The sequence below is a fragment of the Chitinophaga sp. 10T418 genome (genome assembly GCF_056394125.1).
Genome location: NZ_JBFTHG010000014.1, coordinates 57672 through 173014, shown reverse-complemented (window position 1 = coordinate 173014; position 115343 = coordinate 57672). Strand labels below are relative to the sequence as shown.

Below are 115343 nucleotides of genomic sequence, written 5' to 3'. Positions count from 1 at the left end.
CTACCACTTCCATTATGACGTTCCTTAAAAAAAGCAACGATCCGAGGTTACCTGTATATTTTGAAAAAAATGACCTGGTGGGTACGTATAAAGATAGTCTCGCTTTCTACCATGTCACCCTTCCTGCATTTATAAATCCAAATGATCCGCTGATCCAGTTCCAGGGGGGCCCGGCCGATTGGACCACCAATCCTACTGTAGCCGCTTATATCGGCAACTCATTTAGTATTGGTCCTTTTACCAAGTACAACCTGATATCAGCGATCAATCGCAAATTCTTCTCTCCAAAACTTAATCAGTCAAAAGATAATTTCCTCGATGTTTCTGTAACGTATGCAGAAACCTGTTTTTATATAGCAGAATTTATACAGAAAGGATATGCAGGGGGTGTAGATACAAAAGGTACAGCAGAAGACTGGTACAAAAAAGGTATTACTTCTTCTATCCAAACCAATAATGCCATTGCCATCGCAGCCGGCTCTGCCACCGCCTATACCGGCGATGGATCTACAGAAATCGGCAACTACCTGAATAATGCCAACGTAAAATTCAATGGCAGCAATAACCTGGAACGCATCTATATACAGGAATACCTGAGCTTTTACCGGCAGCCCAATGAAGCGTATGTTTTTTGCAGACGCACAGGCTACCCTAAAAATGTATCTGCGTATTATGCCAGGGAAACCTTTAATGAATTAATACCTCGCCGGTTCTGGCTATTAGATCCGGGAGAAGTAAACCGCGCTAACTGGAATGCCGCCATGCAGCAACAGGGCTTTACGCCCAATGCACAGGACCTTCCTACACTTAGCACACAAAGAATATGGTACGACAAATCGGCACCTGATTTCGGTAAAGGGCAATAAAAAAGGACAATAAAAAAAGGAGAGGCCGTACCATTTAATTATGGTACGGCCTCTCCTTTTTTTATATTCTCTCCAAATGATTTAATCATCTTCATACAGATATAAATACCCGCTCTATGCCCCTAAACAGGTATTTATACCTGTTTTCAGAAACACTCATTTACTCTCTTATTCAGGCCGGCAGATCGATGGACATTTGTGGAGAAGGATGTGCAGCTGCCAGCACAGAAAAAAACAGGTCTGCCTGACTTGACAATAAGCAGGGGGTGAAACCGAAAAACCATAACAGAGTAGGACCAAAAAATACACTTATGAATCTCGGATTAACAATGCGCTGGGGATATAGCGCGCTTCAATTCAATGGAAACACGTATGCTTATTTCCCATCCGACCTCCTTAACAACATGAGGTCGTTTACGTTCGAAGCAACGATCCTTTCAACGACAGCAACGGGGACCATTCTTGACAATGCATCATTGGGGGGCGGCATTTTTTTCAACTTCTCCATTTCCAACGGACATTTGTATTTCACGGCGATGAATAATAGCAAGAAGTCGTTCTATGTAACATCTTCAACGCCGCTATCACTACAGGAATGGCATCAGGTGGCAGTTACTTTTGATAGTGACAGGCAATTGATCACGCTGTACCAGGATGGAAATGAAGTAGGTAGTGCCCCCGTACAAGGGATTCCTTGTCAGGCCATACCGATTCATACCCATATCGGCGTCGGAAAAAATCGGAGTTCATCCGGGTACTCAAACTTCTTCGAGGGGCAAATGGCACGTGTAGCCATCTGGAAATCGGCCCGGAGTACTTTTGAAATCGTGGAAGATGCATTGGCTATTGTTCCTCCCCCGGCAACAGGAACTGATCTCGTTTTATGGACAGACTTCACGGAAATGCCAACGGAAGACCGTTCCGGTAATGCTATTGAAATCACCTACAGTACACCTCCACCCAGCTATCTTTATAATATCCCTTCGGTAGGGATACCACAAAATGGTGCTATTGATTGCGGTGTCTATCCGGAATATAATTTCGGTGGCCATCAGCCATACACCATTGAGGGCTGGTTTAACCCCTCCTCCACAGCGGATATGGCCGTAATGGTGGCCTTTGAAAATGGTGGGCAATGGCAATACTATATTCAGTACGATAAAGTCAACAGCCGCATCATTGCAAAACGGAATTCAGATGGACAAGCCATCTATTCCAAGGAACAGATCACGGAAGAACGTTTCTATCACTTTGCCGTTTCCTATAATGGAGATTCAAAAATGATGAGCCTCTACGTGAATGGAAACCTGCAAACAGCCGAATATTTCCCCAGCTCAGTAGCAAATGTTGATCAGGGTCAACTCACAATAGGCGGAATCGGCTTTATCGGTTACTTTCAAAACGTCCGTTTATGGAAAGATTGCCTGGATCAGGCAGAACTCCGTCAATGGATATTGAATGATGTTATTACCGATCCGAGACTGGTAGCCAACTTCGACTTCACCACTACTCCACCAATGGATTCAATGGGTCATACTGTTCAACTATTGGGTGGTGCTACCAACATGCTTGCAACAACTACCCTGGAACTGGCAGACAGAAAAGCCCAGCTAGGTGTTTCCATGCCTATCAATTCAAGCTATTTTAATAGCGTGGATGAAGCCCCCCTTCCTCCTCCGGTCATAAAATCTGTTGATCAGCCTGAACTATCCGCCGCTGTTCATAAGGAAAAAACATTTACAGACCTGGTTAGTTTCTGGAAGGTGGATGAAGAAAAACAAAATGCTTTCCGGGAAGTATTTGAAAAAGCATATGCACAGGCAGAAGAAATGTTATCAGAGAATGAAAATCTCCGGAAAGTTTATACAAGAACAGATGAAAATGGAAGAACAAAGATCATATACCACGGCCTTCGCGGAGACGCACTCATTTATGACCGTCCAATAGGAGAAGTAAGTGACTGCACTATCTGGTGGATAACTTTTATCTTCACCATCTCTGTTAAATTCTTGGGCATATTCCTTCCGCTTCCGGTTTTCTCGCCCTTCAACCAGATTCCCACTAAAATTTTCAACCTTGTTGTCAAGAATGCAAAACTATTGGCAAAAATCACCGCTTTAGTCGGCACTACGATCGGCGTTGCTTCCGGGCTGGATATTATAACAGAAATGCATCGTGAAAAGGTTTTATGGCCCATTTTAAAATTCGTGATAGTCTCGGCAGGTTGGTTTGGGCTGACTGCTATCATTGCAAGAGCCTTTACGATGGCTACCGGCATAGTAGCAGCAGAAATACTGGCCAAGTTTATTGTATGGGCTGCACAGCTGACGAAACTTTCACTGGAATATAACGGGAACTGCGGAAAATTGGCCGAGAAAGCTGCTGCTTAACAAAAAGCTATTAGCAGTTGCTGATAACTTTTATTTAAGCAGGGACAGAGTTAAAATAAAAAGAGAAGCTGTCTCATAACTAAATGAGACAGCTTCTTTAATAGTTGAAATTTTAACGACTAATCCGGCAACACCACCGGAATCACATCTTTCCCATTCCAATTTCTTTCAGTCACTACTTTTCCCTTATTCATGACCGTTACCTTCCATTGCTTACCCGAATGCTTTACTATAATATCCATATCCCCATCAAATGCCCGGATATGCCGTAACGTCATATTATTCCAGGTAGCAGGCAAACGCGGACACATATCAAACTCACGTAATCCCGTGGGCACAATGCCAAAAAGCCCTTCCGTAATCACACGACAATACAATGCACTTTCTGCGGAAAGATGTCGCTGATCCCCCTCCGGCCAGGCCTCTACCGGGTAAGGTACATGCTCTCCCAGTAAACGCTGCCGCGTATAATAAGCCAGGTATTTCAGGGTGGTATCGGTAGCTCCCGCAAAGAAAAGTCCACGGAAAGCATATAAAGTAGACCGATCCCAGAAAGTATGATCTCCTGCCGCAGTGAGGATACCATTGCTGGTCCACAGGTATGGCGACAACAACGCTTTCATGGTCGCATCACGGCGTTCATTGATGCCCATTACCAGGGGCAAACAGATCCAGGAACGTAACACCGTATTTTCTTCGTAATAACGATAGGTATCAAAACCCTGTACTGTATGTCCGAAGAAACGTTCTATATCACTACCCAGTTTTTTAGCACGTTGATGATACAATGCTGCCGTGTCCTTATCGCCGAGTGCAGTAGCCAGATAGCCCGCACTCTGGTAAGCACCATAGGCCAGGGCGTTGGTAGATAAGTTAGCCTTACCCGCCGGAAACCGGCCTTCCAGCTCATCGGCATCGGAAGTAATAATACCATCCTGTCTTTTGTGCAGCTCCAGGTACTGCAGGCACCAGTTGATCAACGGATACAACTGCTTTGCAATCGCCTTATCACCCGAAGCCAGCGCAAAACGTGCTGCCCCATAAGCAATCATGGCCTGATCGCCGCGGTCGCGGGCTCCATTCCAGTATCCATCTCCCTCTGCAATCACAGAACTGGGAATAGGCCGATACGCCGCATTCATATAGCGGGCAAATAAGCGAAAACTATTCACCGCCGATTCATTACCATTGGCATTACCCAGAAAAGGGAAAAACGGGTTGGCATATTCTGCCTGATCGTTTGCCCAGATCGCTGCATAATAAGCACCGCCTCCGGGACCATGCATCAAACCGGCTTTGGTATCATAAATACTTTCCGTAGCCCGGATTTTGGCAAAAGCAAAACCCCGGTTAATGGTATCATTAGGTGTTTCCAGTACAAGGTCCTGCATCAGCTCCTGCACAAAAGCAGTTCTGCGCAATAGCTCATAAGCCGGCGAAAAATAATAGGCAGGCGTACTGATTTTACGGGCGCTATAAATAACCGCGAACGAATGCTTTTCTCCCGGCGCCAGCTCAAAACTGCCATAGCCGGTTACTTCCGACCGGATCACATATTCCCCGTATACCCCTTTATCTGCCGCAGTATGCTGTTCACTCACCAGGCTATCGATTTGTACACGACAGGCACGGGCGCCATTATTTACCAGCTCCCGTGATTGAATAAACCCTGCCTTGTCTACCGATGGAAATAATACATCCGTCACCGTTAGATCTGTGTTGGTTCGGGAATGTATGCTCAGAAATCCTTTTAAATAAAAATCTTCCGGTAATACTTTCAACGGTACACCGTTTGCCGTAATAGCCGGTAGTTCTGTACCATCGAAATTCGTTTTCAGACTGGCATGTGTGTTGTTGGGAATGGTACGCAGCATAGGAAACACCAGCTGCTTCTTTACCAGCAGCTCCTGCTGATCATTTGTACCATAGGTAATAATAGCAGAAAGCTGTTTGCCACTCATTTCAATATGATCCGTATGCGCAGGAGCACCGGCTACGGTCCAGCGGATACCGCCGTCTGTCGCCAGTGTCCAGCGGGGTGACTGCGCACGGACAGATCCTGTAATACATAACCAGCATGCCACTGCCAGGAAAAATCTGATGGTATTCATGTAAAACTATTTTAAGAAGAGGGCAAACAATGGACGAATGTAATTAATAACCCGGATTCTGCGTCAACTCACTATTTTTATTCATCTCTTCTTTAGGTATAGGGAATAGGTAGTTATTCACGTTAAATTTCCGATCCTGCAAAGTAAGATAGGTATACTTAAAAGTACCATCTGCTTTCTTTTCAATACTCACTCTTTTCAATGGTAAATTATCTGTTACCTCTGCAATCTTCCAGCGGCGCACATCAAAAAAGCGATGTCCTTCAAAACACAGCTCTATGGCCCTTTCATGATAGATCCTTTCCCTTAGCTCCTCACCGGTAGCCGTGACATCCGGTAACTGCACACTGGCACGGGAACGTACCAGGTTCAGGTACTTGCGGGCCGTTACTTCATCATGCTGTTCAAAAGCAGCTTCTGCGTAGTTAAGATAAATTTCACCCAGTCGGAAAGCAATCCAGTTCTGCGCACTGCCACCAAATATGTTGGTATTGGTTTCATCTGCATACTTGCGCCAGTTGTAGCCGGTGAAGCTGGCATTCCAGCTGTCTACACTGCTCTGCGGACTATCCATACCACCAATAAAGTACTCTACATTACGGCCTTTGAATGGTGCGCCATTAAATAAAATATTGGCATAAAAACGTGGATCACGGTTGTCATACGGGCGGGCCGCATCATATCCGGATGCAGGATCAGTGATCATTTTACCGCTCTTCATTTCAAAAGCATCTACCATGTTCTGGGAAGGCACATAAGCGGAATAACCATGTGATCCGTTAGGATAAATATAAACATCTATCGAGTTATCTGCATAGGTAGCGTTCATTCCGAAAGAGAAAATCGCTTCCGGCGTTTTCTTATCCAGGAAGATCTGCTTGTAATCCGCCCGCTGATCCAGCCGGTAGTATCCCTGATCTGCCAGGTCTATGACTGCTTTGGCCGCATCTCCCGCCAGTTTCCATTTGTTGGGATCAACAGGGTTACTATTATGCAGCTTACTGGCAGCATACAACAACGCCCTGGATTTAAAGGCCAGCACCGCTCCTTTGGTAACGCGCCCGGTATTAGCACTATTATAAGTAAATGGTAATCCTGGTAAAGCCTCATCCAGCTCTTTTATAACAAAAGCCATCACCTCATCATAGGTATTCCTTTTTACGGTGAAATTCTTGTCGGCAATAGTATAGGATTTGGTAATCAATGGAACCCCACCATAGCGGGATATCAGGTCAAAGTAACACCAGGCCCTGATAAACTTCATCTCACCGATTAAACGACTTCTAAGGGTTTCATCACCCTTTACCCCTGCTATTCTTTCAAAAAAGATATTACAGCTGCGGATATATGCATAATCATCGGTCCAGTTATCAAGACCGGTATAATCCGGTGTAATCTGTCCCAGGTTAAAGCGAAACTCCCCTTCGTAGTTCCAGTGATCATATCCTTCATCGGAGGCGCCGGAAAGTCCCGTAGTACTGGCTTTGCTGGAGGCATCAATAAAATGCGGCAGTATCCAGTATCTCGAATTTACATATGCTTCCACCAACCGCAGATCAGACCACATCACCTCGTCTGAGTAGCTCATCGGAGGCTGTTTATCCAGTAAGTCTTTATTACAGGCAGATAGTCCCATACACACACAAAAGCCGCCTACAAAAAGTTTATATATCGTTTTGTTCATGATTGCTGATTAATTAATGATTACAAAGAAATATTCACACCCATGTTAAAGATCCTCGTTTGAGGATAGTAGTTACCCGTTACCGCATTCAGCTCCGGATCATACTTCTTCACGTGGCTGAACACCGCCAGGTTGAAGCCATTTGCATATACTCTCAGGTATTGCAGGTTTAAACGGGAGAGAAATGTAGCAGGGAAAGTGTAAGATAATTCCACGGTTTTAAGACGCAGGAAAGAAGCATTCCTCAGCCAGAAATCAGACTGACGGTTGGTGATATCATTGTCGCGGTCAAAAGATGCGGGCATGCTGCCATTTGGGTTGGCGGCCGTCCAGCGATCTTCGTACATCCATAATGGTGGTGTTAACGCGCCGCCATTCTGGGAAGGCAGGATCAGCATTTTAGCGCCGCCCTGTCCCTGCAACAGAATGTTTAAACCAATGCCTTTATAATTAGCTCCCAAAGTAATACCATAAATGCTGGTAGGGTTGGCACTTTCGAATACCCTTACCCGGTCATCGGAGGTAATTTTTTTATCGTCATTCACATCTATATAGCGTACATCGCCGGGCTGCGTGCCTGCCGGATGTATAGAGCCATCAATTTCGGCCTGCGTATGGTAGATGCCCTGCGTTTTATATATTAACCAGGAATTCATCGGATGGCCCTGTATCCGCTGCCATGCCGGTGTACCTGCTGCTTCGTCATTGAATACAACTTTGTTTTGTGCATAGGTATAATTGAATCCAACATTATAGCTGAAGTCTTTATTCACCCGGAAGTGATGTGCGGCCTCCACTTCAAATCCATGCTTGTTGACAATCCCGATATTCTCCGGAGGTAAACTGCCGGTGAGCCCCGTAGATGCCGGTATAGAAGCATTGCGCGCTACCAGGATATTGGAACGGCGTGAAGTAAAATAGTCTACATTCAGCGTAAACATTCCTTTGAGGAAGGAGGATTCCAAACCGATATTCTTAGTTTCTGCTACCTCCCAGGTAATATTTGGATTAGGAGAAATACCGGCAGAAAGACCAGGCACCCTTTGCGGATCATCGCCGAAATACACGCCATTGTCTTTATTATATTGTAAGATGTATTGGTAAGGATCGATTTTATCATTCCCCATTTTACCCCAGGATGCTTTTATTTTCAGCTGATCCAACAACGTGATGTTGTTCTTAAAAAAGGGTTCCTCTGAAATGCGCCAGCCTACAGATACACCAGGAAATGTTCCCCATCTGCTGTTTTTAGGAAAGTTAAAAGAACCATCATACCTCAATATCACTTCCGCCAGGTATTTATCTGCATAGCCATAGCTCACCCTTCCAAATACGTTCTGCCTGGCTACCTGTCCTGCTTTACCACTGTTGTCTTTGTCTTTATCAGCACCCAGGGAAATCTGATCTACCTGGTCGCTCAGGAAATTTCTTCGCATCGCGGTAATACCTTCGTCATATCCTTCACTTTGTTCATAGGCCACAAATCCGCTGATATCGTGCATATGGAACGTTCTTTCATAGGCCAGCTTTATGTTATAAGTCTTGTTGCTATAATTTCTGAAACCTTCGTCCAGCTGCATTGGCTTCTGTTCATTCCTGATGTTGTTATAAACTTTGGCGGCGGGGTCATAGCGGAATGCATCCCAGTTATTGAGGAAAGCTTTATCGTTATGAAACTGGAAATCATAGGCTGCCAAACCACTCAGGGACAAGCCTGGTGTAATAGACGGCAGTTTGAGATCAAAAGAAAAGTTCGACTGCACGAAATAATCTTTTACTTTATTGTAACCGGTAGCGCCGGAGGCCATCAGCACGGGGTTGCGACCACCTGCCAGACCAGGACCCGGTAATCCGTTCGGATAATAATCCGGCAACGTAGGATACGCGGATAATGTTTCACCAAAAATAGATCCGCTGCTATAATTGGAGTAATGACGGTCTTCCACACGACCCGATACATCTACCGCTACCCTCAGGTTTTTGGTAATGCTGGCGCCCACATTTGACCGTAAATTATACTGGTGAAAGTTAGTGGCCGACTTACGATAAATTCCATCCTGGTAAAGGTATTCACCGGAAATAAAATAGTCCACACGATCACTGCCACCATTTACCGACAGCGCATGACGATTTTGTGGAGAATAATTTTTGATCACAGAATGATACCAGTCGGTGTTGGGATGTCCCAGCGGATCGCTGCCATCTGTATATTTTCGTATATCCTCATCCGTGAAAAGCAGGGGCTTGTTGGAGCGGGCATATTTTTCATTCATGTAGGTAGCATACTGCCCTGCATTCAGCAGCTTGGTAATATAGGTAGGCTGCGACAGGCCATAGCTGCCATTATAGGAGATAACAGGTTTGCCGGGCTTACCTCTTTTGGTGGTAACGAGGATGACCCCGTTCGCCGCCTGTGCGCCATAAATAGCTGCAGATGCATCTTTCAGCACCGTAATACTTTCTATGTCATCGGAGTTAAGGCGTTCGAAAGCACCACGATTGGCCACCCCATCAATAACAATCAACGGGCTGTTATCATTGAGAGTACCTTTACCGCGGATGAGAATACTGGAATAATCATTACCAGGTTCGCCACTGCGGTTATTGGCAATAACGCCGGTGATGCGGCCTGCGAGGGCGTTGGACAAGTTCGGGGCAGGGCTTTGTTTCAGTTCTGTTCCTTTTACACTGGAAACGGAGCCGGTCACATTTACCTGTTTTTTAGTACCATAACCAATCACTACTACATTATTCAATGCAGAGATACTGGCTTCGAGCACTACATTAATCGCTGTTCTGCCACGGATGGCTTCCTCTTTTTTCTGATATCCTACAAAAGAAAACACCAGGATACCGGTACCATCTTTCAGGCGAAGGCTATAGTGGCCGTTTGCATCGGTTTGTGTACCGTTGCCGGTATGTTGCAATCCTATGCTCACACCAACCAGGGGCTTACCATCGGCATCTCTTACCGTACCGGTAATTACGTGTTCCTGTACGATCGCTGTTTTAGCGGGTGCTTCAAATACCACTACTGTTTTGTTGGTGATACGATAGCCCAGTGGCAGTCCGTTGAAGCTGGCATCGAGTATTTGTGCAATGGTAGCGTCATGCATGGATACACTGATGGCTGGCATCTTTTGTACATCTTCATCATTGTACAAAAACTGGTAATCACTTTTTTGTTGCAGAAAATTAAACAGGCTGGAAATCTTAGCGTCTTTCAGGGAGACCGATAATTTAATTTCCTGGGAATAGCTGGCGGCACGTAACTGCAGTATACATGCCAGTGTAAGGAATAAGGTAAGTCGCATTGTACGGGAGATAAGTACCAGCAATAGTTTGTCGTCCGGGAGGTACCCGGCGCTTGCTTTTTTTTTCATAACTTTGTTAAGCATAATAGTTAGACAATACCTGTCTGTGTCCTTTTCACAAATACAAACAGGTTGTTTGGCATTATTAGCCGGGGGTGTTTGCGCATTCCCGGTTTTTTTGATTCTGGTTACATGGAATTATACATACTTGGTTGATTAATTATTTATGGACGACCAGGTAAAACCCTTAACAGTTGTCCTTCCTGTGAGAAACGTACTTTACCCGTTGTCTCCAGGAATTGTAGTATTTCGCTTAATTGTTCACTTCTTATAATTCGACCGGTGAAATGGGCATTCAGATCCACTCCGGCTTCTTTCACTATAACAACATTATACCACCTGGATAATTCATCGAGGATACCCGACAGTGGTTCGCTACGGAATATAAACAATCCTTTCTTCCAGGCGAGGACTGCATCCATATCAGCGGTTTGCAGGGTAAGACCAGTTCCTGCGAGTGCCTGTTGCCCGGGCTGTAATACCTTACTTTCAGAACTGTTTGCGGCACTCACTTTCACGGCGCCACTGACCAGCGTAGTACGTTCATAACGTTCACCTGTATACGCTTTTATATTAAAGGAGGTACCCAGTACCTGTATAGCTGTTTTGCTGGTATGTACTACAAATGGATGTGCCGCATCGGGAGCCACTTCAAAATACGCTTCCCCATTGAGTTCCACGTTGCGTTCCTTGCCGGTAAATGCGGCAGGAAAGCGCAGGCTGGTGGCAGCGCCCACCCATACACGACTACCATCCGGGAGCACTACTTTATAGTCCATTCCTTTTGGTGTAACCAGCTGTTGCAGTGCTATGGCCGCACCTTCTGTCTGGTTGGTATTTACCGGATACAGCAGGCTGCCGGCATCGTTGCGGGCGATGGTACCATCCATGGCGCGGATCGTTTGTGCCCCTGTTTTATTCAATGGAATCGCTTCCTGGTTATCGATCAGGAGCTGTACAGTGTTAGGCGCTTGTTGTGGTAAGCGGTTTCGTTGCTGCGCAACAGCCGGAGGATGAGTAGCTGCACGATGAAAATGGAAGAAATACCATCCGGTGGAAACTGCTGCCAGCAAAGGAAGGACGATAGCGGCATATCGAAGCAGCGGCCGCAGTCGGGAGGGACGTTTTGCTGACAGATGAGCTACTGCGAGGGAGGACACCTCAGCGTCCTCCTGCAGTTGCCTGGCGGTTTCGCCATCCGTGTGAATACGTTGCATCAGATGCGCAAATGCGTCGCTGTCATTCGGCTGCTCCAGTTGAGCTACCCGTTCGTTCAGGTGATCAGGATCTGTGAGCTGTTGCCACAGTGCTTCATGATCAGGATCTTCCTTTCTCCAGGCTTGCAGCGTCAGCATTTCTGCAGGCGTAATCTGCCCGGTGAGTTGCCGGGATATAAGTTGTGCGATTGCTAAATTTTTGCGGATACCTTCCATAACTGATGATACATAAACAACCAGTTGGAAAAAGTGGGTGAAAAGAAAAGCGATTTTTTTAAAGTATTTTTCCGAAGAGGAGTAACAGCTGGCAGGGCTGACTTTTAAGAATGTCCCGCATCAGGCGCAGGGCGCGTTTTTTCTGTGTTTTCACTGTGTTAATCGATACGTGCAAACGTTCGGCGATTTCATGATTACGCAGTCCTTCAAAATAACTGAGGTGTATTACCTGCTGGCATCCTGGTGGCAGTTGCTGTAATGCCTGTTGTATTTCTCCCGCTACTTCTGCTTCTATAAGGCGGAACAGGAGGTGTTTATCTTCCGGAGCGGGTGGTTGGGTGTTGTTATACCGGCGAACTACTTTTTCGTGTTTATAAATGTTGAGGCATTTATTTTTTACGGTGAGATATAAAAATACTTTGATGGCAGACTGGTCACTGAAACTATCCATCCGCTGCCACAGGGCAACAAAGGCTTCCTGTACCAGGTCGGCGGCTTCGTCTCCAACAGGTAACATCCCTTTGGCAAATAATACTAACCTGTTATTAAACAGTTCAAATAACGTGGCGAATTGCTTTTCTTTTTCCTGTTCCGGTAGCTCAGCACGCAGTTTATCAGTCATGTGGCAGGGAAAGTTTCAATATACTTCCGCGGTGAAATTAGGAGATTGAAAAATAAAATTCTATCAGATATTAACCTGTTATAAAAGAATATTAACCATTAACCGTGCAAAATCCTTTAATTCCAGCTACCTTCACCGAACTACGGATAATTCTGTCCCTATAATCTCTCCTTCTTTTTGCAACAGTCCTTTGACACATTGATCAACAGCTTCATTGAAAGCAAAGTAGGTATCTCAGAAAATTTTTTAAGTATTCAGCTTGCTAACGACTTAAAGGAAAACCTGTTACATCTCTATTCCGAAAAAAGCATGCTGGCGGCAGGTACCGGCAATCAACAACTGGTAGCGCACGACAAAGCCGTTCGCGGCGATGTAATCTATTGGCTGGATAAACAGCATAACAATGCACATGAAAATGCATTCTTTGCGGTCATGGACGAGTTCATATTGTACCTGAACCGCTCCTGTTATACCGGGATCACCGGGTATGAATTTCATTATACGCTCTACGAAGCGGGCAGCTTTTATAAAAAGCACCTGGATCAGTTCCGCAATAATGACAGCCGGCAGTTTTCTATGATTATCTACCTGAATACCGACTGGATCCCCAATGATGGCGGACAGCTATCTATTTATCATACCGGTGGAGATGAGCAGCATATAAATCCCAGCAGTGGCAAAACTGTTTTCTTTAAAAGCAGTGAGCTGGAACACGAAGTATTGCTGACGAATAAGCCCAGGATGAGTATCACGGGCTGGTTGAAGCGGTAAAGTATAAGGATCAGGTAAGGGTGTGATTGCTTTAACAGCGATCACACCCATCAAATTTATTTACTGTAATTATAGGCCTGTACTACCATTTCAATTTCATCTTCCGTATAGTCGTGGCTATTAATGAACTCCACAATACCAGGTTTATCGGAGAGAAATTCGGCCAGCTCTTTTTTGAAATGCTTTGCCTTTTTAGGCACTTCCTGCACGATATCAGCATTTTTCTTTTTCAGGAAGAACCGGGAAGTGGCGACCTTTCGCGGCCCTGGTGAGTAACTATTACCGGGTGCCCTAAATGATGTGCCTCCGCTTCCACCTCCCCACACTTTGTTCTTTTCAAAATAAACCATGTACAAACAGAGATCTCCACTAATACGCAGTTCAGCAAAGCATTTGGAGAACTTTGCGTTTGTCAGGCTAACTGGTAGTTTTACGTTGGAAAGGGTATGAAAATCTGCTTTGTCGCCGTCTTCATGAAATCCTATGCACTCATCTGCTGTAATAGTGACCACCTTTGCTCCAATAGATTCTTTAAACCGGAAACTGGTAGGCGACTCGAAAGTATATTTTATCAAACCGCTTTTCTTTGTGGAATCAGGCAGGTAATAGTATCCGGTGCTGTAATAGCTTTCTCCGTTCAGACCACCATCAAAAATTTTTTGTGCAGATAACGTACTGCTGTATAGTCCCGAAAAAAAGATCAGTGTACATAGTACTAAAAAACGAACACTCTTCATGGTATAGGTATTGGGCGCGCAAGTTACCTTTTTTTACAACTGTTCCCGCTTTTCGCGTTGTCTTGCCATTATTATTTTATAGCATTCTTTTATTTAGATCATAATATTAAATAATTACATAATAATTAATAATTGAAGACAGATAAAATTTATAAAATCGTTCAGTTTGATACAAAAATGAATATAAATAATTGTATATCATACTTTTATTGTTAAACGCACTCAAAATAATAAACATATTATTATAAAATATATATGCATTTAAAATCAACACTTCGCATAGAATAAGATGATTTTTTCAAAAATTAACTGAATTAAATAAATTAATCTTCTACTTTTATACTTAAGTATACTGATCGATCAACCAAAAAAGTACTTAAGTACATTAATTCATCTCTAATTACTTATTTTATGAATTTGTCTACCAGCTTCATCATAGTACTATCTACTTTTTCTATTATTGCAAAAGCCGAAAACGATCCTCCTAAAAAGAAAAAAAGAGGAAGTTATCTCATTGAACTCCCCGCTTCTTTAAATACCAGCACCGATAGTGCAAAAACCATTTCTTTTTCTCAGGACGCTGCCGCATTTAAACCAACCATACAGGTAGGCGCTATTGTACACATGTTTGCCTCCGGAGAACAAAGTGGCTTTGGTGCGCCCTCCAATGATAAATCATCGAAAGACTGGAACAAAGGTTTCTCCGTTTACCGTGCCAGGGTACTGGTAGGCGGACAGCTGACTAAGAAAGCCAGCTTCTTCATGGAAACAGAAATCCCTTCTCCCATCGGTATCCAGTCCAACGGCGAAAAAAACGTGAAGGTGTCGCCGATTATATTAGATGCTCAACTGGAATACACTTTCTCCAACGCATTTGAACTGGTAGCAGGCATGCAACTCGTATCCAACAACCGTAACGGTTTACAGGGTGCCGCCGGATTAATGGCCAACGACTTCACCTACTTCCAGTACCCTTATAACCTGTTTGCCAACAGCCCCCTGCAAGGCAACTTTGGCCGTGACCTCGGTGTAAACGCCCGTGGCTTTCTCGCCAACGACAAACTCGAATATCGCCTCGGCGTATTTACCGGTCGAAATGTAGACGGCGGCGCTCCACTACGCACCGTTGCACGTGTGGCCTATAATTTCCTGGATGCTGAAAAAGATTACTACTATGCCGGCACCAAACTGGGCAAAGGTAAAACCCTGGCATGGGCTGTGGGTGTAGATGCGCAGGCAAACTACTATAACTACAGCACAGATGCATTCTTCGATTATCCATTAGGCAACGCGGGATCCATCACCGTTAATGCGGCATTCCAGTACATGTCCGGTGGCACCGCCACCGACTCGAAATACTCTTTCGCTACCCTGATCCCTAAACAAACGGTTCAGTTCCTGGAACTGGGTTACTACTTTAAAAAATCCAAACTACAACCCTGGATCAGGTACGAAAACCAGGACGTCAGCGCCGATGCGGCACAAGCAGGCACCGTAAAATTAAGTTCTTTCGATAAAAGCAAATCCAGCAGTGTCATGGGCGGGGGGCTTAACTACTTCTTTAACGGCACCGGCACCAACCTCCGGCTCTCGTATACTACCCGCACCTATAACGTAGCCACTGCTACCGCCGACGAATACACGAAAAAAACATACGGTCAGCTATGGCTGCAGGCACAGTTCTTTATTTTCTGATTACACACGCATTCATTCATCTTCTTCCTAAAATATTATTAAGCATGAGACTCACTTTCCTGAAACAACTTCCCCTGCTACTGCTGGGCGCTACGGCACTTTTTTCTTCCTGTAACAACGGAACCAAAAAACCTGGCAGCGATTCTACCGCTACCAAAGAAACCGTAAAAATAGGGGTACTCCACTCACTCAGCGGCACCATGGCTATCTCTGAAGTATCACTGAAAGATGCGGTGCAAATGGCGGTAGATGAAATCAACGCCAAAGGCGGCGTACTCGGCAAACAAATAGAACCCGTGATCGTAGATCCGGCCTCCGACTGGGACCTGTTTGCCGAAAAAGCCAAAGAGCTGCTCATCGACAAAAAAGTATCAGCGGTATTTGGCTGCTGGACATCCGTTTCGCGAAAATCCGTACTCCCGGTATTTGAACAAAACAACGGTCTCCTCTTTTATCCTGTACAATATGAAGGAGAAGAATGCTCCAACAGCGTGATATATACCGGCGCCACCCCCAACCAGCAGCTGATTCCGGCTGCTGAATACCTGATGAGCGAAAAAGGTGGCGGCTATAAAAAATTCTACCTGCTGGGAACAGATTACGTTTTTCCCCGCACCGCCAATAAAATCCTGAAAGCATTTTTACTCTCCAAAGGCATTCCCAAAGAAAACATCATTGAAGAATATACGCCTTTCCATCACCAGGATTATCAGACCATCATCTCTAAAGTAAAACGCTTTGCTGCCGATGGAAAAGCCTGTATCCTCTCTACTATCAATGGCGACTCCAATGTACCTTTCTATAAAGAATTTGCCAACCAGGGGCTTTCTTCCGCCACCTGCCCTATCATGGCATTTTCAGTTGCGGAAGATGAACTCCGCTCTATGGACACTGAATTCCTGGTAGGTCATCTTGCTGCATGGAATTACTTCCAGTCAAACGACCTTCCCGAAAACAAAAAATTCGTTGCCGACTTCAAAGCTTACTGCGCTAAAAAAGGATTACCCGGCGGCGACAAAAGAGTAACGGATGATCCTATCTGCTGGGCTTATACCGGCGTTTACCTCTGGGCTAAAGCAGCAGAAAAAGCTGGTTCCTTCGACGTTTCAAAAGTACGCAACGCCCTCTATGGACTCGACTTCCCATCTCCTGATGGCCTGGTAAAAATGGATCCAAGAAACCATCACCTGGCAAAACCGGTAGTGATCGGCGAAATTAAACCGGACGGACAGTTTGATATTATCTGGAAATCAGCAGGACTCGTAGATCCACAGCCATGGTCACCTTTAACATCTCCCGACAAAGATTGCGATTGGGTAAACCACAACGGTACTTACGCAAAAAAATAAGTTTTCAACACGGATAAAAGACGGGCTATTTCCAACTTCTCAATTATGACGCGATGAAAATTTCCTTAGCACTACGATGGATACTGGCTGGCTGCATACTGCTGTTTCAACAAACAGTAGCCGCACAGGACAGTGCCTCCATTTATACCGCACAGCTGCTGCAACCGGCGAATGACTCCATGCGCACGCATGCCATAGGCAGACTGGCTGCCCTACGCATTCCGGCTACCTTTCCTTTACTCATGGCGATCAGTGACAAAAAGTTGTACCTGCTAGATCGCAAGGCAGTAACGGTTGACAGTAAGCCTTCCGCAGAAGGAACATACCGGCTTTATTCTCTTTATCCCGATAATATACTTTTGAAAAACAGCAGCGGGCAACCGCTGCTGTTATCATTGTCTGCTTTACAAACGGTAGATATTTCCCGCGCCGACCGCCTGCAACTGGCCCCTATCACGCCGCTGCTCAATCTCTATAGCAGCGATGCACAAAAACGTCTGCTCGCCTACAGTCAGCTGAAAAATACTGGCGACAACAGCGTGCAACTGATCCTCCAAAACGCACTGGCAAAAGAAACCAACGCCGATGCTCGCCGCACCGGTAAAGATGTGTTATACGGCGCTAAATTATACAGCGCTACCAATGCCGCCATGGCTAAAGCATATATTGACAGCATCACGGATAACTGGAGCGACAACGCTCCACAGTTGCTGAGAACATATGCCAGCAACGGATTTTTTAATAAAGAGATGGCTACCTACGCGGCGGAGAAAGCCGTGAGCCTCGAACAACGCTACGACCGCCTCCAACGGGTACAGAACTTTTTCAGTGGCTTAAGTCTGGGTAGTATTCTTATACTCATTGCCCTGGGGCTTTCTATTGTATATGGCCTGGCAGGCATTATTAATATGGCGCATGGAGAATTTATGATGATAGGCGCTTATACCACTTATTGCACACAACTATTTTTCACCAATGTACTGGGCATTCCGCAAACAGATCTTTTCTTCGTAGCGGCGCTGCCCGTCTCTTTCGTAATAGCAGGTGCAATGGGATTGTTGCTGGAAAGGCTCGTCATCCGGCACCTGTACGCCAAGCCGCTGGAAAGCCTGCTGGCTACCTGGGGAGTAAGTTTAATCCTGGTACAAACCGCCCGCATTTTATTTGGTGACCTCACCGCCGTTAAAACACCACAGCTGTTATCCGGTGGCTGGCAGGTATCACCGCATCTAACGTTACCGTATAATCGATTATTTATTATTGCGCTGACCCTGGTGATGGTTTTGCTGACTTACTTCATGCTTTACCGGAGCAGACTGGGTTTACAAATCAGGGCCGTTACGCAGAACCGGCAAATGAGTGCCTGTCTGGGTATTGAAACAAAACGTATTGCCGCCATCACCTTCTTTATTGGCTCGGGGCTGGCCGGATTGGCTGGTTGTGCCATCACATTAATTGGTAATGTGGTTCCGGATATGGGACAAACATATATCGTTGATTCCTTCCTGGTGGTGGTAACGGGAGGCGTAGGCAAGCTCGCAGGTACTATTGTTTCTGGTCTCGGCATTGGCTTCTTCACCAAAGTGCTGGAATCCTTCTTCCAGGCGGTTTATGGCAAAGTGTTTATCCTCGTGTTTATCATGCTGTTTATGCAGTATAAACCCAAAGGCTTATTTCCTGACAAAGGCCGCATAGCGGAAGATTAAAAACCAGGCATATGAAAACGAAAAACAATCCACTGTATTATATATTATTCATCGCCATTTTTGCGATCCTGCTGCCGGCAGGATATATGTCCGGCCTCCTTTCTGTAAACACCATCTCTGTATGGGGGCGATACTTCTGTTTTGCTATTGCGGCGCTGGGTATAGACCTGATATGGGGCTATACCGGCATTTTATCGATGTGTCAGGCCTTCTTCTTTTGCCTGGGCAGCTACGGCATTGCCATGCACCTGCTGCTGAAAAAAACAGTGGTCTCCGGCGCCGTACTCCCCGACTTTATGGCCTGGAATAAAATAGATACGTTACCGTTATTCTGGCAACCATTTCAATCTTTCGGATGGACCCTCGCACTCTGTCTGCTGATACCTGCACTGTTTGCCTTTGTTACCGGCTTTGTATTATTCAGAAGCAGAATTAAAGGCGTGTATATGGCTATTATCACGCAGGCACTGACATTAGCCATGTGGTTAATTTTCCTGAGAAATGAAACCAACCTGGGTGGCACCAATGGTTTGACCGATTTCAAAACCATGCTGGGCTATGATTTGTCTTCTTCTTCCGTAAAACTGGGACTATATATGCTCTCCTTTACGACACTTTGCGCAGCTTACTTCGCCTGTTATAAAATTACCCATTCGAAATTCGGCAAAGTATTACAGGCTATCCGCGACAGTGAATCACGCATCAGCTATGCTGCCTATAAAGTAGTGGATTATAAACTGGCTGTTTTCGTTGTGGCGGCACTGTTAGCTGCCGTAGGGGGGATGCTTTATCTACCGCAAACAGGCATTATTACCCCCGGCCGTATGGATGTAAAAGCATCTGTGGAAATGGTGATGTGGGTGGCGCTGGGAGGCAGAGGCAACCTGAAAGGCGCGGTAATAGGCGCTTTGCTGGTTAACTTCCTGTACAGTGTTTGTACCAGTCTGTTCCCGGACTCCTGGTTGTTTATCCTCGGCTTCCTTTTCGTGATTACTGTATTATACTTCGACAAAGGATTCATGGGATTACTGGATAGTCTCAAACAACGATTCACTTCTTTCAAAACATCTCAAACAACCCATTGATATGCTACTTACTGTCAACAACCTGTCGGTATCATTTGGGGGTGTACATGCACTGAACCTGGACCATTTCAGTCTGCGCGATAAAGAACTGCGTGTCATCATTGGTCCTAACGGAGCGGGCAAGTCCACCTTCCTGGATATCATCTGCGGAAAAACAAAAGCAGACAAAGGAGAAATATTTTTTAACGGCAAAGCTATCACCGGCAAAACGGAAGTAAAGATTGCGGAACTCGGTATCGGCAGGAAATTCCAGAAGCCCTCCGTATTTCCGGGGCTTACCGTATATGATAACCTGATGCTGGCAGCCAAAATGAAGAAAGACATTTTCTCTTCTCTCTTCTTCAAACCTACGCCAGCCCTGGCAGAAAGGATACATACAGTGGCTACGAAATTATCACTCACCACCGTCATGTATAAGATGGCCGGGGACCTGTCGCACGGACAAAAGCAATGGCTGGAAATAGCCATTGTCGTATTGCAGGATCCAACGCTGATGCTGATAGACGAACCCGCCGCGGGCATGTCTGACGAAGAAACCGAAAAAACAGGCGCCCTGCTGCTGGAGCTCTCCAGGGCACACAGCATTATTGTAATAGAACATGATATGAAATTTGTAGAACAGATAGCCAACGAACTGGTGACCGTACTGGTTCGTGGCAAACGCTTGATGGAAGGAACTTTCGCGGAAGTAAAAAATGATCAGCGGGTAATAGATTGCTATTTAGGTCGTACTAACGCTCAATTAGAAACATTATGATCCACACAATCCAGGCACCGGTATTAATCGTCAATCAACTTAGCGCAGCATATGGACAAAGCACCATCCTGCGCGGCACCACCCTTACTGTAAAAAAAGGCGCCGTTACCACCGTCATGGGCCGCAATGGCGTAGGTAAAACCACCCTGCTCAAAACTATCATGGGGCTGTTGCCTGTACAGGACGGCAGTATCATTTTCAACAATGAAAATATAACGGATCTGCCCCCACATAAAAAAGCAAAAGCAGGCATCGCCTATGTACCACAGGGGCGGGAAATTATCCCCAAGCTCACCGTATACGAAAACCTGCAACTCGGGCTACAGGCACATCCCGACCGCAACGCCAAAGTTCCGGATGAAGAAATTTTCAGTCTCTTTCCTATCCTGAAAGATTTCCGAAAACGTGCCGGTGGTAATCTCAGTGGTGGTCAGCAACAACAACTGTCTATCGCCAGGGCACTGGTGAGCCGCCCCTCTCTCCTGCTACTCGATGAGCCTACAGAAGGTATACAACCGTCTATCGCGCAGGAAATAGGCAGCATATTGCAACAGCTGGTGCAGCAAAAAGACCTTTCTGTATTATTGGTAGAACAAAAAATTGATTTCGCCAACCAGGTAACAGACCACTATTATTTTATGGACAGAGGTAAAATGATCATGGATGGCACTGCAGAAGAACTGAAACATTCCGCGCTGGAGAAACATATATCGGTATAGCTATTAGCCTTTAGCTGTTAGCTATTAGGAAAATGCAGCGGAGATTAAGTATTATTGGTATAGCTGTTAGCTATTAGGAAAATACAGCGGAGATTAAGTATTGTTGGTATAGCTGTTAGCTATTAGGAAAATGCAGCGGAGATTAAGTATTGTTGGTATAGCTGTTAGCTATTGGGAAAATGCAACGGAGATTAAGTATTATTCGTATAGCTGTTAGCTATTAGGAAAATACAGCGGAGATTAAGTATTATTGGATAATTCTAAACACTAACAGCTAACGGTTACTCGCTAAAGGCTAACAGCTAACCGCTAAAAGCTAAAAGCTATTTCGCTATGCATCCAGTATCCGAAGATCGCAGTGTATTTAAAATCTTCACCATCCTCTATGCGGTGGCGTTGACCACCATTGCCCTGCTAAGTATTTTTAGCCAGATAAAAATACAACAGGCACTCAATCACCAGATGAATGATTCTCATGTCATCAACTTTGCTGCGCGGCTACGTACGTATAGCCAGACGTTGAGTAAACTGGCGCTGCTATTGGAGTCTGGCAGAGACATAGAAGATAACCGCAAAGAATTTATTAATACCCTCAAGCAATGGCAAAAATCACATGAAGGCCTGCAGGCAGGCAGCAACTTCCTGAACCTGCCGGCCAACGACCAGGATGAGCTGAAACAGATGTTCGAGATTATCCGCAATCCACACCAGGAAATATGGGATGCCGCCAGTAAAATGATCACCGTATTGTACAACGACAGCACCTTCACGCCAGCGCATATACGACCTTATGTACAAACCATCCTGGCATATGAGAAATCATACCTGCTGGGCATGGAACTAATCGTATTCGACTATGACCGGTTTTCAAAAGAGCGGATACGCAACCTCAAAGAAATTGAATACATCGTACTGGGACTGGTACTCTTCACCCTCCTGCTGGAAGCCGCCGTCATCTTCTATCCGCTGTCTACCCGCATCCGCAAAATTATCCGGGGCCTGGTAGATGCCGAAGAAAGAGCCCGGAAATTAACGGAGCAGGTGCAACTGGCGAACCAGGAAAAATTATTACGACAAGAAACGGAACAACGCATCCGCTCTTACTCCATCATCAACGGTCAGGAAAAGGAACGCAAAAGAATTGCTGCCGAAATACACGACGGTATCGGACAAATGCTGACCAGTCTGCGTATGAAACTCGAACAAATTGAAGACCGCAGCATACAACATGACCCCGAAATAGCGATGGTCAACTCCCTGATGTATAGCATTATCAACGAAACCAAACGGATCTGCTCCGACCTGTTGCCCAGTGTACTGGAAGACTTCGGCCTGAGGGCTGCCATTGAAGAACTGATTAAAATATGCCGCCAAACGGCTCCCGGTATCGACTTCCAGCTGGAAGAAACTTTGTCGGCTGTGCCTTTACCCAAAGAAGTAAAGACCGGCGTTTACCGTATCTTGCAGGAAGCATTGAACAATGCCATTAAACATGCGGACGCGGATACTATTGAAGTAGATATTGACGGCACCGCCAATTTCCTGCAATTAAGCATCCGTGATAATGGTAAAGGATTTCATTTCGACAGCCAGCAGCTATTTTCAACAGAGCTGGCAAAAAAAATAAATGGCATCCGTAATATGAAAGAAAGAGCAGAGCTGCTGGGAGGTACCCTCCAAATCAGCTCGCAGCCCGGCACCGGAACAATTGTACAGTTAGCAATCACCTTTTAGCCATGAAAAAAATAGGCGTTTTTTTAGTAGATGATCATGAAATTTTCCGCAATGGCCTTAAACAGCTGATCAACAGCGAAGCCGACATGGAAGTATGTGGAGAAGCCAGCAGCGGAGAAGACGCGCTGCAACAATTAGCGGCCGCAGCTCCCGACGTGATCATTATGGATATTCGTATGCCCGGCATGAATGGCCTGGAAACCAGTACCCTCCTCCTGGAAAAAAATCCCCGTGGCCGCATTCTTTTCTTCAGCCTCTTTGATGAACCCGACTATGTAGCAGCGGCCCTCGAAATGGGCGCCAGCGGCTATATCCTGAAAGATACCAGCAACAAAATATTCCTTAGCGCCATCCGTACCATCCACCAGGGCAAATATTATTTTATAGGAGAAGTCAGCGACATCCTGGTAAAAAAATACCTCGACGCCAAACAATCAACACACGGCAACGGCGGCACCCAGGAAATTTCCTTATCACGCCGCGAAGAACAGATCATCCGAATGATCAGCAACGGTCGTAATAATAAAGACATCGCGGAGTCGCTGAATCTCAGTATCCGTACTATTGAAGCACACCGCATGAATATATTGCGGAAGTTCCAGGTGAATAGCATTGAAGAAGCGGTAGAGTATTGTAAAAATACGGGGATGTTAAAGGAAGAGTGAATCCTTATGCTTACCACTTCAATTTGGCAATTACTTTATTCGGCGTCTCTTGCTTTCCAGGAAATAAAATAAGAAATTCAATATCAATCATTTAGAAAGAAATTCGCTAATCATTGCCCCTTTATTGCTCCTTTGCCATCCCCTTTTCGCCCTTCAATAGCTGTTTTATTGCCCCTTTAACTGCCCCTTTGCCCCTTTATTCTCCTCTTTCAAAATATAATGCGTTCCTTTTCCCGTTGAACCAACTTTTAGGATTAAACCCTTTTCCAATAACAACTGAAGATCATTTGAAGCTGTACGCTTTGAAATATTAAATAGATCCTGATATTGCTGATTAGTAATGCGCTCATTTGTTCTTATAAACTGCAATGCCTTCATTTGTCGATCTTCAAGTCCGTAGCTTTTCAATGGCTTTTCTTTCAAAAATATTATACTAACACCACCCTGCTCCTCCTGAATCAGTGGCTCAGGTAAACCAGCTTCGATACAAGCATCAATAATTTTATTCGTTCCCCGACCCCATGACTCAATATATCTTGCTTTGAAAAAAACATTCGCAATATTTCTATTATCTGCCGAAGGCAACAAAACCAGGAGTATTAGCCAGATTATTCCACTAAGAAATGTAAAGAAAAAAGCCTTCAAATCTTACGATCTGAAGGCTGCTATATCTTTCCTCAACAAACTAACGTTTCCACACATTATCCTTCTCATTGGCATCCATAAACAAATTCCCATCCAGCTTAATCGCTGAGATCTCTTTTGTATTAGACAAATTAAGCCGTACCTCTTTCTGATTGGCTTTCCAGATGCCGGGTGTCTGATGTTCACTTTTTGTTGTACCATCTTTGAAAGTAATCACTACATCAAAAGGTATGGCGAAACCACCGGTATTGAGGATACGTAGTGAAGCTTTTTTGGCATTCAGCTTTACTTCCGCGAGTGTAAGATCTATATAGTTGTTACTAAAGTACCAGTTATTCCAGAACCAGTTCAGGTTTTGTCCGGCGGCGGTATTAAAAGAATAAAAGTAATCCCAGGGAATAGGGTGTTTACCATGCCAGTTGTTCATATACGCATGCAGGCATTTTTTAAACAGCGCATCTCCCAGCATATCTTTCAATGCGAGGTAAGACAACGACGCTTTGCCATATGAGTTGCTGCTATATCCCATGCCACTCACCTGGTTGGCCATAGAAATGATGGGTTGATCTTCCTCAGTGGAAGGATCATGTATATATCTATTCACCCTGAACTTACGGTAAAAATCATCTGCTGTTTCCTTTCCTTTCTCTGCTATGCCGATCAGGTATTCGAGGGTGGTAGCCCAGCCTTCATCCATAAAGGAATAGCGGCTTTCGTTGATGCCCATATAAAAAGGAAAGTAAGTATGTGCGATTTCATGATCCTGTACCAACTGGGCAAAGCTAAGGTCATCTCCTGCGGAGCCATCATTTACTACCATCGGATATTCCATGTCAGCAAAGCCCTGAACAGCCGTCATCGCCGGAAATGGATAGGATACGCCTGGCCATTGATGAGAGAACCAGTTTAACGCATAGTGAGAAAAAGCGACGGAGTGATGAAAATCTGTGGACGTATCCTGGTAAGCAGCCTGTATGCTGGCGCGGCGCATGGTAGTGCTGTCCACTACTACACTGGCAGCATCCCATACATAATGATCACTGGTGGCGTAGGTAACGTCTGCAATATGTGTGGCACTGAATTTCCAGGTGTTGCGGGGTTGCTGCGCGGTGACTTCTCCCTTCAGCATTTCCTGCAGGTTGGCAATGTGCGCTGTTGTGTCTGAGCTATAAGAACGCTCCAGCCGTTTCGCAAATGCAGGGCGTAATACTTCCGCTGCATTTTGCAGTGTGCCTGTTCCCCAAACCACAAAATTCTTAGGCACGGTCACCGCTACGTTATAGTCGTTGAAGTCGCTGTAAAATTCTACGCGGTCGGTATGCTCTATGCCATCCCAGCCGTTATAGTCGTCATATACAGATACCCTTGGATAAGCATATGCCATAAAAGCAGTAGTACTATCGATCATACCTTCTCTGCCACTCAACACCGACAAATCATAGTGCCAGTTGATATGAAGATGTATGCTATCTTTCGATGGCAATGGTTTTGGAAATACCACCGAGGAAGTGGTACCTACGTCGTTGTTAACTTTTACGGGTATGCCATCAATTAACAGCTGATCTATGATTACACCATCTGTTAAAAAGTCTTTGCTCACATAACCCGAGCGCGGTGATTGAAATTTATGCAGATTGCAGATGATCCGCAACACCATTCCTTTCAATTCATTGGGACTGTTATTCAGATAGGTGATCGTTTCCACACCAGTCACGGTCCTGTTGGGCGGGTTCACTGAAAGTTCAATATTATATATTCCTTTGTTCTGCCAGTAAAGTTTACCTGGCGCACCACTCTTGTCTCTCGTCTGGTTAACATATGCCTGTTTAATATTACGCGGCATATACAATTCCTGTGCTGTTGCCAAAGTGCTAACACCTAATAACAACAGCAGGCTATACATAATTTTGTTCATATTCGTCTGCGGATTTCAAGGGATAAAAATAGGAAAAGTCAATGGAAATGGATGATAAGATACGGATCAGAAAAAATACGATTCTATTTTCTGTGCCAGCCGTGATAAAAATTCATTGGGAATATGATCGTGAGAAGCATTGAGCTTCCCGTTTTCATCCGGCCGGAAAGTAACCTGGTGGTTGTCTATTTCCACCATGTATGTTTTTTCGTTATCATTGCCTGGTAGTATATGATAGTCTTTACCATCCAGTTGAATAATCGCCTTTTCCATAGTACTAACATTTTACATGAAGTTAACTAATTATAATTATGATGTGTTTCCATCCCGGCAGCTTTTACACAAGTGGTAAAAACGATCACTGGCTGTATCAAAAACGAACACATTATTAAAATATAAAAACTATAACTGTGTTTATTATTAAGATTATTGTATCCGGTATAATTTTTCTGATAAAGCAGTTCAAATATCATAGCAATGCAGCTGTTAAAGATCACCTTCCGTAATCTGCTAAAAAATAAAGGGTACTCAGCGATCAATATTATTGGTTTGGCGATGGGCATGGCCGTTACTCTCCTCATTAGTTTATGGATATGGGATGAGCTTTCTTTTAATCATTGGCATAACCATCATCAGCGGATTGCACAGGTGATGGATGTACAAACCATCAACGGAGAAAGTAATACCAGTGAGTCTGTGGCTATACCATTGGCAGATGAGTTACGCAACAACTATGCAAATGACTTCAAACATGTAGCGATACTTTTTCCCAACTTCACCCATGCCGTTGCAGTAGGTGATAAAAAATTATCCCAGTCGGGCGTATGGGCGCAGCCCGATTTACCGGAAATGCTCACCCTGAAAATGATCAGCGGTAAGAGAGATGCACTGAAAGATCCTTCTTCTGCACTGATCACCCGTTCACTGGCAAAGGCTTTATTTGGAGACACAGACCCTACCGGTAAAGGCTTCCGGCTCGACAACCGCACCGACTTACAGGTAGGTGGCGTATTCGAGGACCTTCCGCAAAACACTACTTTTCACGACACCCAACTGTTTCTTTCCTGGGATAAAGCCATCAGCACACTGCCCTGGCTGAAAGAAGCACAAAACCAGTGGGATAACCGTTACTGGAAATTATATGTAGAATTAAATGATCATGCCGACATTGATAAAGTCAATGCGCACATAAAAGATATCGCTCAAAAACATATTAAGGGCGGCACAGAAACATTATTGCTGCACCCTATGGATAAATGGCATTTGTACAGCGAGTTTAAAGATGGACAGGTTGCCGGCGGCAGAATCAGGCTGGTATGGCTTTTCGGCATCATTGGCGCATTGGTATTACTGCTGGCCTGTATTAACTTCATGAACTTAGCCACCGCACGTAGTGCTAAACGTTCAAAAGAAGTAGGCATACGCAAAGCCATTGGTTCTACCCGTACACAGCTGATCTGGCAGTTCCTCACCGAATCCCTGTTGTTATCATTTCTTTCTTTTATTGGCTGCGTAGGCATCGTGTATATCTTACTGCCACTGTTTAACAGGCTAACAGAAAAACAACTCAGCATTCCGTTTACACAGCCACTGTTATGGATAACATTGATTGGCTTTACGGCATTCACCGGCCTGATGGCAGGCAGCTATCCTGCTTTTTATCTGTCTTCTTTCCGACCCGTTAAAGTATTAAAAGGAAATGTATCGGCAGGACGCTTTTCATTGCTCCCCCGCAACACCCTCATGGTAGTGCAATTCAGTGTATCCATTGCATTGATCATCGGTACCGTTATTATTTATCAGCAGATACAATATGGTAAAAACAGGCCGGTAGGTTATAACCGGGAGGGGTTGATTATGGTAACGATGAGTACCGGTGAAATGTATGGCGCCCCTTATGATGCGTTGAGAAATGCATTGCTGGAAACCGGCGCCGTAGCAGACATGGCCAAATCAGATATTCCTTCTACGCAAAGCCCCGATTACAATACAGAAGTGAGCTGGAATGGTAAAACGGCTAATGCGAAAACACCTGTTGGCCTGATAGGTGTAACACACGACTACGGCCATACCATCGGCTGGCAAATTAAAGACGGTCGCGACTACTCCAGGAGTTATGCCACAGATACAGGTACACTTATTTTAAATGAAACAGCGGTTAAACTCACCGGACTTCAACATCCGGTAGGAGCCACCATTTACGTAAATGGTCAGCCCCGTATCATTACCGGTGTGGTAAAAGATATGATCATGGAATCACCGTATGCGCCTGTTGCGCCCACTATTTTCAGTCTGCAATACGGTATGATGAACGCCATGACAGTGCGTATCAACCCAGCCATGCCCATGCGGGAGGCGCTGGCTAAAATAGCGCCGGTGTTTAAACGATTCAATCCCGGCGGTCCATTCGACTATACGTTTACAGACGATGCGTATGCGCAGAAGTTTTCTGATGAAGAACGGGTAGCCAGACTGGCCACCGTGTTTGCGGTACTCGCTATCTTTATATCATGCCTGGGCGTATTGGGACTGGCGTCTTTCATGGCAGAACAACGCACGAAAGAAATTGGTATCCGCAAGGTCATGGGTGCGTCTATCGCCAATGTATTGATACTGCTGTCAAAAGATTTTGTAAAGCTGGTCATCATCTCCCTCGTACTGGCCTCTCCTGTTACATATTACTTTATGCAAAACTGGTTACAAAATTACACCTACCATATTACGGTGTCGATATGGCTTTTTGTGGCTGCGGGCATCAGTACCGTTCTTGTAACGTTGCTGACAGTTAGTTACCAGTCGGCCAAAGCAGCGCTTATGAACCCGGTAAAAAGCCTGAGAGCGGAATAAGCGGCCCGTTTATTCTATATCAATTATTCAACGCTGCTGCAGAACGGCAATACTTTCTCCGGTACTCCTGCGGCGTTAAACCCGTAATACGTTTAAATACCTGCCGGAAGGTTTTCAGGTCATTATAACCGGCGTTATACATCAGTGTACTGATGTTCTGCGTATTTTTTTCCAATTCTTTTTTGGCAGATTCTATCTTCACCCGCTGCAGGTATTCCAGCGGTGTATTTTGTGTAGCTACTTTAAAACGCCGGATAAAATTCCGTTTACTCATATTCGCCTGTTCTGCGATCTGCTCCACAGAAATCTGCTGATCATAGTGTTGCTCTATAAACGCCTGCGCTTTCAGGATGTCTTCATCTTCATGCCGGCGTTGTCCTTGGAATACAGCGAAGTGCGCCTGATTCACCCGGTCCATATCAATAGAAAACATTTTGCTTGTCCAGATGCTTGCTTCCCGGCCGCAAAACTTCTCTATCAGGTACAATACCAGGTTGAGGGAAATAAAAGCGCCTCCGCTGGTATAAATCCCTTCCTGGTCGGTCATAACGCTATCGGGTAAAATGGTAATATCCGGATACCTCCTGCGCATGTCTTCCAGTGCCATCCAGTGAGAGGTGCAGGACTTCCCCTGCAGCAATCCCGCTTCCGCCAGGAAATAGCTGCCTAAACACAAGCTGGCCACCTCAGTGCCACAGGCATGCATAGTGCTCAGCCAGTTTATCATCGCCTTATTTTTGCGCAGCACTACCGTAGGATCGCCTTCAAAAGCAGGCGCCAGGATAAGATCGGTATGCTTTACTTCCTCAATGGTTTTATAACAAATAAACTGTGCAGGCGAATGCAGTTGTATATTTTTCATCTTCTCACTGACCAACTCCAGGTTAAAAGCCGGTTCCCGCCCCATTTCTGCCATGTAACGGTTCACCCCTAACAACATATCCATTACGCCGGACAAAGAAGATAAAATAGCGTCTTCGTAAATCAGCAAGGAAACTGTCTTCATGGTAATTTGTGTATGATGTACTACAAAAATAACCTATTCCCGTGGCACAAATGCCCCCTAAATTCGGCGTGTTTGCACAGGTGATTTTTGGATTTAACAACTGAGATTTGTGAGACACAAAACGATAAAAATCATGAGTACAAACGTAACGACTGGTTTTAAACATAAAAGTGTTGAGGCCCGTCCCACTCCCAAAGTAGTATCTCACGAAGAATGGCAGGCTGCCAGAATAAAATTCCTGGAAAAAGAAAAACAGTATACCCATCTCCGCGATGAGCTCACCCGGCAACGCATGGAACTCCCCTGGGAAAAAGTAGAAAAAGACTATGTCTTTGATGGTCCGGAAGGTAAAGTTAGTCTGTCCGACCTCTTTGACGGCCGCAGCCAGCTGATCATCCAGCATTTTATGTTTGGTCCCCATGAAACAATAGGTTGTGTAGGCTGCTCTTTTGCAGCAGATTCTATCAACGGTGTACTGCCACACCTGGAACATCACGATGTTTCTATTGCGGTGATATCAAGAGCGCCTTTGCCGGTACTGGAAGCCTTTAGAAAACGTATGGGCTGGAATTTTAAATGGGTGTCTTCAGGCGGCAGTGATTTCAACTACGACTATCATGTATCCTTCCGGAAAGAAGACCTGGAAAAAGGAAAGGTATATTACAACTACGGTATCGTGGAAAACTTACCTGCCCACCTGGAAGACCTGCAGGGTATCAGCTCTTTTTACAAAGACGAAGACGGCAATATCTACCATACTTATTCGACCTATGGCCGTGGCGGCGAATTACAGCTGGCTACCTACAACTACCTGGACATTGCACCACTGGGCCGTAATGAAAAAGGAGTAAACGGCGATCTGACAGCGTGGGTGCGCCATCACGACAAATACGATGAGAAAGGACACGTAGATAATACAGGCAGGTATCATGAAGACAAAACACCAGGTTCTTGTTGTAGCAGTGAAGAACATGCATCATGAAAACGAATTGTTCCTGCGGTAGCGCTACGGGCAGCGATCACCGCAAAACAACGGCTGCGCAGGCCACAGGTCCGCTGACATTCCGGCAACGTATCGTTAAAACAGTGCGATGGTTATTACCGGGCATTACCCTCGCCCTGCTGCCGAAGTGCCCGATTTGTCTGGCTGCTTATGTGGCAATCGGTACTGGTGTCGGATTATCTGTAACCGCTGCTACCTGGCTGCGGACAGGACTTGTGGTGTTGTGCATCGGATCACTTGTTTACCTGGTATTGAACAAAGTACTGATGGTATACAAACGGCACAAACAAGGGCGATCATTGTCCTAATTCAATATTAAACAGCATCAGTTCATCCACCTCTCCGGGTGGTTGAATGGTGCCCTGTAATGTAAATCCTGAGCGCTTCAGCAACCGCACCGACCGGTGGTTATCCGGTTGTGTAATGGCAAACAAGCGGGGTAATTCCAACTGCTGCTTCGTATATGCCAGCGTAGCAGTAGCTGCTTCAAACGCATATCCCTGGCCTTCCGCCTCCGGCAAAAATGCAAATCCCAGGTCGGGTTGCTCCAGGTATCTTCTCTTAAACAGACCACAAATTCCAATAGGATTTCCTGTTTCTTTCAACACCACTACCCACGCACCATAGCCCTGCTCCGCATACAAACGTAACAGGTTATTCATAATATACCGTTGCGCATCTGCCAATGTTCTGATCTGCCGGTCGCCGATATACTGCAGCCATGTAGGCGTATTCAGCAACTCGAGGACGAAGGCATCATCTGAGGCAGCAAAAGTGCGCAACTGTAACCGGGGCGTTTCAAATAAAACTTTCATGCAAACATTTTATTACGACTCCTTACAAAGTATAATTTTCCGGTGAAGTGAACAAATCATGCCTGATTCCCGCTCAGAATTGAACGCCATTTGTGCAAAAACGGACATTTCCATACCCTGGTAAATTATAATGCATTGATTTTTAAACGCTCTATTTCTGGCATTACGTTAGCGATCCCCCTTAGTGGATTCATCATACTCTAAATTTAATATGCTTAAAAGCTACGTCCTTACTGCATTTCGTTTTCTTCAGAAAAACAGGTCTTTTAGCTTCATTAACATCTTCGGATTGGCTACCGGCACTGTATGTTGTTTATATATGCTGCTGTATGTGCGGGAACAGTACAGCTATGATCAGCATTATAAACAGGCTGAAAACATTTACCGGGTTAATTCCTCCTTAAAAAGAGCGGGTGATGTGCACAACGCAGCCACTACTTCTCCCCCGATAGCACCGGCATTAAAGAATGATTTCAGTGAAATACAGCAGTATACCAGGATTTCCATTCCCATGTCGGATAACACACAACTGCTGCATTACCAGGATAAAGCTATCTATGTGGCGCAGGGCGCCTACGTAGATTCTACCTTCTTCGATATCTTCACTTACCATTTTATCAACGGACAACCCTCCAGCGCTTTGTCTGGCCCTTATTCCGTAGTGCTGTTACAACCCATCGCGGAAAAACTATTCGGCAGTGCCGACCCTACCGGTAAAATTATCCGGATAGAAAACACCAGTGGCACACACGATTTTAAGGTAGATGGTGTAGTGGATGAAAGCCTGGGGAAATCACATATCCACGCCAACCTGTTCTTTTCTATGAACAGTGGTGGTGTAGGTGATTTCATTCTTCAGAACGACTCCTGGGCCAGCAATAATTTCGTGTCGTCTTATGTAAAGCTGACACCGGAAAGCCATCCGGCCGCGCTGGAAAAAAAGCTGCCTGCTTTCCTGCAGCAGCATGGCGCACAACAATTAAAAAGTATAGGCATGGAAAAAGTGCTGCACCTGCAACCCATACAGGAAGTGCATACCAGCACGATGTATGACCTGGGCCTTGGCAAAACGGTGAGTACCCGTTTCCTGTACCTGTTGCTGCTGATCGCCGTGCTGATACAAGTGATTGCCTGCATCAATTTCATGAACCTATCTACGGCCCGTGCTTCCAAAAGAGCGAAAGAAGTAAGTATCCGTAAAGTCATGGGCGCCAAAAGAAATGACCTTATCAAACAGTTCCTGGGGGAATCCTTATTGCTATCGGCCATCGGTGTACTTATTGCGTTGCCCTTGCTGGCACTGGCACTCCCGTATCTGAATATGGTTACCCAGGCAAATGTAACCATGGACTTACTCACCGATTACCGCCTCTGGATAATGATCGTTGCGCTGATTGTGGTGACAGGCCTTATTGCGGGCAGCTATCCCGCATTTTATCTTTCTGCTTTTAACAGCATTAAGGTGATGAAAGGAAATTTCAGTAACCATATTTCCGCTGCAGGCATCCGGCGTTCGCTGGTGGTATTTCAGTTTGTATTGTCTATTGTACTCATCACCGGTATTATCACTATCTACAGCCAGTTAAACTATATTAAAAACAGGGACCTGGGTTTTGAGAAAGATCAGCAGCTGGTGCTCAGCTTCCATACCCAGGATGCCAAAAGCAAGATGGCCGGCCTGGCTACTGCATTGCGGCAGTTGCCGGAAATAAAAGCTGCGGGCAGGTCTAACAACTACCCCAGCCAGTTTGTGTTTAATGATGTACACATATACGCGGCTGGCGCCAACGTCAACGATGCTGTGGAAACGCAGTTCATGCTTACCGATGAAAATTTCTCTAAGTCCATGAGCATACCACTCGTTGCCGGCAGGGATTTCCGCTCATCAGACTCCGGTCGTGTGCTGATCAATGAAACCATGGCGCGCCAGCTCGGACTGAAGCCGGAAACGGCGGCAGGGCAGCGCATCTTCTCCCAATCTGCAGAAGCAAGTACGCCTGTCAGTTTTGAAATAGCAGGAGTGATGAAAGATTTTAATTATAATTCCCTGCACGATAATGTAAGACCATTCATGCTGATGTATGATACGGATCCTACAGACTTCTCCCATATTATCATCAACAGCAACAGCAAGAATTACAAAGCATTACTGAGCAAAATATCGGCTACCTGGAAAAGCTTTCTGCCCAATGTACCTTTTGAGTATGTATTCCTGGACGAAGCGGTACAACAGCAGTACGAAACGGAAATAACCCTTTCCCGTATCATTAACTACTTCACCCTCATTGCGATATTGATTTCCTGCCTGGGTTTATTCGGGCTCGCTGCTTTCAGCGCAGAGCAAAGGAGAAAAGAGATCGGTATCCGCAAAGCATTGGGTGCCAGTGTAACCGGTATCGTTAGATTATTGTCCGGTGATTTCCTCAAACTGGTGTTGATTGCATTACTCATTGCCACACCTATAGCCTGGTATGCAATGAACCAATGGTTGTCGGCATACGCCTACCGGATCACCATACAGTGGTGGATGTTTGCAGGAGCCGGATTACTCGCCGCCTTCATCGCCCTTATTACGGTAAGCTTTCAGGCTATCCGGGCAGCCCTGGTGAATCCGGTAAAAAGCCTGCGTGCAGAATAGTTGCTGACGCTGCACCAAACAAAAGCATAAACGGCATGTTTAATGAAATATAGAAAGACCATCGGGGAACCAACCGATGGTCTTTTAAATTTCTGACCGTGATCCATACTCCAAAATATCCATATCGCCCCTTCCTGCTTACCCTGTTGTTGATCTGTATCTATTTCCCATCCAAGGCTCAAACAGACACCACTTACACTACAGATACCATCCACAGGAAGGCACTTTCTAAATTTGATCGCTTCAACAAAAAGGCAGAAACCCTTTTTAAGATCATCCCGGTGCCACTCTACTCCTATACAACAGAAGCGGGGCATATTTTCGGGCTGGCAAAATATAACCTGTTACATTTTTCTAAAAAAGATACCATCTCCAAACCTTCCAGGTTATCGGAAGTCTTTACCCTATCCACCAATGGCCGCATCAATGCTTCTGTTTCTACCGAAATGGTGCTGAAGGAAAACAAGTATGTGATCATGGCCTATATCAATTACAAAAAGCAACCGGAATTTATTTACGGTATTGGCAAAGATATCTCTAAAAATATTTTCGAAGAAGTGCAGTACAGCCGTTTCCAGTTCTCTGCCACAGCGTTGCAGCAATGGTTTAAAAACTTTTATGCCGGGGCTGCTGTCACAGTATCGGATTACTTCAGCATACAACCGGATAGCAACAGCTTCCTGATCCGGGACAATGTACCTGGGCTGAAAGGTGGACTGACAGTAGGTGTTGGTCTTTCTACGGCCTACGACAGCCGGGATAGCCGTTACAATCCTTCGAAAGGGGCATATGCTATTGGCACGCTGCTGTTTCATCCGGCCTTCCTGGGCAGCGCCTACCAGTTTACCCGGCTCGATATAGATCTGCGTAAATATTTCCATCCCTGGCTGAAACATGTGATCGCCTTACAGGCTACCACTACCTATACTGAAGGAGATGTACCTTTTTATGAGTTGGCAGCAATGGGAGGCGACAACAAAATGCGGGGTTACTACATGGGCGCCTACCGGGATAATGTATTGGTAGATGCCCAGGTAGAATATCGCGCCCCTATCTGGAACATTTTTGGTGCCACTGCCTGGGCGGGTACCGGCCGCGTAGCCAACAGCTACAGCGACTTATCGCTCGATAGCTTCCACCTTTCCTATGGCCTCGGACTACGTATCCGTGTGGACAGTAAAAATAATACCAACCTACGTTTCGATATGGGCTTCGGTCCTGGTGGCTGGCAGGGATTCTATATTAATTTCGCCGAAGCATTCTAAAGCGCAGTATGATCAATCAGCACTTTGCCAAAGTATTTGCCCTGCATATAGTAAGTAAATGCGTCTGCTGCTTCGTTGAAATGGAAAACGCGATCTATCACCGGCTTTACCTTATTTACGGTGATGACTTTGCTCATTTCTATAAACTGCGCCTTACTGCCGATGGCCACGGGTCTTACGTTTACCATGCCGTACAGGATAAGGTTAATGTTAAATAACGTAGGTTCGTTCGCCACACTGCCAATCATAGCTACTTCTCCATTCATAGCTGCGGAGCGGATTGATTTTTCTGCAGTACCTGCACCACCTACTTCTACCACATGATCTACACCCTGACCACCCGTCAGCTCACGTACTGCCAGGTGCCAGTCGGGTTGTGTCACATAATTAATGACTTCATCTGCGCCGAGGGCTTTCAATTTTGCTGCTTTTTCTTCCCCGGAAGTAGTAGCTATAACGCGGGCGCCTGCTGCTTTAGCCAGTTGTAATGCAAATAATGACACGCCACCGGAACCCAGTGTCAGCACTGTTTCACCAGCTACCAGTCCGCGACCGCCTGTAAGTGCGTTCCAGGCAGTTAAGCCGGCACAGGGCAATGCTGCTGCTTCTATATAAGATAAGTGAGGAGGTATCTGCAACACGGCATTTTCCGGTAGCACCGCATATTGGGTTAACATACCGTTCATCGATCCGCCCAGCTGTGCGGCATATTCTAAAGCAAAAGGGCCATCTACCCAGTCGGGGAACACCTGTCCCATAACGCGATCACCAATTTTTACCCTGGTAACAGCATCGCCAATCCCCACTACTTCTCCGGCCCCATCGCATAGCGGTATCACATCCGGCCTTACAGGTAACGGATAAAATCCTTTCAGGATCATGATTTCACGATAGTTGAGTGAGCTGGCTTTCACCTGGATCAGCACTTCGTTGGGGCCAGGAGTTGGTATCTGATGTTCTTTCAGGGTAAGTCCGGATAATCCTGCACCTAAGTTTACATGGTAGCTTTTCATAAATACTTTTTTTATCGTATATCCATTACGGATATGAATACAAATGTCCGTTGGGATCTTTACTTTTACAATAACGAACAAAAATGTTCGGGTCTGGTGAAAACGTAAAAAGTGCCCTATGAGAAAGCTACAATCTACCAATTTTGAAAACAGGCAGAAGATCATTGCCGCCTGCCCCATCTCTTATACACTGGCGCTCATTGAAGGGCGGTGGAAGCCGATGATATTGCATCAGCTGTTTTCCGGTGTTTGCCGGTACGGTGAAATCAAGAAAGCCATTCCTATTATTACAGAGCGGATGCTGACAGCAGAGTTAAAGGAACTGGAGCTGCGGGAGCTGCTGCATCGCATCCCTTATGAGGAGGCAACGCTGAAAGTAGAATATCGTTTAACAGAACGCGGCGAATCTCTCCGGACGGTATTTCAACAATTGTGGCAGTGGGGTAAATCGGATAAAGCGGTACATGCACCGGCGCTTGTGAAGTAATCGTGTCACTGGCTGGGTGGTTATTCGTCTTCCCCGGCTAATTTCTTCAACTGCTGCTGGTAGTCATATTGCAGGTCTTCGTGCTGCCCGGCAATCACCTTCCCGATTTTTTTCAGTTGTTGCTCATAGAGGTTATTTAATTGAACACTATAGGAAGATAACAGACCTGCCAATTTCATTTTAGTACAGAAATAGATCAGGAGTTCTGCTTCGGCTTGTTTGGAGCCGGTATAGCGTATATGCTTATTCGTTATACGCAGTATTTTTCTCAACCGCTTTTTAGCATGGTATAATTTATCGCCGGCCATTTCTGCAAACCCGTTATCTATCTCCGCTTTCACAGATTCCACATATCCTTGTTCGTTATGCGCCTCAAACATCAGATAGGTAAGCAGCTCTTTATTATCATTTTTATATTTGGCCAGTCGCAGGCACAGGGCCGCCAGTTCTGCCGGCGCCAGTGTATTCAGTTCTTTTTTTATTTCGCTGATAGTAGCAGCTTTCATAATTTATGGATCGGATGATTTCCGCGAAGTTACTATCTATTCTGCAGCATGCACTGTCTCTTTACGTTCTGTACCATCTTTACGTTCCAGCCAGGAATTGAAGATAGTATAGAAAACTGCCACAATAATGGCGCCTTTGAACATGCCCGTAAAGCCCCAGGCAGCCACGCCACCTATTACCCCTATAAACAACACCAGGAAAGGTAGTTTGCCACTTCTGGCTATCAGCACGGGTTTCAGGATAGCTTCTCCTATCAGGATACCGGCGCCGTAAATGGCCAGGAAGATGGTCATGCCCGGATGCCCCTGTGTGGCCATCCAGATGGTCAGCGGCACCCAAACCACGAGGGGTCCTATTTGTATCACCACCAGGAAAAATATCAGGGCTGCCAGTCCCAATGCGAATGGAATGCCTGCAATAGTGAGTCCTATCCAGGCTACCACGGCAGTTATAAATGCAGTACCCATTACACCGATAGATACCCCTTTCACTGCCATGGTGGTGGCATTCAGCAGATCGGCACCATCTTTACGGCCCAGCAGATGCTGTGCTGCCGCCCTGATAGGCCTGACTGCCTTTTCGCCGCCGACCAGGAAAAAGGCAGAAATGATGATGCCAATGATCAGTTGTACGGCTGTTCCCAAAATACCAGCCCCGCTGCTTACCACATGATTCAACACCATCCTCACGGGCTGTTCATGTGTATTCAAAGCTTCCTTAGGGCTTTCCTGCAAATGCTGCCAGAATGCATTGATTTCTGCTCCTACATAAGGTAAATTTACCACCCAGGCCGGTAGTGGCGGCAGTCCGTTCTCCCGTACATCCTTTATCCAATGCAGCGAATCCCGTATATGCGAGCTCATCTCCGCAATAATATAAGTAACTGGTAAAGCAATGATAGCCACCAGCACAATGGCGTATATAGTAGCCGTCAGTTTCCGCCGGCCCCCAAACCAACGTACCATCTTCTCAAACAGCGGATGAAAAGAAACAGAGAAGATCAGTGCAAAGGTGAGCACCCCAAAAAATAAGTGCAATACCTGGTAGAGTGCCAGCAGCAACGCCAGCAATAGTAACAGTACCAGGATGGACTCAATCATATTTCTCGAAGCTGGCCGGAGGTGATTGTTCATACCGCGATTTTTTAAACAAGGAATGGGCTTACTTCATAAATATAAGATTCCTTATTTAGTTAACCGGCAACTATATCCAGGTTTCCTGCAAATGCCGCCACTGTAGGTTGTTATCTTCTCCCGAAATAAATAATACACTGGACATTCTGTTGTTGATAATGCCCGCTGCCTTCTGTGTTTCCCGGTAGGTGATCACCACCACCTCCTCTGTTATAAAACGGGTGATTACCTCCGTAGCCGCCGTCACAAAATCCGGCCGCTTACCATATACCGATGGCAGCCATGCTGCCAGGTCGGCGTATGTTTTCACACTGCCATCCGGCGCTACCATGCTAAAGTCCGGGTGCAGGCGTTGTAATACTTCATGCGTCGCATCGGCAGGAATAGTACCTCTGAACCATTTGCTGATAGCATCATTAAAATCATGAATCTCCTGTTGTGCGCGTGTGTTAAAATCCATTTTATATTTTTATTTTATTAAGCCGAAGTGTTAGTGCAAATGCCAGCAGATATACGCCTGTCAGGCAACTCAGCGCCACCACAAAAGCAGCGCTGAAAGAACCGTTGCTACCCAGCACACTGAAAAATATAGTGCCTATAACGGCAACGCCTACTGCGCTGCCCATTTGTATGGCCGTACTGACCACACCTGCCGCCATACCAGCTTTTTCCTTCATTACCGGCGCGAGGGTAATACGTACCAGCGATGGCAACACAATGCCATGGCCTATTCCCGCCAGCAACAACCCACTATACAATAAAATTCCAGGAATTGCCTGCAGAGAGATACTTACTATGACCATCCCAAAACCCAACGCCAGCAAGGCCAGCGCCAATAATACAATAGCATTGCCCAGGCGCCGCGCCAGCAAGGAACTGCTAAACGGCCCAAGGAAGAATCCGGCGGCATAAGGTAATACCGCCATGCCGGCCCGCAGCACATCGTATTGCAACCCATTCTGCAGGTATACCGGGTACACCATGAAAAAAGCGGCAGTAGTATTAAATAGAAAGATGATACCCAACCCGGTCACAAAGTGCTGGTCGCGGAATAACGCCAGGTCTACCAACGGATCTTTATACCGCGACACCGCTCTTTTTTCCGTGCGTATAAATAGCCACAACACCGGCACAGCCATGCCCATAGCGACAAACACCCACCATGGCCAGCCGGCCTCTCTCCCTGCAATGAGTGGATAAATCAACAGAAACAGCACCCCTGAAATCAGGAACATCCCCGGAATATCCAGTGCCGGCCGTTTAGAATTGCGTGTTTCCGGCAATACAAAAAAGGCCAGCAATATGGTGAGCAGCCCCACCGGTATATTGATCATAAACACCGATTCCCAGGTAAATCCAAATGGCTTTACACGCATCAGCACTCCACCCAACAACTGCCCTGCAATAGATGCCAGACCGAAAGTAGCGCCGAAAAGTCCCATCGCCTTCGCCTGTTCTGCGGGGGGAAAAATAATCCGGATAGAAGACAGTACCTGCGGCGCAAGCACCGCCGCAGCCATGCCCTGTACCGTCCGCGCTGCTATCAGCAGGTGAATATTGGACGACACACCACATGCCGCAGAAGATATCGTAAACAACAGCATACCTCCGACAAACATCCGTTTTCTGCCGTAAATATCTCCCAGTCGCCCACCCGTTACCACCAGCACTGCATAGGTAGCCCCATAAGCCACCACCACAAATTGCAACTGCCCGGCACTGGCATGTAACCCCGCTTTAATGGCCGGCAGCGCTACATTTACAATAAAGAAATCCAATGGCGATAAAAATGCGCCCATCAACAACACCACCAAAGCCTGCCATCTCCGGGGATAAGCCTCCACCGCCGGTGTTGACGGCACCTCTCTTAATATTGTATCCATACCCTCTGTTGATTTATAAGTGCAAAGGACGACCAGACCACTGGAAAATAAATTGTACGCTGAGAGGTTTGTACTGTACTTTTGCAGGATGGCAACAAAAGACATGGGACGACCCATTGAGATCTTATTGCAGGAAAAAGAAGCGTCGCTGTATGCACCGAGAAATCGTCATTTTTTTGAGCTTATATACATACAGGAAGGGAAAGGCATACAATGGGTGAATGGCAATACGTATAAGTATAATAAGGGTAAAATATTTTTCCTGATTCCGGAAGACAAACACAAACTTTACATGGAAACACGCACCCGGTTTGTGTCTATTCGTTTTTCGGAAGGGTCGTTACTGCAACTGAAAAATGAAGCGGAACAAATAGAGTATTGTGACTGGATGAAAAAAACGGAATACATCTTCCATAACTATCATGCAAAAGCAGGCTGTTTATTCAGGGATAAAAATGATGAAACATTTGCACTGGCGCTGATGGAAGGCATGATACGGGAACAACAACAGCAAGGCACCGGCTATTTACTCATCATCCGGCAATCTGTTACCATCCTGTTTAACCTCATTGCCCGCAACCTGCTGATGGCGGAAGCCGCCGACCCCGTGCAAAAAAACAGCAAGCCCTCTGTGATGAAAATCATCAGCTATCTGCAACAATATATTCATCAGCCGGCATTATTGAAAATGCCGGTAATCGCACAAACGTTTAATATATCTGTCAATTATCTCGGTGAATATTTTTCCAAAAACTATGGTAAAAGTATACAGGAATACCTGATAGATTACAAACTCAAATTAATTGAAACCCGGTTGTTGTACAGTGATATGCGCATCAACGAAATAGCCGCAGAGATGAACTTTACCGATGAAAGCCATCTTTCCAGGATCTTTAAAAGATACCGCGGCATGACCCCGGGCATCTACCGGAAGAAACACCGGCAGGTGGTGTAGAGAATCCGATACCGGACAAAAGTGTTCGAAAACGGACATTCCCGGTAAACAGTCTTCGCCCAAACATACGTTGGCAGCGGCATTGTTATATGGCAGCTTTCTTGTAACCAGGAAGCCAGCCAATTAAACGAAGTAAGCATGTTCAAAAACTATCTGAAAATCGCCTGGCGCAATCTCAGGAAAGACAAATTTTACACCGTCATCAATATCCTGGGCCTGGCCATGGCTACGGCGGCGTTCCTGTTTATCGTCAACTACGTGAGGTTTGAATATAGCTATGAAAATTTTTACAAAAAAACAGATGATCTTTATCGCATTACACTGGACAACTACAAAGGGAATGAATATATAACAACTGATTGTGAAACCCATCCGGCATTGGGGCCTACCATCAAAAAACAAATGCCGGAAGTAGTGGACTTTGTACGGGTAGAGCATATGGAAGAAATTCCCACCGTAAAATCCAATGGAAAAGTTTTCAAGATAGATAATGCATATGCAGTGGACCCCTCTATGTTCACTGTTTTCAATTACGATTTTATAGAAGGCAATGCCGCCACAGCACTGACAGCCCCAATGCAGGCCGTCATCACGCAATCACTGTCCCAGCGCATGTTTGGCCATGAAACCGCAGTGGGCAGGTTATTACAGGATGGTGACTGGACTTATACCATCACCAGCGTAATAAAAGATATACCTTCCAATACCCATTTAAAGTTTGATCTGCTTATATCCTTCACTTCTTTAATCAGCCGGGGTATCGACATGCAAGGTTGGAATGGCAATAATAATTATACTTACGTGCAATTGGTACCGCATGCCGATCTTGCTGCATTTAATAAAAAGCTGCTGCAACTCTCCAAAGAAAAACTGAGGATGGATAGGTATAAGGCGGAACCTATGAAAGATATCCACCTTCTTTCGCATAAATCTTTTGAACCCGAAGAAAACGGTGATCTGAAAACAGTGCAGTTCATGCTGGTGATTGCCATACTGGTATTACTGGTAGGTTCTGTTAACTACATAAATCTCACCACCGCACGGGCTGCCGACAGAACAAAAGAAACCGGTATGCGCAAAGCGCTGGGCTCCTCCCGGATTTCGCTGGTGAAACAATTCATGACAGAAACCATCCTGATAAATCTACTATCGCTGGTCCTGGCATTAGTGCTGATAGAGGTATTGCTGCCGGCATATGTGCAACTGACAGGCCGGCCTATTACAGTAGATTTCTTCCATTCTTCCTTTTTCTGGTTCACCACCGCCGCATTATTTGTATTCAACTGTGTGTTATCCGGACTATATCCGGCGCTGGTGTTGTCCGCTGTTAAACCAGTGAGTGTGACCAGGAAATCTTTCACCGCCTCTTCCGGTAGTATTTTATTCAGAAGAATATTGGTAGTGGGACAATTCTCCGCGGCTTTAATTGTATTGTCCGCTTCGCTGATCGTTTTCCGGCAACTCTCTTACATGCGGAGTCAGGATCTGGGACTTAGCACCGATCAGACACTGATACTCAGAGCGCCAAGCGGGCAAGGAAAAATAATGGATTCCATCCGCCGCCAGCAAAGCAATGCTTTCCTCAACAAGGTATCACAACTACCACAGGTAGAAAACATTACGGCCGCAGAAGCAATGCCGGGAGCCAGCTTACATGACCTCTCCACCACCACTGGTGTGAGCCAACTGGGCTCCGACAAAGGTCTTAATTATACTTTCTATGCTTATGGAGTAGATGAAAATTTCCTCCCGGTAATGAATATAAAAATGCTGGCAGGAAATAATTTCAGAGCAGGTGTTCCCAACTATGATGAAATGATTCTCAGCAGAGAAGCCTGTCGCTTGTTCGGCTTCAGCAGTCCCAAGGACGCCATCGGGAAAAAGCTCACCTTGTCCTGGACCAGTTTGGGCTACAGCACCATCATTGGCGTAGTGGAAGATTATCATCAGCAATCATTAAAAGGCGCCATCCTCCCCATGATACACTGGTACCGCAACAATGGAGGCACCTTTTATGCCGCTAAATTAAATACCGCAAATATTAAGCAGACATTGGCGAAAATGCAGTTGCTCTGGCAGGAACAGTATCCCGAATATCCTTTTGAATATCATTTCTTCAATGAATTATTTGACGAACAATACAAAGCCGATCAGCAATTTGGAAAAATCGTGGAAATATTTTCCTTCTTCACCCTGTTCATTACCTGCTTAGGTATATTAGGGCTCACTGCTTACAACATCACCAAACGCAGCAAGGAAATAGGTATCCGCAAAGTGCTGGGCGCATCTATAGGTAGTATTGTAAACCTGTTATCGAAAGATTTTGTTAAACTGGTAGCCATCGCCATCCTCATCGCCACCCCGCTCACCTGGTATATTATGAACCGCTGGCTGCAGGACTACGCCTACCGTATACAAATACAATGGTGGATGTTTGCCATTGCGGGACTACTCACCATGTGCATTGCCCTGCTCACCGTAAGCATACAATCTATCAAAGCCGCCATGGCCAATCCTGTTAAGTCGTTAAAGTCAGATTGATGTTAGCGACAAACGCATAAATTTCACAACCTCTTCATTCACATCTTCCGGCAGTAACATCCGGAAATGATGGTTAAACTGGTGGGCATCGCCCGGTACGGCTGCTATTTTCTGAAAACACAGATTATCTGTATACGCTTTCTTAAACGGGAAAACAATATGCACAAAGCTTTTCCCCAGTTGTGTTACCCAGGCCACGCGCCGGTCATCTATACCTATTCCCAACATAGATTTGGTAGGATACAGATAAACCTTATCCAGTTTTTCATACTGTTCTACAAAGTGATGTAACAGCGCCAGTGTGGCCGGCGTTTTTCCGGCAATGAATGCTTTTACAGCAGGATCTTTGGTCGTATCGAGGATAGAGGTAGACATCTCTTTTTTTGCCCGGGAAGTTAGTAAAAAAATGAATACGCCGGCCTTGAAAGGCCGGCCGTATACGTGTCCCGTCACGAAGTCTACGTAGTGGTTATCACATTTGTAGGTGAAGAGGTCTATGCCACGATACGTAGCCTCGTACCCACATTTACAATATAGGCATCCCTGCCCGTTACCTGTATCAGGTAAGGATAGGCCGGCGCATGTGGTAAGTTGGAATATACCTGCTCCGGGTGAGGATCACTTCATCTGCGACTCCAAATGCTGCAACAGCTCCCTGTCTACTGCTGCTCCCATAAAAAGAAATGATACGGTTGCGGGCCATGGTGAAGAGATAATGTTCCAGGTTTCCCGCTTTTGCCAGCAGGTCGCGGAAAATCCGGATCTTAATAGAGATTTCCTGCGTTATTTCTTCAGCATAGTACTCCGAATGTGTGAGCGACAATATATAGCCGTACAACCAGTTTTGTATTTGTCAAACAACCCGTTAAAAACGTCTGTGTTAATATGTCACACATCTGAAGCCGGCATATAAAATCAATATAGGTTGAAGATAATATTTTTTCAACAGGGTATATCTATGTAAGGAAATCACCTATCTTTCTGATAAAATATTACCCGTTGACAGAACTAGCACAATACATCAATGGTTACTTTGGTGTACCGAAAGAAGAGATCGCCAGCATCACTTCCTTTTTTCAACTCACTACACTGGCAAAAGGAGAATACTTTCTGAGAGCCGGCCGCGTATGTGATAAACTGAGTTTTCATAAATCCGGATTGCTCCGAATCTATGCTACCACAGCAGATAAAGAAATCACACAATGGATTTCCTCCCAGGGATATTTTGTGACGGATCTTGCAGGCATCATCTTCGACAAGCCTTCTAAATGGAACATCGTGGCGTTAGCGGATTGCGAATTTTATACGATCGACAAAAAGGATTATAACAATATAGGACAGCATCTTCCTCAATGGCACCTGTTGGAAAAGCTGTTCATCGCACGTTGTTTTAACCTGATGGAAGACCGCGTCTTTAACCTGCTATCCATGACAGCGGAGCAACGATATAAAGCCATGCAGGAGCAGCACGGCGAGCTGTTCAACCAGGTACCACTGCAATACCTCGCTTCTATGATGGGGATGACACCTGAAACATTAAGCCGGCTGCGAAGAAAAGCACAGTTGTAACACTCTTAAGCTTCAAAGTGTCCTTCATCAATGGGCTTGGGAAGCGGACAATACTCATTTACCCATTGCCGCACCTGATGTTCATCCACATTAAGGGCTGTAAGAAAAATAGAAGTGTCTCTTTTTTTATCCCAGCTTTTAATCATTAAAAAACGTTGATCCTGGGCATCACCACTTGTATTTGCGCATATTGCCACCGTTCGAAAGCTCAGGACCGCGTCCCAGGTCCATACTTGCTTTTGGTAATAAATACCGGTGGCATCAATCTTCATCACGGGTTGATTACGCCATAAGCCTACCCAAAAATGCAAGCTTACAAATAAGAGGCCCCCTGCCATACCTGCTCCTCCAAAAAAAATAAAGGGATAATCAAAGCGGCGAATGTTGCACAGTAAAAGGATCACGCCCAGGGCTGACAATGAACCACAAAGAATAAGATCTACTTTAGGATACTTGATGTGAATAGCGGCTGCGGGCATCAGGAATAAGGTTTTCAGGATTGGGCTTTCAACACTTCCATCGGGTTATGATGTATCTTTACAAATGTAAAGATACACTTTATCACTTCTTCTAAAATACCTGCTACATGAAAACAATCAGGATTTTCGAATACATTGATTTCCTCGACTGCTTTGTAGTGAACCCGGCCTACAAAAAAATGTCCGATTACCTCGGTCTTACAGAATGGAATGAAGTAGTCTGGATAGGTCGTTACTTTGCGTTGGACAACGATAATGGTGAACATTGGTTCGATAACCAGCAACAAAGAGATCAGCTGGAAGCGAAAGCAAAAGAAGTAGGCATTGCCGCCCAGGATTTACTCATCATTGATCCGGATCGGTTTAAGAATAACGTGGATGGCCCCTGTCATACACCAGCAGAAAGAGTGCTCTTCTGGCGGKATGTATTATGGTCGCTGGAACTAAGTAAGGAACTGCTTTTTAGTGAAGCGAGAAAATTCAATGCAGAAAGAGCCGGGGAAGACGACTTCATCGAAGACCTGGAAAGCAGAATACGTGAATATGCCTGAGGCATATGTCCTGCAATTTCAGCATAGGAGTCCGAAACTGCAGGACATCTGCCTATCGGCTAATCTTTTTTCTTACCGGCCACCAGCAACACCACACCTGCCACTGCCACCAATCCACCCGCATAGGTAGGCCAGCCAATCCACTTATTCTCTTTCTTATTAATTTCAACAGGACCTATATCAACCACTTTCTTTTCTGTTTGAACAGAGAATCCTCTGAAAACGATCATTGCGATACCCGCAACAATCAGGATGATGCCAAGTACTTTCATAATCAGTATGTTTACCAACATACCGGCAATCCACGTGCCATAGCCAGTAGGGCCTATTTCAGCAAATTCCGTGGAATTAGCACCCCAAAAGCAGGCAGCCCTTACTCTGACTTCAGGCTTTTCACGGGATTCGCCAGCGCCGCCCGGATGCTCTGGAAACTAACGGTCAGCAAAGCGATGAAGATAGTTACCGCGCCGGCCAGTCCAAAGATCCACCAGTCCAGGTCAACCTTATATGCAAAATGTTTCAGCCACTGACTCATTGCAAACCAGGCCAGCGGAAAAGCAATCGCCATACTAAGTAGCACCGGCTGCAGGAAGCTGGAAGAAAGCAATACAAAAATGTTAGATTCAGAAGCACCCAACACTTTTCTTACACCGATTTCTTTGGTGCGTTGTGCTGCGGTAAACATGGCCAATCCAAACAAACCAAGACAGGAAATGAAAATCGCCAGGAAAGCAAAGTAGTTACATAGTTGGCTCACCATCTCTTCACTCTTATACAACCTCGTATATTCCTGATCAGAAAACTGGTAGGTAAAAGGAAAGTTAGGATTCACATTTTTACAAATACCTGCCAGACCTGCCAGCACCGCCTTTGTTTTACCGGCTTCTGTACGCACCAGGATGTTGCCCCATTTAGGACGTTCGTCCAAACGAATCACCAGTGGTGCTATCGCCTCATGCATGGAAGTGAAGTGGAAGTCTTTCAGTACCCCTATAATTCTTCCCTGCACATTTCCCAGCGTAAAGGGTTGTCCTATCGGATTGGTATACCCGATTTTTTTTATGGCCGCCTCATTGAGAATATAACTTCCTGAGTCATTGCCAAAATCCCTTGAAAAATCGCGCCCATCCAGCATTTGCAGTTGCATTGTTTTTACGAAATCGTAGCCTACTGCTGCATCCGCAAAGGAAACTTCCTGATCAGGAGCCTTACCCGTCCAGTTGATGCCACCTTTATGATGTTCAATCACCGTGGGGTTTTCTTTCATTTTAGATATCGCCAGTACACCGGGTAAGTTGCTAGCCTGCTCTTTAAATACATCGTATTTGCTGATCAGCTCTCCTTCAATGGGGATGTAGAGAAGGTTCTGCCGGTCGTAACCCAGATTCTTCGTTTGTATATAATCCATTTGCCGGTAGATCACCATCATGCCTACTATAAGTGCAATAGACAATGTAAACTGAAATACCACCAGTCCTTTACGAAAATAAGTAGCGCCATTACTGAATTTCAAACCTCCTTTCAATACCCTCGTTGGATTCAGGGAAGATAAAAACAGGGCAGGATAGCTACCTGCTACAAAGCCTGTCAGTAGTAGCAGTCCGGCTAAAGTACCCCAGAAAGCAACACTGTCAAATGGTATGGAGAGTTGTTTTCCGCTCAGCTGATTAAATGCAGGTATTAGCAAGACGGCTATCAATACGGCAATTACCGTTGCAATGGCCGCCAATAACATGGCCTCTCCAATGAACTGGGTAATCAATACACCGCGCCTTGCTCCCACCACTTTTCTCACGCCTACTTCCTTCGCTCTTTTGGCGGAGTAGGCAGTAGCCAGGTTCATAAAGTTAATACAGGCAATCAACAGGATAAAGATAACCAGCAGTGTAAACATCTTTACGTAGGAAATCCGGCCCCCCGCAGGTTGTCCATCTTCAAACATGCTATGCAGGTACTTTTCGCTGTACCGTTGCAAGCCCAGCTCCGTAGAGGACTCCTTGTTCTTGGGCTGATAGTTGTAAACGAAATCTTTTATTTTGGCTGCTACTTTATCTCTGTCTGCCCGGGCACGGAGTTGTATATACGTAGCAGGACTAAAACTGCCCCAGGTTTTTGCCCACGCATTAGATTTTACAAAATCATCCCAGGTACGGAGAAAATCAAATTGCTGGGAAGAAGTGGCAGGCACTTCAAATACCGCGCTAACAGCCAGGCTGGTGGTATCTTCATACCGGATCACCTGTCCTATCGCTTTTTCCGGGCTGCCAAAAAACAATTCGGCCATATGCCTGGAAATGGCAATGGTACCGGGTTTACTCAGCGCAGTTTCTTTTGTCCCCTGCAATAAGGGGTAGCTAAACATCCGGAGAAAGTCGGCCCCGGCATAACCACCCGCCATTTTCAATACTTTATCATTTGCCTGGAAAGCAACCGGTGGATAGAATTGTATTCCGCTGGCATACGCCACTTCCGGCACCTCTTTTTTCAACGCCTCCGCCAATGGGCCCTGTGTAAGATAGCCTCCGTCTACTTTACCATCATACGATTGCCGTATGTATACCTGGTACAGGTAATCATCATTTGCATGAAATTGATCCATGCTTCTTTCGTCCTGTATCCATAGTATCATTAACAGGCTGCAGGTCACCCCGAGGGCGAGTCCCATGATATTAATAGTAGAAAAAGTTTTGTTACGGATCAGATTACGCCAGGCAATCCGGAAATAATTTCTTATCATGACAGTAAGTATCAGCTATCCGAAGGTCGTAAAAAGTATGCCACGGTCAGCGGAGATGCAGGTCAACAATTTAAGCAACACTTTTTTATTAATATGTTCGGTTTTGATACAGGGACTGACCGGTAATATCGCGGCTTTTCCCATTCCTGTCGCGGAAAGGCCCCAGCATATAGACTTCTATGCCCTGCTTTTCTGGCAAGTATTACATTTAGGTTCATCATATAGCTGACTTATGAACCGCAAAAGAATAACGTTGCTATTACGTATCGGGGTATTTTTTCTGACTGCTGTTGGCATTGCGATGGTGATCAGAAGAACCCTGGCCATGGCGGGGCTGATCGCTTCATTCAATCCTTCCGGCGCGGCGCCTTTCGATACCGGTTTCAGTCATCATCCGGTACTAACGCTCATGCATATACTACCCGGCATGATGGTGATGTTGCTGGGGCCCTGGCAATTCATGCCAGGGATCCGGGAGCGGTACCTCTCTTTTCACCGCATCAGTGGCAGAATATATGTGGCATGTGCTTACATTGTGGGAATTTCGGCCTTATGTATGCCCTTTATCGTGTTGCCGATTGGTGGTGTTAACGAGGCAGCAGCAAGTATCTTATTCAGTATCTTTTTCCTGGTATCGCTCATTAAAGCCTGCTGGCATATTATTCACAGAAACCTGCCGTTGCACCGGGAGTGGATGATCCGGGCCTTTGCGGTAGGACTGGCTGTAAGTACGGTACGACCTATTATCGTGCTGTTCTTCGCTTTGTCGGGTTTGTCGCCACAGGTGTTTTTCGGGACCGCTTTCTGGATTGGGTTTACGGTGCATGCGATCATAGCGGAAGTATGGATTAATTATACGCGGACGCACCCGCGATGATACCTCTACGCTATTAACTTCTTTCTTTCAACCATTTTACCTGTTCCGCCGTATCTGGCACTTTCAGGCCACGTGCCTTGCTGATCTTTTCTATCAGCTCATCAAACCGGGTGCCTTTTAAAAGTAATACACTCCCCGCAATAATAGATGCTCTGCCTATCCCCATTCTGCAATGAATACAAACAGTGTACCCTGCATCAATAGCAGCCACCAGGGAAGTTATAAATGTTTCTGTATTCTTGCCTGTTGCAGGAACATTCCTATCTGGAATCGGGAAATTGATAAACCGGATACCATGTTTGATGCAATCAGCTTCTTCTCTTTTCAGCTCCAGCTCTTTTATTTCGGCAGGTTCCAGTAAAGACACCAGCACACCTACCTTTTGTTTTTTCAGGCTCATGATTTCGCCCTCCAGCCAATCGTTGCCACGGGGCCGTGGCATAATGCCTAATGCAGCGCCGTTACTGAACTTCTCCAGCCAGTATATTCTTGTTTGCATAATAAAGTGTGAAGTAATTTAGCTATCTATGAAATGGGTATTTTTTAGTGTGCTTGCGCTAGCCATACTGGACGTGGGCCTGGTGCAATACCATATCCGCAAAGGAGATGATGTTTTTGCGCCGGGACTATTGGTAGTAATACTCGTACCGCTGCTGGTATATACCGGAGCATTGGTTTATGTAGCCATAAAAAAAGATCTCCCGGATAAGTGGCCGGTGATGACGCACCTGCTGTTGTTACCCGCTTATCTTTTTTTACTGCTGCATGTTATCTTCTTATTCGTCAATCTGATGAATTACCTTAAATAGTAGCCCTCACCTCTTTCAGCTTCATCACCATCTCTTCTGCGCCTTCATGTACCCAGGCATTATACTCAGCGATCGCGGTTAAACGTGCCGTCTCTGTAATAAAGCCACTGGACACCATTTGCGGACCTCTCAATTCAGCTACTTTAGTCCAGATGCCTACTTTTTCCACGAAGGAGTGGGTTCCTTTTTTATACACTTCATCGGCAGGTAAAGTGGTGATATTGTGAAAGCCCAGCTCTTCGAAGATACCGGGCAGATGATCGGCCATATTGTTGTCCATGCCGGCATCTGCGCGCCAGTCGAGGAATGCCTGATAAAACTGCTGCATGCTCACTGGTGGCGCAGGCGTCCATTCCAACTGGGTATGATTGTAGTCCAGTATAGAAATGATACTGCCGGGTTTCAGCAGGGATTTGAATTTCAGCAGGGCGGCCGCGGGGTTGCTCAACCACTGCAGTACACGGGCTGAAACGATAAGGTCAAATTTTTCGGCAGGATCGTAAGTAAATAAATCCGCTTCTATTAATGTCAGTTGGGGAAGATCGGCGTGATCATCTTTGCCTTTGGCAATCAGATGCGCGCTGCTGTCTATCCCTACCACTGTGCCGGTGTTCCCTACTGCCGCTGCTATGCCGGCAGATATAGCCCCGGTGCCACAGCCAACGTCCAGCACACGCATCCCTTTCTGAAGAACAGGAATCAGCGTGGCATAGCTGTTGGTCAAACTTCTGCTGTCTAAAACACTGCTGTCGCCTGTCGGCATTTTAGCTCTTTCTGTAGCGTTATTGTTCATATGTTTGAGCTTCTTTTTTTACGATATCCAAAGCAATAAGGTAAATAAAAATGTCAAAGGAATAAAAACCAATTTTTCAAATAATCTCTGCGCCATTAAATTTCCAATAGTGTGGGTGGCAAAAAGAAGGATAAACAACTTTTCTCTCCAGCCCTTCACAGACTCCTAAAAATATTTGGTTCTCCCGAAAGAAAACCAAATATCTTTTATACCTTTACTTCCGGACATTAAAAACGATATTGGAAAAATACAGGGCAAAGATAGAACAGCATAGTGCTACCATGGAAGCCATGGGGCTTACACCAGTGGCGGCTAGGGTATTTGTGTACCTGATGCTGAGTGAACAACATCAGGCCACCTTTGAACAAATGGTGGAATACTTTGGAGTGAGTAAAAGCGCCGTTTCCAATGCGCTCAAAATGCTGGAAGCTGTAAAAATGATAGACGCCAAAACCATTGGCGGGCAACGTAAGCGCTATTTTTCTATTAGCATAAAAACAATGTTCAGCGAAGATTACCTGTCTAAAAAGATAAAAGAGTTTTATACTATCCTCGACGACGTAAGAAGTATCCGACAGGCCAATGACGACTTCAACGATGAGCTGGAAGAAATATCAGCGCTATACAAAATGATGCTGTTCGAAATTCCGTTGATCCTGGAAAGATGGAAAAGAACAGTGGAGGAAAAAAAGAAAAACAAGTAACCGTTTTTTTTGTCAACATTAGTTCTTTTAATTCAGAACTAAAAGAAATTCAATTACATAAGATGAAAACAGGTATCCTACTACTATGGTTGGCTATCCATGTCCGGATAGCAACAGGGCAAACTATGCCCGTCAGCAACACGGCTCCGCAATGGACACTCGAAAACTGCCTGGAATACGCCACGGTTCATAACAACCATCTTCTCTCCCAACGCCAGTCTATACAAGCAGCAACGGAGGACCGCAAAGCAGCCACCGCCCAACTACTTCCGGAAATCACCCTGAAAGGATCCGTAGACAACTACTGGAAAATTCCTGTACAGGTATTCCCGGGAGAGCTGGTGGACCAACCTGCCGGCACCTTCGTCCCGGTAAGAATGGGAACACCCTGGATGGGTACCTATGGCGCCGATGCGGACCTCCCGCTACTTGATGTACAAACCTGGCAACGTATGAAACTGGCCCGCTTACAACAACAGGCGCAACAAGGTGACTACAAAGCCCTCTTGCAAACACTGCTGAAAAATGTGCGCATCGCATTTTACAGTGCGCAGCAACAAGCCGAATACGCCAGCGTTACTCAACAACTGTATGAAAACTATCAGCATATTCACGCGCTGATTACCTTACAGTATAATAAAGGGCTGACCGATAAAATAGCGTTTAATCAATCCGCTACCCTCCTGAAAAACCGGGAAGTGGAAAACGGGAAAGCTACTACAGCATTACAACAAAGTTACCTGGACCTGAAATTCTGGATGGGCTTTCCGCTGGAAGACGCTCTCCTGCTCGTACCTGCAGGCCAGCTCCCTCCGCTCGCCCTCAACGGATTTGCGGCACAGCAACTGCCCGACTATGAAGCCGAACAATTAAAAGTAAGCATCGCGCAGCAAAATTATCGGACGGCCTTATCGGCCAGGTACCCGGCACTGCATATAAAAGGTACCTGGGAACAACTGGGCTTTGGCGATAAAAGTAATTTCATCACCCGTTCTCCCTGGTTCTCCGTAGGCTTTGTGGGTTTGCATCTCAGCATGCCCTTATCGTTCGCTAACATCGTCTATAAACCCCGGAGTGAAAAAGCCCGCCGGCAAGCTGCCGAGTCCCAGTTTAAAAACTATACTGCCGAACAGGAAAAGAAATACCAACAAGAAAAATCACTGCTGGAGCAGGCTGCCAGGACCATACAACTACAGCAGGAAAATATCCGGCTGGCAGCAGAAAATGAACAACTCTCCACCCTGAAAATCAACAAAGGCATCATTGATATGATACAGTTGAAAGACGTACAGAAAGAACGCTACGAAGCAGAAGAGCAGTTGAACGAAGCCAGAATGGATTTCTTCAGGCATTACACGGAAATAAATTATTTACAAAACAAATAACCTTGCATGAAAAAGCTTTTAATAATAGCAGGAATAGCTGCCCTGGCCATTGCCTGCAAGAAAAAAAACGCTACTCATACGGTGCAGCAACGCTCGCTGAATGAAGCGGTATATGCATCCGGCGAAATCATGCCACAGGCTTATTATTTTCTGAAATCAAACAGCACAGATCTGCTCCTGCAACTGAAAGTAAAAGAAGGCGATACCGTCAGCAAAAATGAAGTACTGGCCGTTCTCGGCACACCCGGTCAGCTAACGGAGCTGGATATACGCCACAGCCAGGTGGCACTCGCCGGCAGCAATGCGGCCGATGGATCCGCCCCGCTGAATGAGTTGAAAGAAAAGATCGCACAGGCACAACAACAATATGAACAGGATGCCGTCAATGCAGCACGGTATACAGATCTTGCCAAAGATAAAGCCGTGTCTGAAAAAGACGCCGAACAAAAAAGACTGGATGCCGCTAACAGTCTGCGTAACTACCAATCCTTACAACAACGATACCTCACACAAAAAAATGAACTGACAGATAAGCTCCTGCAAAGCCGCCAGCAGTTTGCTGCCAGTCAGCAGGTCAGAGAAGGGAAAGTACTGAAAAGTCCGGTGGATGGCAGCGTGTTTAAAGTGTATCCAAAAGAAGGGGAACTGGTCGAACTCAATAGTCCTGTTCTCCTCGTAGGTCTCCCCGGAAAATTTAAACTGGAATTACTGGTAGATGAACGCGATATCAGCAAAATTAAACCCGGGCAAAAAGTATATTTCGAAACCGATGTATATCCCGGCAAACAGTTTACCGCCAGCATCGATAAAATTATTCCGGTACTCCAGAAAGAAAGCAGGAGCTTCCAGGTAGAAGCCGCCGTGCAGGATAGCAACACCTTCTACCCACAATCTTCTGTAGAAGCCAATATCGTTATCCGGGAAAACATCACCGCCTTAATGATACCATCAGAATACCTGCTAAAGGGCGACAGCGTATACCTGCAACAAGGAAAAGTACTACAAAAAACCGCCATCAGCACCCGCGCCAAGAACGGCGACTGGGTAGAGGTTACTGCCGGATTACGTGCCGGAGACATCATCGCTAAAAAAGAGTAAGCCATGAAAATACTAACGGACTTACAGCTGGCAGCATCCATCGCACTTACACATATGCGCAGCCGGCTCAAACAAACCATCGTTGCTACGGTAGGCGTTACCATCGGCATCACGGTATTTGTATTTATGGTGAGCTTTATTACCGGCTCCAATGAATACATCCGGGCAATTGCGTTTGATCAGTCTCCACACCTGCGCCTGTACAATGAAGTACAGACTACGCCCGGTACCATCCTCGACAACGTGTCCACCAGCACCATCAACGTAGTAGAACACGTAAGGCCCAAAGATGTGTTGTCGAGTTTGAAAGACGGTAAACATGTGGTGCAAACACTGGAACAGGATCCACGCATCAGCGCTATCTCCGGCTCCATCCATACACAGGTGTTTTACCGGTTGGGTTCCAGCACTATCAATGGCATCATGAACGGTATTGAATTCGAGGCAGAAAACAGCTTGTTTAATCTGCAATCCAAACTGATAGATGGTAGCTTCAAGGAACTATCCACCCTGCCAAACAGTATTGTAATGGGGGTTGGTCTTGCTAAAAAACTGAATGTAAAAACCGGCGACCGGCTGGCGTTGACAACAGAAAATGGCAACAGTTTTTATGTCACCGTGGTAGGTACTTTTAAAACCGGGATGACAGACATCGACAAACAACAAAGCTATGCCAGTTTGAATACGGTACAACGCTTTCTGGGCGTACCTGCTGCCTATATCACTGATATCAGAATCAAATTGCATGATATGGAGCTGGCGCCACCCCTGGCACTGGAGCTGGAGCAGAAATACGACTACCAGGGATCTGACTGGAAACAGGACAATGCCGCCATTCTACAGGGCGACGTATTACGCAGTATGATCGTATATGGAGTAGCCGTTACCATTCTGCTGGTAGCAGGTTTCGGCATCTTTAATATCCTCACCATGATGATCTATGAAAAAATGAAAGATATCGCCATCCTGAAAGCCATGGGATTTTCTGATGCAGATATCCGTTGGATATTTCTCATTCAGGCACTGATCATTGGTATCACAGGGGCTTTACTGGGACTGGTATTCGGATTTCTCTGCTCCTGGGGTGTTTCTAAAATGCCCTACAAAAGTGATGTCATGATTACCCTGGATCATTTGCCGGTGAGCTTTGACATGATGTATTATATCACCGGATTCTCTTTTGGTATTATCACCACTACCCTTGCGGGATACCTGCCATCACGTAAAGCATCCCGGGTAGATCCCATCACCATTTTAAGAGGCTAAACCATGCAGCTGATATCMATTAAAAATGTCAATAAATATTTTCTGCAACCGGCAAAAATGCAGGTGCTCACCGATGTAAGTTTTGATATAGAGAAAGGGAAGTTCATTACTATCACCGGCAAATCCGGTAGTGGCAAGTCTACTCTCTTGTACCTGCTATCTACCATGGACAGGAACTTTGAAGGCAGCATCTGTATTAACCAGGCAGAAATGCACGGGAAAAGTAATCCCTGGCTGGCCGATTTCAGGAATCATCATATCGGTTTTGTATTCCAGTTTCATTACCTGTTGGCGGAATTTACGGTATTGAAAAACGTGATGCTGCCCGCCTTGAAGCTAAGAAAATACAGTCCTGTTGAAACCGAACATCATGCTATGGAGTTATTAAAACTCCTGGGGGTAGCCGACCAGGCGCATAAGCGGGCCTCCCTCCTTTCCGGCGGACAACAACAACGGGTAGCCATTGCCCGCGCACTCATCAACGAACCACTGATCATCATGGGAGATGAGCCAACCGGTAACCTCGATAGTTATAATTCAGCCGTGGTATTTGATCTGTTTAAAAAACTATCTGCAGAAAAAGGACAAACGATCCTGATGGTAACACATGATGAAGAAATTGCCGCCAGGTCCGACCAAACCATTCACCTGGTGGATGGTAAAGTAGATGCCATCACAAACCGGTAAATGATAGTAGTGTTGAACAACCCTCCTGTTTTTTTGTAGATAGTACAGGAGATGTCATCACGCTAAATAATGAAGATGAAAACAATCTGCTTTCCGTGGCTTTGGATCTGCCTGTTCGGCTGTTGGCTGCAAGCCTGTAAAACCGGCCAGGTCATCAATAGTACAACACTGCATATCACGGGTGACTACTGCGCGCCGGCTGCGCCGTATAGTCACCCTGCTTCTATCCCGGTTAGCAATACCGATTCACTGTTGGCCGCCAATAAAGGCATGCCGCCGCATGAAATACTGATGGCCAATGCCACCGGTACGCTTGCGCTTATACAACGCCTGAAAACGTTCGTAGCCGATAGCTCGGTGGCCGGCAGTATGAGGAAGACAGAAATCAGATCGCAAATCCATCACCGGTTGTTACTGGCCACCATGGAAATTGCAGGCGTAGCCGCTGAACTGGATTGCGAAGGAGAAAAAGCGGATCAACTGGCCCGGTACCTGGATAATTTCAACAGTAAGAGAAACACCCGCTTAACCGTAGCGTCTATTATCGTTGGCGCCATTACGACTATTGCTACTGTGGCAATCAAAAACGATGGCCCGCAGAACACTGTGGCGATCGGCGGCGGCCTTTTATCTGCCGGGCTGGGCACCATGACGATTAATGCTGCGCGTAAGAAAATGACGTTAACGCATGAACGAAATGTATTGCATGATATCTGGTACACGCCAGATACTTCTGCTATTTATCCATCCTTCACCTGGTATATACTCACAGAAAAACATTTCAGCAACAGCGGACAGTTTTCACTGGCGGCGAGCATCCGGAAACGCTGGGAGAAATATGATCTTGACGGGCCTCTGAGCACTTCCGATGAACAACTTTTTTTCGGACGGGGTGGCACGTATAAAGCGGATAACCTGCATACCCGCGCCTCCATGCTAAATGAACTGCAATCTACCGTAAGATCTGTCAACCAGGACCTGCAAAGATTTGCACAATACCTTGGAACGCTGGAATAGTTCATCTCCGACTACTATTATTTTTCCCGATTGCGTAAATCATTTTCCTCATTGGCTCCCGAATCCTATCCCCGGAGTGGTAATTTTGCCGCTGATTATTCTCATTACTATATAAATCAAATACGAATGAAAAAATTCCTGTTTTCTGTTATTTTATGCTGTAGCCTTCAAACCCTGTTTGCCCATGCCCTTTGGATAGAAACCATTACCACCGGCAAAATCGGGCAACCACAGGAAGTAAAAGTTTTCCTGGGTGAATATGCAGATAACCAGCGCGACTCTATACAAAACTGGTTCAGCAATATGACTGCATTTACACTGTACCTGGTTACACCAGACGGACAAAAAGAAGCGCTGACTGTTGTGCCGGATGGCAATCATTTCAAGGCTACGTTTACCCCTAAGGTAGCGGGTACACATGTTTTATCGATCGATCATACGGTGCAGGCTGTTTATGGAGAAAGTAAGATTCATTACTATGCCCTGGGATTGGTGAAAGTGAACGGTTCTCTGAAAGGCCTTGATAACGTGCAGGGTTATACGGATTTTGCGCTGCTGGCAAATCATAGCAAAGCCCCCAAACTCCACCAGCCGGAAAAGGTACAGTTGAGCTACAAAAAGGCAGCGCCTGCAGAAGGCGAGGTAACTGTTCAGTCACCTGAAGGATGGGCTAAAAAATTCAAGACCGGACAACAGGGCGATATTACTTTCTCGCCAGCATGGCCTGGCCGTTATATGTTGGAAGGTACTTATACAGAAGCCACCAGTGGGCAGCATGAAGGTAAAGATTTCAAAAGTGTTTGGCATTGCGTTACTTACTGCATGGATGTAGCGAAGTAACGATCTGCAGGAGGGCATCGGCCATACCGATGCCCTCCTGTATTAATTATTCTTCTTCCCCCAATACAATCTCCCTGTAAATTTCCTCAAAATCTTTCCCTTTATGGGATTGCCAGATACCGGTGAATTTCGACTCCACTCCCTTCAGTAATTGAAAACATAATTGTTTATCATCTTCTGTCAGGTCATGAAACATGATCTGCGCCAGTTGACTGATCCGCTTTCTGCAGGTCACCAGCACCTTTTCTCCTTTTGATGTTACTTTCAATCGTTTGGAGCGCTTATCTTCTTTATCGTCATATTCTGCCAGGTAGCCCAGTTTCTTCAGGCGGTTCAGCTTATCAGTACCGGTAGAGAGTTCCTGTAGCGCAGCATAGATCGCCTCCGTTTTCCGGGGTTCCTTTAATTGCGCTACTGTGTTGAGCAGGGAATACTCATCCATGTTATTAATACCGGTGCCATCCAGGGCGGCCACTGTATAAATGCTATGCAGCTTAAAAATCCGGCCTACGGCACGCATAAGTACGCCATCACTGCTAACAGGAAGAAAACGGCCTACGGGCGGGAATTCCACCTCTTTTTTTGCATTGGCCAGGTAGTGCCGGCAAAAATCTTCCAGGGTGCTTTCCGGATGATTATCATCAAAAGCTCCCCATGCTGTAATAAGCGCCACAGCTTTGTTCATGTAACAGTTGTATTATTTCCGAAGCAATATTATAAAAAATACTTCGGAAATTTTGTTTTTACTGTAATTCCGTTATACATTTACATAAATTACTTCGGTATTATTATAAATAAATATCCAACAAATGTCAACACAACACCTTTATCAAAGCCTGGTCGTTCTACACCTCATAGGATTCCTCCTCTTCGCAGGATCCACCATTGCTGACTTCATCGGCATCAGACAGTTCTGGAAACAATATGCACTGGACACCACCAAAGCACCAGCGGTATTACAGGCCATGTCTTTTTTCCCCATCATCATGCGCATAGGTATCGGGATAATCATTATTTCCGGCATAGGCATTATGTTCATGACCAGTGGTGTATACGGCGAGCAGATCTGGTTCCGGATCAAGTTTGGGCTGGTACTGTTAGTGATCGCCAATACCCTGTTTGTCGGGCTACGGCAGCGGGCCAAACTCAAAAAAGCATTGGTAGCCGATACAGGGATTCCTGAAAAAGTGAAAGGCAACTTACACCTGTTTCATCTCACGCAAGTTGTTTGCATTTTTATCATTATCCTGTTAAGCGTTTTTAAATTCAACTAACATGAAAAAAGACAAAATCATATATTGGATAGCGACGGCAATTCTCACAGGGGTGATGTTGTGGAGTGCCTATAACTTTGCTTTCAACCCGGAAATGAAAGATGCTTTTGCACATTTTGGTTTGCCCAACTGGTTCCGCATAGAACTCACCATCGCTAAACTATTGGGCTCCATGGCATTACTGATTCCGTTTGTACCTGCCAGGCTGAAAGAGTTTGCCTACTTTGGTTTTGGCATCACCCTCATCTCAGCAGCGGTGGCGCACTTATCCAGTGGCGATAGCATCCTGATTGAAATAGGTCACTTAACATTTTTTGCCAGCCTGGTGGTTTCCTATTTATATTATCATAAACTCCATCCGAAACTGGCGTGATGATGACTTCCAGGCGTCAACTGGTTTGCCAATGATCTTTTTATGCAAGTGGCACTATCCGTAACATACAATTATTTTCTCCTGCTACGGGTGTTGTTCATGCGCGAAAAGGAGATACCATTCACTTTGCTTTTAGATATTTTGAGGGTATTGACAAGATGCAGATAAACGCTGACATCTCCCTTAATCTGAAGGTATATAAAGAAATGAAAAAGCGTGCTGTTCTGATGACCAGGACAGCACGCTTTTTTTAAGAAATGACCAGGCTTTATTTTCCCTCCAATGCAGCGATCAGTCTCTCTCCTACTAATTTAGCCGAAGCAGGATTCTGTCCTGTTATCAGGTTGCCCGCTGAAACAGCAAATGGCTGCCAGTCGGCCCCTTTTACGTATTCCGCGCCTTTTTCTTTCAACATATCCTCCAGCATAAACGGCACTTCATGCGTAGTTTGCCCTGCTACTTCTTCACTATTGGTAAACCCTGCTACCTGCTTTCCTTTGATCAGGGGCACACCGCTTTTATCTTTTACATTTTTCAATGCGGCTGGAGCATGACATACCAATACTACTGGTTTGCCTGCTTCATAAAAAGCAGAAATCAATTTAATCGATAATGCATTCTCCGGCAGATCCCACATAGGACCGTGACCGCCCGGATAAAAAACAGCATCATAATTCTTTTCCTGTACATCGCTTAATAACACCGTATGATCCAGTTGGTGCTGAGCAGCAGCATCGTTGTAAAAACGCTTTACGGCTTCCGTACTAAATTCCGGCCGGATACTTTTGGGATCAACAGGCCCCTTGCCTCCTTTGGGTGATGCGATGGTCACAGTATATCCCTGATCCGTTAACTGGTAATAAGGCGTAGCCAGTTCTTCTATCCAGGTGCCGGTTTTGTTACCCGTACTTTTTACTTCGTCAAAAGACGTTACTACGATTAATATTTTCTTTTTCATATGAGTTGTTTTACTTTGACTGTATCCCTGAAAACCAATAAAGAAGCAGAGCAGCAGCCATATACCTTTTTTCATTTGTTTAATTTTCACCAAAATTGGCACATAATCTCTGCCTGAAAAAGGAACCAGATCACTATTAAATAGTGATCCAGATCACTTTAAACATTATTTTGCGCCCGAAAAACAGCATCATTATGAGTATCGCATTAAGACGGCATATGGAAGCCATTGTACCGTTAACGGATGCAGAGTTTGAGCATATCCTTTCTTACTTCACCATTAAAAAGTTAAAGAAGCACCAGTTTCTGGTACAGGAAGGCAATGAGGTATTACACGAATATTTTGTAGTCAAAGGGTTACTAAAAGCTTCCTATACCAATGAAACGGGGAAGGAACATATCTTACAGTTTGCGATGGAAGACTGGTGGATCACCGATTACCAGGCATATGTAAATCAAACCAGGGCCACGCTCAATATTGATTGCCTCGAAGAAACCACGCTGTTGTGCTTTTCTGCCGAAAACAAAAAAAAGCTATGCGCGGAATCGCATAAAGTAGAACATTTTTCCAGGATGAAAACCACCTCCGGATTTGTGGCGCTCCAACAAAGGATCCTAACGCTCTTAAATAACGATGCACAATCACGCTATGAGCTACTGCTGGCACAGTATCCCTTATTGTTTCAACGGGTACCCAAATCTTTGATTGCAGCTTACCTGGGTGTATCGAGGGAAACGCTGAGTCGCTTTTCGGGGAAGTAAAAAGCCAGATCATACGTTGAATAGGTGCATCCATTATCGCCTTCATTAAAATAGCTTAACAAGTATCTATCTTCCCTACTATACCAACTTCACATGAATATCTTATCTTTATAAGGTAAACTTATAACTTTACCTTACAAATCATGCCATCCAAAAATCAGGATTTACTGGCCGCCCAGCTCCGTCCCCTGCTGGCAAGACTCATCCGCAAGCTGAGAAAGCTTTCGCCGGCTAATGAACAGCTGTCGCAAAGTGAGCGCTCCGTGCTGGTGTTGCTGGACCAGCACCAACAGCTGCTTTCAGCAGAACTGGCGGTCATGGAAAAAATGACGCCCCAATCTATGGGCCAACTGCTCCAGCATCTTGCTGCCCTGGATTTAATTACCAGAACACCCTCTGACAGCGACAAACGGAAAATACATATTTCATTGTCGGCTGCCGGCAAAGAACGGATACAAAAAGTAAGACGGGAACGCGATGAATGGTTGAGCAAGGCCATTGCCAATGTATGTACAAAAGAAGAGCAGGCCATCCTGCAGGCAGCATTGGCTCCTTTGGCCAGACTGGTGGATTATGAGTAAAAGCGCCGATAAAAAATGAACATCAGCACCTTCAATGCATTTAAAAGCCGCAATTACAGGCTATATTTCAGCGGTCAATCCATTTCCCTTATTGGTACCTGGATGCAAAAAACGGCCGTCAGCTGGGTAATCTATTCCCAGACCCATTCTAAATTTATGCTGGGGCTCACCCTCTTTGCGAGCATGTTCCCCTCCTTTGTTTTTTCTTTCCTGGGGGGCGTCGCATCTGACCGGTACAACCGTTACAAGCTATTACTACTAACACAGGTGGCCTCTATGGTACAGGCCATTTTACTGACGGTTTTAATTTATTTCCAGCATTACTCCGTGTGGGAGATCATTGGCCTGAGCGCCTTCCTGGGCGTAATCAACGCGTTCGATGTACCCGCCCGGCAGTCGCTCGTATATGAAATGGTGGACAATAAAGCAGATCTCCCGAATGCATTGGCGCTGAATTCTTCCATGGTAAACCTTTCCCGGCTGATAGGCCCTGGCATAGCTGGGTTGGCACTGGAAAAATTCGGGGAAGACATTTGCTTCGGCCTGAATGCTCTTAGTTTTATTGCCGTAATAGGTTCCCTCCTGCAGATGAAGCTACCCACCTATACACCTAAAATACGCACCAAAAATATAGCAGGTGAACTGAAAGAAGGGTTTACCTACATCCGGGAAACGCCGGCCATTTCTTTAATCTTATTAACCCTGGCCTCCATTAGCTTGCTGGTACTGCCTTATACCACGCTGATGCCGGTATATGCCAAAGATATTTTTAAAGGTACTGCTTCTACCTTTGGGGTGATAGACAGTGCTATCGGGCTGGGTGCCTTCTGTGGCGCCATTTTCCTGGCTTCGCTGAAACCGGGAAAAAACTTAAGAAAAATACTGGCCATCAATACGCTGATTTTCGGCGCCGGCCTCGTATTATTTTCTCATTCCACCTATTATCCCATTGCGCTGATATTTGCTACCCTCGCAGGTTTCGGTATGATGTCACAGATCACTATCAGCAACACCCTCATCCAAACTACAGTAGACCCTTCCATGCGCGGACGTGTGATCAGCTTTTACGCGATGGCATTTTTTGGAATGCAGCCACTCGGCGGACTCCTCGTAGGCGCGATGTCTCAACTGATTGGTACGCCCAATACGGTTTTGCTGCAGGGTGTTATCACCATCGGCATAGGTGGTTTGCTGTTCAGGCGACTGCACATGGAACAACCCCTGCAAGTAACAGTCAATTCCTGAATGGATTATATTTGTCCGTATGTTAACCAGCTACAAAACTTTATTGATTACCTGTCTTTGTATTTTCTTTTCACTCCTCACCCACGCACAAAACCTGCAGGGTGTATGGAAAGGCTATACGGCCATTGATTATGATGGCTGGGCTGGCATGGATGGGATCTACATCCTGCAACTGCAGGAAACAAGCCCCGGCCAGTATACCGGCACTTCCTGGTTTTATGAAACTCCCACCCTCTATGGAGAATTGACTGTTGCGGGGCTGCGGAATAATAGCGCAGGTAACTGGCTTTTTAAAGAAACAAAATTCAATCAGCTCACCATCCCCAAAAAATATAGTGCGCGCCTCGCAGATCTCAGCCTGAAATGGTTTGACATTGACGGGGAAATAGTGCTGCAGGGCAGCATTACTTCCTATTCAAAATACACAGGAAAAATACATAGTAAAAGATTCATCCGGCTATCCAAACTCACGGATACGGAAATTGCCCAACTGAAATTACCTGGCAGTGGTAAGTCGATCAGCCAGGTATTGACGGATAAAACATCCTTATCAGCTGATGCCACACCACCAGTGAGTAGCGTATTGACAAATCCCCAAACCACGCCCGCTGACACTAAAAGGCTAACGACTGCCGACAACGGCAAACCACTCATCATAACACGTACAACGCCAACCGACAGCAGTGCTATCAGCAAGCGCAGGAACAGTTTGCAGGGATCTTACCAGATCAGCGATCCCGCTATTGACATCAACCTGTACGATTACGGCACTGTCGATCACGACACTGTCACTGTTTATTTTAACGGCGTCAAAGTAGCAGACCGGCAGGAACTGACCGCCAAATCGCTGCGCCTTCAACTGATGGCCGACCCCGGCAGAGAAGTACAGGAGCTCATACTGCACGCCAACAACTTAGGGGACATTCCTCCCAATACCGCCAAAATGATTATTTTAACGAGCGATAAACGTTATGAATTAAAAGTATCTTCTTCAGAAACCGAAAATGCGATGATCCGTTTCCGTTATACTCCGGCAAAGGATAGTAAACAGTGATAATCAATCTCAGCCTTTTTCTCCGACACAAACAACTAACAGCGTCTTGGGATGGATAAGGTAACCTTATTGCGCTCTGGAGACGTCTGGAAAATAAATAAGTATCGCCCCCCCTTTGTGAACTAATTGTTACCCCGTGAGGGATTTCCCATTTCCAAACGAATACATAACAGGAAGCTTCCACACCAATTCATCATCCCTATCATTTAACTTAAAAAAGTTATGCGCAATTTTATACCTGTAAAAGCACTCATACTGTTGGTAGCAGGACATCTGCTGACAGTGTCCTGTAAAAAGAATAAGGATGCTACTCCTGAAAAATCACAGAAATACGGACAGATAGCGGGTAAATGGCAACAAAAGGATATTGTATTTGCGGTGCCGGTGAAACTGGGCGGACAAAATATTCCTGCAGGTACCAGTATTATTGCATTGGCGCCACTGCTCGGCCCTGCCGGTGCTTTATTTACCTGCACCAAAACAAACAGCTACCAGTTCGGCACCGATGGCAACTTTGCCATTACCGGTTGTACACAACTGATACTGCCCACTGCCGGCAATGCAGGCACCTGGAAACTGGATGTACACGATGCGGTATTTTTACTGACTTCCCAAAAGGGTGATAATGATCCGCACTGGATTGAAAATATCAGCGACTCTACCCTCGATCTGTCAATTACTGTAACTATTCCCGGAGTGGCTACTGCACCTCTGGTATTGAAACTGAAGAAGTAAGGAAGGGTTAAAATAACAATAATATAATCAGTAATTCCTTGTATCTTGTTTAGGTCCATTAGATATTTGCGATCATTATGGAAAGTATCGTACAGGATATAAAGAATGGAAATATCGAAAGTTTTAAAATGATATATCAACAATATCATACAAAACTTTATTTCTACGTATTGAAATGTACACACTCTGTTTACCTGTCTGAAGAAACTGTACAGTTATCTTTCATACTACTTTGGGAAAGAAGGGAAAAACTATCAACAAATTTTAATATCTCTGCACAGCTATTCCGTATAGCCAAAAGCGTGATGACAGACCTCCTGCGCAAGCAACAGGTCAGGAACAGGCATACCGAGTCGATGGTCCGCGATACACCGGACTGGCATATGGAAACAGATCTTACCGTGAAAGAAGAATTAAAGCGGGTATATAACAGTATTGAACAATTATCTCCCATCAGGAAAAATGTGTTTAAACTAAGCCGCTTTGAAGGACTTCCACATAAAGAGATAGCCAAACAGTTATCCATCTCCCCAAAAACAGTTGAAAATCATATTGTACGGGCTATCCGGCAGTTAAAAGACTCCCTGTTGTTATTACTCATCGCGATGGTTTCCCATCTCCTCTGACCTTTTTTCTTCTTCCAATATTTACTAATTGTTAAGCAGTGAGGGATTTACTGTTTTCAAACGAATACATAGATATGAAGCATCCAGCAACATTACTTGAAAAGTTTTTTCGGGGCGAATGCAATGAATCAGAAAAGCAGGCAGTCACCGCATATTTCGCGGAACACCCGGAAGCTTTACAACCCTGGTTAACAGAAGAAAGCTGGCATTCATTTCACCCGGATAATACTTTACCAGCAGACGTTTCCGACAAAATGCTGGCCATCATTGAAAGCCGTACGTATCAACAAAAAAAGGTAAAAACAATCTACTATAAATGGATCGCTGCTGCCGTGCTGGGTCTTGCCTTCACCGGCTTCTTATGGAGCCGCTATGATAAAGCACCCTCAAAAACAGTAGCCACTATTGCTCCGCCAGTTCAACCGGCCGCTGCACCCGCCGTGTATCAGCAACAGGTGAATAATACCCGGAAAATAATGCCCCTCCATTTAAAGGATGGTAGTGTGGTGGAGCTGGCGCCAGGCAGCCGGATAAAATACCTGCCATCATTTGCAGGTACCGGCAGGGAAATTTTTTTAACGGGAGAAGCATTATTCAAAGTAGCTCCCGACAAAGAAAAACCATTTACCGTGTATGCGGGCAACCTCGGTACTACTGCGTTGGGCACCGTATTTAAAGTAACCGCCTGGGGCGCCGGTAAAGGCCCTATCCGGGTGCAACTGATCAGCGGCAAGGTAATGATCAAACCAGACAGCGTATCGGGTAGTAAAGGGGTAAAAACCACTTACCTGTTACCCGGTCAGGATCTGTCCTTTGATCCGGTTAAAATGATCGCTGTAGTCAACCAGGTCAATAAAACACTGGTGGCCGCCAACAAAAAAATAACGATGAAGCCCGAAAAAGAAATATTTACTTTCAGCAATGAACCGCTGGCAAATATTTTCAGGTTAATGTCGGAAAAATATAAGATCACTATTCAGTGCCAGGAAAGTACGCTGACAGACATGAGTTTTACAGGAGTTTTCGATAGTAGCAAAGAGTCACTAACCGATTTTCTGTCTACCATCGCCACGTTAAACAACCTTACTATTAAGCAGACAAACAATGTTATTTACATAACACAATAAGCAGAACATAACAGTCCATACTATAGCTATTGCGGCCTGAAAAGGCTGCACGTGATTCCTTTTGCCTAAAAATGAAATATTATGCGTGTAAACATCCGACCATCCCGAAAAGATCGTCCCACCAAAACGATTTGGTTGCTCCTATTATCGCACTTATGTATAGGTAGCCTGCTGGCGCAAAACACACATCCTGCTGCCATCGGAATTATTAAAAGTGATAATAATGAAATCCTTGCCCATGTAATGGTAAGGGTGGAAAATGCAGATAACAATATATTGGCCAACACCACTACCAACGAAAAAGGCATTTTTACGTTTGCTAAATTACCCGCCGGTGGCCCCTATCGCTTCATCTTCACGCATATCGGTTACGTAACAGATACCCTCAAAGGCTATACGATCAACGACTCCAGTAAGTTGTCGTTGTCCTTAGTCCTGAAAAAAAAAGTAGAAGAGTTAGAACAGGTACTGGTCACCGCGCTGGGCATTAAAAGAGAAAAGAAAGCATTGGGCTACTCCGTAGAAGAATTGGGCGGCAAAGAATTCAACCGTGTCACACAGGAAAACCTGTTAAATGCGATGTCCGGTAAAGTAGCTGGTGTCACCATTAATGCAACAGGTGGTACCGGCTCCTCTGTGAGCATGATCATACGCGGCGCCACCTCCCTGAGCAGCGATAACCAACCCCTGTTTGTAGTGGATGGAGTACCCCTTGCCAATACCGTCAACAACATCAGCCAGATTGGTAAAGATAATATGGTGGATTATGGCAACGCCATTTCCGACATTAATATGGACAACATCGAAAGTGTGACCATACTGAAAGGTCCCAGTGCTGCGGCCTTGTATGGCTCCCGCGCCGGCAACGGCGTTGTACTGATCACCACCAAAACCGGTAAAAAAGTTAACCGCGCCACAGTGAATGCATCTATCAACACGGTATTTGACATCCCTTATAAATTCCTGAAATGGCAAACCAGGTTTGGCTCCGGACAGTTCTCCGGCATCCCGGTTTCCCGTAGTGGTAATTTACTCACCAACCCTTTTGGCACTGTGATATCGGAAAATATTGATGGCACCTTCGGTGCAGAGCTGGATATGGGTTATGAAGAAGTACAATGGAACAGTCCCAAAGATAAAAATGGCAAACCGATACCGATGCCTTTGGTATCACACAAAGACAATGTGAAAAATTTTGTCAACACCGGCATGACGACCACCACCAGCGTTTCCCTGGCTAATAACAACGACAAAATTGCTTATCGCGTGGGATATGCCAACATGACCAACAAAGGCATTATCCCTAATACCGACCTGTTTAAAAATGCGCTGAACCTGAACTCCAGCTTACAGGTAAACAAAAAATTAAGCCTGAGTACCAACATTGATTTCAGCCGCACCAATTCCAATAACCGCCCTGCCGGCGACAGAGGCGCCAATCCACTGCAGGCAGTATACAGTATTTCTCCCCACATCGATGTGCGCGATCTCAGAGACTACTGGATGCCCGGCCAGGAAGGACTGCAACAACGTACACAAGCCAACGGCGTATTCAACAACCCTTACTTCCTCGCGAACGAAGTGAAGAACGGATTCGTGAGAGACCGTGTATTCGGTAACATCAGGGCCGATTGGAAAATCCTGCCATCCCTCAGTTTCATGGCCAGATATGCCCTTGATACCTATGGTGAAAAAAGAGAAACAAAAATTTCCAACAGCTACCTGAACAATCCCGGTGGCGCATACGGTATTATCAATATCAATAACTACGAACGCAACATCGACCTGCTGTTAACCTACAAAAAAGATATCCGCGATTTTGACTTCTCCATTTCTGTGGGAGGAAACAAACGCTATCAGACAGGCAAAAATATTACTACCTCTACCAAAGACGGCACAGGATTGAATACGCCAGGGGTGTACACCATCCAGAACATTGCCCCTCAAAACCTGAACTATAGCAGCAGCATGTATGAAAAAGGTGTGAACAGCATGTACAGCATGGTCAACCTGGGATATAAGGGCATGGCCTACCTGGACGTGACCGGTCGTACCGACTGGTCCAGTACCTTGCCTGAAGCAGCCGCCTATTTTTATCCTTCTGCATCTCTTAGTTTGCTAGTGAATGAAATGGCAGGTATCACCTCAGATAATATTAACATGATCAAAGTAAGAGGTGGCGCCGCCCAGGTGGGTAACGATGCTGCTCCTTATCAACTGTTAGGTACTTTATACAATGCGGGCGCCTGGGGCAACATTCCCCGGCTCTCTACTTCCGGCAACCTGCTCAATCCTTTTCTCAAACCGGAAATAGCCACTTCCTTTGAAGGCGGAGTGGATGTAAACCTGTTTAAAAACCGTCTACGCATAGCCGCTACCTATTACGTGGTAGAAAATAAGAACCAGATCTTCAGTCCCAAAACTGCACCTTCTTCCGGCTATTCTTCCCGCAACATCAACGCTGGTTTGTTAAGAAGCAGGGGCATAGAATTAACCCTTGGCGGCACACCGGTACAGCGGAAAAACTGGAGGTGGGATATCAACGCCAACTTCACACGGAACAGGACCAAAATTATTTCCCTGCCCGATGATCTGCCCTACTACACACTTTGGGAAGAAGGTAAAGGCGGCGCATGGACGTATGTAGGAGAAGACATCGGCGATATTTACGATGCGCAGGTGGTAACCGTTACCGACAAATCATCTCCCTATTATGGTTATCCATTGCTGGACAATACCGGTAAATGGCAAAGTATAGATGCCATCAATACCCGCAACAAAATCGGCAACTTCAATCCGAACTTTATTATGGGATTGCAAACTACCATTACCTATAAAAGCTTTACGCTGAGCATGACCTTCGACTGGAGAAATGGCGGTGATTTTGTATCCCAGACTTACCGCTACGGAGAAGAAAAAGGAAACTCTCAACTTTTCCTCGACAAGCTCACCAACCCCGGCAATATGAAAGGACAGGAACTCAGGGATTACCTGGTGAGCCACCAGGATGAACTGATCATCCCCAGCGGCAACAAATTTCCTTTAGTGGGTGGCCCTACGCCGGAATACAACGGCTATCCGTTTGCATATGGTCCTTATGTGCTGCCTTATGGCGGTGTATTTATTCCGGGCGTKAGAGCCAAAGGTTATGATGCCAATGGTAACCCTACCGGCTATACGGAAAACCTGGGCGGCACAGGTACGCTTACACTTCCTTATGCCGGCAGCACCGCCTGGTCGTTTGCCAGGGCTTTCCTGTTTCCTGCTTCTTACCTGAAGCTGCGGGAAGTATCATTTTCTTATGAGTTACCTAAGAAGCTGATCTCTTCTGCCAAAATACAAAATGCCAGCATTTCTATTTACAGTAGAAATATTATCCTGTGGACAGCTGCAAAAATCGGCATCGATCCGGAAAATGCCTACCAGCCTTCTACCAGCGTACAAGGCTCCGGTATGCAGTTTATGCAGGGCATCGAAAGATATAATGTAACCCCCTGGTCTATACCGATGGGCGCTAAACTGAATGTCACTTTTTAAGAGCTCATTTAACTACTGCAACATGAAAACAGTTACTAAATCATTTATACTTTGCCTTGGGTTGTTAGGTGCTTCTATGTCGTCCTGTAAAAAGGATCTGATGAAGCTGAATGAAAACCCCAATGGCTCCAATCCCGCCACCATCAATCCTAACCTGGTATTGTCTACTGTATTAACGCAGGCCGGCATAGAAATCTTGACGCTGGGCTACCAGGACATGGCCGGTGTGATGCAGCATACACAGAAAGATGGCTGGACTACCACCCACAATGAATACGACTGGGGAGGCAGCAACAGTTGGACCACCTATTACGATATCCTGAGAAATAATCAACTGGTATATGACCGGGCCGTTACCTTGCAAAACGAGTTACAGCAAGGCGTTGCGCTGGTCATGAAATCGATGATGTTTGGACTGATCACCGACCTATGGGGGGATGCACCTTATTCCCAGGCATTAAAAGGGGAGCAGGGCGCTGGCGCTACTACGCCGGTATACGATCCTCAACAGGCAATTTATACCGGCATACTGGCCGACCTGGAAAAAGCCAATACCCTGCTCTCTAAGCCTAAAGGCGCTTATCCTGCCCTGATTGATGCCGTAGATGTGTATTACCAGGGCGACCCGGCAAAATGGCGCAAAATGGCCAATTCCCTCGCTTTACGCTACTATATGCGTTTGTCAGAGAAGCTGCCCAACATCGCCAAAGCAGGTATCGAAAAAATAGTGGCTGATCCTGCACAGTTTCCTGTCATCACCGATGCAGCAGATGATGCCACCATGTCTTTCCCTGGCAACAGCAATGCGGATTCCTGGCCAGCCAACGTAGTATATGATACCGATAGCAGCAACTACCGCAGGCTAAAAATGTGTAACACGCTGGTGACTTCCTTACAATCATTGCATGATCCGAGACTGGCTGTATGGGCTAACAAAGTACAGTGCTTCCTGCTGGTAGATGATACTAAACCTCCTGGCACCGGCAACGTTTATAAACCTGCAGATACGGTAGTCGCCGGCGAAAACAGGAAAGTAAGATATATTTCTCCGGATGTACTCACCTCCAAAGGGTTAACCATAAACGATATTAACCAGGATGTAAACTATGTAGGGTTGCCACCTGCCATCCCCGGCCCTGCCGTATATAATTTAAGTCCGGATGCGGCGCAGGGCTCCAGGAATCCGCATGTATCCTGGCTCAACGATATTTATAAACAGGCCAAAGGCCCCTTGCTGAAAGCCCGGTTAATATCTGCTGCAGAAGTACATTTCATCTTAGCAGAAGCCAGTGCTGTAAAAGGTTGGGCTGCCGGTGACGGGGAAACCCATTATAAAGCTGCCATACAGGCCTCTTTTAACACCTGGGGTATTGGCAGCAGTGCTGCGGCCTATCTTGCACAGGCTACTGTAAAATTCAATCATACCCAGCAACAGATCATTGAGCAAAAATGGATTGCCAGCTGGACAGCCGCCACAGAAGCCTGGGCAGACTACAGAAGAACAGGTTACCCGATATTGCATGCAGGCCCTTATGCAAAAGGTCCCGTTGTACCCGTGCGCCTGTATTATATGCTGGAAGAAAGAAACCTGAATAAAACCAATATCGCCGAAGCCATGAAAAAGCTGGAAGTAACTACCTATTCCTCCTTTGGCGCTAATGGTCCTCAAAATAGTCCCTGGTCCAAGCCATGGATTATTCAGGGCACCGGAAAACCATGGTAAGTATTATTTTTATTACGTTAAATCACTCATCCGCATATGAAGCAACTATTTTTAAAAGCCACGACCGCATTATTTGTCAACCTGCTTTTCCTGGCAGCAGCCTTCGCCCAGCAAACCGTTACGCCAGCCACCGCCCTGAAAAGCTATCTGAACAACGGAGACAACTCCTTTCACTGGGAACTCAAAGACTCCTTTACGGTCAATAATGTAAAAGCTTATAGCATCCTGCTCACTTCCCAAAAGTGGCGGGAATACACATGGACGCATCAGCTCACCGTTTTTGTTCCTCCTGCAGTGAACTATGATGGCGCCCTGTTATTTATCACCGGCGGCTCTGTGAAAGAAGGACTCCCCAACTGGAACGGACCTACGGATGAACTGTATCAGCAGATGGCAGTAGTAGCCGGCACCAACAATGCGGTAACAGCAGTACTCAGACAAACACCCAATCAGCCGCTCTTTAAAAACCTGACGGAAGATGCACTGATATCTTTTACCCTTCACAACTTCAAAGAAGATGGTGACTATACATGGCCGCTCCTTTTCCCAATGGTAAAAAGTGCCGTGCGTGCTATGGACGTAGTACAGGCATTTACAAAAGAAAAGGGCTTGCATAATATTAACCGCTTCCTGGTTTCCGGCGCATCCAAGCGCGGCTGGACTACCTGGCTTACCGGCGCAAATGATGCCCGCGTAGCAGCCATTGCTCCTATGGTTATTGATGTATTAAATATGCCGGTAAGTCTGGATTACCAGATTAAAACATGGCATGAGTACAGCATACAAATCGAAGATTATGTAAAACTCGGCATTCCCCAAACGGCGCATACCGAAGGCGGGCTGGCTATTAACACCATGATTGATCCCTATTCTTACCGTCGGCAACTGACCATGCCCAAGATGATATTCATGGGCACCAATGACGAATACTGGGTAGTAGATAATATCAAAAATTACCTGGATAGTATCCCCGGTAAAAACATGCTCAACTATACCCCCAACGCCGGACATAACCTGGGCGACAAAAAACATGCGTTCGAAGGACTCAGCGCTTTCTTTGGTACCACACTGAATCAGCAGGCCTACCCTGAATGCAGCTGGCGCACCAAAACCCGTCATGGCAAAATACAGCTCACGGCAAAGTCCAGTGCCGACAAACTGGTAGACGTGATATTGTGGTCGGCCTATTCCCCTGATCTTGACTTCCGCAATGATAAGTGGGCGTCACAAAGTCTGGGTAAAGCACATCAGTCTACCGTAAAAGTAAGCACCCCACTGCCGGCAAGCGGCTACCGCGCCTTTTATGTAGACCTGCAATACAGCAACCCCACGGGCGGCACCTATACCGTAAGTACCCGTGTATTCGTGACCGATACCAAAAAGATTCTATAATCAAAACCACACATGAAAAGACTCATCATATTCGCCGGCACCTTCCTTTTTATTTATTCCACCTTCGCGCAACAGGCAGCCTCACCGCTGCCTGTTACCAAAAATAAATTCGTGGTAATAGCGCATCGTGGCAACCATGTAACCATGCCGGAAAATACAGTAGCAGCAATAGCAGCTACCATTCAATGCGGCGCTGACTATGCAGAACTGGATCTACGCACCACCAAAGACGGACAACTGGTACTGATGCATGATGGTACTGTTGACCGTATGACCAATGGCAAAGGCAACGTTGCCGATCTTACGCTTGCTGCCATCAAACAGCTAAAGGTAAATAGTAAAGACGGCAAAGACTACCGCGTGCCTACCTTTGCAGAAGCGCTACAGGCCTGCAAAGGCAAGGTGAATATTTACCTGGACTTTAAAGACGCCGATGTAGCCGAAACGTGGAAGCAGATGCAGGCAGTAGGAATGGAAAAACAGGTCATTGTTTATCTCAATAAAAAAGAACAATATAAGCCCTGGAGAAAAATCGCACCACAAGTGCCCCTGATGAGCAGTGTACCCGATGAAATGAACAGCCCTGAACAGCTGAATTATTTCCTCGACAACATTGCACTATCGGTACTGGATAATGTTACTGACAGTGCAATGCTGACAGTAGCACGGAAACACAACGTAGCCATATGGCTGGATGCACAAACACCTACAGAAGGTCCGGCCGACTGGAACGCTGCGATGCGCAAAGGAGTACAAGGCATACAGAGCGATCATCCGGAAGCACTGGTAAACTATCTCGTTAAAAATAATCTCCGCGATGGCATCACTGGTACCGCTATGCTCCCTGCTGTGGCTACCGCCGCACCCACTTATATTACGCTGAGCAACGTTCCCTATGGTGATGCAGGTGAAGATAATATGCTGGATGCCTACATGCCGGAAAACCATAACTCGAATACCAAAATAATTGTATACCTGCATGGCGGCGGCTGGACCGGTGGTGACAAAAAAGAATTTCCAAAACAACTCATCGAAGAACTGACTGGCAGACTGCACTATGGCGTAGTATCTATGAACTATCGCCTGATCAGGGATAACAAAAATATTTATCCCGCTCAACTGGATGATGTGCGGAAAGCATTAGCTTTCATTTCTTCCAAATCTAAAAAACTGAAATTCGATGGTAGCCAGTTTGCATTGATTGGTGGTAGTGCAGGAGCTTATCTTGCCCTGCAATATGCATATGCGTGTGATAGTTTGCACCAGGTAAAAACAGTGGTGGATTTGTGGGGACCGACAGATTTCACTGACAAAAAAGTGCGGCAGGAAAATAAAGATGCAGATGAAAAAGTAGCACGCCTGCTTGGTGAACCTGATCCGGCGGCGAAAATCGCTTTTGATGCCAGCCCGTATTATCAACTTACCAAAGCAAGTGGAGTGCCTACTATCCTGTTTCATGGCGGAGAAGATCCGTTGGTGCATGTAAGTCAGGCGGAAAAGCTACACGGGAAATTAACTTCGCTGAACATTCCTACACAGTTTGAGTTGTATCCAACAGAAAAACATGGAATGGGGTTAACAGCTGCTATGGACGTATTTACAAAAATGATTACCTGGTTAAAACAATATTATCCTGCTGAATAATTATTTGTGCAGGCCTTTCTTTCGCAGGTATGCCAATAGTTTTTCCGGAAAGTTCGTCTGGATGGCGTTGGCATACTTTGCGTCTCTGATCCGCTGATCAAAGCCTCTATCTGCCTGTTGTTCCTCCATCTTATCATATTTCCCCAGTGCGTTGATCCAGATCCTTGTTCCACTGCGGGTAATGCGTTGCATCAATGAGTCAGCATAAAAAGAATCGTCTATATGGATCACCGGAAATTTACCCATTTTCAGGATCTCTCCTATCTCAGTTACGTTGTGTGCTCTCGGCATGATCGGTAATTTCGAATTCCACTCCAGGAGCTCTGTCGCAAACGGATGTTCGTAAATAAAGAATAATACCTGGTCTTCCATTTGGTGGGCGGCAATCAGCGCTACGGCCTGTTTTGCAGCCGCTTTACTGTCTGCTTTAAAGTCTACATCCACCATAATTTTCCCCTTGGTGAGCTGCAGCAGTTCTTCAAACGTAGGAATCTTTTCTTTCGTAGGCTGCCCGTTGTATAACAGTGGGAATTGTAATAATTCAGCGTAGCTATAGTCTATTATTTTACCTGTTTTACCGGTAGCACGGGTAATGTTATCATCATGCATGATGATGAGTATATGATCTTTTGTTTCCTGCACATCAATTTCTGCGATGTCGATTCCCTGATCAATGGCTTCCTGTACAGCGGCCAATGAGTTTTCCGGGTATTGGGTATGCGCAGCGCGGTGTGCCGCCACCATGATATGTTCCGGATGATGATAAAACTCATCAAGGATAGCATCTGCAGGTCTGGTTTGTTGTGCTGTTGCGGTGAGCGAAACGGTGCATAGGAGAGATAACACGAGGTATTTCATTTCATAAATATTTACCCCCAAGATACAACATACAACTCCTCATAAAAGAGAGAATATATAAAATAACAATCCCTTTTTATAAAATAGTGCGCACACAAAATTTGCCTCCGGCAGAAAAAAGCATAACTTGAAATACCTTTCCCTTCTGGTAGTGTAAACATCTTGTTCGCCGATGCCGCAAATGCGCCAGGGCCAATAAGTTCACCGCACTTACTTTTTGGTAGGCTCTTGATTACCATGTTTAACCTTTTTAGCTTTACTTAAAAAAATGACCAACAAAAGTATCCCAACATTGTACGAATGGGCCGGTGGTATGCCGGTATTTGAAAAACTGATCCGTGCATTTTACGACAAAGTGGTATTGGATGAATTATTAGGCCCGGTATTTAAACATATGTCGCCCGAACACCAGTTGCATGTAGCCCATTTTATCGCAGAAGTCTTTGGCGGACCCAAATTATATAGCGGAGGAGAAGGATCACATGCGGCCATGATCCAGAAACACCTGGGGAAACACCTGACGGAAGCACACCGGCAAAAATGGGTGCAGCTTTTACTCGCTACCGCAGATGAAATGGATTTGCCGGCAGACCCGGAGTTCCGCTCTGCCTTTGTAGCTTATATAGAATGGGGCACCCGGATAGCGGTGATCAACTCCAATGAACAAGAAGTCCAGATGAATCCCGATGAGCCCATGCCCAAATGGGGATGGGGAGAACCCGGCGGACCTTACCAGGCACCGTGAGTGTAATTACAGATAAGATTTATTTATGCCTATACACCGCCGGATCATCCCGATCCGGCGGCTTTTTTCCTGCCTGCACACGATTATAAAATTTGAATTTTGAAAGAAATGACATAACTTTAAATACATAGTTTATGAAGCTATAACAGGTTAACATATATAGAATAAAAATTTGTTTTTGAACCTCAAAGTGATTTGTTTAATTAAAACCCCTTAGACCGGAATTATCTGATTTATCCTGAATGATCGCCTCCCCCAGGGCAGCAAACATCCTTCATCATAAATAGGCTTTGCAGCAGTTAGCAAGGATTACTGTCTCATTTTCTCAAAGCAGCTACTTTGAAAGATCAACTGTCTATACCAGCCCCGGTAGATATGAACCCCTTCCGCTCCATATTTAAAAATAAATATGCAGGCTATCGTATCGTAACCATGCCGCCCGGATGGCGGGAAAAAGAAGAAAGCGATTTTACCTTTGTGCTTTTTAACGAAGAGCTCACCCCTTCCGAACTGCGCGATTTTTTCACGATCGCCACCGCGCAGCAACTCGTTAATCCCAGACCTGTCAGCAGAAACCTGCTGGAGCTGTCTTCCCTCTTCCACCCGCTGTTCTTTGAACGGTTCCGGCAGGAAGTTGCTACCGATCCCGCGGATGAAGCATATAGTCAATTTATACAGTCATTGAAAACATATCACCCGCTGTTGTCTGTAAATGCAGATACAGGTATGGGCACCAACCGGTATTACCTGCAGTCGCTGTTATTTCTCGCCGGCTGCACCCTCAGCGCGGCCATCATACAAAACCGCTTTACAGAAGCCACCATACAAAGTAAACTCGACCGGCTATGGCAGGTATCTTTTTACCTGGAAGCATTGGAGATAGATATTATCACCAGGGAAGCACTGCAGCAATTTGTGCTGCAATGCGGCTATGCTACCGACAGCCCATCCTTTGACCGGATCAGTGCCATCAAAAAGATGTACGGCCGCTTGCTGACGGCATTAAGCAGTGGCGTAGCCACTACCCCGCTGCTGGTGAAAGAAACTCCGCTGACGCCTGCACAACAGGAACGCTTTGGCTTTACAGCAGACCTTCGCGGCATGCTATCAGAAAACCTGCTCGCCATATTTGTATACGGCTCTTCTGTTACCAGTGAAAGCTTCGCAGACTACGACGTGATCTTATATGTAAAAGATGCCGATGCAGCATTACGCAAACTAAGCGGACAAAACCCCACCTATAAAGGAGTGGATATTAACATCAGTGTATATGATGAAGCGGACTTCTACGGTTTTCAATCTCTGTCCGGCGACAACCTCGATCAGCATGTGCTGTGCCTTTACGGAGAAGCTATAATACCGGTAAAATCGGCTGCTGATCTGTTGTACCGCAACTTCAGCTTCGGGTATGTACGCATGCGTCAGTTGCTGGGCATGGCGGGATTCTTAGCCAAAGAAGGTACCCACTCCGGACTGGAAGGCAAAGCGAACCTCTATCAGTATTTTATTAAAATCCCCATGCATATTGCAAAAGGCATGCGGGCGGCCATGCATGCCCCCAATAATAAAGAACTGATCAATCAGTGGACGCAAGTGACGCTCAATTACGCCATAGAAGAACAGGTGGCCTTTTGTGAAAACGGCCGCCCCTGGAAAGCTATTTCCAATGCCTACGCAGCTACCCTGAAATTATTGTATGTACTCAATGATACCTACCACGCCTTTGCATACGATGAATGGGAGGTACCGGAATTTTTACGCTAAAAGATAAAGCATGTCAAACATGAAAAACATCGGAATAATAAATCATTGCAGCGCCCTGACCGGCAGCCGGGTGGCTTACGCCGTACAGCAGCTGCAGGACCTGGAGTTCCCTATTGCCCTTATTGAACCCTCACTGGCGGAGAAATATGATATATACCTCGTATTGAAAGATACACCAGAGCAGGTACCAGATCCCCATACAATCGGCATCAGCACGGCAGTGCAAACGGAAAGCATTATAGAACGCATCCTGCAAAAGCTACCGTTTGATTTTGAACAGCTATCTCTTTTAGTGGAAGGAGAAAGCAAAATCATTAAATACTGGACGCCCAAAGTAGTAATTGAGAAATTCAAGCCTACAGTATATTCGTATACACATAATCGTTATGGACTGGTAGATGGTACCGATGCCATCCGCATCAAATTCACCACTGCCATATACCGCAAAATGACAGCTTACGGCAAAGGTCGTCCGTACGCCCCTGCCAGTGCGTTCCTCGCCGAAATAGAAAATGAACAGGGCCTGTTCATCGTACAGCACCTGGTAGATACCTGTAACATAGAAACAAGAATCAAAAGATATCATATTGGCTCACCCGTACACCGCTACCTGTACACCGCAAAGTATCCCTCTACCCGTAAGGATCAGGCGCCCATTACTACATGGACCCGCTTTGACACACCGGTGGTATGTTTCGACTGGCGTCACCCACTTACAGATGAAAAAAACAACCGGCTGGCAGATGAACCTATTTCGGATGATTACGCCGCACTATGGATACTGGACCTCCCCTTTGCCAAAAAGATGGCACTGGAAACTTTCCTGTGGCTGGAAAAAATGTTCTTTCAATCCGGGATCACCTTAATTGATATGTGCATTTTCATTGACCGTACCGGCAAATTGATTTATGGAGAAATCAGCCCCGATTGTATGCGCATCCGCTGGAACAGCCTCCATCCGGAACAGGCCGAATCCATGGATAAAGACCTGTGGCGAAAAGGAGCCGCCCCGGAAAAATTATATGAAAATTATGAAAAAGCTTATTCTTCTATGTTTAATATAAACCAGGAATAGCTGGCTATTCCCGGTGATATATCTCACTAAAAAACAAAAAAAATGGCTACTTCATTTAAAGAAAATCTCAGCAGCAGGACCATCTCTCCTGCAGGTATTATTACCCTCCCTCCGGCTGCCCGTCAGCTGCTCAAATTTGCAAAGGGACAAGGCAAACGTGTAGGCTTCACCGTAGAAAAAGACAAGGTGGTGATTTATCCAACGGCAACGGATAAACGACCTTTCAAAGCAGTGTCCGCACGCGGACTGATGAAGCTGAACCAGGCTGCAGGGGCCATTCTTAAAAGCGGGCATAAAGGCGCCGGAAAATACCAGGTAAAGCTGGATGAAAGAGAAGGCAATGTACAGCTCTATCCTCATCATTAAGATAGCTGCAATAAACGTATGGATCAGAAACAACGCCCCTTAATACTGGCAATAGACGGACATGACGGCGCCGGTAAAACCACCATGGCTACCCTGCTGGCACAGGCTACCGGAGGTACCTACCTCCGCCCCTTTGGTGGAAAAACAGGCGCCGCCCTGATAGCACATGCGGCAAAAAAAGAATACCAGCAGGTGGCCGACCTGGGAAGAGCAGCCATCAATACCCTCTTACAGGAAAACGATCAGGACATACTGGTATTCGACCGGCACTGGATGACCATCTTTACCCTGATACCCGCAGCGTACCGGCAGGACTGGCTCCCCGTTCCTCCCACTACACTTTGCTATGCCGGGATCAGCACCACCCTGCAACGACTGGCCATAAGAACAGAAGAAACGTTCGACATAGACTATCATACCGGCTACATGGAACAATACTTAAGTTTAGGAAAAGCTTTCGGCGCCAATATTCTCAGAACAGATCAGCATAGCCAGGAAGCATGCCTCGCTCAATTGCTGACATGGGCCACTAATTTATAACATATGCAACTGTACCATCCTGATTCACCCCACATAGATGCAACACCCCTTAGGATAGCGATTGGCAAAGGGAGGGGCTTCCATGAGTCTTTATCATTTATAGAGATGCCCACCTCCCCGTCCTTTCACAGCTTCAGAAAAGGAGACGTTCCGGTGTACCACGACAGCATCCGCAACATAACATTGCTGACCGTACGTAGTAAAGACATGTGCTGGTTATTGGAACAGGGACATATAGACGTAGGCATTGCCAGCTCCATATGGTTTCATGAATACGGCTTTCCCGGCCTGAGCTGCCTGCAGCCGCTACCACTGCAGCAATGCCGCCTGTCGCTGATAGCGCCGCGGCCTGTCCCCTTATCACGAATCAAAACGATCTGCACAAAATTCAGCGCCATCTCACAAAATTATATCACGGCGCATCATATGACAGCCCGCATCATTCCGATGGAAGGCTCCCATGAAGCAGCCCTCTTCCTTCATATTGCAGATGCTATTGTAGATGTGATTGAAACCGGGAGAACCATTAAAAGAATGGGGTTCTGTGAGCTGGATACCATCACCCCGCTGAGCCATGAAATATGGACCCGAAAAACGGATATCGTCACCCGGCAAAGATTATCAGCGTGTTTAAAACAACCTGTTTGCTAAACCGTCACAGTTTCCACCGCCACTGGTGCCTTATTCAATTTTCGTTTATTCAACACCCGCTGCCTGAGCCGCAGGAAGGGTACCTCCACTATTTTATTCAGCACAAAAGCCCCGACCAGCGCTGCCAGCAAACTCGCCACCAGCATCAGGTTGCCCTTGGGAGCCATCCCCGCTTTTTCAAAGAGCGGCTGCACCAGGTGTATCACGCCCTTATGCGATAAATAAAGCACAAACGAGAGTTTCGCGATCAAAGCCGTGGCACGGCTACTCACCCGGTACAAAAAGCCGGAGGGACTCACCGCTGCAATGACCATTAATCCATACCCCACAGATATCAATGGATATCCGAAGATAGAAGCAGCAAAGCCGCTCTGGTCTTCACACAAAAACCAGGCGCCTGCCAACACCAATATGCTGATGCCTAAAATCACATTACCATGCTTTGTAATTCTCTCTTTTACTAACGGCTTGAAGGCAAACAATGCGGCAATAGACACCCCGGCCAATAAACCATCTAACCGGTTGTAAGTGGGATAGTACATATACATGTACCAGTATTTCCATGCATTATCTGCTGCAGCTGTAGGCACAATCAGGTAATGCCAGCTATATAACCGGACCCCGAAACCAAAAAGAAACAACGCCACCAACAGCACCCAGCCCTTCTTTTCTGCTTTAAAAGCGATCAAAGCCGCCAGCACCAATGGAAAAAACAAATAAAAATGTTCTTCCACGCACAGAGACCATGCATGTGAAAAGGTTCCGCTGGTTTTAAGATCTAACCCCAGGTTTTGTGTAAAAGTCAGAAACTTCCACAGTGGCGGCAAGCTTTCCCTTTCCCGGAAAGCAGGGATCAAAAAATAAATGGCCAGCACCACCAGGTAAGGTGGAATAATTCTAAAGAAACGTTTAATGAAAAATTCCGGCAAAGAAATGGCTCTTCCCCTGGCCATTCTTTCAAACAGCTGCGATGAAATCAGGAAGCCACTTAATACAAAGAATAAGTCTACCCCCGTCCAGCCGAAGCCCATTATTGTATCCACCCACTCCGGATGTGCAAACATGCGGTAGTGATAAAACAATACCATAATAATGGCTAAAGCCCGCAAGTGGTCAAGTCCTAATAACTTTTTGGGTTCGGCGGACGCAGTTGGATATGTCATAAATGATTTGGCCGGTTCTCTATGAATGAACGCTTTTCACATGAAGGGAAGTAGCGTAATAAAGATAATTATAAACCGTAATAATTTTATTTTATTCGGAATACTTTTGAGCCGTTCTCTTTTTTGTCGCATACTGCACCTGGTAATGTCTCCTTCACACCGCACCCCTCTGAAAGCGAAACCTTAAATTTGTAGGGTTACTCAAATTACTGATCGCCATGAAAAGTACAACTATCAGCACCATAGATGAATACATCGCAGGCTTTCCGCCAGACATTCAGAAGATATTGGAACAGGTACGTGCCACTGTTAAAAAATCGGCCCCCAAAGCAGAAGAAACCATCAGCTATGGCATGCCTGCCTTTAAGCAAAACGGCCACCTGGTGTATTTTGCGGCCTTCAAAAGCCATATCGGGTTTTATCCCATCCCATCGGGAATGGAGCAATTCAAAGCCGAACTGGCCGGATATAAAACCGGGAAAGGATCTGTTCAGTTTCCGCTCGATCAGCCAATGCCATTAACCCTCATAAGCAAAATTGTAAAATTCCGGGTAGAGGAAAATGAAAAGAAATCAGCTACAAAGAAGAAAAAATAATACCCTCCGGCACCTGGAACAACTGCTTGTTCCAGGCTCTTTTCTATTTTATAAGATATTTACCATTGCTGCGTAAAGCTATCCATTAGTTGCATAGATAGTATCGCCTGCGCGGCGGAACAAGGATTCGGTCCTTTCCCTAAAAAATAATTCGTAACCTGTTCGATCATCGGTTGTTGCACATGTGGCAGTGCGTCAAAAGTAAATGTTTCGGATAGCCCGTCTTTACGCAGGGTGATCTTACTTCCAAACACCGGGAAACTGATCGTACCAGCCGACCCGGTTATTTCACACACATCTTCCTGATCCTCTTTTGACACAGTAAAGCACCAGGTGCCATTGAAAACAACCCCATTCTTAAATAAAATATGCCCGGTTACCAGGTCATCCGCCGGCGACAGATCCGCCTGATTCACCGCTATTCCTGCCGCATGCGCTACTTCTCCAAAAAAGTAAATCATTAAATCCAGCTGATGCGGGGCCAGATCATGGAATAAACCACCGCCGGAAATAGCCGGGTCCAGGCGCCAGTTAGTGGCGGAACCTGCAATCAGTTTAGAAGCCGGTGGCTGCAGCATTTTTAAGGACACAAAACGTATAGCACCAATAGCATTGTCTGCCAATAGTTCCTTTACTTTTAAAAACACCGGCTGCGCTCTGCGGTAGTGTGCTACACTTAACTTAATGTTAGTGCTGAGCGCTGCTTCATTCATGCGAATGGCAGCAGCGGCATTCAGGGTCATCGGCTTTTCCACATACACCGGTTTACCCGCAGCGATGGCCATCAGTGTATAGTCTTCATGCTGCAATGGTGGCGTAGCTATATATATCGCATTTACTTCCGGATCATGGATCAGTTCTGCGGCATCGTCATACCATTTAGGTACCCCATGACGCATGGCGTAATCCTTTGCCTTAGCAGCATCTCTGCGCATCACCGCTACCAGCGAAGAGTTGGGCACTTTATTAAAAGCGGGGCCGCTTTTCACTTCTGTTACGTCACCGCAACCAATAATACCCCATTTGATTGTTTCCATATAAAAAGAATACTGTTGACAAACGTGCGGCAAATTAATGTTTATCCGGCAGAATTTTTCAGCTTGATTTAGTACATTCACGGATGCCCTGCCAGCACATCCCTGGCATTAACATGATAAAATTGAACCCAACAATCCGATAAACCATGCATTTAAACGGAAAAATTTCCAGTATCACCTCCATTAAATTCGGCGCCGATACTACGGCAGAAGGAATTGTGAAAAGCGGACCGGTATATAGAGATGAAAACACTTTTGCCGCAGTGTTTAACGCTAAAGGGGATTTATCAGAGAAAAGCCGATGGAACGATAATGGAAAAACAGACACCAAACGAATTTTCAAATACGATACCACCAAAAATTTGAAAGAAGAAAAAGAAGTAGCTGCAGATGGTACCGTGTATCGCAAATTTGTTTCCCTGTTCAATACACAGGGACAGCAAATAGAATGGCAAATGAGTGAAAAAGGGAAAGGTATTACCGCCAAAGTTTTAAGCGTATATGATGCAGCCGGAAATAAGATAACAGACAAATCATTTTATAAAAAAGACAGCCCCGGCGGCGAAACCGCCTATCAGTACAATGAGAAAAGGTTGATGACAGAAAGAATTGACAGGAAGGCTGATGGCTCCATTGATCTGATACATCATTATGCCTATGATGATACCGGTAATGAGATAATGTATAAAAATTTTAAGGAAACAGGTCTCTTAAACAGGATGAGTCAATATAAATATGATCAACACAATAACATGATAGAGGAACAGGCATTCAATTCCGATGGAACTGCAGATGCAACTTATACTTATACATATGAATACGATGAGCAAAATAACTGGGTAAAGAAGATACAGTTTGTCAACAACAAAGCCCGGTATATCATCGAAAGGGAAATTCAGTACCAGTCAAAGTAAAAAAACATTGACCTTAGTGGTGATGTGAATCCGGTACTTTGTTAAAAAGTCCAGTTTTTATAAACGCAACAGGCCAGCCCTTAACGGGCTGGCCTGTATACATTTAAAGTGAATCATTTATACTTTGTAAGGCAACTGAAATGCTGGTCCGGCAGTAGTACCATCATTCAATCCGGAAGGCGTTTGCATGAGCTTACGCGCCAACAGATCCAGCGAATACATTGATCCGATGGCTTCCCTTAAAAAATGAGGCTCCCCGTTAAAAGTCCGGTGAAGGCCATTTAACAATGCCTGATATTGCTGTGCAAACTGCGTGGCCAAAATATGGGCAGTAGACCCCTTCGGATAATTAGCGGGCTGCGGATCATCAGCCATCGGATATACGCCTGCTTCATCAAAAGGAATGGCGGTCCCGGTATACGTATAAGTCTCTCCGTTACTCACCAGGTGATGACCAGCCACTATCTCCGCGTATTTATAGTAGTGCGACAGTTCACCTTGTCCATCATAAGGATCGGTAGCTTTGGTGCCTTCTCCCTGGTCCATGATTTCATCAATGGCGTTCAGGGCATCCTCAAGAGAAGTGATGACATACAGTTTGCCCATACCACTCCAGTCAGATACCTGTTTCTCAGCATGACCGAACGTGATTTTTCCCACCTCGTTCAGAGCGATCAGCGCTTTTTTGACCTCGCCATAAAACCATGCAATGGTGTACAGGCTTTCTTCTCCCATCAGTGCAGGGCGCAATGACCTGAAACGCTGCTGAATAATTTCTTCCGGTTCTTCGATCGACATAAAGCAGTCGCGTATCTGATCTATAGAGCAACGCCTTAAACGAACGGTAAGACCTGCACGTAATCCACCCGGTAAGGAACCCGGGTACTTAGGCACAAAACGCGAATGGGAGATATTAGGACTGCCGCCAATAGAAATCATGATGTTTGATACCAGTGCCATATGCAACATTTCCTCTATCACCACACTACGGATCAACCCGGATACTTCCACATTGCAATTGGGCTTAATGCTATACAATGCGCACAGGTATGGCGGAATAGTGGAATGTTCCAGTTCAATAGCTGTTTGTAAAGCCCGAACCAGATCCTCTACGGAGTCCAGGTTCATATAAACAGGATTATCCAGCCATTTGCGGATCATATGCAGTTTACCTCCGGAGAGATCACGGGTAACCGGCATATAATTGGGGCTGGTAATAGGCGTATGAAAAACATTCTTCAGAATATTAATTCGTTGTCTTACCTGTGCATAATCCGACAGATCAACAATTGGTTTCATGACCGGATACAGATCAGCATACTGCTGGAAGATAGGCTGCACATGTTCTACCCAGTTAGGTTCGTCCGGCACCTCATATTCGGTGTATATCAGGGCATTTAACAACTGATTACCGTTTTGTATGGCGCCGACTATTGGCGGCGTTGTACCCAACTGATAGGCCACTCCATATACCTGTCCATCTATATACCTCCTGGGGTTACCCGGATTCGCGGCTGTCAACGGGAGTTCCACAGTACCATCAGCACCGGTGGTAACGGTGAGCGGAAACGTAAAGGCAGATTGGGGTTGCCCAACATTTGTTGGCCCCGATACCGGCCCCTGTTTTATTTGTCCTTCAATAGTAGTAGGATCGTATATCAGCGTAATAGGTGCATTGGGTAATGGTTTTCCGAAAGCAGTGGCGTAAAATTTAGTCACCTGCTTTTCGCCGGGATTCATCCTGAACACAAATTTATCAGCCCGTAAGAAAGTACCGGCACTGTTCTCTGATAAAACCATCGGGGTAAGGGGGCCGGGAAAACCTGCAAAAACCGCCAGTGGATTGGAAGCCACCAGCGTAGCCTGTTCAGCACTTAAGGTCATCGAAACAATCCCTCCTGTGAGCGTATACCAGGCGGGATCGAGATACCTGATTTCACCTAGGGACACCGGAGTGCCATTTGCAGGGGTTACCCCCAGGTAAAGCTTGCCGTTGTCGGCAACGGGGCCACCCACGCTCTTGGTAGGACAACTGTTACCGAGGTCAATACTCAACACATTGTTATCTACTATGCAATATGCGGTATTCAGATTGAAGCCGGCGCCGGGAACAGCACTCAGCATCCTTCCTGCCGTAAAATAATCCGGCTCCTGCACGCCCTGCTGACCAATAGTACCCACCACGCGGCCCAGGGTAAAATCCTCCTGCGAAGAGTTATCCTGGAAACCATCTACGTTGAATTTAATACTGAGTTTTTCCGGTATCACTCCTTTGGGTGTTACAGAGGCCAACTCTTTCAGAAACCGGGATTCTCCCAGGTTAGCCCATTTGGTGATATTCAGCACGCTCTGGTAGTAGGCGCCAAAGAAAGAATCCGGTTGTCCCGATGGATAGCGCACCCAGATATCACCGAAGGGAGCCTCTTTAAAGTCACCCCGGAAGCCGGTTTTATTATCTTCCCCCACAATGACCTGGAAGCCCCATAGCTCAGATACCATCTGCTGCTCAGGGTCAAGGTCAACAATTTTTCCTTCTGCGCGGCCATCAGCGCCGGTTACCGCCAAACCAACAACGGGGTCTTCAGCCGGGTCATCGCAAAAAGTACCGTCCAGGTAATATACCCGTTTTACGGAACAATTATAAAAGCGCCAGGCGCCGGTACCATTGGGATTCCACCAGCCATTGCTGGCACCCTGGCCAGGCATATCGTAACTGGTTTGGAACTGATCGGTGTTGAAGTGTTGCGGATCATTGTTTACCGTGGAAGGATCGGCCTGGAATTTTCCCGAAAACTGCAAACGGGGACTCTGTAAATAACTCATAAGTGAATAGATATTTTGGGTTTTATATGAAAGCATGGAAAACTAAAAGGCAGGAAGGAGTATTCCTTGCCAACAACAAGACACCGCAAGTCCATGGCTTTGCCAGTAGGGAGTTGCCCATCACAAGACAATAAAAAAAACAGTCTGTTACCTGTCTGAAGAAATATGCAGGGTGATCATAGTTTACTAGTTATAATGAGGAATAAAAATTTGAGTTTTCGCCAGTCTTATGCGATTATATTTTATATACAATCTGTGAGGTCGTCTATAAAAATAGGGGATTTTTGGATAATTCATACCTGATTAACAAAATCATCAAAAAAAAAGGGAAATCAAAAATCTTCCCACTGGTATCACCATCACAAATTAGTTAACCTGGGTGCATGAACAGGAAATATTTATGATAGATTTTTGTGCTGTTAAACAATTACCCGAATATGAACACACTGATTCTATTACAAATTTCTCTGATCGCCCACCTGACAGGATTGACCTTAATGGCCGGCACTACAGTGGCAGATTTTGTTACTTTCAAAAACTTTTCCAAACGCATGGAACTGGAAAAAGAAGCACCCTTAAATTTATTGGAGTTGATGACAAAACTTGGTGCTCTTTTAGGGATAGGTGCAGCCCTGCTGATCACTTCAGGCGTGGGCTTAATGTTCTGTACCGGCGGCGTTTTCGCCCACATGATCTGGTTTAAAATAAAATTGACACTTATTCTTGTTCTTATTCTGAATGGCTTTTTAGTAAAGGCCCGGCAGGAATCAACCTTAAAAAAGAACATCCATGGAAATACCTTATATCTTTCTGAACCAGTCAAAGGTGCCATGCGGAATCTCAACATATTTTACCTGGTACAGATGGGAATATTCTTTATAATTATTATTCTGGCAGTTTTTAAATTCAACTAAATATTCATACCCGGGGGATACTAAAAGAGTATCCCCTTTTTGTTTACGGACTAAACAGACCGTTGAATCACAAAATAGGTTACCTCACCATACTCCCGTACTAAATTATTCAACCGTTTAAATCCTGTCTTTTCCAATACCTTCTGAGAACCGATATTATCAGGGTCAGTAACGGCTACCACCTCGTCCGCGCTCGTATTGGTGAAACAATAATCCACCAAAGCCCTGCTTACTTCTGTACCAATACCTTTACCCCAGTATTTCGGACTCAGGGTGTAACCTATTTCCAACTGACCCGGTACATCTACGAAATTGCGCGCCAGGCACATGCCGATAAAGTCGTTGTTGGTGGCGTTGAATATTCCCCAGCGGCTAAACAATCCCCTCTTGTAATCGTCCAATGCGATATGAAACATCTCTATATATTGTTCAGGAGAGCGATAAGGCAAATAGCTGGTAACTTTTTCATCTTCAAAAAGCGTAGTAAACAATGATATTTCTGCCGGTAAAAACTCACGGATGATGATAGTATTGCTCTGATAAATAATATGCATAGTTCAATCTTTCTTATTGCAAATATCTTCATTTTAAATTTATTCTCCGGAAAGCACTTCCAACCTAAAGATACTGTTGCAGCCATTCCCTTGCTTCCGCATCAGTCGTAAATGATTTCATTGGAATAGGGGGCGTTTTTAGCTTAAATAAGATATTCATGATCAGCTTTGTTAAACCTGGTTTTGACACCATCGCCATCGCGGTATATACATGCGGCAATTGTTCTGTTGAAAATTTTCTTGTCTCCCTATCCGGCACAGGAGAATTAGTAAGATAAATTAATAGCGGTACTTTTTTATTCCCGGTTATTTGTTTTACCAATACAATATTGCGGGAAATATTTTCAACTGTTCTTAAAACACTTTTAGAATAGGAATACAAAATACCAGTATTATCAAAATAATAATCCGCTATTTCTCCTTTAATAAGCGGAAGGTGATCAGGTCGATTCATTCAGATCTTATTTAAGTTCCTCATAACAGCGATCGCTGCTATTCTAAGCAATAAATGTACGCTAAATCCGCCTGTATTGCTTCCCCGCAGCAACATACTTACCCATTATGGGTATAACTCCACACAAAAACCTGCCAAAATACCGCAGGTATGAACCTGTATACTATATTATATAGCAACACACCCCTGATATAGCCCATATGGCCTTCTGGTATGCTAATTGCATTTTCACTGTCAGATCTATATTGAATCACCAAAAAAGTAATTTATGAAATCGATGCTTAAAATTATTGGCGTATTATTATTTTCCGTTGTGCTGTTTGCCGCTTGTAGTAAAAGCACCGACCCCGCAGATGTAGATATCTTTGCTGGTACCTTCAAAGGAAAAATTGGATATATTGACGCCAACAAAAACATCAGCCAGGCAAGTGGCAGTGTTTTCGTTACAAAAGTGGGTACCCGATATGATTTTAGATTCTCTGATGCCATTCCAGACCTTACTGGTGTAGAGTTTGAAAAGAAAGATGATAATACATTAATGAGTATTGGATCTTCTGGCACCGGCATGATCACCATCAACAAAGATAAACTTGTGATAGGCTTTACAAGGGATAGCAAATCCTGGACAGCAGATTGCAATAGATAGTACATTCATTGTGAGATAGTAATAATATCGAAAATAAATAGGCCTTCCCTTCGTATGACGGGAAGGCCTATTTATTTTAATAGCTCAGACAACTTCCTTAATAACTTCCTTAATAACGAACCTGGTAGCCGATTTATATCCCCAGGTGGGAAAAATATCACATCACCAATGTTTTATCCGGAACGGCAATGGCAATTGTTTTACTTTTAGGGTTATGAATGATAGATGGATCTGCACGGACAGCAGAAAAACATACCTGCCGGCACAGGAGCAGCGCAAAAAGTATAAATGAGGAATGGAAGCTTCAGGTAGTTTATTATTGGAAACATATTCATGATGACAAAATCATTCAACAAATAACGGTCGATCGTAAAATATAAAAATAATCAGGCCTGCCCAATCTTTTAATCGCCGCATCTGTCACTTAAAACCGAACACACGTGTCCGTATCCGCACAGCAAACTTGTAAAGATGGCCGTAATAAAGATCTAAACATAGCCACCACAGAGCATAAAGCGATATCCGAACAAGTGGTATGGTAGTTGTCACGGACTAATTAAATGCCTGCGCTGACTCTAAAACAGCTCGTATAGCGCATCACTTAACAGTTTAAAAGTATTTTTTAAATTAACCTTATGTTTCCGAACTACTTGAAGATCGCTTTCCGTGTTCTCTGGCGCAACAAGATTTATGTAGTCCTCAACATTGTAGGCCTGGGCTTTGCCATTGCCTGTTGTATACTTGCTTACCTAAACTATAACTACAGGGAGAACTTCGACCGGAATCACCTTCATGCGGAACATATTTACCGGTTGAACAGCACACGCGTAGTGGATGGAAGTAAACAGCCATGGGCAGTTGTACCGTTACCGTTAGCACAGGCAATGCAGAAAGAACATGCGGGGGCTGACCGGATTGCCCGCCTCAGTAGTGCCTCCATTGTGGTAAAAATTAAAGAACATACTTTCGATGAGCATATCCATTATACCGACAAGACGTTATTTGATTTTTTTACGTTCCCGCTGAAATACGGGAACTTATCCGGATTTGATCAGGCGAAACAGGTCATCATCAGCGCAGCTTTCGCGGACAAATACTTTCCCAAACAAATGCCCATAGGTCAATCGCTGACGATCATCGGATCAGCTGGTAACCCTGAGGAATATACGGTTACCGCAGTAACACAGCCAATCCCGGCCAATTCAAGTATTCAATTCGATATCATCACCTCATTTGAAAATGGATTTGTTCATGGAAAGCTAGCTCCTGAAGATTGGGCGAACCCAAGCCTCGTTACCACATTTGTGGAATTGAAAAATAAGAATGCAGCCCGCTTTGTAACAACTAACCTGAATCCCTATATAGCGTTGCATAACCGTAATCGCACCAATTGGCCGATAGAAAGTTTTACGCTCCAGCCTTTTGCTACGTTGGCGGCGAGCTCGGATATTGATATGCCGGGATACGTCTATGGCAGCCAGTTAACAGCCAATCCCCGTGGTGTACTTGTGATAGTGCCGGCTATCATGTCATTGTTTATTTTACTGATTACCTGCTTTAATTTTACCAATATTTCCATCGCATTTGCCAGTAACAGATTAAAGGAGATCGGTATCCGAAAAGTAATGGGAGGTTTCAAACGCCAGTTAATCTTACAATTCCTGACCGAGAACATCGTGTTATGTTTGCTGGCCGCTGTATTAGCATTGTTGTTTGTCCACTTACTCTTACCAGCTGTCATTCAGCTTACGAACGTTGACCTTTCACCAGACTATGGCAGGGATTACGGGTTCTGGCTTTTCCTGTTATTCATTCCTGCTGTCAGTGCTATCTTTTCCGGTTTATACCCGGCAGTATACGTCAGTTCCTTTCAGCCATTGCAGATTCTTAAAGGTAAAACGGCCATCGGCGCTTCCAACCGTTTTACACGGTTCCTGTTGATTTCACAATTTAGCTTATCCTGCTTCGCACTGGTGGTAGGCATTGTAATGTCACAGAATGCCTCCTTTCAACGGAAAGTTGATTTTGGTTATGCTATCAATGAGGTAGCTGTAGTAGAAATCAATAACCCGCAGGAGTACCGCGTTTTAAGCCAGGCTGTTCAACAAAACCCGGAAATTAAAAGTGTAGCCGGATGCGTTCAACAAATTGGTGATGGCACTTACACCCAAACCGCCAAAACTGAAAAGAATGAAATACAAACACAGGTAGCACGTGTTGGAGGCGAAGCCTACCTCCATAGTATGGGACTTCATATAATGCAGGGGCGGCATTTTTACAATACCGGCGCCGATGCGGATAAGTCTATCCTGGTCAATGAAACCTTTCTGCAACGGTTGCAGCTCACACAGCCACTCGGCCAGCGTGTGACCCTCGATAGTACCCAATACACGATTGTTGGCGTGGTGAACGACTACAAAGAATATGGCTTGCACGGCCTTGTGCCACCTTGCGTGTTACGCATGGCGAAACCCGATGACTATAAGTTTATGGTTGTTCGGGCAGATAAAGATAAACTACCGCAGGTAACCAGATACTTACAGTCCACCTGGCACCAGTTAGTACCCAACATACCATACCGGGGCTATTTACAATCGGATTTAATTGAAAAAGAAATCCGTATGACACAGGCCTTCAAGTCGATTGCATTTTTCCTGGCTATTGTTACCTTGCTTTTATCAGCATCAGGTTTGTTTGCACAAATCTCTTTGAACATTGATAAGCGAAGCAAAGAAATTGGTATTCGTAAAGTACTTGGTGCATCGATCCTGCAAATTATCGGACTGGTAAACCGGGAGTTCATACGCATACTCCTGATTGCTTTTGTGGTGGGTGCTGCTTTGGGTTATTTGTTTACCAACAAGTTTATTTTCCAGGTTATTTATCAATATCATCCTGCTGCGGGTCCATGGCCCTATATCGGTACATTCCTGATTGTGTTGCTTTGCTGCAGTGCTATCATTGGAACGAGGGTATTTCAGGCAGCCAGTGCCAATCCAATAGATAGATTGCGGGCAGAATAGTATTATCAATCTAAAATCCGCATCCTGTAGGCGTTCATGGCGGTAACGCCGAGCTTCGTGATGAGCCGGTAATTCACCACCACGCCTACGGCTGCACCCACAAAGGGGAGTAACTGACCCAGCTTGGCCAGGTCTATATGATCACGGTACTCCATCTGGAAACGTTGCCAGTCGAAACGATGAATATCCTCCGGTAGCTGGCTGCTTTTTTCTTTCCAGTTCTCCACATTTTCAAACACATTACGGCGATGCTCCTGGCTGCTGAAGGCCAACTGGAAAATATAGAGGATGTACAACCGCTCTTTATAATCTTTTACATCAAAACCATAAAAGGTAGCGATGTCAAAAAGCAGTTTCAGTTTCATGCCAAGCAGTATCGGGAAGTCCGCCAGGCCCAGTAAGATCCCACCGGCACCGGTAATGCCACCCTCCGCAGCGGCCGTCTTACGGTAAAAATCCACCCGGCGCAGTACTGCTTCTTCCATATCATACAACGAAGCAAAAACAGGCTGGTCAGGTACAGTATAGGTAGATCCGAACAATACACCACGTACCATTTGTTTGATAGTAACGGTAATGGCATGATGCACCTTCTGTGGAATAATGCGGTTAATACGCGACTGCACTGAAGTAGACAGCCTGTCCACCAAAGATGGCTGCCACTGCATTTTATGCTGCCAGATCTCCAGCTCCACTTTCATCCGTTGTTCGTATAACATAATTGAAAATTACAAAAAAGCCTTTAAATACAGCGATTTAAAGGCTTTTCTGTAATTGCTATCTTAATGACTGAAAATATCTACCAGGTTCTTCTGCGGTCCCAACTGTATAGCTGCCCCTCTTGTTACCCAACCGACAAATATGCTTTGTACCTTCCCTTCTGTTGTCCACGCATTAGGTAATTCCACTGTAATTTCGTTGTCCTCCCCTCTCTCAGGTAAGTAGTAAGCACTACTGCCGGCCTTTCTGACACGTACAAAAGGCTGAAATTCGGATGCCGGATGATGTTTGGGTAATTCCGGGATTTGCTTTATTTCTACATAATCAGACCACTTCCCCGGCTTAATGTTTTTTGCCAGCGGGATGAAAGTGGTATCCACCAATACTAACGGGTTGGCAAGGCTCTCGTCAAAATAATATTCCACAAGCTCTATCACAACGTCTACTGCAGCGGCATCCTTCGGAAAGTCGAAATAAAAATTGGCCAGATATGTACTTCCGGAAGGAGCGGGATAAGTATAAGTGTTATTCATTTTTGTGCCATCAAAATAGAATCTGGCCACCTTACTGGTGTCATCGCTGATGTTGAATTTTTGTTGATAGACGGTTTCACCATTACTTTTCCTTCTAAGCTCCATGGTAACCTCATTTTTCTCGAAAGCAATTTTACTTACCTCATTGCTCAAACTCACACTCCCATATAACTCACGCACTTTTACGCCATCAAAATACTGTTCAAGCGCATCTCCCAATATAAATCCATCCATGCTGAGTGGTTTGAATTCCAGTACAGGCTTTACGATCAGCTCACCTTCCTTTGCACAGGAAGTGATTAGAAATAATGGTATTACCAGGTAAAATATGTTCAATCTTCTTTTCATGATTTTTTTTGTTTTGGAGAACTAAAAATTATAAGAAAGGGAGAAGCTGAAAGTGCGGCCTATATAGCGGGTCAAAGTTTTGCGATCTCCAATTTGTTTATTTGTTTTTTCATCTACATACCCTTCCTCAAACTTTTCAGAGAAGCCTTCCTTATACTGATATGCATCGTTCCATTCTGCAAACACGGGAGGTCTGTCGGGTTTGTATTCAAAGGTTGAATTGTCATTGATAAAGAAGCGATGGGGAGCGTCCATCAGGTTACTCATATTGAGCTTGGCCTCCATTTTCCCTTTCAGTAATTTGTAACTTACCTGGGCATCCATCTGGCCCCGGGGTCTTTCATACTCTATAAAATCAGGATCGCTGCCGGTAACAAAAGTTTTGTATCCCATGTAATTATATACCAGGTTTAAGCCAAGGCGTTTGCCGGCATATTGTATACCTGCATTATACAGTATGGGCACCTGTCCGTATAGGGCGCGGGGGTATTTAAGATAAGAGTAAACAACAGAATCCGTTCCATTCCGATCTGAAAATACCATTTTATTCCTGGCTCTTACCTGCGATTTTTGCAAGGTGAGATTGCCGCTTAAGTAAATATTCTCAAGAAAATTTGAACCCGCATAAATAAACCCTAGATTCTTCCTCAGTTCAAATTCCCATCCTTTTACTTTTGCCCAGTCAGAATTAGTAATAAGAATATCAGGCTTCCCGGTATTCGCCTGGTCATACGCGTAATATTCTGCTGGTTTATCGAAGTATTTGTAAAAATATCMGGCAGATATTATTTCTCCGGATCCGGGAAACCATTCCACTTTGACATCATAGTTTTTAATAACGGTGCTTATCACGCCTCTGCTTCTCAAAATGGTACCATAAGAAGGATTATAACGGGAAAACCTTGAGTTTTCCATTAAGCCGGGTCGCACCACGCTCTCTGCATAAGAGGCCCGCACATTCAGGTTCTTAACCGGAGTGTAGGTAATATTAACTGAAGGGAGGAAGTAGGTTCTTACAGAGTCATCCAGGTACAATTTGAAGTTCCTGTCTTCTGCCCTGCTGGCGCCATTTTTCATAGTATCCAACTTGAAATAATCTGCCCGTACACCCCATACTATCCGCAGGTTAGGTAACAGTTTACTGTCGAACATCACGAATGCACCTTTGTTGATACTTTTTCCTTCAAAAGAGTTCAGTGAATAATCTCCGGGGAAATAAAACAGGTCTTTTGCAGGATGTTCCATGCTCATATAATCTCCCCATTGCTGTATCGGGATGGTGGAATACGGATTATCAAGTCCATATTTAGTGACAATAGGCAATACTATCCAGTTGTACCAGGCATGTTTATCCAGGTAATTAAAGCCTGTTTTAATTGTATGCGTTGTTTTTCCCAGCTTTACATCTATCGCTGCACTAATGTCGCCTGCCAGGTTTCGTTCTTTGTAACTATATTGATCCCGGTGTAGTGTTCCCCATCCCGGATCGGAAGCCTGACCTGGTGCATATTCAAACAACGGGGTTTTATTAGCAAGTTCTCTCCCCCCCAATGCTGCGGAAACAGCGTCCTGTTCTAACGTTTTTAAATGGGTACGGGAAATATTCCACGCTATTTTTACGCGGCCTGCCTGGTGGCTCCCACTTAGTTTGTTTTGTAACAGATCGCTGAACTTGGGCTGGTCATCTTCCTGTATGAAGGGGAACTTATTGCTATCTTCATTTTTAGGTTCTTCGTAGCTCCAGCCTTTTATGCGGCTAAACCTGTCATCGAATATATGTGTGTATAAATTGTAGGTGCTGATCTGATGCTTCTCCGTTTTAAATCCTCCATTCAGCAACATACCGATCGTAGTATTAAAACCGGACATATTGCCGGTATTAACGTCCGATACATCCCCAACGATGGTAGGTCGGCGGCTCCAGCTACCTCTTCTCATATCAGCAATGTAATCATTGGTTTGCGTGTTCCGGTAACTAAGGGAACCTACGAAACCCAGGTTCCGTTCTTTCGTTTTGCTCAATGAATAAGCTCTGCCCAGGCTGAACTGGTAATTTTGTGAAGGCATTGCTTTATAAGTGCGGGTACCTAGTCTTTCAGTACCACCAATACGTTTGTTTTGTTCACCTATCTGCGGAGATTTTATTTGATTCTGAGATTCCGGTCTCTGCGGATTATATTTATTACTCAGATCGAACAATCCATCCGGAAAGTGATTTCTGCTGCCGTCATTATACCCCAGGTAATCGTATTTGCCACGTTGGTAACCGTAAAAATCTTTTCCGGTGGTGCGGGAATTTAATGATAGTCCACCGCTTACAGAGATGAAGTTGGATACAGGAATAGACTTGGTAGTGATTTGTACCAGGCCACCGGCAAATCCGTATAGCATATCCGGCGTGATGGATTTAGCCACTACTATATTCTCTACCAGGTTACTGGGAATCAGGTTAAATTCAAAATCACGTTCCTGCACATCGGTGCTGGGCAAAGTACTTCCATCCAGTAAAGCCACATTGTACCTTTCTGCAATGCCACGTACCACCACTTTCCTGTTGTCTGTAGTGCTTACACCCGTGATGCGTTTTAACGTTTCACCAATATGTTTATCGGGAGTGGCGGCTATCTGCTCTGCACTGATGCCATCTGAAAGCGAGGCCGCATTTTTTTGGCGGGTAAAAAGAGAAGCAATACTTTCTTTTTTCGCTGAAGCCTTTACTACTACTGCAGATAGCTGTCCCTTCTGTCTTTTCATGGTGGCGTTGAGTTCAAAGGTCTGATGATCATTTACATCAATTCCACTCACTTCTTTGGCACCATAGCCCATATAACTGATGTTGGCGGTATAAGTTCCTTCTGGAAGAACAACCAGGAACGCACCATTGATGTCTGTAAAAGCACCTTGATCACCAATACGAATAGTGACACCTTCAATGGGCTGCCCGTTTTCTGCATCAATGATTCTTCCGCTTACTTTTCCCGGTGCTTTTTTAGGAAGGGGGGCCTGGGGCTGTGCAATAATAACCACTGATTCTCCGGTCAGCTTCCAGCTAAAAGGCACTCCTGTTAATGTTTTTTGTAACACCTCTTTCAAAGTGGCATTAGAAAAATTCGCCGCCGGCACCTTCATTCCCGCTGTTTCATTTTCATCAAAAGCAATAGTAATACCGGTTTGATGCTGTATTTCCTTTAATCTTTGTGTTAATGAGGAAGCAGGAAAACTGGTAGTATTTTTCTTATCCAATACTCCCTGGGCATAGCTTTGCAGGCAGGTGAGCAACAGTAACATGCTTACTAGTAATAGTTTTGTTGTGGTGCATCCCGCCCTTCGTTCGCCATGACGGTGCCTGTCTTTTTTTTGCATACTTTTACAATTGTTTAAATGGAATAATAGCCATCTCCCAATGGCTGTTTTGCTGTCCCGCTCTAACGGGACAGCTTTTTTAATGAATGATAACGGTATCTTTTTTAATCGTATAGTGTGTATTATATAACGTGCATATAGTTTCCAGTACACGCTCCTTCGAAGCATTCTGCGGAAAATTGGCAGTAAAAGCGGCTTGCTGTATTCGTTTGTTGTTACTATTGATAATGATATTATACTGTAGTCTCATGCGCAGTACCAGTTCATCAAAGACTGCGTTGTCAAGTACAAAACGGTTATTCCACCAGCCATTTTGGGAGGATACATTTCTTTCAGTGGTGGAAAAACTACCATTAACCGGGTGATAGTCCAACTGCATGTTACGGGTAAGTGTATCCAGTATACTGCCGGAAAGTCCTACCTGTACTTTCCCTTCTGCTACAGCTATTTGTACCTGTTGCAGTTCCCGATAAGCACGGATATTGAATGCAGTTCCAAGTACCCTGGTTTGCAGGGAATCAACATGGATAATAAAAGGAGTCGAAGGATCTTTTGCGACTTTAAAATAGGCTTCTCCTTCCGCTAACCATACTTCACGCAGGTGTTCTCTCCCGGCCATTTTCCTGATGCTCAGAACAGAGCCATTATTCAACCATACTTCTGTGCCATCCGGAAGTTGCAGGTACTTGCGTACGCCCCGCCCCGTGGAAAACGTATCCATCTCTACAGACAATTGTCTGGTGTTTCGTAAGGGCATTAACCATTGCAGTGTGGCCCAAAGGCTCAGACCAACCACCATTGCCGCTGCACTGTAACGGATTATAAGCCACAAACGATTTGCACCGGGTGCAGGTACATTCCATTCCGGGGATTGCTCCAATCCTAAACCCGTMACCATTTTTTTCCAGGTGTCGGCTTTAGTTTTCCGGACATGCTTTTGGTTCATCCAAAAGGGACGGCGGGTATTGCCGGTGGCATCATACCAACGGTTCACCAGCTCCTGTTCCTGGTCATCCGACTGATGCTGCTGATAACGTCTGAAAATTTGCTGAAAGAAATTCATAATAGTACACCTCTTGTACTATTACTGGCAAAAAGGAAGTTTTATACTTCTGATTCGTGTTACCAAATTGTAAACACTTTTTATAACCCCAACACTACGATCGCTGCTGCCATAAAAATGGAATGCGTATCAGGAGAAGCATCGTTGTAAAAGTGGGTGACGCAATTTTTAAGCCGGCGGATCGCCTGTGATAACAGGTTACGTACGGTTTGCTCCGACAACGACAAATGCCGGGCTATTTCAGCAACAGAATGATCCTGCTGACGACTTAATTGAATCACTTTTTGCATATTCACCGGCATGGAAGCGATTTCACGGTCGATAGCGGCTTGTAGTTCTTTGGAAATTAATCCTTCCAACACATGGTGTTCCTGCAAAGTAAGGAACTGACCCAGTGCATGGTAACAAATCTCCTGTTTGCGGGTAAAGGCCAGCACGTCAATGACCCTATATTTAAGCAGGGTAAAGAGATAAGGTTCCAGCGAACCATTTTTAGTGGACAGCTGCTGCTTTTTTATCCAGATGCTCTCCATAATGTCCTGCACAATATCCTGCACTTCAGCTACATTCCCCAAACGCTTACCAGCACCTTCATACAAAGGTTCCCAATATCGTTCATAGAGGACGGCAAATGCACGTTCATTACCCAACCGCATTAAGTGTAGTAATTCTTCGTCCGTTAAAGATAACAGTGCATCAGGTAGAAACATAGGTACTGCAGTAAAACTGATTGAAGCGGCAAAGGTAATCCGGTTGTATTAACTTAACGTTAATACACCTGCAACATGACAACTAAAAATGCATCGCATCATCCCGAAACAAGTATTCTATGCTGGTATTATTTTGACTTTTGCTTCCCGGATTTTGCTCAAATCTTGGTAAATCAATGGGTATGGCCTTAATTTAATTCTGATGAAATAGTCCGGCTAAGCGCTTTTGGGAAGATGCTCACGTTATTTCTTAATATTCCATATGCTTTATTATTATTCAACCTTTTGCCTGTAAAGCAGTGACCAAAACCTTATGAAAGGAGGATCTGAAGCCAGACTTTTATTCCAGCAACTACAAAACACCGGTGGAGAGATTGTTCTCGTGAAACTGCACAACCTGTACTTTGGCAGGATATTCAAGCTGATTCACTCATTGGTGAAACAACGCGAATCCGCTGAAGAATTGGCCAGTGATGTATTTGTGCAATTGTGGCAACGCCGGGAAAAATTGTCTGAAGTCATCAATCCGGAAGTGTATTTATATGTGATTGCCCGGAATAAAGCCTTCACCTTTCTGAAACAGCAATTGAACCTCACCGAGCCGCTGGAAAATATCGAAGATTTTCGGCTGGAAGTAGCCCGATCCCCGGAAGAACTACTTATTTCTTCGGAAATGCTCAACAGGATTAATGCCGCCATCAACCAGCTCCCTCCCAAATGCAAACTTATTTTTATGCTGGTCAAAGAGCAATCGTTCAAGTACCGCGATGTAGCTGAAATATTAAATATCTCCCCTAAAACTGTGGAAACCCAGATGGGCATTGCCTTAAAGAGACTAAGCAAGGCCTTTACTTTCTCCACCACATAATTTTTTTTATTCCCTTTAAGGGTAAGTGGCAGTTTTACCACTCCTTCTAATAAACGACCGCCATTTACATGGATAGAATTTGGGAATTACTCGCTAAAAAGTTTAATCACGAAATCTCTGATCAGGAGATGAAAGAACTGGAGGACCTGCTAAAGAAACATCAGCAGGAATTCCAGCAAAGCGAAGTCCTGAACGCTGTTTTCAACCTGGAAGTCATTACAGGCGAAGATCCTTCCATGGTAGAGCGGAGCGAGATGCGCCTCCGAAACGCCCTCGGCGAATCCTTGTCAGATAATACTGCTGCGGCACCTCAGACATGGAGCATCAAAAAGCACCTCAGGCGCTATTCAAAGATGTACATAGCCGCTACGCTCAATCTGGCTGCCGTCACCTTCCTGTACCTAGTACTAAGTCATGATACCGGCAACACCTTCCGCAATAAAATCAATACAGAACGTGGCGCTAAAACTACGGTTCATTTACCGGATGGTTCTGTTGTTATCTTAAACTCAGGTAGCCGGCTTAGCTACGACAAAGATTTTGGTGTAAAAAACAGGCTGATCAACCTGGAAGGAGAAGCATATTTTGACGTCAGGAAAAACCCGTCTATGCCGATGATTGTTGCTACTGCAGCAGTAGAAGTCAAAGTACTGGGAACAACCTTTAACGTAAAAGCCTATGCAGAAGATTCTATGGTGGAAGCTTCGCTATTTACCGGCACCATTCAGCTGACCACGGAAAAAGATCCGGAAAGAGTGATCCTTCTCCGGCCACGGGAAAAAGTAACCATCAATCAAAAACAAAACACATACACGGCACCCGCTACGGCGAAAGAAACACACAGTGAAACCGTATCATTACAACACATGTCCTTCAATCGCATCGACAGCAGCTTCGATGAAATGGCCTGGCTAAAAAATAAACTGGTATTCCGCTCCGCCAGATTCCAGGATGTTGCCAACGAGCTGCAAAGAAAATTTAACGTATCCATTTATTTTAGTGATACTGTATTCCAGAACATACGCATCAACGGAACATTCTCAGATGAATCGATTCAGGAGATCATTCCTGCATTACAACAAACTATTCCATTTCATTATACAAGTTCGGGTAATAAAATTTATATCAGCCAATAGATCACTGCTGTAGGTAATCATACAGCGCAAAGACTAACATTTAAACTACAACTACTTTTCATAAAAGAGATATTGTGGACGTCATAACGTCCACTGGTACCTGCTTTTGCCTGGAATCTTCATTTTATAAACCAAAATTTACATGAACGTGAAAAAATGCTGCAAGCTACTACTGTATCTTACCATCATACTATGCCTGAGCCCATGCCTTGGGGCGTATTCACAACAGGTGAGCATTCCTGCTGGTAAAAAACCGATCAGGGAAGTACTTGAATACATTGAAAAAACCACACCATACAGATTTCTTTATACGGAAGATCCAATGTTCGACCGGCTTGCTGCAAACTATGACGGTAAAGGAGCCGACATCTCCACCGTATTAGTTGCCATTCTGAAAGAAACGGATATCTCCTTCCGCGTCAATTCAAATAAACTGGTAACGCTCCATACACCACGTTCTGCGCTGCTGGCAGTAAGAGATACCACAGGAGCAAACATTACAATTTCAGGTACCATTGGAAATCTTCAGCAACAACCATTAAGCAGTGTCAGTATTTATCTGAAAGCAAATCCGCTGGTAGGAACGGTTTCCGATAAAAATGGGTACTTTATTCTCAGTAATATTCCAAGATATTCCACACTGGTAGTATCATCTGTAGGATATAAATCCCAGGAGATTGATATCAAAACAATCCCAAATGGTAGCCTGCGCAAATTCCCCATTTTAATGGAATCGGAAAGTCTTACCAAAGACGAAGTTGTGGTAACAGCCATGGGCGTGCAAAAGAAAGTCAGCGTGGTAGGCGCCATTACTACTGTCAATCCCAGCGAATTAAAAGGACCTACCCGTTCTCTTACCACACAACTCGCGGGCAGAGTAGCAGGCGTCACATTTGTACAACAATCAGGACAACCGGGGCAAGACGGCGCCTCATTCATCATCAGGGGCATCAACTCTGTTACCGGTAATACGGCGCCACTGGTATTGATTGATGGGCTGAGGAGAAATATTGATGATGTAGATCCAAACGACATCGCAACTTTTTCGATATTGAAAGATGCATCCGCCACGGCAGTGTATGGACTGGAAGGATCCAACGGTATCATCGTCATCACTACTAAAACCGGTAAAATCGCCTCACGGCCCACCATCCGTGTTTCTGCTTCCCACTCCGTTAACAACGCATCCTATAAACCTCAATGGATAGATGCACCTACTTATGCAAAGATGAAGAACGAGGCCCTTGTGGTACGGGGTAAGCGTCCCTATTATTCTGATGCAGAAATTGCAAAATTTTCTGACAGCGACATGGATTTCTATCCGAATGTAGACTGGTATAAAACCATGGTGAAGCAGAACAACCCTTCCACCAAAGCCAACTTTAACATCAGCGGTGGTGGCAACGCCGTAACGTATTACATGTCGGGTGGCTTTTACAACGAGAAAGGCATGTTCAACAGTACAAGTGCATCTAACGCTAACTACAATCAGTTCAACTTCCGCTCTAACCTGAAGGCAGATCTTACCTCCACCACAACGCTGGGGATTGGATTCGATGGCCGGTACAACACCACCACAGAGCCCGGCCAGGGTGTAGACAGGTTGCTCGACATCATGAATATGATTAATCCCACATTATTCCCTGCAGAATATTCCAATGGTACTGCACCGGAAGAACCGATCGGGATTGTTAACCCATATTCACTGCTGAACAAAACCGGTTTCATTAAGCGGTACGCCAACTACATGTCTACCAACTTAAACCTGACACAGAAACTGGACTGGATTACCAAGGGACTATTTCTCAACGGCATTGCCTCTTTTACAAAAAGCAATTTCTACGCTCACCAGTATATCAAAGACTATCAGCGTAACGCGCCGGATTTTGCGAACAGCTACATGGGCTCCGGCAGAGATGAAAAAGGTAACCTCGTTACCATCAACAAAACGCCGGATCTCGATGATAAAATGCGCTTCAATTACATATCTCCCACCGGCAACCGGGTGATAGAACTGCAGGGTAGTCTGAATTATGTTCAAACGTTTTTTAAAGACCTGTCGGTAACAGGGTTACTATTATACAAACAACGCGAATTTCTCACAGATGCTCCCGACGGAAGTGGCGCCACATTGCTGATCAATGCGCTGCCTGCACGTGAGCAATCTGTTGCAGGAAGATTAACATTAGGCTGGGCCAACAAATATTTCACAGATGTCAACTTCGGTGCCTCCGGCTCACAGATGTTTACACCGGATAAACGATGGTCTACTTTTCCTTCCATCGGATTCGGCTGGGTACCTTCATCTGAAAAATTCTGGAGCGGCATTTCAGAAGTGGTGGACTTCCTCAAGTTCAGGGTATCGTATGGCACGGTAGGTGCCCCCGGATCCGCCACCCGCTTCGGTTACATGGCTACCACAGGTCCCGTTCGTGGTTACACTTTCGGATTCGGACAGGCGGCAGGCAGTGGCACTTACATCCCTGGTCTAGGAGAATCGAGGCTGGAGCAATTGAACCTCACCTGGGAACGTAACCAGAAACTGAACTTAGGTGCAGAGATAGGTTTTTTCAGAGAAGTAAAACTGGTGATCGATGCCTACCAATATGTGAACAACGATCAGCTCATCGATCTTAACCGGTTGCCAGCCACACTGGGCCTCCCCGCCGCTCCAAAGGCTAATCTGGGCAGAACAAAATCAAGGGGTATTGACTTCGATCTCACCTATACCAAATCATGGAATAATTTCAAGATCAATTATATCAAAGGAATTATCAGCTACAATACAAATACCATCCTGGAAAACGGACAACTGGATCCCAAAGTGGCCTATCAGAGCGGTATCGGTCTCGACTGGGGACGCGACCTGAATTATATCGCGTTAGGACTGTTTAAAGACCAGAAAGATATTGATAACAGTCCGGTGCAAACCTGGAACAAGGTGATGCCCGGCGACATCAAATACAAAGATATCGATGGTGATGGTGTGATCACACCGAACGACAGGATCTGGACCGGGAATATATATCCGAAATGGAGCTACTCGCTGGCCATCGACCTGCGATACAAAAAATGGACGTTCGCCACCCGCGTCATTGGCAAGTTAAACATGTACAGAAGCATCAGCGGAGGAAGAATTCCATTCAATCCCTATAACTCCGGAGGGAATGAAAATGGCGCCGTTTACATGGCAGCTGTCAAAAATCACTGGACACCAGCTTCTTATTCCGGCAATGCCGCTACTGAAAATTTTGATGCCACCTATCCACGACTGGGTTTCGGTACCGACAACCAGAACAACGCCCAAACTTCCACCTTCTGGTTAAGAGAAGCATCTTACCTCAGAATCGCAGATGCTGAATTAGGTTACAACTGGACACCCAGATCGAAAAAATCACCGTTCAGAAGTATTTACTACTATGGAAGATGCGACAATGTGATCACCTTCTCCAAATTTAAGGACTGGAATCCCGAGCAATATTCATCGTATGCCTATCCCTTAAAAAGAACCATATCGCTGGGATTGGAAATTGGATTTGACCTTTAAAAAGACGTTCATGAAAAATAGTATATCAAAATTACTTGTAGTCCTGTTATTCCTCCTTCCATCTTTCAGTTGTCATTACCTGGAAGCAGATGAATATCTGCACGAAGTAAATAATCTCAACAACATCTGGACGCAGCGAATAGATATCCGTAAAGCCTGGGCAGCCTGTTATGGCAATATCCCCAACTATACCGATATGATTAATTCGTGGCCGTTTAATACCAACTACGATGAAGGCCATGCGGGACTGGATAATTACTCCAATCTCATCTTTGCTCAGGGCAAATTCAGTTCCGATAATACTATCTATAGCTTCTGGGGAAGTTATTACAGAGCTATCCGAACCTGTAATCTTTTCCTGGAGAATTACCACAAAGCAAGCGACAAACTGCTGGTAACGGGCGAAGTGGAAGGATATGCCGCCGATGCCAGGTTCCTGCGCGCATTTTACTACTCACAAATGCTGGAGTTGTATGGGCCTTTCCCCATTGTCAGCAAAACAGTGGATTACTCCAACACAGAACAGTTGCCCACTAACAGAAATACTGAGGAAGAATGTGTCAACTTCATTGTGTCAGAACTGGACTCCTGTATTAAACTGTTGCCGGTGAAAGAAGATGTGCTTACTTCTGAAATGGGCCGACCCTCCCGTGAAGCTGCCATGGCCATCAAAGCCAGGGTATTGTTATGGGATGCCAGTCCGCTCGTCAATGGTAACCCGGATTACAGCAACTTCAAGGATCCCAAAGGGAAAGCATACTTCTCTACTACCACTGACCTGCTGAAATGGAAGAAAGCAGCCGATGCCGCCAAAGCAATTATTGACCTGGGAAAATTCGAGCTGTACACCGTTCCTGCCAACAGCGGTAATATTACCGTTCCTCTTGGCAACTTCCCCGGAAACAATGTAGCATGGCCTAATGGACCTGCCGGTATTGATCCCTATCGCTCCTTTAAAGGATTGTTTAGTGGTGGCAAATCATACTGGAATAAAGAAGCGATCTGGATGGTTAACTTACCCGACCAAACCTTCAATCTTTCTATTCTTGGATTCCCAAGGAATTATAACAACGGCGAGGGCGCGCAATATACAGCCAGGGTATCCGCTACACAGAAGCTGGTAGATGCCTTCTTCATGAACAATGGTGCTACTATTGATGAGGAAAACAGGAAATTGTATAACGACATCGGCGTTGCTGAAAGCGGTGATAATTTGTATATCACCGGGTCTGGTAAAGATGCCAATACCCCCATCATTACCGGCTTTAATCTGTCAAATACAAATGCGAAAGTGCCTAACCGTTGCCTCAACCGGGAAGCGCGGTTTTATGCTACCATTGGATTTATCGGACGCGGATACCAACAGAATAATGGCACCCTGTACTACGCCGATTACAAAGCCAATGCGCTGGATGGCTTCCTCCAATCAGACAGGCCTTCTACCCGATCCGGTTATCCTATCGTAAAATGGGTATCGGATGATGACCAGAAAGCAGGTGGCAGCTATGATAAACCTTATCATGTAGTCCGTCTGGCTGAAATCTATCTTTCCTACGCAGAAGCACTGAACGAATTCACTCCCGGAGATGCAGATGTAATAAAATACCTGAACCTGGTAAGGTTCCGCGCCGGATTGCCGGGATATGCTCCTGCCAGCCGCGAAGTGATGCGGGAACGGATTAAGCGGGAAAGGTATGTAGAACTTGCATTTGAAGCGAAACGGTATTTTGATTCCCGCCGTTGGAAGGATGCAGGTAAAACAACCCGCGACTCCTGGGGCAATAGTCTGGGTATGAGCGGACTTGTTTACGGATGCAATTTTATGGCTGCAGATGGCAGCTTCTACGACAGGGCGGTAATCGATGGATATGTCTTCAGGCCCAAAAATTATTTTTTACCCATTCCTTTCCAGGAGGTGGCAAACTATTGGGGTACACTTTCACAAAATCCGGGATGGTAGGTCATTTAAAATCAGATATCATGAAACGCACTTATAGTATATTTTTCATCACACTTGCTATTACAGCATTAGGCAGCTGTGGTAAACCAGACTACGAAAACAAAGAGTTCTACCGGCAGGAAGCCTACATCATTTCTGCTGCGTCCACATCCGCTACAGAAAGGGAAATATCCGATCTGCCGGCACATACCTTTGTAGATACTTTAAAATATAAAAATGCCCAGTATGATTCAGATACCATCATTGATACAAAAACTTTTGTTGCACAGGTAAAATTTAAAGTGGGTATTGGCGGGTCTTTGCCTGCCTCGCAGGATTACCAGATTGTCGTTGATTTTGACCAGGAAATATTGGAAGACTATAATATCCTCAAAAATACAACGAAGAAAATTCCGGATCCTTCCGCCTACACCTCCAACGTTCTTTATAACGAAAAAGAAAAAGGCTTTGTAGTCGACATCAAAAAAGGGACTTCTTCAGCCTCCCTGATTTTTGATGTACCCATCGAAAGAGCGAAAATGAAAGACTATGAGGACTTTGCCTTTCCATTGAAGATAGTGCGCGCCGACAAGATACCACTGAGCAGACAATATACGCAGTTCATGATTGCAGGTCTCCTGGTTACACAAGACAAAACCGTTAACTGGTCAGGATTTCCAATTCCTAAAATTCCTATGGGAAGATACTTCTCCGTACAGCTGGCCAGTAATGTGGCAGAGAACAATCCGGATGGAAGAACCAGGAAATATAAATTCATTACGCCGATGAGCATCACGGATGACCCCCTGCTCAAAGATAAATACATCATCTGGGGCACAAGTGCCTGGAGCTTTGAGGTGTTCGGTTTACATGGCGCCGGCTGGATGTATAATGTGCTAAGTCTTGTTGACAAGGACTTCGGAATTTACAGGGTGGAACCTGTTCTCTCTGGTAATACCAACTTCCCCTCACAAACATTTGCGTATTCAACAGTGCAACAGGCAAGTGATGATAATTTTTATGATCCCCGGCTCAAAACCTTGACGGTCCATTATAAGAATGTAATCGGTCAGGATTATACAGATGTACTGACCTTTGAAAGCGCTGATTTCACACTGGATGTAGTACGTGGCGGACAATTCTCTCCGCTCAGCTGGGCCCAGGTAAAGAGTAAAGGATTTAATTACTGGCTACCTAAAGATTAATTACGAATGATGGAAGCCATATTGGCTTCCGCTAATATTTATACATTATGGAAAGGAGGCAATTTATTCGCCAAACAGGTCTGGTGGCTGCGGGCATATTCAGTCTGCGGTTATCCGGGCTGGCCGGGGACAAGAAAACGTATTCCGGTGTACTGCTGCCACAACACAATATTCCGGCAGACAAGCAACTCGATCCCTCCTGGGTTCGGACCCTTTATGAACGCGGCCAGCCTACGTTATATACCAAGGCGAAGAATGAGCTGCGTTACATCGGCATGCCCGCAGGTGGATTGCATACTGGTACGGTGTACCTCGGCGGCGATGGCCGCTTATGGCTCTGGAGCATCTTCAACGATGAACGGGAAGGCATTGATCCGAAAACAGTTCTCTGGAATGATGGTGTTTCTGAAAGACAGATCCACAACAGAGATGGCGCCAGCTACGTAGAGCCCGCACTGGCAGCCAATCACCGGGTGCTGGACCAGGGCTTTGCCATACTCGTGGAAACCGGGGGTAAAACGCAGGTACTTCAACTGAAGGAAGATGATTGGGAAGAAGTGAGTTTTGAAGCCACCTATCCGGTAGCCACTGTACGTTACCGACACCGCAGTTTTCCGGTGGAAGTAGCGCTGCGTGCAGGCGGCATTTTCATTCCACTGGATGCGGATAACAGCGGTATGCCCGCTACCGTATTCGATATCAGTATAAAGAATATTTCCGGACAACCTGTTGTTGCCGCGGTTGCTGGTTGGTTAGAAAATGGCGCCAGGAAAATCACCGCAAAAAAAGGCGAAGGCGAAAAGTTGAATACCGCATATAACGGCATAGGTTATACGAAGATTCTTTCCTCCTTCCAACCTGTTGATGAAACAGTTGACCGCCCGGACCACGGCAGCACCTGCATATTATACCTTGGCAACGGTGCCATCGCCAATACCAACGCAAGCCCCTGGCCGGTACAGGAGGGCTTCTTTACTGCGCACAACGAAAAGGCAACAGCGAAGGCAGAAGAAAAACTGGTCGCTTCCCTGGCAAGTCCCCAACAACAACTCGCTGCAGACCAAACATTACAGGCGCAATTTGTATTGACCTGGCATTTTAACCATCCGCTAAAGAGAGTAGGAAAACTGAAAGAAGCTGCTGCCGGTTATCATTACGCCAGCCGCTTCGCTGATGCTGCGGCCGTAGCAGATTACATTGCACCTCAATTTAAAATACTCTGGGGGCATACACTACGCTGGCATGAAACCTATTATGACGCTACCCTTCCCTATTGGTTCCTGGAGCGTACATTCCTGAATATCGGCACACTCGCTACCGCCAATACCTACCGTTTTGCGAATGGTCGCTTCTGGGGATGGGAAGGCGTTAATGCCTGCGAAGGTACCTGCACACATGTGTGGCAATATGCACAGGCAATGGGCCGCATATTCCCTTCACTGGAAAGCGATACGCGACAACGCACCGATCTCGGTATCGCCATGCAGGAAGATGGCGGCATCATTTTCCGCGCCGAATATGAATCCCGCCCCGCCATTGACGGGCAGGCCGGCACCATCCTCCGGATCTACCGCGAACACCAGATGAGCGCGAACGATCAGTTTCTTCGCCAAAACTGGACGCAGATAAAAAAAGCCGTGAGCTTTATGCTGGCACAGGATAAAAATGGTGATGGCATGACGGATACCCCAATGGAAAATACACTCGATGCAGTATGGGAAGGAGAAATCGCCTGGATCGTTGGTCTTTGTATCGCTGCCGCCCGCGCCGGAGAATATATGGCCAGGGAAATGAAAGATAACGACTTCGCCACACGCTGTAAGGAATACGTAACAAAAGGATGCAGCAACATGTCAAAGCATCTTTTCAACGGCGAATATTTTATTCACCGTCCCGATCAGATACAGGGCCGGACAAAACTGGGCTCCTATAACACTTGCCATATTGACCAGGTATACGGACAAAGCTGGGCGTTCCAGGCTGGACTCGGCAGACTATGGGACCAGGAGCAGACACGCACAGCACTGCGTTCCTTATGGAAATATAATTTTACCACAGATGTAGGCCCGTATATCAAAACGCACCTTGGCGGCCGGCCTTATGCATTGGAAGGAGAAGGTGGCATGATCATGAATTCGAACCCCCACAACGAACCAAAACCATATGGAGAAAATGCTTCCTGGCAGTTGGGATATTTCCATGAGTGCATGTCAGGATTCGAACACCAGGTGGCCAGTCATATGATGGCAGAAGAAATGACAGATGAAGCACTGGTACTCACTCATGCTATCCACGACCGCTACCATGCCGCTAAACGAAATCCTTTTAATGAAATAGAATGCAGTGACCACTATGCACGTGCTATGGCCAGTTACGGCACATTCATCACCGCATGTGGTTTTGAATATCATGGTCCAAAAGGCTACCTGCGATTTGCCCCTGCCTGGGGAAGAGCGCAATTCAAAGCACCTTTCACTGCGGCAGAAGGCTGGGGCACCTTTCAGCAACAGGCAGATAAAAATGGTACCCGTTGTAGTATTACGCTGCGTTATGGGTCATTACAGCTTAAAACACTGAGTCTCGCTGCCATGGGTACTACCCTCACCGCTACGCTTGCCGGAAAGAAGCTCAAAGCCTCACTACAATCATCCGGCAAAGACATCAGCATCGTCTTCTCCCAACCTATACGTTTGCAGGAAGGAGAAACCTTAGAAATTCAACTCGTATGATCACGATAAATATAATTAACACGCCATTGTTTCTTTGTACTTCTCTCCCGGGAGCCAGCAGCGCGAAAGCGCTGCCAGGCCCCGGCAAAAGCGATATTATTGCTGTTACCTCGCAAATTTCTTTGATCCGGCCACACATAGAATAACACCCACCGTAACACCCAGCATCCCAATGCTTACCTGTTCATGTAGTAAAGTAGCCGCCAGCGTCAATCCAAAAAATGGTTGCAATAGTTGTAACTGGCTCACCGCAGCAATGCCACCCTGTACCAGCCCCCGATACCAGAATACAAAACCAATCAACATACTGAATACAGAAATATATCCCATGCAAATCCAGACCGGCACACCAATTCCAGCGAACGACAATGGAAGAAAGTAGTACGTTAATGGAGCCATAAAAGGCAACGACAGTACCAATGCCCAGCAGATCACCTGCCATCCTCCCAATGTTTTTGAAAGCTTTGCGCCTTCTGCATAGCCAAGGCCCGCCAGGATAACAGCCATCAACATCAGGATATCACCAACAGGCGATGCGGAAAGCCCCTGGGCAATCGCGTAACCAATAACAAGCAGACTTCCTAAAATGGAAAACAACCAGAATGCCGGACGAGGACGTTCTCCTCCACGTATTACCCCAAATATGGCGGTGCAAAGTGGTAACATCCCGAGAAACACGATGGAATGTGCAGATGTTACATATCGAAGCGCCAGCGCTGTCAGTAGCGGGAACCCCACTACTACTCCCATTGCCACTGTAACCAGGGGAAAAATTTGTCCCCTGCCTGGTCGCTTTTCTTTTAAAATCAATAGCATGCAAAGCGCAATCAAGCCAGCAATAGCAGCCCGGGCTACTGTTACAAATACCGGAGAGAGTACAAGTACCGCCATTCTTGTAGCTGGCAGAGAACCACTGAATATCAGTACCCCGATGAATCCATTTATCCAACCACTACGACTGTTTCCCGTTGATTTATCCGGGAATGATTGATGCCTGCCCATTATGTTGTGATGCCTTTAATCTATGCAAAAGAAGCTCAAAAGACCCAATAAGCACAGTCCCAGTTTTATGTATTTCGATGGACACAGTTATATTTGCAACATGGGTAAAGATTTCCTGTATAATGAAATAGCAAACGGAATTGCCGGCCAGATCAGAAGAGGTGTTTTAAAATCCGGTGACAGGCTACCTTCTGTAAGAATGCTATGTGACAAACATGCTATCAGCATGAACACCGCAAAGAGAGTATTCCAGGAACTGGAAGCGCAATCACTTATTGAAGCAAAACCGCAGTCAGGCTATTTTGTAAGCCGGCTACCTTACCTGAAACTGCCCCTCCCGGAAGTCAGCCGGCCATCATCATCAGCTAACAACAACGAACCGGATGAACTAATCAGTAAGGTGTATGCCAATATGGGAAACAATGACCTCACCCTTTTTTCCGTCGGAGTTGCCTCCGGAGATTTGCTCCCCCTCGCAAAATTGAAAAAAGAAATCATACAGGCAACACGGGAGCTCAGAGATGGCGGCACTGCGTATGAACCTTTGCAGGGCAATGCAAAATTGCGGAGAATGATTGCCGTCCGCTCCCTGACATGGGGAGGTAACCTCCATGAAAACGATCTGGTCACTACCAACGGAGGAATGAATGCACTCTCTTTTTGCCTGATGGCAGTGGGCAAGCCGGGAGATACCATTGCAGTAGAAAGTCCTGCCTATCCCGGCACACTCCGGCTGGCCGTAAGCCTCGGATTTAAAGTACTGGAATTACCTACACACCCGATTACAGGTATAGAGATAGATGCCTTAAAAAAAGCGATTCCAAAAATCAATCTTTGCCTGTTGGTCCCAAACTTCAATACTCCGCTGGGTGGGTGCATTCCAGACGAAAATAAAAAAGAGATCGTTGCACTTTTATCGAAACATAATATTCCGCTCATTGAAGATGATATATATGGCGACCTCTATTTCGGTCCGCTACGTCCCAAATGCTGCAAATCATTTGACGAAGAAGGAAATGTTTTATGGTGCAGTTCTATCTCCAAAACCCTGGCACCAGGCTATCGTGTAGGATGGGCAGCTCCCGGCAAATACAAGGAAAAACTGCTGAAACTAAAACTGATGCATTCCATATCCTCCCCTTCTATTATGCAGGAAGCAGTGGCTAATTTCCTGGCAACGGGCAAGTATGACAATCATCTCCGTCATCTTCGGCGAACTTTACAGGACAATTATCAAAATTATGTTCACGCAATAGCTCAGTATTTTCCGGAAGGAACCAAAACAAGCAGACCTCAGGGCGGCCTTTCTATATGGGTAGAATTTAACAAGGGAATTGATACGGCAGAACTGTACGATCTGGCCATTAAACAACGTATCAGCATTTCACCCGGACGAATGTTTACCCTGCAAAATCAATTTGAGAATTGCATGCGACTCTGCATCGGTTTACCCTGGTCAACAGAAATAAAGTCGAAATTAAAACAACTTGGAAACCTGGTGAAGATGCTTTGATTTTTTTATAAATAATTTGATCAGCGAAAGATATCTTTACTTTTATAAAACCCGGATATGAGACGAATAATTTTAGACCTCGCTACCACCCTTGACGGATTTATCGAAGGACCCAACGGCGAAATTGATTGGTGCATCATGGATGATGATATGGACCTGGAAGGATTCATTGAAACAGTTGATACTATATTCTATGGGAGAATAAGCTACGATGCATGGGGCAATTTCAAACCAGATGCAAACGCAGGTGAAACAGAAAAAGCGATTTGGAATGGTGTTCATTCAAAGAGAAAAATTGTTTTTTCCAGCCAGCACAGACAAGATAACAACACTGAATTCATCAGCACAGAT

At 45.4% G+C, this 115343-nt stretch carries 100 protein-coding genes (2 of these 100 cut by a window edge); 63 read left to right on the top strand and 37 right to left on the bottom strand.

Annotated features, from left to right (window positions below; all coding sequences use genetic code 11):
* The 3 genes from AC1DCV_RS30775 to AC1DCV_RS30765 all read left to right on the top strand — a co-directional run.
* Positions 1 to 866, top strand: the 3' portion of a protein-coding gene (locus AC1DCV_RS30775; protein ID WP_477026763.1) for a SusD/RagB family nutrient-binding outer membrane lipoprotein. 826 nt of this gene lie to the left of the window's left edge; only the last 866 of its 1692 coding nucleotides appear in the window; its start codon lies beyond the left edge, outside the window; the stop codon is at positions 864 to 866.
* A gap of 116 nt (positions 867 to 982) precedes the next feature.
* Positions 983 to 1114: a hypothetical protein gene (locus AC1DCV_RS30770; RefSeq protein WP_477026762.1), complete on the top strand. Its 132-nt coding sequence runs from the start codon at positions 983 to 985 to the stop codon at positions 1112 to 1114.
* Between the two features lie 63 nt (positions 1115 to 1177).
* Entirely contained in the window at positions 1178 to 3256 is a 2079-nt protein-coding gene (locus AC1DCV_RS30765) for a LamG domain-containing protein (RefSeq protein WP_477026761.1), read from the top strand.
* Positions 3257 to 3375: 119 nt separating this feature from the next.
* On the opposite strand, the gene AC1DCV_RS30760 is transcribed toward AC1DCV_RS30765, so the two are convergent.
* The 5 genes from AC1DCV_RS30760 to AC1DCV_RS30740 form a co-directional block, all read right to left on the bottom strand.
* The gene (locus tag AC1DCV_RS30760) at positions 3376 to 5367 is read right to left on the bottom strand and encodes a glucosidase family protein (RefSeq protein WP_477026760.1); all 1992 of its coding nucleotides are present in this window, start codon (positions 5365 to 5367) and stop codon (positions 3376 to 3378) included.
* A gap of 43 nt (positions 5368 to 5410) precedes the next feature.
* Positions 5411 to 7051 (bottom strand): RagB/SusD family nutrient uptake outer membrane protein, encoded by a 1641-nt coding sequence (locus tag AC1DCV_RS30755; RefSeq protein WP_477026759.1) that lies wholly within the window; start codon positions 7049 to 7051, stop codon positions 5411 to 5413.
* A 20-nt stretch (positions 7052 to 7071) separates the two neighbouring features.
* The gene (locus AC1DCV_RS30750; protein ID WP_477026758.1) at positions 7072 to 10434 is read right to left on the bottom strand and encodes a TonB-dependent receptor; all 3363 of its coding nucleotides are present in this window, start codon (positions 10432 to 10434) and stop codon (positions 7072 to 7074) included.
* A 155-nt stretch (positions 10435 to 10589) separates the two neighbouring features.
* On the bottom strand, positions 10590 to 11858 hold the full coding sequence (locus tag AC1DCV_RS30745) for a FecR family protein (RefSeq protein ID WP_477026757.1): 1269 nt from the start codon (positions 11856 to 11858) through the stop codon (positions 10590 to 10592).
* A gap of 58 nt (positions 11859 to 11916) precedes the next feature.
* Positions 11917 to 12480 carry an RNA polymerase sigma-70 factor gene (locus AC1DCV_RS30740; protein WP_477026756.1) on the bottom strand — a complete coding sequence of 188 codons (564 nt, stop codon included), beginning with the start codon at positions 12478 to 12480 and terminating at the stop codon, positions 11917 to 11919.
* A 177-nt stretch (positions 12481 to 12657) separates the two neighbouring features.
* Here AC1DCV_RS30740 and AC1DCV_RS30735 point away from each other — a divergent pair, with 177 nt between their 5' ends.
* Positions 12658 to 13251, top strand: coding sequence for a 2OG-Fe(II) oxygenase (locus AC1DCV_RS30735; RefSeq protein ID WP_477026755.1), 594 nt, complete (start codon positions 12658 to 12660; stop codon positions 13249 to 13251).
* A 56-nt stretch (positions 13252 to 13307) separates the two neighbouring features.
* On the opposite strand, the gene AC1DCV_RS30730 is transcribed toward AC1DCV_RS30735, so the two are convergent.
* Positions 13308 to 13988 carry a hypothetical protein gene (locus AC1DCV_RS30730; protein ID WP_477026754.1) on the bottom strand — a complete coding sequence of 227 codons (681 nt, stop codon included), beginning with the start codon at positions 13986 to 13988 and terminating at the stop codon, positions 13308 to 13310.
* 411 nt (positions 13989 to 14399) lie between these two features.
* Between AC1DCV_RS30730 and AC1DCV_RS30725 the strand changes: the two genes are divergently transcribed.
* From AC1DCV_RS30725 to AC1DCV_RS30690, 8 genes are all read left to right on the top strand, one after another.
* A complete protein-coding gene (locus AC1DCV_RS30725) occupies positions 14400 to 15683 on the top strand; it encodes a hypothetical protein (protein ID WP_477026753.1) in 1284 nt (427 codons plus the stop codon).
* Between the two features lie 44 nt (positions 15684 to 15727).
* Positions 15728 to 17032: an urea ABC transporter substrate-binding protein gene (urtA, locus tag AC1DCV_RS30720; RefSeq protein ID WP_477026752.1), complete on the top strand. Its 1305-nt coding sequence runs from the start codon at positions 15728 to 15730 to the stop codon at positions 17030 to 17032.
* 53 nt (positions 17033 to 17085) lie between these two features.
* Positions 17086 to 18738 carry an urea ABC transporter permease subunit UrtB gene (gene urtB, locus AC1DCV_RS30715; protein ID WP_477026751.1) on the top strand — a complete coding sequence of 551 codons (1653 nt, stop codon included), beginning with the start codon at positions 17086 to 17088 and terminating at the stop codon, positions 18736 to 18738.
* An 11-nt stretch (positions 18739 to 18749) separates the two neighbouring features.
* Positions 18750 to 19823, top strand: coding sequence for an urea ABC transporter permease subunit UrtC (gene urtC / locus AC1DCV_RS30710; RefSeq protein WP_477026750.1), 1074 nt, complete (start codon positions 18750 to 18752; stop codon positions 19821 to 19823).
* A gap of 1 nt (position 19824) precedes the next feature.
* Positions 19825 to 20580, top strand: a complete 756-nt coding sequence (gene urtD, locus AC1DCV_RS30705) for an urea ABC transporter ATP-binding protein UrtD (protein WP_477026749.1) — start codon at positions 19825 to 19827, stop codon at positions 20578 to 20580.
* Positions 20577 to 21299 (top strand): urea ABC transporter ATP-binding subunit UrtE, encoded by a 723-nt coding sequence (gene urtE, locus AC1DCV_RS30700; protein WP_477026748.1) that lies wholly within the window; start codon positions 20577 to 20579, stop codon positions 21297 to 21299. The genes urtD and urtE overlap by 4 nt, the downstream gene beginning before the upstream one ends.
* Positions 21300 to 21632: 333 nt before the next feature.
* Entirely contained in the window at positions 21633 to 23033 is a 1401-nt protein-coding gene (locus tag AC1DCV_RS30695) for an ATP-binding protein (protein WP_477026747.1), read from the top strand.
* Positions 23034 to 23035: 2 nt separating this feature from the next.
* Positions 23036 to 23698, top strand: a complete 663-nt coding sequence (locus AC1DCV_RS30690) for a response regulator (RefSeq protein WP_477026746.1) — start codon at positions 23036 to 23038, stop codon at positions 23696 to 23698.
* A gap of 165 nt (positions 23699 to 23863) precedes the next feature.
* On the opposite strand, the gene AC1DCV_RS30685 is transcribed toward AC1DCV_RS30690, so the two are convergent.
* The 3 genes from AC1DCV_RS30685 to AC1DCV_RS30675 all read right to left on the bottom strand — a co-directional run bounded on the left by AC1DCV_RS30685 (position 23864) and on the right by AC1DCV_RS30675 (position 26531).
* Complete coding sequence (locus AC1DCV_RS30685; protein WP_477026745.1) at positions 23864 to 24286, bottom strand: ATP-binding protein; 423 nt, start codon at positions 24284 to 24286, stop codon at positions 23864 to 23866.
* A 97-nt stretch (positions 24287 to 24383) separates the two neighbouring features.
* Positions 24384 to 26258: a M1 family metallopeptidase gene (locus AC1DCV_RS30680; RefSeq protein WP_477026744.1), complete on the bottom strand. Its 1875-nt coding sequence runs from the start codon at positions 26256 to 26258 to the stop codon at positions 24384 to 24386.
* 66 nt (positions 26259 to 26324) lie between these two features.
* Complete coding sequence (locus AC1DCV_RS30675) at positions 26325 to 26531, bottom strand: hypothetical protein (protein WP_477026743.1); 207 nt, start codon at positions 26529 to 26531, stop codon at positions 26325 to 26327.
* A 204-nt stretch (positions 26532 to 26735) separates the two neighbouring features.
* Here AC1DCV_RS30675 and AC1DCV_RS30670 point away from each other — a divergent pair, with 204 nt between their 5' ends.
* Positions 26736 to 29105 (top strand): ABC transporter permease, encoded by a 2370-nt coding sequence (locus AC1DCV_RS30670; protein WP_477026742.1) that lies wholly within the window; start codon positions 26736 to 26738, stop codon positions 29103 to 29105.
* 19 nt (positions 29106 to 29124) lie between these two features.
* Here the strand turns inward: AC1DCV_RS30670 and AC1DCV_RS30665 are convergent, their stop codons facing one another.
* The gene (locus AC1DCV_RS30665; RefSeq protein WP_477026741.1) at positions 29125 to 30111 is read right to left on the bottom strand and encodes a GlxA family transcriptional regulator; all 987 of its coding nucleotides are present in this window, start codon (positions 30109 to 30111) and stop codon (positions 29125 to 29127) included.
* A 133-nt stretch (positions 30112 to 30244) separates the two neighbouring features.
* Here AC1DCV_RS30665 and AC1DCV_RS30660 point away from each other — a divergent pair, with 133 nt between their 5' ends.
* Together AC1DCV_RS30660 and AC1DCV_RS30655 are read left to right on the top strand one after the other, a co-directional pair.
* Complete coding sequence (locus tag AC1DCV_RS30660) at positions 30245 to 31093, top strand: DUF899 domain-containing protein (RefSeq protein ID WP_477026740.1); 849 nt, start codon at positions 30245 to 30247, stop codon at positions 31091 to 31093.
* The gene (locus tag AC1DCV_RS30655) at positions 31090 to 31422 is read left to right on the top strand and encodes a hypothetical protein (protein ID WP_477026739.1); all 333 of its coding nucleotides are present in this window, start codon (positions 31090 to 31092) and stop codon (positions 31420 to 31422) included. The genes AC1DCV_RS30660 and AC1DCV_RS30655 overlap by 4 nt, the downstream gene beginning before the upstream one ends.
* Here AC1DCV_RS30655 and AC1DCV_RS30650 read toward each other — a convergent pair.
* Positions 31411 to 31929: a GNAT family N-acetyltransferase gene (locus AC1DCV_RS30650; RefSeq protein ID WP_477026738.1), complete on the bottom strand. Its 519-nt coding sequence runs from the start codon at positions 31927 to 31929 to the stop codon at positions 31411 to 31413. The two genes, AC1DCV_RS30655 and AC1DCV_RS30650, sit on opposite strands and share 12 nt — an antisense overlap.
* A gap of 211 nt (positions 31930 to 32140) precedes the next feature.
* On the opposite strand from AC1DCV_RS30650, the gene AC1DCV_RS30645 reads away from it, so the two are divergent.
* On the top strand, positions 32141 to 34567 hold the full coding sequence (locus AC1DCV_RS30645) for an ABC transporter permease (RefSeq protein ID WP_477026737.1): 2427 nt from the start codon (positions 32141 to 32143) through the stop codon (positions 34565 to 34567).
* A 98-nt stretch (positions 34568 to 34665) separates the two neighbouring features.
* Positions 34666 to 35832 carry a BamA/TamA family outer membrane protein gene (locus AC1DCV_RS30640; RefSeq protein ID WP_477026736.1) on the top strand — a complete coding sequence of 389 codons (1167 nt, stop codon included), beginning with the start codon at positions 34666 to 34668 and terminating at the stop codon, positions 35830 to 35832.
* Here the strand turns inward: AC1DCV_RS30640 and AC1DCV_RS30635 are convergent.
* Positions 35829 to 36845: a zinc-dependent alcohol dehydrogenase family protein gene (locus tag AC1DCV_RS30635; protein ID WP_477026735.1), complete on the bottom strand. Its 1017-nt coding sequence runs from the start codon at positions 36843 to 36845 to the stop codon at positions 35829 to 35831. The two genes, AC1DCV_RS30640 and AC1DCV_RS30635, sit on opposite strands and share 4 nt — an antisense overlap.
* 118 nt (positions 36846 to 36963) lie before the next feature.
* Here AC1DCV_RS30635 and AC1DCV_RS30630 point away from each other — a divergent pair, with 118 nt between their 5' ends.
* Positions 36964 to 37332 (top strand): winged helix-turn-helix transcriptional regulator, encoded by a 369-nt coding sequence (locus AC1DCV_RS30630; protein WP_477026734.1) that lies wholly within the window; start codon positions 36964 to 36966, stop codon positions 37330 to 37332.
* A 20-nt stretch (positions 37333 to 37352) separates the two neighbouring features.
* Here AC1DCV_RS30630 and AC1DCV_RS30625 read toward each other — a convergent pair whose 3' ends face one another.
* The 4 genes from AC1DCV_RS30625 to AC1DCV_RS30610 form a co-directional block, all read right to left on the bottom strand.
* Positions 37353 to 37838: a hypothetical protein gene (locus AC1DCV_RS30625; RefSeq protein ID WP_477026733.1), complete on the bottom strand. Its 486-nt coding sequence runs from the start codon at positions 37836 to 37838 to the stop codon at positions 37353 to 37355.
* A gap of 36 nt (positions 37839 to 37874) precedes the next feature.
* Positions 37875 to 38972 carry an AI-2E family transporter gene (locus AC1DCV_RS30620; RefSeq protein ID WP_477026732.1) on the bottom strand — a complete coding sequence of 366 codons (1098 nt, stop codon included), beginning with the start codon at positions 38970 to 38972 and terminating at the stop codon, positions 37875 to 37877.
* 70 nt (positions 38973 to 39042) lie between these two features.
* Positions 39043 to 39432: a hypothetical protein gene (locus tag AC1DCV_RS30615; RefSeq protein ID WP_477026731.1), complete on the bottom strand. Its 390-nt coding sequence runs from the start codon at positions 39430 to 39432 to the stop codon at positions 39043 to 39045.
* Position 39433: 1 nt separating this feature from the next.
* The gene (locus tag AC1DCV_RS30610) at positions 39434 to 40855 is read right to left on the bottom strand and encodes an MFS transporter (RefSeq protein WP_477026730.1); all 1422 of its coding nucleotides are present in this window, start codon (positions 40853 to 40855) and stop codon (positions 39434 to 39436) included.
* Between the two features lie 88 nt (positions 40856 to 40943).
* Between AC1DCV_RS30610 and AC1DCV_RS30605 the strand changes: the two genes are divergently transcribed.
* Together AC1DCV_RS30605 and AC1DCV_RS30600 are read left to right on the top strand one after the other, a co-directional pair.
* Positions 40944 to 41810, top strand: coding sequence for an AraC family transcriptional regulator (locus AC1DCV_RS30605; protein ID WP_477026729.1), 867 nt, complete (start codon positions 40944 to 40946; stop codon positions 41808 to 41810).
* A gap of 138 nt (positions 41811 to 41948) precedes the next feature.
* Positions 41949 to 44351, top strand: coding sequence for an ABC transporter permease (locus AC1DCV_RS30600; protein WP_477026728.1), 2403 nt, complete (start codon positions 41949 to 41951; stop codon positions 44349 to 44351).
* On the opposite strand, the gene AC1DCV_RS30595 is transcribed toward AC1DCV_RS30600, so the two are convergent.
* On the bottom strand, positions 44343 to 44726 hold the full coding sequence (locus tag AC1DCV_RS30595; protein ID WP_477026727.1) for a hypothetical protein: 384 nt from the start codon (positions 44724 to 44726) through the stop codon (positions 44343 to 44345). The genes AC1DCV_RS30600 and AC1DCV_RS30595 overlap by 9 nt on opposite strands.
* Before the next feature lie 184 nt (positions 44727 to 44910).
* Complete coding sequence (locus AC1DCV_RS30590; protein WP_477026726.1) at positions 44911 to 45189, bottom strand: RNA polymerase sigma factor; 279 nt, start codon at positions 45187 to 45189, stop codon at positions 44911 to 44913.
* A 161-nt stretch (positions 45190 to 45350) separates the two neighbouring features.
* On the opposite strand from AC1DCV_RS30590, the gene AC1DCV_RS30585 reads away from it, so the two are divergent.
* Positions 45351 to 45920 carry a Crp/Fnr family transcriptional regulator gene (locus tag AC1DCV_RS30585; RefSeq protein WP_477026725.1) on the top strand — a complete coding sequence of 190 codons (570 nt, stop codon included), beginning with the start codon at positions 45351 to 45353 and terminating at the stop codon, positions 45918 to 45920.
* A gap of 5 nt (positions 45921 to 45925) precedes the next feature.
* On the opposite strand, the gene AC1DCV_RS30580 is transcribed toward AC1DCV_RS30585, so the two are convergent.
* Positions 45926 to 46399 carry a hypothetical protein gene (locus AC1DCV_RS30580; RefSeq protein ID WP_477026724.1) on the bottom strand — a complete coding sequence of 158 codons (474 nt, stop codon included), beginning with the start codon at positions 46397 to 46399 and terminating at the stop codon, positions 45926 to 45928.
* A gap of 107 nt (positions 46400 to 46506) precedes the next feature.
* On the opposite strand from AC1DCV_RS30580, the gene AC1DCV_RS30575 reads away from it, so the two are divergent.
* Positions 46507 to 46950, top strand: coding sequence for a hypothetical protein (locus AC1DCV_RS30575; RefSeq protein WP_477026723.1), 444 nt, complete (start codon positions 46507 to 46509; stop codon positions 46948 to 46950).
* Between the two features lie 59 nt (positions 46951 to 47009).
* On the opposite strand, the gene AC1DCV_RS30570 is transcribed toward AC1DCV_RS30575, so the two are convergent.
* Positions 47010 to 47222 (bottom strand): hypothetical protein, encoded by a 213-nt coding sequence (locus AC1DCV_RS30570; RefSeq protein WP_477026722.1) that lies wholly within the window; start codon positions 47220 to 47222, stop codon positions 47010 to 47012.
* A gap of 101 nt (positions 47223 to 47323) precedes the next feature.
* Positions 47324 to 49687 (bottom strand): ABC transporter permease, encoded by a 2364-nt coding sequence (locus AC1DCV_RS30565; protein ID WP_477026721.1) that lies wholly within the window; start codon positions 49685 to 49687, stop codon positions 47324 to 47326.
* Positions 49688 to 49919: 232 nt separating this feature from the next.
* On the opposite strand from AC1DCV_RS30565, the gene AC1DCV_RS30560 reads away from it, so the two are divergent.
* Complete coding sequence (locus tag AC1DCV_RS30560; RefSeq protein WP_477026720.1) at positions 49920 to 50564, top strand: DUF2306 domain-containing protein; 645 nt, start codon at positions 49920 to 49922, stop codon at positions 50562 to 50564.
* A gap of 13 nt (positions 50565 to 50577) precedes the next feature.
* Here the strand turns inward: AC1DCV_RS30560 and AC1DCV_RS30555 are convergent, their stop codons facing one another.
* Complete coding sequence (locus AC1DCV_RS30555; RefSeq protein WP_477026719.1) at positions 50578 to 51063, bottom strand: phosphatase domain-containing putative toxin; 486 nt, start codon at positions 51061 to 51063, stop codon at positions 50578 to 50580.
* 28 nt (positions 51064 to 51091) lie between these two features.
* Here AC1DCV_RS30555 and AC1DCV_RS30550 point away from each other — a divergent pair, with 28 nt between their 5' ends.
* Entirely contained in the window at positions 51092 to 51373 is a 282-nt protein-coding gene (locus tag AC1DCV_RS30550) for a hypothetical protein (RefSeq protein WP_477026718.1), read from the top strand.
* Here AC1DCV_RS30550 and AC1DCV_RS30545 read toward each other — a convergent pair.
* The gene (locus tag AC1DCV_RS30545; protein ID WP_477026717.1) at positions 51366 to 52166 is read right to left on the bottom strand and encodes a class I SAM-dependent methyltransferase; all 801 of its coding nucleotides are present in this window, start codon (positions 52164 to 52166) and stop codon (positions 51366 to 51368) included. The two genes, AC1DCV_RS30550 and AC1DCV_RS30545, sit on opposite strands and share 8 nt — an antisense overlap.
* Positions 52167 to 52405: 239 nt before the next feature.
* Between AC1DCV_RS30545 and AC1DCV_RS30540 the strand changes: the two genes are divergently transcribed.
* The 7 genes from AC1DCV_RS30540 (at position 52406) to AC1DCV_RS30510 (ending at position 59163) form a co-directional block, all read left to right on the top strand.
* A complete protein-coding gene (locus AC1DCV_RS30540; RefSeq protein WP_477026716.1) occupies positions 52406 to 52870 on the top strand; it encodes a GbsR/MarR family transcriptional regulator in 465 nt (154 codons plus the stop codon).
* A gap of 62 nt (positions 52871 to 52932) precedes the next feature.
* Positions 52933 to 54255 carry a TolC family protein gene (locus AC1DCV_RS30535; protein ID WP_477026715.1) on the top strand — a complete coding sequence of 441 codons (1323 nt, stop codon included), beginning with the start codon at positions 52933 to 52935 and terminating at the stop codon, positions 54253 to 54255.
* 6 nt (positions 54256 to 54261) lie between these two features.
* Positions 54262 to 55353, top strand: coding sequence for an efflux RND transporter periplasmic adaptor subunit (locus AC1DCV_RS30530; RefSeq protein WP_477026714.1), 1092 nt, complete (start codon positions 54262 to 54264; stop codon positions 55351 to 55353).
* Positions 55354 to 55356: 3 nt separating this feature from the next.
* Positions 55357 to 56619, top strand: coding sequence for an ABC transporter permease (locus tag AC1DCV_RS30525; protein WP_477026713.1), 1263 nt, complete (start codon positions 55357 to 55359; stop codon positions 56617 to 56619).
* Between the two features lie 3 nt (positions 56620 to 56622).
* Complete coding sequence (locus tag AC1DCV_RS30520; RefSeq protein ID WP_477026712.1) at positions 56623 to 57306, top strand: ABC transporter ATP-binding protein; 684 nt, start codon at positions 56623 to 56625, stop codon at positions 57304 to 57306.
* Positions 57307 to 57381: 75 nt separating this feature from the next.
* On the top strand, positions 57382 to 58323 hold the full coding sequence (locus tag AC1DCV_RS30515; RefSeq protein ID WP_477026711.1) for a hypothetical protein: 942 nt from the start codon (positions 57382 to 57384) through the stop codon (positions 58321 to 58323).
* 126 nt (positions 58324 to 58449) lie between these two features.
* Positions 58450 to 59163: a hypothetical protein gene (locus AC1DCV_RS30510; protein WP_477026710.1), complete on the top strand. Its 714-nt coding sequence runs from the start codon at positions 58450 to 58452 to the stop codon at positions 59161 to 59163.
* A 46-nt stretch (positions 59164 to 59209) separates the two neighbouring features.
* Here the strand turns inward: AC1DCV_RS30510 and AC1DCV_RS30505 are convergent, their stop codons facing one another.
* Positions 59210 to 59848: a MarR family winged helix-turn-helix transcriptional regulator gene (locus AC1DCV_RS30505; protein WP_477026709.1), complete on the bottom strand. Its 639-nt coding sequence runs from the start codon at positions 59846 to 59848 to the stop codon at positions 59210 to 59212.
* A gap of 124 nt (positions 59849 to 59972) precedes the next feature.
* Here AC1DCV_RS30505 and AC1DCV_RS30500 point away from each other — a divergent pair, with 124 nt between their 5' ends.
* Together AC1DCV_RS30500 and AC1DCV_RS30495 are read left to right on the top strand one after the other, a co-directional pair.
* Positions 59973 to 60437, top strand: a complete 465-nt coding sequence (locus tag AC1DCV_RS30500) for a hypothetical protein (RefSeq protein ID WP_477026708.1) — start codon at positions 59973 to 59975, stop codon at positions 60435 to 60437.
* Position 60438: 1 nt separating this feature from the next.
* Positions 60439 to 60810, top strand: a complete 372-nt coding sequence (locus tag AC1DCV_RS30495; RefSeq protein ID WP_477026707.1) for a DoxX family protein — start codon at positions 60439 to 60441, stop codon at positions 60808 to 60810.
* Between the two features lie 268 nt (positions 60811 to 61078).
* Here AC1DCV_RS30495 and AC1DCV_RS30490 read toward each other — a convergent pair whose 3' ends face one another.
* Positions 61079 to 61768: a type 1 glutamine amidotransferase domain-containing protein gene (locus tag AC1DCV_RS30490; RefSeq protein ID WP_477026706.1), complete on the bottom strand. Its 690-nt coding sequence runs from the start codon at positions 61766 to 61768 to the stop codon at positions 61079 to 61081.
* A gap of 194 nt (positions 61769 to 61962) precedes the next feature.
* Between AC1DCV_RS30490 and AC1DCV_RS30485 the strand changes: the two genes are divergently transcribed.
* The 11 genes from AC1DCV_RS30485 to AC1DCV_RS30435 all read left to right on the top strand — a co-directional run bounded on the left by AC1DCV_RS30485 (position 61963) and on the right by AC1DCV_RS30435 (position 76193).
* On the top strand, positions 61963 to 62529 hold the full coding sequence (locus tag AC1DCV_RS30485; protein WP_477026705.1) for a Crp/Fnr family transcriptional regulator: 567 nt from the start codon (positions 61963 to 61965) through the stop codon (positions 62527 to 62529).
* A gap of 143 nt (positions 62530 to 62672) precedes the next feature.
* Positions 62673 to 63110: a MarR family winged helix-turn-helix transcriptional regulator gene (locus AC1DCV_RS30480; protein WP_477026704.1), complete on the top strand. Its 438-nt coding sequence runs from the start codon at positions 62673 to 62675 to the stop codon at positions 63108 to 63110.
* 15 nt (positions 63111 to 63125) lie between these two features.
* The gene (locus tag AC1DCV_RS30475; protein WP_477026703.1) at positions 63126 to 64355 is read left to right on the top strand and encodes an MFS transporter; all 1230 of its coding nucleotides are present in this window, start codon (positions 63126 to 63128) and stop codon (positions 64353 to 64355) included.
* 19 nt (positions 64356 to 64374) lie between these two features.
* On the top strand, positions 64375 to 65409 hold the full coding sequence (locus AC1DCV_RS30470) for a hypothetical protein (RefSeq protein WP_477026702.1): 1035 nt from the start codon (positions 64375 to 64377) through the stop codon (positions 65407 to 65409).
* Positions 65410 to 65631: 222 nt separating this feature from the next.
* Positions 65632 to 66144, top strand: coding sequence for a hypothetical protein (locus AC1DCV_RS30465; RefSeq protein WP_477026701.1), 513 nt, complete (start codon positions 65632 to 65634; stop codon positions 66142 to 66144).
* Positions 66145 to 66221: 77 nt separating this feature from the next.
* Entirely contained in the window at positions 66222 to 66770 is a 549-nt protein-coding gene (locus tag AC1DCV_RS30460; protein ID WP_477026700.1) for a sigma-70 family RNA polymerase sigma factor, read from the top strand.
* A gap of 74 nt (positions 66771 to 66844) precedes the next feature.
* A complete protein-coding gene (locus tag AC1DCV_RS30455; protein WP_477026699.1) occupies positions 66845 to 67897 on the top strand; it encodes a FecR family protein in 1053 nt (350 codons plus the stop codon).
* An 81-nt stretch (positions 67898 to 67978) separates the two neighbouring features.
* Positions 67979 to 71434: a SusC/RagA family TonB-linked outer membrane protein gene (locus AC1DCV_RS30450; protein WP_477026698.1), complete on the top strand. Its 3456-nt coding sequence runs from the start codon at positions 67979 to 67981 to the stop codon at positions 71432 to 71434.
* Between the two features lie 22 nt (positions 71435 to 71456).
* Positions 71457 to 73157, top strand: a complete 1701-nt coding sequence (locus AC1DCV_RS30445; protein WP_477026697.1) for a SusD/RagB family nutrient-binding outer membrane lipoprotein — start codon at positions 71457 to 71459, stop codon at positions 73155 to 73157.
* A gap of 36 nt (positions 73158 to 73193) precedes the next feature.
* Entirely contained in the window at positions 73194 to 74549 is a 1356-nt protein-coding gene (locus AC1DCV_RS30440) for a PhoPQ-activated pathogenicity-related family protein (RefSeq protein ID WP_477026696.1), read from the top strand.
* Between the two features lie 12 nt (positions 74550 to 74561).
* A complete protein-coding gene (locus AC1DCV_RS30435; protein WP_477026695.1) occupies positions 74562 to 76193 on the top strand; it encodes a glycerophosphodiester phosphodiesterase family protein in 1632 nt (543 codons plus the stop codon).
* Here AC1DCV_RS30435 and AC1DCV_RS30430 read toward each other — a convergent pair whose 3' ends face one another.
* Positions 76194 to 77051 (bottom strand): glycerophosphodiester phosphodiesterase family protein, encoded by an 858-nt coding sequence (locus AC1DCV_RS30430; protein ID WP_477026694.1) that lies wholly within the window; start codon positions 77049 to 77051, stop codon positions 76194 to 76196.
* A 268-nt stretch (positions 77052 to 77319) separates the two neighbouring features.
* On the opposite strand from AC1DCV_RS30430, the gene AC1DCV_RS30425 reads away from it, so the two are divergent.
* The 6 genes from AC1DCV_RS30425 (at position 77320) to hisG (ending at position 82192) form a co-directional block, all read left to right on the top strand.
* Positions 77320 to 77796, top strand: a complete 477-nt coding sequence (locus tag AC1DCV_RS30425; protein WP_477026693.1) for a group II truncated hemoglobin — start codon at positions 77320 to 77322, stop codon at positions 77794 to 77796.
* A 339-nt stretch (positions 77797 to 78135) separates the two neighbouring features.
* The gene (locus AC1DCV_RS30420; protein WP_477026692.1) at positions 78136 to 79560 is read left to right on the top strand and encodes a hypothetical protein; all 1425 of its coding nucleotides are present in this window, start codon (positions 78136 to 78138) and stop codon (positions 79558 to 79560) included.
* 19 nt (positions 79561 to 79579) lie between these two features.
* On the top strand, positions 79580 to 80635 hold the full coding sequence (locus AC1DCV_RS30415; RefSeq protein ID WP_477026691.1) for a phosphoribosylaminoimidazolesuccinocarboxamide synthase: 1056 nt from the start codon (positions 79580 to 79582) through the stop codon (positions 80633 to 80635).
* Between the two features lie 42 nt (positions 80636 to 80677).
* Positions 80678 to 81001, top strand: coding sequence for an AbrB/MazE/SpoVT family DNA-binding domain-containing protein (locus AC1DCV_RS30410; protein ID WP_477026690.1), 324 nt, complete (start codon positions 80678 to 80680; stop codon positions 80999 to 81001).
* An 18-nt stretch (positions 81002 to 81019) separates the two neighbouring features.
* On the top strand, positions 81020 to 81541 hold the full coding sequence (locus AC1DCV_RS30405) for a hypothetical protein (protein WP_477026689.1): 522 nt from the start codon (positions 81020 to 81022) through the stop codon (positions 81539 to 81541).
* A gap of 3 nt (positions 81542 to 81544) precedes the next feature.
* On the top strand, positions 81545 to 82192 hold the full coding sequence (hisG, locus tag AC1DCV_RS30400) for an ATP phosphoribosyltransferase (protein ID WP_477026688.1): 648 nt from the start codon (positions 81545 to 81547) through the stop codon (positions 82190 to 82192).
* Here hisG and AC1DCV_RS30395 read toward each other — a convergent pair.
* Positions 82189 to 83355: an acyltransferase family protein gene (locus AC1DCV_RS30395; protein WP_477026687.1), complete on the bottom strand. Its 1167-nt coding sequence runs from the start codon at positions 83353 to 83355 to the stop codon at positions 82189 to 82191. The genes hisG and AC1DCV_RS30395 overlap by 4 nt on opposite strands.
* Before the next feature lie 218 nt (positions 83356 to 83573).
* On the opposite strand from AC1DCV_RS30395, the gene AC1DCV_RS30390 reads away from it, so the two are divergent.
* On the top strand, positions 83574 to 83951 hold the full coding sequence (locus AC1DCV_RS30390; RefSeq protein ID WP_477026686.1) for an iron chaperone: 378 nt from the start codon (positions 83574 to 83576) through the stop codon (positions 83949 to 83951).
* Between the two features lie 59 nt (positions 83952 to 84010).
* On the opposite strand, the gene AC1DCV_RS30385 is transcribed toward AC1DCV_RS30390, so the two are convergent.
* Positions 84011 to 84988: a Gfo/Idh/MocA family protein gene (locus tag AC1DCV_RS30385; RefSeq protein WP_477026685.1), complete on the bottom strand. Its 978-nt coding sequence runs from the start codon at positions 84986 to 84988 to the stop codon at positions 84011 to 84013.
* A gap of 146 nt (positions 84989 to 85134) precedes the next feature.
* On the opposite strand from AC1DCV_RS30385, the gene AC1DCV_RS30380 reads away from it, so the two are divergent.
* On the top strand, positions 85135 to 85902 hold the full coding sequence (locus tag AC1DCV_RS30380; protein WP_477026684.1) for a hypothetical protein: 768 nt from the start codon (positions 85135 to 85137) through the stop codon (positions 85900 to 85902).
* Positions 85903 to 86019: 117 nt separating this feature from the next.
* On the opposite strand, the gene AC1DCV_RS30375 is transcribed toward AC1DCV_RS30380, so the two are convergent.
* Positions 86020 to 88725, bottom strand: coding sequence for a ferritin-like domain-containing protein (locus AC1DCV_RS30375; RefSeq protein WP_477026683.1), 2706 nt, complete (start codon positions 88723 to 88725; stop codon positions 86020 to 86022).
* Positions 88726 to 89276: 551 nt separating this feature from the next.
* Between AC1DCV_RS30375 and AC1DCV_RS30370 the strand changes: the two genes are divergently transcribed.
* Positions 89277 to 89639 carry a hypothetical protein gene (locus AC1DCV_RS30370; protein WP_477026682.1) on the top strand — a complete coding sequence of 121 codons (363 nt, stop codon included), beginning with the start codon at positions 89277 to 89279 and terminating at the stop codon, positions 89637 to 89639.
* A 50-nt stretch (positions 89640 to 89689) separates the two neighbouring features.
* Here the strand turns inward: AC1DCV_RS30370 and AC1DCV_RS30365 are convergent, their stop codons facing one another.
* Together AC1DCV_RS30365 and AC1DCV_RS30360 are read right to left on the bottom strand one after the other, a co-directional pair.
* Positions 89690 to 90193, bottom strand: coding sequence for a GNAT family N-acetyltransferase (locus AC1DCV_RS30365; protein ID WP_477026681.1), 504 nt, complete (start codon positions 90191 to 90193; stop codon positions 89690 to 89692).
* Between the two features lie 64 nt (positions 90194 to 90257).
* Positions 90258 to 90647 (bottom strand): SpoIIAA family protein, encoded by a 390-nt coding sequence (locus tag AC1DCV_RS30360; RefSeq protein ID WP_477026680.1) that lies wholly within the window; start codon positions 90645 to 90647, stop codon positions 90258 to 90260.
* A 268-nt stretch (positions 90648 to 90915) separates the two neighbouring features.
* Between AC1DCV_RS30360 and AC1DCV_RS30355 the strand changes: the two genes are divergently transcribed.
* The gene (locus AC1DCV_RS30355; RefSeq protein ID WP_477026679.1) at positions 90916 to 91293 is read left to right on the top strand and encodes a hypothetical protein; all 378 of its coding nucleotides are present in this window, start codon (positions 90916 to 90918) and stop codon (positions 91291 to 91293) included.
* A gap of 635 nt (positions 91294 to 91928) precedes the next feature.
* The gene (locus AC1DCV_RS30350) at positions 91929 to 94316 is read left to right on the top strand and encodes an ABC transporter permease (RefSeq protein WP_477026678.1); all 2388 of its coding nucleotides are present in this window, start codon (positions 91929 to 91931) and stop codon (positions 94314 to 94316) included.
* Positions 94317 to 94321: 5 nt separating this feature from the next.
* On the opposite strand, the gene AC1DCV_RS30345 is transcribed toward AC1DCV_RS30350, so the two are convergent.
* The 5 genes from AC1DCV_RS30345 to AC1DCV_RS30325 form a co-directional block, all read right to left on the bottom strand.
* The gene (locus tag AC1DCV_RS30345; RefSeq protein ID WP_477026677.1) at positions 94322 to 95035 is read right to left on the bottom strand and encodes an EcsC family protein; all 714 of its coding nucleotides are present in this window, start codon (positions 95033 to 95035) and stop codon (positions 94322 to 94324) included.
* Between the two features lie 63 nt (positions 95036 to 95098).
* Positions 95099 to 95917 carry a hypothetical protein gene (locus tag AC1DCV_RS30340; protein WP_477026676.1) on the bottom strand — a complete coding sequence of 273 codons (819 nt, stop codon included), beginning with the start codon at positions 95915 to 95917 and terminating at the stop codon, positions 95099 to 95101.
* 21 nt (positions 95918 to 95938) lie between these two features.
* A complete protein-coding gene (locus AC1DCV_RS30335) occupies positions 95939 to 99280 on the bottom strand; it encodes a TonB-dependent receptor (protein WP_477026675.1) in 3342 nt (1113 codons plus the stop codon).
* 79 nt (positions 99281 to 99359) lie between these two features.
* The gene (locus AC1DCV_RS30330) at positions 99360 to 100343 is read right to left on the bottom strand and encodes a FecR family protein (RefSeq protein ID WP_477026674.1); all 984 of its coding nucleotides are present in this window, start codon (positions 100341 to 100343) and stop codon (positions 99360 to 99362) included.
* An 80-nt stretch (positions 100344 to 100423) separates the two neighbouring features.
* Positions 100424 to 101053 carry an RNA polymerase sigma factor gene (locus AC1DCV_RS30325; protein ID WP_477026673.1) on the bottom strand — a complete coding sequence of 210 codons (630 nt, stop codon included), beginning with the start codon at positions 101051 to 101053 and terminating at the stop codon, positions 100424 to 100426.
* A 313-nt stretch (positions 101054 to 101366) separates the two neighbouring features.
* Here AC1DCV_RS30325 and AC1DCV_RS30320 point away from each other — a divergent pair, with 313 nt between their 5' ends.
* The 6 genes from AC1DCV_RS30320 to AC1DCV_RS30295 all read left to right on the top strand — a co-directional run bounded on the left by AC1DCV_RS30320 (position 101367) and on the right by AC1DCV_RS30295 (position 112477).
* The gene (locus tag AC1DCV_RS30320) at positions 101367 to 101921 is read left to right on the top strand and encodes an RNA polymerase sigma factor (protein ID WP_477026672.1); all 555 of its coding nucleotides are present in this window, start codon (positions 101367 to 101369) and stop codon (positions 101919 to 101921) included.
* Positions 101922 to 101989: 68 nt separating this feature from the next.
* On the top strand, positions 101990 to 103057 hold the full coding sequence (locus AC1DCV_RS30315) for a FecR family protein (RefSeq protein ID WP_477026671.1): 1068 nt from the start codon (positions 101990 to 101992) through the stop codon (positions 103055 to 103057).
* A 142-nt stretch (positions 103058 to 103199) separates the two neighbouring features.
* The gene (locus AC1DCV_RS30310) at positions 103200 to 106604 is read left to right on the top strand and encodes a SusC/RagA family TonB-linked outer membrane protein (RefSeq protein ID WP_477026670.1); all 3405 of its coding nucleotides are present in this window, start codon (positions 103200 to 103202) and stop codon (positions 106602 to 106604) included.
* Between the two features lie 10 nt (positions 106605 to 106614).
* Complete coding sequence (locus AC1DCV_RS30305) at positions 106615 to 108564, top strand: RagB/SusD family nutrient uptake outer membrane protein (RefSeq protein WP_477026669.1); 1950 nt, start codon at positions 106615 to 106617, stop codon at positions 108562 to 108564.
* Between the two features lie 20 nt (positions 108565 to 108584).
* Complete coding sequence (locus tag AC1DCV_RS30300; protein WP_477026668.1) at positions 108585 to 109748, top strand: DUF1735 domain-containing protein; 1164 nt, start codon at positions 108585 to 108587, stop codon at positions 109746 to 109748.
* Positions 109749 to 109795: 47 nt separating this feature from the next.
* The gene (locus AC1DCV_RS30295; protein WP_477026667.1) at positions 109796 to 112477 is read left to right on the top strand and encodes a GH116 family glycosyl hydrolase; all 2682 of its coding nucleotides are present in this window, start codon (positions 109796 to 109798) and stop codon (positions 112475 to 112477) included.
* Positions 112478 to 112582: 105 nt separating this feature from the next.
* Here AC1DCV_RS30295 and AC1DCV_RS30290 read toward each other — a convergent pair whose 3' ends face one another.
* Positions 112583 to 113479, bottom strand: a complete 897-nt coding sequence (locus AC1DCV_RS30290) for a DMT family transporter (protein ID WP_477026666.1) — start codon at positions 113477 to 113479, stop codon at positions 112583 to 112585.
* A 22-nt stretch (positions 113480 to 113501) separates the two neighbouring features.
* On the opposite strand from AC1DCV_RS30290, the gene AC1DCV_RS30285 reads away from it, so the two are divergent.
* Positions 113502 to 114992 (top strand): aminotransferase-like domain-containing protein, encoded by a 1491-nt coding sequence (locus AC1DCV_RS30285; RefSeq protein WP_477026665.1) that lies wholly within the window; start codon positions 113502 to 113504, stop codon positions 114990 to 114992.
* Between the two features lie 57 nt (positions 114993 to 115049).
* Positions 115050 to 115343, top strand: the 5' portion of a protein-coding gene (locus AC1DCV_RS30280) for a dihydrofolate reductase family protein (RefSeq protein ID WP_477026664.1). The gene runs 246 nt beyond the window's last position; 294 of the gene's 540 nt are visible here — the first part of the coding sequence; it begins with the start codon at positions 115050 to 115052; its stop codon lies off the right edge, out of view.

Excerpts from the sequence above, each read along its gene's own strand:
- AC1DCV_RS30525 (WP_477026713.1), top strand. The coding sequence starts at position 55,357 with ATGAAAATACTAACGGACTTACAGCTGGCAGCATCCATCGCACTTACA.
- AC1DCV_RS30290 (WP_477026666.1), bottom strand. The coding sequence starts at position 113,479 with ATGGGCAGGCATCAATCATTCCCGGATAAATCAACGGGAAACAGTCGT.
- AC1DCV_RS30485 (WP_477026705.1), top strand. The coding sequence starts at position 61,963 with ATGAGTATCGCATTAAGACGGCATATGGAAGCCATTGTACCGTTAACG.
- urtD (WP_477026749.1), top strand. The coding sequence starts at position 19,825 with ATGCTACTTACTGTCAACAACCTGTCGGTATCATTTGGGGGTGTACAT.
- AC1DCV_RS30610 (WP_477026730.1), bottom strand. The coding sequence starts at position 40,855 with ATGGATACAATATTAAGAGAGGTGCCGTCAACACCGGCGGTGGAGGCT.
- hisG (WP_477026688.1), top strand. The coding sequence starts at position 81,545 with ATGCAACTGTACCATCCTGATTCACCCCACATAGATGCAACACCCCTT.
- AC1DCV_RS30315 (WP_477026671.1), top strand. The coding sequence starts at position 101,990 with ATGGATAGAATTTGGGAATTACTCGCTAAAAAGTTTAATCACGAAATC.
- AC1DCV_RS30745 (WP_477026757.1), bottom strand. The coding sequence starts at position 11,858 with ATGGAAGGTATCCGCAAAAATTTAGCAATCGCACAACTTATATCCCGG.
- AC1DCV_RS30670 (WP_477026742.1), top strand. The coding sequence starts at position 26,736 with ATGCAGCTGTTAAAGATCACCTTCCGTAATCTGCTAAAAAATAAAGGG.
- urtC (WP_477026750.1), top strand. The coding sequence starts at position 18,750 with ATGAAAACGAAAAACAATCCACTGTATTATATATTATTCATCGCCATT.
- AC1DCV_RS30425 (WP_477026693.1), top strand. The coding sequence starts at position 77,320 with ATGACCAACAAAAGTATCCCAACATTGTACGAATGGGCCGGTGGTATG.
- AC1DCV_RS30615 (WP_477026731.1), bottom strand. The coding sequence starts at position 39,432 with ATGGATTTTAACACACGCGCACAACAGGAGATTCATGATTTTAATGAT.
- AC1DCV_RS30560 (WP_477026720.1), top strand. The coding sequence starts at position 49,920 with ATGAACCGCAAAAGAATAACGTTGCTATTACGTATCGGGGTATTTTTT.
- AC1DCV_RS30750 (WP_477026758.1), bottom strand. The coding sequence starts at position 10,434 with ATGAAAAAAAAAGCAAGCGCCGGGTACCTCCCGGACGACAAACTATTG.
- AC1DCV_RS30605 (WP_477026729.1), top strand. The coding sequence starts at position 40,944 with ATGGCAACAAAAGACATGGGACGACCCATTGAGATCTTATTGCAGGAA.
- AC1DCV_RS30625 (WP_477026733.1), bottom strand. The coding sequence starts at position 37,838 with ATGAAAGCTGCTACTATCAGCGAAATAAAAAAAGAACTGAATACACTG.
- AC1DCV_RS30755 (WP_477026759.1), bottom strand. The coding sequence starts at position 7,051 with ATGAACAAAACGATATATAAACTTTTTGTAGGCGGCTTTTGTGTGTGT.
- AC1DCV_RS30740 (WP_477026756.1), bottom strand. The coding sequence starts at position 12,480 with ATGACTGATAAACTGCGTGCTGAGCTACCGGAACAGGAAAAAGAAAAG.
- AC1DCV_RS30760 (WP_477026760.1), bottom strand. The coding sequence starts at position 5,367 with ATGAATACCATCAGATTTTTCCTGGCAGTGGCATGCTGGTTATGTATT.
- AC1DCV_RS30730 (WP_477026754.1), bottom strand. The coding sequence starts at position 13,988 with ATGAAGAGTGTTCGTTTTTTAGTACTATGTACACTGATCTTTTTTTCG.
- AC1DCV_RS30430 (WP_477026694.1), bottom strand. The coding sequence starts at position 77,051 with ATGAAATACCTCGTGTTATCTCTCCTATGCACCGTTTCGCTCACCGCA.
- AC1DCV_RS30465 (WP_477026701.1), top strand. The coding sequence starts at position 65,632 with ATGCGCAATTTTATACCTGTAAAAGCACTCATACTGTTGGTAGCAGGA.
- AC1DCV_RS30650 (WP_477026738.1), bottom strand. The coding sequence starts at position 31,929 with ATGAAAGTTTTATTTGAAACGCCCCGGTTACAGTTGCGCACTTTTGCT.
- AC1DCV_RS30300 (WP_477026668.1), top strand. The coding sequence starts at position 108,585 with ATGAAACGCACTTATAGTATATTTTTCATCACACTTGCTATTACAGCA.
- AC1DCV_RS30555 (WP_477026719.1), bottom strand. The coding sequence starts at position 51,063 with ATGCAAACAAGAATATACTGGCTGGAGAAGTTCAGTAACGGCGCTGCA.
- AC1DCV_RS30310 (WP_477026670.1), top strand. The coding sequence starts at position 103,200 with ATGAACGTGAAAAAATGCTGCAAGCTACTACTGTATCTTACCATCATA.
- AC1DCV_RS30725 (WP_477026753.1), top strand. The coding sequence starts at position 14,400 with ATGAATTTGTCTACCAGCTTCATCATAGTACTATCTACTTTTTCTATT.
- AC1DCV_RS30365 (WP_477026681.1), bottom strand. The coding sequence starts at position 90,193 with ATGCATATTATTTATCAGAGCAATACTATCATCATCCGTGAGTTTTTA.
- AC1DCV_RS30480 (WP_477026704.1), top strand. The coding sequence starts at position 62,673 with ATGCCATCCAAAAATCAGGATTTACTGGCCGCCCAGCTCCGTCCCCTG.
- AC1DCV_RS30495 (WP_477026707.1), top strand. The coding sequence starts at position 60,439 with ATGAAAAAAGACAAAATCATATATTGGATAGCGACGGCAATTCTCACA.
- AC1DCV_RS30680 (WP_477026744.1), bottom strand. The coding sequence starts at position 26,258 with ATGAACAAAATTATGTATAGCCTGCTGTTGTTATTAGGTGTTAGCACT.
- AC1DCV_RS30410 (WP_477026690.1), top strand. The coding sequence starts at position 80,678 with ATGGCTACTTCATTTAAAGAAAATCTCAGCAGCAGGACCATCTCTCCT.
- AC1DCV_RS30455 (WP_477026699.1), top strand. The coding sequence starts at position 66,845 with ATGAAGCATCCAGCAACATTACTTGAAAAGTTTTTTCGGGGCGAATGC.
- AC1DCV_RS30360 (WP_477026680.1), bottom strand. The coding sequence starts at position 90,647 with ATGAATCGACCTGATCACCTTCCGCTTATTAAAGGAGAAATAGCGGAT.
- AC1DCV_RS30510 (WP_477026710.1), top strand. The coding sequence starts at position 58,450 with ATGAAAAAATTCCTGTTTTCTGTTATTTTATGCTGTAGCCTTCAAACC.
- AC1DCV_RS30320 (WP_477026672.1), top strand. The coding sequence starts at position 101,367 with ATGAAAGGAGGATCTGAAGCCAGACTTTTATTCCAGCAACTACAAAAC.
- AC1DCV_RS30500 (WP_477026708.1), top strand. The coding sequence starts at position 59,973 with ATGTCAACACAACACCTTTATCAAAGCCTGGTCGTTCTACACCTCATA.
- AC1DCV_RS30565 (WP_477026721.1), bottom strand. The coding sequence starts at position 49,687 with ATGATAAGAAATTATTTCCGGATTGCCTGGCGTAATCTGATCCGTAAC.
- AC1DCV_RS30665 (WP_477026741.1), bottom strand. The coding sequence starts at position 30,111 with ATGAAGACAGTTTCCTTGCTGATTTACGAAGACGCTATTTTATCTTCT.
- AC1DCV_RS30595 (WP_477026727.1), bottom strand. The coding sequence starts at position 44,726 with ATGTCTACCTCTATCCTCGATACGACCAAAGATCCTGCTGTAAAAGCA.
- AC1DCV_RS30385 (WP_477026685.1), bottom strand. The coding sequence starts at position 84,988 with ATGGAAACAATCAAATGGGGTATTATTGGTTGCGGTGACGTAACAGAA.
- AC1DCV_RS30470 (WP_477026702.1), top strand. The coding sequence starts at position 64,375 with ATGTTAACCAGCTACAAAACTTTATTGATTACCTGTCTTTGTATTTTC.
- AC1DCV_RS30515 (WP_477026711.1), top strand. The coding sequence starts at position 57,382 with ATGAAAACAATCTGCTTTCCGTGGCTTTGGATCTGCCTGTTCGGCTGT.
- AC1DCV_RS30675 (WP_477026743.1), bottom strand. The coding sequence starts at position 26,531 with ATGGAAAAGGCGATTATTCAACTGGATGGTAAAGACTATCATATACTA.
- AC1DCV_RS30415 (WP_477026691.1), top strand. The coding sequence starts at position 79,580 with ATGAAAAACATCGGAATAATAAATCATTGCAGCGCCCTGACCGGCAGC.
- AC1DCV_RS30530 (WP_477026714.1), top strand. The coding sequence starts at position 54,262 with ATGAAAAAGCTTTTAATAATAGCAGGAATAGCTGCCCTGGCCATTGCC.
- AC1DCV_RS30340 (WP_477026676.1), bottom strand. The coding sequence starts at position 95,917 with ATGAAAAGAAGATTGAACATATTTTACCTGGTAATACCATTATTTCTA.
- AC1DCV_RS30660 (WP_477026740.1), top strand. The coding sequence starts at position 30,245 with ATGAGTACAAACGTAACGACTGGTTTTAAACATAAAAGTGTTGAGGCC.
- AC1DCV_RS30580 (WP_477026724.1), bottom strand. The coding sequence starts at position 46,399 with ATGCCCGCAGCCGCTATTCACATCAAGTATCCTAAAGTAGATCTTATT.
- AC1DCV_RS30350 (WP_477026678.1), top strand. The coding sequence starts at position 91,929 with ATGTTTCCGAACTACTTGAAGATCGCTTTCCGTGTTCTCTGGCGCAAC.
- AC1DCV_RS30645 (WP_477026737.1), top strand. The coding sequence starts at position 32,141 with ATGCTTAAAAGCTACGTCCTTACTGCATTTCGTTTTCTTCAGAAAAAC.
- AC1DCV_RS30655 (WP_477026739.1), top strand. The coding sequence starts at position 31,090 with ATGAAAACGAATTGTTCCTGCGGTAGCGCTACGGGCAGCGATCACCGC.
- AC1DCV_RS30395 (WP_477026687.1), bottom strand. The coding sequence starts at position 83,355 with ATGACATATCCAACTGCGTCCGCCGAACCCAAAAAGTTATTAGGACTT.
- AC1DCV_RS30370 (WP_477026682.1), top strand. The coding sequence starts at position 89,277 with ATGGAACTGGAAAAAGAAGCACCCTTAAATTTATTGGAGTTGATGACA.
- AC1DCV_RS30375 (WP_477026683.1), bottom strand. The coding sequence starts at position 88,725 with ATGAGTTATTTACAGAGTCCCCGTTTGCAGTTTTCGGGAAAATTCCAG.
- AC1DCV_RS30505 (WP_477026709.1), bottom strand. The coding sequence starts at position 59,848 with ATGAACAAAGCTGTGGCGCTTATTACAGCATGGGGAGCTTTTGATGAT.
- AC1DCV_RS30440 (WP_477026696.1), top strand. The coding sequence starts at position 73,194 with ATGAAGCAACTATTTTTAAAAGCCACGACCGCATTATTTGTCAACCTG.
- urtA (WP_477026752.1), top strand. The coding sequence starts at position 15,728 with ATGAGACTCACTTTCCTGAAACAACTTCCCCTGCTACTGCTGGGCGCT.
- AC1DCV_RS30405 (WP_477026689.1), top strand. The coding sequence starts at position 81,020 with ATGGATCAGAAACAACGCCCCTTAATACTGGCAATAGACGGACATGAC.
- AC1DCV_RS30460 (WP_477026700.1), top strand. The coding sequence starts at position 66,222 with ATGGAAAGTATCGTACAGGATATAAAGAATGGAAATATCGAAAGTTTT.
- AC1DCV_RS30435 (WP_477026695.1), top strand. The coding sequence starts at position 74,562 with ATGAAAAGACTCATCATATTCGCCGGCACCTTCCTTTTTATTTATTCC.
- AC1DCV_RS30390 (WP_477026686.1), top strand. The coding sequence starts at position 83,574 with ATGAAAAGTACAACTATCAGCACCATAGATGAATACATCGCAGGCTTT.
- AC1DCV_RS30550 (WP_477026718.1), top strand. The coding sequence starts at position 51,092 with ATGAAATGGGTATTTTTTAGTGTGCTTGCGCTAGCCATACTGGACGTG.
- AC1DCV_RS30345 (WP_477026677.1), bottom strand. The coding sequence starts at position 95,035 with ATGTTATACGAACAACGGATGAAAGTGGAGCTGGAGATCTGGCAGCAT.
- AC1DCV_RS30535 (WP_477026715.1), top strand. The coding sequence starts at position 52,933 with ATGAAAACAGGTATCCTACTACTATGGTTGGCTATCCATGTCCGGATA.
- AC1DCV_RS30600 (WP_477026728.1), top strand. The coding sequence starts at position 41,949 with ATGTTCAAAAACTATCTGAAAATCGCCTGGCGCAATCTCAGGAAAGAC.
- AC1DCV_RS30570 (WP_477026722.1), bottom strand. The coding sequence starts at position 47,222 with ATGAAAGTACTTGGCATCATCCTGATTGTTGCGGGTATCGCAATGATC.
- AC1DCV_RS30545 (WP_477026717.1), bottom strand. The coding sequence starts at position 52,166 with ATGAACAATAACGCTACAGAAAGAGCTAAAATGCCGACAGGCGACAGC.
- urtB (WP_477026751.1), top strand. The coding sequence starts at position 17,086 with ATGAAAATTTCCTTAGCACTACGATGGATACTGGCTGGCTGCATACTG.
- AC1DCV_RS30380 (WP_477026684.1), top strand. The coding sequence starts at position 85,135 with ATGCATTTAAACGGAAAAATTTCCAGTATCACCTCCATTAAATTCGGC.
- AC1DCV_RS30490 (WP_477026706.1), bottom strand. The coding sequence starts at position 61,768 with ATGAAAAAGAAAATATTAATCGTAGTAACGTCTTTTGACGAAGTAAAA.
- AC1DCV_RS30475 (WP_477026703.1), top strand. The coding sequence starts at position 63,126 with ATGAACATCAGCACCTTCAATGCATTTAAAAGCCGCAATTACAGGCTA.
- urtE (WP_477026748.1), top strand. The coding sequence starts at position 20,577 with ATGATCCACACAATCCAGGCACCGGTATTAATCGTCAATCAACTTAGC.
- AC1DCV_RS30355 (WP_477026679.1), top strand. The coding sequence starts at position 90,916 with ATGAAATCGATGCTTAAAATTATTGGCGTATTATTATTTTCCGTTGTG.
- AC1DCV_RS30620 (WP_477026732.1), bottom strand. The coding sequence starts at position 38,972 with ATGAACAATCACCTCCGGCCAGCTTCGAGAAATATGATTGAGTCCATC.
- AC1DCV_RS30295 (WP_477026667.1), top strand. The coding sequence starts at position 109,796 with ATGGAAAGGAGGCAATTTATTCGCCAAACAGGTCTGGTGGCTGCGGGC.
- AC1DCV_RS30305 (WP_477026669.1), top strand. The coding sequence starts at position 106,615 with ATGAAAAATAGTATATCAAAATTACTTGTAGTCCTGTTATTCCTCCTT.
- AC1DCV_RS30630 (WP_477026734.1), top strand. The coding sequence starts at position 36,964 with ATGAGAAAGCTACAATCTACCAATTTTGAAAACAGGCAGAAGATCATT.
- AC1DCV_RS30695 (WP_477026747.1), top strand. The coding sequence starts at position 21,633 with ATGCATCCAGTATCCGAAGATCGCAGTGTATTTAAAATCTTCACCATC.
- AC1DCV_RS30325 (WP_477026673.1), bottom strand. The coding sequence starts at position 101,053 with ATGTTTCTACCTGATGCACTGTTATCTTTAACGGACGAAGAATTACTA.
- AC1DCV_RS30690 (WP_477026746.1), top strand. The coding sequence starts at position 23,036 with ATGAAAAAAATAGGCGTTTTTTTAGTAGATGATCATGAAATTTTCCGC.
- AC1DCV_RS30445 (WP_477026697.1), top strand. The coding sequence starts at position 71,457 with ATGAAAACAGTTACTAAATCATTTATACTTTGCCTTGGGTTGTTAGGT.
- AC1DCV_RS30635 (WP_477026735.1), bottom strand. The coding sequence starts at position 36,845 with ATGAAAAGCTACCATGTAAACTTAGGTGCAGGATTATCCGGACTTACC.
- AC1DCV_RS30765 (WP_477026761.1), top strand. The coding sequence starts at position 1,178 with ATGAATCTCGGATTAACAATGCGCTGGGGATATAGCGCGCTTCAATTC.
- AC1DCV_RS30285 (WP_477026665.1), top strand. The coding sequence starts at position 113,502 with ATGCAAAAGAAGCTCAAAAGACCCAATAAGCACAGTCCCAGTTTTATG.
- AC1DCV_RS30770 (WP_477026762.1), top strand. The coding sequence starts at position 983 with ATGCCCCTAAACAGGTATTTATACCTGTTTTCAGAAACACTCATTTAC.